This is a genomic window from Sphaerisporangium sp. NPDC051017 (assembly GCF_040683095.1).
GTDB lineage: Bacteria > Actinomycetota > Actinomycetes > Streptosporangiales > Streptosporangiaceae > Sphaerisporangium.
On sequence record NZ_JBFBCI010000002.1, the window covers coordinates 229,634 to 326,236 of the forward strand.

80 protein-coding genes, 4 tRNA genes, 3 pseudogenes and 1 riboswitch (1 of these 88 running past the window's edge) are annotated in these 96,603 nt (G+C 69.5%); of the genes and pseudogenes, 46 read left to right on the plus strand and 41 right to left on the minus strand.

The annotated features are described in order from the left end of the window. Both AB0M95_RS03650 and AB0M95_RS03655 read left to right on the plus strand, forming a co-directional pair. On the plus strand, positions 1-250 hold the 3' portion of the coding sequence (locus AB0M95_RS03650; RefSeq protein WP_358522185.1) for a DUF5709 domain-containing protein. 62 nt of this gene lie to the left of the window's left edge; 250 of the gene's 312 nt are visible here — the last part of the coding sequence; the start codon falls outside the window, past its left edge; its stop codon occupies positions 248-250. Between the two features lie 116 nt (positions 251-366). After that, positions 367-1,938, plus strand: a complete 1,572-nt coding sequence (locus AB0M95_RS03655) for a hypothetical protein (RefSeq protein WP_363758909.1) — start codon at positions 367-369, stop codon at positions 1,936-1,938. Positions 1,939-1,957: 19 nt separating this feature from the next. Here the strand turns inward: AB0M95_RS03655 and AB0M95_RS03660 are convergent, their stop codons facing one another. From AB0M95_RS03660 to AB0M95_RS03675, 4 genes are all read right to left on the minus strand, one after another. Further along, positions 1,958-3,148 carry a mechanosensitive ion channel domain-containing protein gene (locus tag AB0M95_RS03660; protein ID WP_363758912.1) on the minus strand — a complete coding sequence of 397 codons (1,191 nt, stop codon included), beginning with the start codon at positions 3,146-3,148 and terminating at the stop codon, positions 1,958-1,960. Between the two features lie 354 nt (positions 3,149-3,502). Then, entirely contained in the window at positions 3,503-4,498 is a 996-nt protein-coding gene (locus tag AB0M95_RS03665; protein ID WP_363759144.1) for a ribonucleotide-diphosphate reductase subunit beta, read from the minus strand. Then, positions 4,498-6,753, minus strand: coding sequence for a ribonucleoside-diphosphate reductase subunit alpha (locus tag AB0M95_RS03670; protein ID WP_363758915.1), 2,256 nt, complete (start codon positions 6,751-6,753; stop codon positions 4,498-4,500). Before AB0M95_RS03670 ends, AB0M95_RS03665 begins: the two co-directional genes overlap by 1 nt. Before the next feature lie 110 nt (positions 6,754-6,863). Beyond that, a riboswitch (cobalamin riboswitch) is annotated at positions 6,864-7,065 on the minus strand. Between the two features lie 131 nt (positions 7,066-7,196). After that, entirely contained in the window at positions 7,197-8,159 is a 963-nt protein-coding gene (locus tag AB0M95_RS03675) for a tripartite tricarboxylate transporter substrate-binding protein (RefSeq protein ID WP_363758918.1), read from the minus strand. A gap of 216 nt (positions 8,160-8,375) precedes the next feature. On the opposite strand from AB0M95_RS03675, the gene AB0M95_RS03680 reads away from it, so the two are divergent. From AB0M95_RS03680 to AB0M95_RS03690, 3 genes are read left to right on the plus strand one after another with little or no spacing between them, the layout of a single operon-like run. Continuing rightward, positions 8,376-9,569 (plus strand): hypothetical protein, encoded by a 1,194-nt coding sequence (locus AB0M95_RS03680; RefSeq protein ID WP_363758921.1) that lies wholly within the window; start codon positions 8,376-8,378, stop codon positions 9,567-9,569. A gap of 5 nt (positions 9,570-9,574) precedes the next feature. Then, positions 9,575-10,015, plus strand: a complete 441-nt coding sequence (locus AB0M95_RS03685; protein WP_363758924.1) for a hypothetical protein — start codon at positions 9,575-9,577, stop codon at positions 10,013-10,015. Next, a complete protein-coding gene (locus tag AB0M95_RS03690) occupies positions 10,012-10,560 on the plus strand; it encodes a polyprenyl synthetase family protein (RefSeq protein WP_363758926.1) in 549 nt (182 codons plus the stop codon). The genes AB0M95_RS03685 and AB0M95_RS03690 overlap by 4 nt, the downstream gene beginning before the upstream one ends. Here the strand turns inward: AB0M95_RS03690 and AB0M95_RS03695 are convergent. From AB0M95_RS03695 to AB0M95_RS03715, 5 genes are all read right to left on the minus strand, one after another. Continuing rightward, complete coding sequence (locus AB0M95_RS03695) at positions 10,527-11,198, minus strand: response regulator transcription factor (protein ID WP_363758929.1); 672 nt, start codon at positions 11,196-11,198, stop codon at positions 10,527-10,529. The two genes, AB0M95_RS03690 and AB0M95_RS03695, sit on opposite strands and share 34 nt — an antisense overlap. A 121-nt stretch (positions 11,199-11,319) precedes the next feature. Next, positions 11,320-12,630: a histidine kinase gene (locus AB0M95_RS03700; protein ID WP_363758932.1), complete on the minus strand. Its 1,311-nt coding sequence runs from the start codon at positions 12,628-12,630 to the stop codon at positions 11,320-11,322. A gap of 144 nt (positions 12,631-12,774) precedes the next feature. Continuing rightward, positions 12,775-13,719 (minus strand): pirin family protein, encoded by a 945-nt coding sequence (locus AB0M95_RS03705; RefSeq protein WP_363758935.1) that lies wholly within the window; start codon positions 13,717-13,719, stop codon positions 12,775-12,777. An 80-nt stretch (positions 13,720-13,799) separates the two neighbouring features. Beyond that, positions 13,800-15,620 carry a glutamine--fructose-6-phosphate transaminase (isomerizing) gene (glmS, locus tag AB0M95_RS03710; RefSeq protein WP_363758938.1) on the minus strand — a complete coding sequence of 607 codons (1,821 nt, stop codon included), beginning with the start codon at positions 15,618-15,620 and terminating at the stop codon, positions 13,800-13,802. Positions 15,621-15,637: 17 nt separating this feature from the next. Further along, a complete protein-coding gene (locus AB0M95_RS03715; protein ID WP_358522159.1) occupies positions 15,638-15,913 on the minus strand; it encodes a hypothetical protein in 276 nt (91 codons plus the stop codon). A gap of 326 nt (positions 15,914-16,239) precedes the next feature. Here AB0M95_RS03715 and AB0M95_RS03720 point away from each other — a divergent pair. The 4 genes from AB0M95_RS03720 (at position 16,240) to AB0M95_RS03735 (ending at position 16,634) form a co-directional block, all read left to right on the plus strand. Then, positions 16,240-16,312: transfer RNA gene (locus tag AB0M95_RS03720), tRNA-Gly, on the plus strand. Between the two features lie 10 nt (positions 16,313-16,322). Beyond that, positions 16,323-16,393, plus strand: a tRNA-Cys gene (locus AB0M95_RS03725). 78 nt (positions 16,394-16,471) lie between these two features. Continuing rightward, a tRNA-Gly gene (locus tag AB0M95_RS03730) sits at positions 16,472-16,544 on the plus strand. Positions 16,545-16,559: 15 nt separating this feature from the next. Then, positions 16,560-16,634 (plus strand) — tRNA-Val (locus tag AB0M95_RS03735). Between the two features lie 103 nt (positions 16,635-16,737). Here AB0M95_RS03735 and AB0M95_RS03740 read toward each other — a convergent pair. Then, on the minus strand, positions 16,738-17,616 hold the full coding sequence (locus AB0M95_RS03740) for an NADP-dependent oxidoreductase (RefSeq protein WP_363758942.1): 879 nt from the start codon (positions 17,614-17,616) through the stop codon (positions 16,738-16,740). Between the two features lie 105 nt (positions 17,617-17,721). On the opposite strand from AB0M95_RS03740, the gene AB0M95_RS03745 reads away from it, so the two are divergent. The 6 genes from AB0M95_RS03745 (at position 17,722) to AB0M95_RS03770 (ending at position 23,236) form a co-directional block, all read left to right on the plus strand. Then, a complete protein-coding gene (locus tag AB0M95_RS03745; protein ID WP_363758945.1) occupies positions 17,722-18,957 on the plus strand; it encodes an AMP-binding protein in 1,236 nt (411 codons plus the stop codon). A gap of 5 nt (positions 18,958-18,962) precedes the next feature. Then, entirely contained in the window at positions 18,963-19,331 is a 369-nt protein-coding gene (locus AB0M95_RS03750; protein ID WP_363758948.1) for an amidohydrolase family protein, read from the plus strand. Continuing rightward, positions 19,331-20,134, plus strand: a complete 804-nt coding sequence (locus AB0M95_RS03755) for an SDR family oxidoreductase (RefSeq protein WP_363758951.1) — start codon at positions 19,331-19,333, stop codon at positions 20,132-20,134. Before AB0M95_RS03750 ends, AB0M95_RS03755 begins: the two co-directional genes overlap by 1 nt. Positions 20,135-20,145: 11 nt before the next feature. Further along, positions 20,146-21,177, plus strand: a complete 1,032-nt coding sequence (locus tag AB0M95_RS03760; protein WP_363758954.1) for an LLM class F420-dependent oxidoreductase — start codon at positions 20,146-20,148, stop codon at positions 21,175-21,177. A 429-nt stretch (positions 21,178-21,606) separates the two neighbouring features. Further along, positions 21,607-22,554 carry a hypothetical protein gene (locus tag AB0M95_RS03765; RefSeq protein ID WP_363758957.1) on the plus strand — a complete coding sequence of 316 codons (948 nt, stop codon included), beginning with the start codon at positions 21,607-21,609 and terminating at the stop codon, positions 22,552-22,554. Between the two features lie 121 nt (positions 22,555-22,675). Beyond that, a complete protein-coding gene (locus AB0M95_RS03770) occupies positions 22,676-23,236 on the plus strand; it encodes a DJ-1/PfpI family protein (protein WP_358522130.1) in 561 nt (186 codons plus the stop codon). 213 nt (positions 23,237-23,449) lie between these two features. Here the strand turns inward: AB0M95_RS03770 and AB0M95_RS03775 are convergent, their stop codons facing one another. Next, complete coding sequence (locus AB0M95_RS03775; RefSeq protein ID WP_363758960.1) at positions 23,450-23,731, minus strand: SAV_915 family protein; 282 nt, start codon at positions 23,729-23,731, stop codon at positions 23,450-23,452. Between the two features lie 261 nt (positions 23,732-23,992). On the opposite strand from AB0M95_RS03775, the gene AB0M95_RS03780 reads away from it, so the two are divergent. The 5 genes from AB0M95_RS03780 to AB0M95_RS03800 all read left to right on the plus strand — a co-directional run bounded on the left by AB0M95_RS03780 (position 23,993) and on the right by AB0M95_RS03800 (position 27,020). Next, the gene (locus AB0M95_RS03780) at positions 23,993-24,580 is read left to right on the plus strand and encodes an NAD(P)H-dependent oxidoreductase (protein ID WP_363758963.1); all 588 of its coding nucleotides are present in this window, start codon (positions 23,993-23,995) and stop codon (positions 24,578-24,580) included. A 40-nt stretch (positions 24,581-24,620) separates the two neighbouring features. Then, the gene (locus AB0M95_RS03785; protein WP_363758966.1) at positions 24,621-24,845 is read left to right on the plus strand and encodes a hypothetical protein; all 225 of its coding nucleotides are present in this window, start codon (positions 24,621-24,623) and stop codon (positions 24,843-24,845) included. After that, positions 24,842-25,300, plus strand: coding sequence for a serine hydrolase (locus AB0M95_RS03790; protein ID WP_363758969.1), 459 nt, complete (start codon positions 24,842-24,844; stop codon positions 25,298-25,300). Before AB0M95_RS03785 ends, AB0M95_RS03790 begins: the two co-directional genes overlap by 4 nt. A gap of 187 nt (positions 25,301-25,487) precedes the next feature. Beyond that, entirely contained in the window at positions 25,488-26,057 is a 570-nt protein-coding gene (locus tag AB0M95_RS03795; protein WP_363758972.1) for a dihydrofolate reductase family protein, read from the plus strand. A gap of 258 nt (positions 26,058-26,315) precedes the next feature. Further along, positions 26,316-27,020: a type 1 glutamine amidotransferase domain-containing protein gene (locus AB0M95_RS03800; RefSeq protein WP_363758974.1), complete on the plus strand. Its 705-nt coding sequence runs from the start codon at positions 26,316-26,318 to the stop codon at positions 27,018-27,020. A 64-nt stretch (positions 27,021-27,084) separates the two neighbouring features. Here AB0M95_RS03800 and AB0M95_RS03805 read toward each other — a convergent pair whose 3' ends face one another. Next, positions 27,085-28,458, minus strand: a complete 1,374-nt coding sequence (locus tag AB0M95_RS03805) for an FAD-binding oxidoreductase (protein WP_363758977.1) — start codon at positions 28,456-28,458, stop codon at positions 27,085-27,087. A gap of 373 nt (positions 28,459-28,831) precedes the next feature. Between AB0M95_RS03805 and AB0M95_RS03810 the strand changes: the two genes are divergently transcribed. Continuing rightward, on the plus strand, positions 28,832-32,128 hold the full coding sequence (locus AB0M95_RS03810; protein WP_363758980.1) for a BTAD domain-containing putative transcriptional regulator: 3,297 nt from the start codon (positions 28,832-28,834) through the stop codon (positions 32,126-32,128). 25 nt (positions 32,129-32,153) lie between these two features. Here the strand turns inward: AB0M95_RS03810 and hutI are convergent, their stop codons facing one another. The 9 genes from hutI to AB0M95_RS03855 all read right to left on the minus strand — a co-directional run bounded on the left by hutI (position 32,154) and on the right by AB0M95_RS03855 (position 40,830). Beyond that, the gene (hutI, locus tag AB0M95_RS03815; RefSeq protein WP_363758983.1) at positions 32,154-33,329 is read right to left on the minus strand and encodes an imidazolonepropionase; all 1,176 of its coding nucleotides are present in this window, start codon (positions 33,327-33,329) and stop codon (positions 32,154-32,156) included. Continuing rightward, the gene (locus AB0M95_RS03820; RefSeq protein ID WP_363758986.1) at positions 33,326-34,750 is read right to left on the minus strand and encodes a formimidoylglutamate deiminase; all 1,425 of its coding nucleotides are present in this window, start codon (positions 34,748-34,750) and stop codon (positions 33,326-33,328) included. The genes hutI and AB0M95_RS03820 overlap by 4 nt, the downstream gene beginning before the upstream one ends. Next, the gene (locus AB0M95_RS03825; RefSeq protein ID WP_363759147.1) at positions 34,741-35,937 is read right to left on the minus strand and encodes an allantoate amidohydrolase; all 1,197 of its coding nucleotides are present in this window, start codon (positions 35,935-35,937) and stop codon (positions 34,741-34,743) included. Before AB0M95_RS03825 ends, AB0M95_RS03820 begins: the two co-directional genes overlap by 10 nt. A 74-nt stretch (positions 35,938-36,011) precedes the next feature. Next, positions 36,012-37,682, minus strand: coding sequence for a urocanate hydratase (gene hutU, locus AB0M95_RS03830; RefSeq protein WP_363758989.1), 1,671 nt, complete (start codon positions 37,680-37,682; stop codon positions 36,012-36,014). A gap of 317 nt (positions 37,683-37,999) precedes the next feature. Further along, on the minus strand, positions 38,000-38,944 hold the full coding sequence (locus AB0M95_RS03835) for a MurR/RpiR family transcriptional regulator (RefSeq protein ID WP_363758992.1): 945 nt from the start codon (positions 38,942-38,944) through the stop codon (positions 38,000-38,002). A gap of 12 nt (positions 38,945-38,956) precedes the next feature. Beyond that, entirely contained in the window at positions 38,957-39,397 is a 441-nt protein-coding gene (locus AB0M95_RS03840; protein WP_363758995.1) for an MFS transporter, read from the minus strand. Continuing rightward, positions 39,315-39,674, minus strand: coding sequence for a hypothetical protein (locus AB0M95_RS03845; RefSeq protein WP_363758998.1), 360 nt, complete (start codon positions 39,672-39,674; stop codon positions 39,315-39,317). Before AB0M95_RS03845 ends, AB0M95_RS03840 begins: the two co-directional genes overlap by 83 nt. Positions 39,675-39,775: 101 nt before the next feature. Beyond that, complete coding sequence (locus AB0M95_RS03850) at positions 39,776-39,982, minus strand: DUF397 domain-containing protein (protein ID WP_363759001.1); 207 nt, start codon at positions 39,980-39,982, stop codon at positions 39,776-39,778. Then, positions 39,982-40,830: a helix-turn-helix transcriptional regulator gene (locus AB0M95_RS03855; protein ID WP_363759004.1), complete on the minus strand. Its 849-nt coding sequence runs from the start codon at positions 40,828-40,830 to the stop codon at positions 39,982-39,984. Before AB0M95_RS03855 ends, AB0M95_RS03850 begins: the two co-directional genes overlap by 1 nt. A 370-nt stretch (positions 40,831-41,200) precedes the next feature. Between AB0M95_RS03855 and AB0M95_RS03860 the strand changes: the two genes are divergently transcribed. Then, positions 41,201-41,353 (plus strand): hypothetical protein, encoded by a 153-nt coding sequence (locus AB0M95_RS03860; protein ID WP_363759006.1) that lies wholly within the window; start codon positions 41,201-41,203, stop codon positions 41,351-41,353. Further along, positions 41,353-41,796: an ATP-binding protein gene (locus AB0M95_RS03865; protein WP_363759009.1), complete on the plus strand. Its 444-nt coding sequence runs from the start codon at positions 41,353-41,355 to the stop codon at positions 41,794-41,796. Before AB0M95_RS03860 ends, AB0M95_RS03865 begins: the two co-directional genes overlap by 1 nt. A 935-nt stretch (positions 41,797-42,731) precedes the next feature. Here the strand turns inward: AB0M95_RS03865 and AB0M95_RS03870 are convergent. The 3 genes from AB0M95_RS03870 to AB0M95_RS03880 all read right to left on the minus strand — a co-directional run bounded on the left by AB0M95_RS03870 (position 42,732) and on the right by AB0M95_RS03880 (position 51,160). Next, complete coding sequence (locus tag AB0M95_RS03870) at positions 42,732-43,589, minus strand: hypothetical protein (RefSeq protein WP_363759012.1); 858 nt, start codon at positions 43,587-43,589, stop codon at positions 42,732-42,734. A 164-nt stretch (positions 43,590-43,753) separates the two neighbouring features. After that, positions 43,754-48,991: a LamG-like jellyroll fold domain-containing protein gene (locus AB0M95_RS03875; protein ID WP_363759015.1), complete on the minus strand. Its 5,238-nt coding sequence runs from the start codon at positions 48,989-48,991 to the stop codon at positions 43,754-43,756. Between the two features lie 441 nt (positions 48,992-49,432). Then, positions 49,433-51,160 carry a DUF885 domain-containing protein gene (locus AB0M95_RS03880; protein WP_363759018.1) on the minus strand — a complete coding sequence of 576 codons (1,728 nt, stop codon included), beginning with the start codon at positions 51,158-51,160 and terminating at the stop codon, positions 49,433-49,435. Between the two features lie 625 nt (positions 51,161-51,785). Between AB0M95_RS03880 and AB0M95_RS03885 the strand changes: the two genes are divergently transcribed. From AB0M95_RS03885 to AB0M95_RS03895, 3 genes are all read left to right on the plus strand, one after another. Further along, positions 51,786-55,100 carry an FG-GAP-like repeat-containing protein gene (locus tag AB0M95_RS03885; protein WP_363759021.1) on the plus strand — a complete coding sequence of 1,105 codons (3,315 nt, stop codon included), beginning with the start codon at positions 51,786-51,788 and terminating at the stop codon, positions 55,098-55,100. Between the two features lie 364 nt (positions 55,101-55,464). Next, a complete protein-coding gene (locus AB0M95_RS03890) occupies positions 55,465-57,015 on the plus strand; it encodes an aromatic amino acid ammonia-lyase (protein ID WP_363759024.1) in 1,551 nt (516 codons plus the stop codon). A 277-nt stretch (positions 57,016-57,292) separates the two neighbouring features. Next, positions 57,293-58,456 carry an acyltransferase gene (locus AB0M95_RS03895; RefSeq protein ID WP_363759027.1) on the plus strand — a complete coding sequence of 388 codons (1,164 nt, stop codon included), beginning with the start codon at positions 57,293-57,295 and terminating at the stop codon, positions 58,454-58,456. 71 nt (positions 58,457-58,527) lie between these two features. On the opposite strand, the gene AB0M95_RS03900 is transcribed toward AB0M95_RS03895, so the two are convergent. Together AB0M95_RS03900 and AB0M95_RS03905 are read right to left on the minus strand one after the other, a co-directional pair. Beyond that, on the minus strand, positions 58,528-60,699 hold the full coding sequence (locus AB0M95_RS03900; protein WP_363759030.1) for an ATP-dependent RecD-like DNA helicase: 2,172 nt from the start codon (positions 60,697-60,699) through the stop codon (positions 58,528-58,530). Positions 60,700-60,822: 123 nt separating this feature from the next. Continuing rightward, positions 60,823-62,190, minus strand: coding sequence for an SWIM zinc finger family protein (locus AB0M95_RS03905; RefSeq protein WP_363759033.1), 1,368 nt, complete (start codon positions 62,188-62,190; stop codon positions 60,823-60,825). A 170-nt stretch (positions 62,191-62,360) separates the two neighbouring features. Here AB0M95_RS03905 and AB0M95_RS03910 point away from each other — a divergent pair. The 5 genes and pseudogenes from AB0M95_RS03910 (at position 62,361) to AB0M95_RS03930 (ending at position 68,185) form a co-directional block, all read left to right on the plus strand. Then, positions 62,361-63,172: pseudogene (locus tag AB0M95_RS03910) on the plus strand (M55 family metallopeptidase). 8 nt (positions 63,173-63,180) lie between these two features. Continuing rightward, the gene (locus tag AB0M95_RS03915; protein ID WP_363759036.1) at positions 63,181-63,348 is read left to right on the plus strand and encodes a DUF885 family protein; all 168 of its coding nucleotides are present in this window, start codon (positions 63,181-63,183) and stop codon (positions 63,346-63,348) included. 223 nt (positions 63,349-63,571) lie between these two features. After that, the gene (locus AB0M95_RS03920; protein ID WP_363759039.1) at positions 63,572-65,542 is read left to right on the plus strand and encodes a S9 family peptidase; all 1,971 of its coding nucleotides are present in this window, start codon (positions 63,572-63,574) and stop codon (positions 65,540-65,542) included. A gap of 411 nt (positions 65,543-65,953) precedes the next feature. After that, positions 65,954-67,264, plus strand: coding sequence for an FAD-binding oxidoreductase (locus tag AB0M95_RS03925; protein ID WP_363759042.1), 1,311 nt, complete (start codon positions 65,954-65,956; stop codon positions 67,262-67,264). 141 nt (positions 67,265-67,405) lie between these two features. Next, positions 67,406-68,185, plus strand: coding sequence for a DUF72 domain-containing protein (locus AB0M95_RS03930; RefSeq protein WP_358509096.1), 780 nt, complete (start codon positions 67,406-67,408; stop codon positions 68,183-68,185). 92 nt (positions 68,186-68,277) lie between these two features. Here AB0M95_RS03930 and AB0M95_RS03935 read toward each other — a convergent pair whose 3' ends face one another. After that, the gene (locus tag AB0M95_RS03935; RefSeq protein ID WP_363759046.1) at positions 68,278-69,183 is read right to left on the minus strand and encodes a helix-turn-helix transcriptional regulator; all 906 of its coding nucleotides are present in this window, start codon (positions 69,181-69,183) and stop codon (positions 68,278-68,280) included. Positions 69,184-69,322: 139 nt separating this feature from the next. After that, a complete protein-coding gene (locus tag AB0M95_RS03940) occupies positions 69,323-69,577 on the minus strand; it encodes a DUF397 domain-containing protein (RefSeq protein ID WP_363759049.1) in 255 nt (84 codons plus the stop codon). 222 nt (positions 69,578-69,799) lie between these two features. Here AB0M95_RS03940 and AB0M95_RS03945 point away from each other — a divergent pair, with 222 nt between their 5' ends. From AB0M95_RS03945 to AB0M95_RS03965, 5 genes are all read left to right on the plus strand, one after another. Beyond that, entirely contained in the window at positions 69,800-70,393 is a 594-nt protein-coding gene (locus AB0M95_RS03945) for an ATP-binding protein (protein ID WP_363759052.1), read from the plus strand. Between the two features lie 132 nt (positions 70,394-70,525). Further along, complete coding sequence (locus tag AB0M95_RS03950; protein WP_363759055.1) at positions 70,526-71,419, plus strand: SAM-dependent methyltransferase; 894 nt, start codon at positions 70,526-70,528, stop codon at positions 71,417-71,419. 197 nt (positions 71,420-71,616) lie between these two features. After that, positions 71,617-72,879, plus strand: a complete 1,263-nt coding sequence (locus AB0M95_RS03955) for a multidrug effflux MFS transporter (protein WP_363759058.1) — start codon at positions 71,617-71,619, stop codon at positions 72,877-72,879. 112 nt (positions 72,880-72,991) lie between these two features. Continuing rightward, complete coding sequence (locus AB0M95_RS03960) at positions 72,992-73,402, plus strand: hypothetical protein (protein WP_363759061.1); 411 nt, start codon at positions 72,992-72,994, stop codon at positions 73,400-73,402. Between the two features lie 263 nt (positions 73,403-73,665). Continuing rightward, positions 73,666-74,511, plus strand: a complete 846-nt coding sequence (locus tag AB0M95_RS03965; RefSeq protein ID WP_363759064.1) for a hypothetical protein — start codon at positions 73,666-73,668, stop codon at positions 74,509-74,511. Between the two features lie 276 nt (positions 74,512-74,787). On the opposite strand, the gene AB0M95_RS03970 is transcribed toward AB0M95_RS03965, so the two are convergent. Next, positions 74,788-76,050, minus strand: a complete 1,263-nt coding sequence (locus AB0M95_RS03970; protein ID WP_363759067.1) for a transposase — start codon at positions 76,048-76,050, stop codon at positions 74,788-74,790. Between the two features lie 34 nt (positions 76,051-76,084). On the opposite strand from AB0M95_RS03970, the gene AB0M95_RS03975 reads away from it, so the two are divergent. Further along, entirely contained in the window at positions 76,085-76,234 is a 150-nt protein-coding gene (locus AB0M95_RS03975; RefSeq protein ID WP_363759070.1) for a hypothetical protein, read from the plus strand. Between the two features lie 269 nt (positions 76,235-76,503). After that, complete coding sequence (locus AB0M95_RS03980; protein ID WP_363759073.1) at positions 76,504-77,259, plus strand: hypothetical protein; 756 nt, start codon at positions 76,504-76,506, stop codon at positions 77,257-77,259. 114 nt (positions 77,260-77,373) lie between these two features. Here AB0M95_RS03980 and AB0M95_RS03985 read toward each other — a convergent pair whose 3' ends face one another. The 5 genes from AB0M95_RS03985 to AB0M95_RS04005 all read right to left on the minus strand — a co-directional run bounded on the left by AB0M95_RS03985 (position 77,374) and on the right by AB0M95_RS04005 (position 81,157). Continuing rightward, entirely contained in the window at positions 77,374-78,429 is a 1,056-nt protein-coding gene (locus tag AB0M95_RS03985) for an ABC transporter ATP-binding protein (RefSeq protein WP_363759076.1), read from the minus strand. Positions 78,430-78,472: 43 nt separating this feature from the next. Continuing rightward, positions 78,473-79,252, minus strand: coding sequence for an ABC transporter permease (locus tag AB0M95_RS03990; protein WP_363759150.1), 780 nt, complete (start codon positions 79,250-79,252; stop codon positions 78,473-78,475). 127 nt (positions 79,253-79,379) lie between these two features. Next, entirely contained in the window at positions 79,380-80,207 is an 828-nt protein-coding gene (gene modA, locus AB0M95_RS03995) for a molybdate ABC transporter substrate-binding protein (protein ID WP_363759079.1), read from the minus strand. 10 nt (positions 80,208-80,217) lie between these two features. After that, a complete protein-coding gene (locus AB0M95_RS04000) occupies positions 80,218-80,628 on the minus strand; it encodes a helix-turn-helix transcriptional regulator (RefSeq protein ID WP_363759082.1) in 411 nt (136 codons plus the stop codon). Between the two features lie 298 nt (positions 80,629-80,926). Further along, complete coding sequence (locus AB0M95_RS04005; protein ID WP_363759085.1) at positions 80,927-81,157, minus strand: hypothetical protein; 231 nt, start codon at positions 81,155-81,157, stop codon at positions 80,927-80,929. Between the two features lie 82 nt (positions 81,158-81,239). On the opposite strand from AB0M95_RS04005, the gene AB0M95_RS04010 reads away from it, so the two are divergent. The 3 genes and pseudogenes from AB0M95_RS04010 to AB0M95_RS04020 all read left to right on the plus strand — a co-directional run. Continuing rightward, positions 81,240-82,283 (plus strand): RNA polymerase subunit sigma-70, encoded by a 1,044-nt coding sequence (locus AB0M95_RS04010; RefSeq protein WP_363759088.1) that lies wholly within the window; start codon positions 81,240-81,242, stop codon positions 82,281-82,283. 5 nt (positions 82,284-82,288) lie between these two features. Beyond that, positions 82,289-83,035: a DUF6069 family protein gene (locus AB0M95_RS04015; protein ID WP_363759091.1), complete on the plus strand. Its 747-nt coding sequence runs from the start codon at positions 82,289-82,291 to the stop codon at positions 83,033-83,035. Between the two features lie 223 nt (positions 83,036-83,258). After that, a pseudogene (locus AB0M95_RS04020) lies at positions 83,259-83,336 on the plus strand (IS5/IS1182 family transposase); the annotation flags it as partial. Positions 83,337-83,360: 24 nt separating this feature from the next. Here AB0M95_RS04020 and AB0M95_RS04025 read toward each other — a convergent pair. The 3 genes from AB0M95_RS04025 to AB0M95_RS04035 all read right to left on the minus strand — a co-directional run bounded on the left by AB0M95_RS04025 (position 83,361) and on the right by AB0M95_RS04035 (position 85,529). Continuing rightward, complete coding sequence (locus tag AB0M95_RS04025) at positions 83,361-83,879, minus strand: hypothetical protein (RefSeq protein ID WP_363759094.1); 519 nt, start codon at positions 83,877-83,879, stop codon at positions 83,361-83,363. 23 nt (positions 83,880-83,902) lie between these two features. Beyond that, the gene (locus tag AB0M95_RS04030) at positions 83,903-84,502 is read right to left on the minus strand and encodes a maleylpyruvate isomerase family mycothiol-dependent enzyme (protein WP_358509260.1); all 600 of its coding nucleotides are present in this window, start codon (positions 84,500-84,502) and stop codon (positions 83,903-83,905) included. 79 nt (positions 84,503-84,581) lie between these two features. Continuing rightward, positions 84,582-85,529 carry an RNA polymerase subunit sigma-70 gene (locus AB0M95_RS04035; protein WP_363759097.1) on the minus strand — a complete coding sequence of 316 codons (948 nt, stop codon included), beginning with the start codon at positions 85,527-85,529 and terminating at the stop codon, positions 84,582-84,584. Between the two features lie 357 nt (positions 85,530-85,886). On the opposite strand from AB0M95_RS04035, the pseudogene AB0M95_RS04040 reads away from it, so the two are divergent. Next, positions 85,887-86,453, plus strand: a pseudogene (locus AB0M95_RS04040) (aldo/keto reductase); the annotation flags it as partial. Positions 86,454-87,284: 831 nt separating this feature from the next. Here the strand turns inward: AB0M95_RS04040 and AB0M95_RS04045 are convergent. Beyond that, positions 87,285-87,851, minus strand: a complete 567-nt coding sequence (locus AB0M95_RS04045; protein WP_363759100.1) for an ATP-binding protein — start codon at positions 87,849-87,851, stop codon at positions 87,285-87,287. 253 nt (positions 87,852-88,104) lie between these two features. Here AB0M95_RS04045 and AB0M95_RS04050 point away from each other — a divergent pair, with 253 nt between their 5' ends. Further along, on the plus strand, positions 88,105-89,349 hold the full coding sequence (locus AB0M95_RS04050) for a hypothetical protein (protein ID WP_363759102.1): 1,245 nt from the start codon (positions 88,105-88,107) through the stop codon (positions 89,347-89,349). Then, complete coding sequence (locus AB0M95_RS04055) at positions 89,339-89,860, plus strand: NUDIX hydrolase (RefSeq protein WP_363759105.1); 522 nt, start codon at positions 89,339-89,341, stop codon at positions 89,858-89,860. Before AB0M95_RS04050 ends, AB0M95_RS04055 begins: the two co-directional genes overlap by 11 nt. 29 nt (positions 89,861-89,889) lie before the next feature. On the opposite strand, the gene AB0M95_RS04060 is transcribed toward AB0M95_RS04055, so the two are convergent. Continuing rightward, positions 89,890-91,206 carry an IS701 family transposase gene (locus AB0M95_RS04060; protein ID WP_363759108.1) on the minus strand — a complete coding sequence of 439 codons (1,317 nt, stop codon included), beginning with the start codon at positions 91,204-91,206 and terminating at the stop codon, positions 89,890-89,892. A 252-nt stretch (positions 91,207-91,458) separates the two neighbouring features. Between AB0M95_RS04060 and AB0M95_RS04065 the strand changes: the two genes are divergently transcribed. Beyond that, a complete protein-coding gene (locus AB0M95_RS04065) occupies positions 91,459-92,880 on the plus strand; it encodes a HEPN domain-containing protein (protein WP_363759111.1) in 1,422 nt (473 codons plus the stop codon). 70 nt (positions 92,881-92,950) lie between these two features. Here AB0M95_RS04065 and AB0M95_RS04070 read toward each other — a convergent pair whose 3' ends face one another. Beyond that, positions 92,951-93,577, minus strand: a complete 627-nt coding sequence (locus tag AB0M95_RS04070) for a hypothetical protein (RefSeq protein ID WP_363759114.1) — start codon at positions 93,575-93,577, stop codon at positions 92,951-92,953. 390 nt (positions 93,578-93,967) lie between these two features. Between AB0M95_RS04070 and AB0M95_RS04075 the strand changes: the two genes are divergently transcribed. Continuing rightward, positions 93,968-95,482, plus strand: a complete 1,515-nt coding sequence (locus AB0M95_RS04075) for a hypothetical protein (RefSeq protein WP_363759117.1) — start codon at positions 93,968-93,970, stop codon at positions 95,480-95,482. Positions 95,483-96,189: 707 nt separating this feature from the next. Here AB0M95_RS04075 and AB0M95_RS04080 read toward each other — a convergent pair. Then, positions 96,190-96,603 (minus strand): transposase (locus AB0M95_RS04080; protein WP_363759120.1); only part of this gene is annotated, 414 nt, incomplete at its 5' end.

Here is a 96,603-nt window from a genome sequence, read left to right on the forward strand (position 1 = left end):
GGAATGGACCGACAACCTGCCCATCGGTCACGAGATCGTCGAGGACGAGCCCGACGAGCACGGCATCTCGCGCCGGGTGTGGCAGGAGGCCCCCGAGCGCTCCCACACGCCGCGCGAGGAGTACCGCTTCGTCGCCCCGGACGAGGGCGCGCATCCCGACGTGGAGCACGAGGAGTGGGCGCAGGAGGTCGGCGCCGACGACGGGGACCTGTCCGCCGAGGAACGGGCGATGCACATCGAGCGCGACTGACGTTCACGGGGAGTACGCCGGGCCGGGGCCGGAGGGGACCGCCCGGGTGCCGGTCCGATGACGGGAAACCGATCAAGACGGGACCGGGCGGGATATCTCGCGCTAAAGTCCCCGATGTGCGGAGATCACGGCCGTTCTGGCGGCTCACCCCTGCGGAACGCCAGGTCTGGGACGCCTACCCCTCCGGCGCCTGGGTCGACCTGCGCAGCGGCGACCCCGAGGCGGACGACCCGGCGAAGGGCGCCACGTGGGGCCGGCACCGCACGGTGCGCGCCGAAGTCGTCACCGCGCTCATGCTCGGGGCGAACCCCGCCGGACCGGGGCAGGTCGCGGGGCTCCGGCTCGCCGGGGCGCACATCGCGGGCGACCTGAACCTGTCCGACGCGACGCTCACCACCAAGCTGCACCTGCTCAACTGCCACCTGCCCGGCGTGGTCTCGCTGACCGACACCACCGCCAAGGGCCTGCGGTTCCGCGGCTGCGACATCCACCGGATCCGGGCCGCCCGCTGCACGGTCGACGGCCTGCTGGAGCTGGACGCCTCCACGGTCCACGCCGGGGTGCGGCTGGACAACGCCCGCATCGCCGGCCAGTTCCGGCTGGCCCGGGCCACGCTGCACGCGCCGCCACCCATGAGCGGGGCGTCGGAGAGCTACATGGAGGACGTCCGCCGCCCGTTCAGCGAGGCCGAGCGGCGCGAGCGCGGGTGGGACCAGGACCACTGGGCGCTGTGGGCGGGCGGCATGACCGTGGAGGGCGGCGCCTTCTGCCGCGACCTGCGCACCACGGGCGGGCTGCGGATGATCGGCGCCCGCTTCAACAGCGGCCTGTACCTGGAGCGGGCGGTGATCAAGGCCACCGGAAAGCACGCGATCTACGCCGACCACATGCAGGCGTCGAGCGCCGAGTTCAGCGCCGGCTTCACCGCCGAGGGCACGATCCGGCTGCGCGGCGCCCGGGTGGCGGGCGTGCTCTCGTTCGACCAGGCGGTGCTCACCGCCCCCGGCCGCCGCTGCCTGCACCTCAGCCACATGCAGGTCGACGAGCTGATCCTGCGCCCCGCGTCGTTGAGCGGCGAGGTCAACCTGGGCTATTCGCGGATCGGCGTCCTGCTCGACTCCCCGGACGCCTACCCCGACGAGGTGCGGCTCAACGGGTTCGGCTTCGAGTCGCTGCGCGGCGGCACGTCCCTGGCCGACCGCCTGACCTGGCTGGCCCGCGACCCGGAGGGCTACCGGCCGCAGCCCTACGAGCAGCTCGCGGCGTGGTACCGCAGGATCGGCCACGACGCGGAGGCGCGCGCCGTCCTGCTCGCCAAGCAGCGCGCCCGGCGCGCCACCCTGGAAGTCCCCGGCCGGGTGGGCGGCTACGTGCTCGACGTCGCGGTCGGGTACGGGCACCGCGCCTGGCTGGCCGGGGTGTGGTTCGGCCTGCTGCTCGCGGTCGGGACGGTGGTGTTCACGCTGCATCCCCCCGCGCAGGTGGGCCTGGACGAGCGGCGCGTGTTCCACGCCTTCCCCTACACCCTGGACCTGCTGGTCCCGGTGAGCGTCTTCGAGCAGCGGGCCGCCTGGGAGCCGGTCGGCTGGACGCAGTGGCTGGCGAACATCCTGATCGCGTCGGGGTGGATCCTCGCCACGGCGCTCATCGCCGGCGCCACGCGCCTGCTGCGCCCGCAGCAGAACTGAGCCCCGGAGTCCCCGTGGGCTAGCGCACGGGGACGCCGTCGGCCTGGGCGTCGGGGGTGTCGTCGGGGTACGGGCCGCCGGGCGGCCGCAGGGAGCCGGCGCCGGCGCGTACGGGGGGCCTGCCCGCCTCCGCGGCGGAACCGTCCGCCCCGGGGACGGGTGCGCCGCCGCGTCCGGCGCGCGGGAAGTCCTCCACGCGCAGGCGGGGCAGCGCCTCGGGGTAGTGATCGCGGACGTAGGCCACCAGGTGCTCGCGCATGTCGCATTTCAGGTCCCAGACGCTCGGCGCGTCCGAGGCGCTCATCAGGGCGCGCAGCTCGACCAGGCCGTTGGGCTGGATGCCGGTGACCTGGATGGTCCAGTCCTTCTGGTCCCACAGGGGGTGCTCGCGCAGGCGGCGGTAGAGCTCGGTCCGCAGTTCCTCCACGGGCACCGACCAGTCGACGTACAGCATGACGTGCCCGATGACGCGGCTCTCGTAGCGGGTCCAGTTCTCGAACGGCGTCTTGGTGAAGTAGGAGACCGGCAGGATGAGCCGCCGCTCGTCCCACAGCCGCACGACGACGTAGGTGAGCGTCAGCTCCTCGATGCGGCCCCACTCGCCGCCGACCACGACGGCGTCGTCCAGCCGGATGGCGTCGCTGAAGGCGAGCTGCAGCCCGGCGATGAGGTTGCTCAGCGTGGACTGGGCGGCGATGCCCGCGACCACGCCCGCGATACCCGCCGAGGCGAGCAGCCCGGCGCCGAGCGCGCGGACCGCCGGGAAGCTGAACAGCATGGCGCCCATGGACACGATGATGATCACGGCGGCGGCGACGCGGCGGACGAGCGCGATCTGGGTGCGGATGCGCCGCGCCTTGCGGTTGCCCTCTCCCTCGACCGCGCCGAGCCGGTCCAGCACCACGTCGGTCACGGCGTACGCGGCCTGGATGACCAGCCAGGCGACGCAGGCGATGAGTAACAGGGTGACGACCTGCTCGACCACGAGGGTGGCCGTCACGCTGGACATGCCGGGCGCGTACCCGGTGTCGAACGTCACGACGGCCGCGGTCGCGAACGCCGGCCACGTGCACCGCTCGAGGAGCGGGCCCGCCAGGGAGAACCTTCCGTTGACGTGGCGCGACCGCAGCAGCCGCCTGACCAGCTCGACCGCGATCACCGCCGCGAGCACCGCGACCACCAGGAGTATCCAGCTTGCTACCGATGACACAGGCGGCGCCCCTTTCGTCGTCCTTTCCTATCGCGTGCAGGGGAAAGGCGTAAATGGCCAACCATGGCCGCCGGGCACCGGGATCCGGGGCGCTCTCGGATCGAATGATCACAGAGCTACGCGTTTCACACGAGTCAGGGCGCACATAAAGTTCTCCTCCGGCGGCGTACAGGCCTGTGACGGCGGACGTCGCGGGCCCGCCACCGGCGCGGGCCGCGAGGCCACGCGCCGGCTCGGGCGATCCATAGCCAGACATATGGCCATGAATCCCGAAATAGAGTGATACAGATCACACGGAGGAGGGACTCGGTCGGACCACCTTCGGACGAGGACGAAGGGGGCAGGACGACGGGGTCAGAACGCCTCGTCGAAGCTGACGCTGCCCTCCACCGCCACCTGGTAGGCGGAGACCCGCCGCTCGAAGAAGTTCGCCAGCTCCTGCACGTCCTGGAGCTCCATGAAGGCGAACGGGTTGGCCGTCCCGTACCGGATCGGCAGCCCGAGCCGGGCCAGACGGCGGTCGGCGACGTACTCGAGGTACTCGCGCATGCGCTCGGCGCTCATCCCCGCCAGGCCGTCACCGCACAGGTCCCGGGCGAACGCCAGCTCGGCAGCCACCGCCTCCTCGATCATCCGGGTCACCTGGGCGCCCAGCCCGTCGTCGAAAAGGTCCGGCTCCTCGGCGCGCACGGTGTCCACGACCGAGAACGCGAACTCCATGTGCATGGACTCGTCGCGGAACACCCAGTTCGTCCCCGTGGCGAGCCCGCCGAGCAGCCCGCGCGAGCGCAGCCAGTACACGTACGCGAAGGCCCCGTAGAAGAACAGCCCCTCGATGCAGGCGGCGAAGCAGATCAGGTTGAGCAGGAACGCCCGGCGGTCGTCCCGCGTCTCCAGGCGGGCCAGCCCGTTGATGGAGTCGATCCAGCGGAAGCAGAACTCGGCCTTGTCCCTGATGGACGGGATGTGCTCGATCGCCGCGAACGCCTTGGCCCGCTCGTCGTGGTCGGGCAGGTAGGTGTCCAGCAGCGTCAGGTAGAACTGCACGTGCACGGCCTCCTCGAAGAGCTGCCGCGACAGGTACAGCCGCGCCTCGGGGGCGTTGACGTGCTGGTAGAGGTTCAGCACGAGGTTGTTGGCCACGATCGAGTCGCCGGTGGCGAAGAAGGCCACCAGCCGGTTGATCAGGTGCCGCTCCCCCGCGCCGAGTTTGGCGAGGTCGGCGAGGTCGGACTGGAGGTCCACCTCCTCGACCGTCCAGGTGTTGCGGATCGCGGCCCGGTACCGCTCGTAGAACTCCGGGTACCGCATCGGGCGCAGGGTCAGGTTCATGCCGGGGTCGAGCAGCATCACTGGCACGCCTCGCAGATCTCAGGGTTCTCGAGGGAGCACGCCACGGCCTCGGAGACCGCGATCGGCGTGGCGGCGGGTCCGGCTACAGGCCCGGTGAGAGGCTCTGTGGCCGGCTCGGCGGCGACGGTCGTCTGCGCGATGCGGGTGGCCGGACGCGAGCGCAGGTAGTACGTCGTCTTCAGCCCGGCCCGCCAGGCGTAGGCGTACATCGACGACAGCTTGCCGATCGTCGGGGTCGCCATGAACAGGTTCAGCGACTGCGACTGGTCGATGTACGGCTGGCGCGTGGCGGCGAGATCGATCAGCGCCTTCTGCGGCAGCTCCCAGGCGGTGCGGTACAGCACTTTCAGGTCCGCCGGGATGGCCGCGATGTCCTGGACGGAGCCGTCGGCGCGCTTCACCGCGTCCCTGACCTGCGGCGTCCACAGCCCGCGCTCCTGGAGGTCGCGCACCAGGTAGCGGTTGACCTGCAGGAACTCGCCCGACAGGGTCTCGCGCTTGAACACGTTGGACACCTGCGGCTCGACGCACTCGTAGCAGCCGACGATGGAGGCGATGGTGGCCGTAGGCGCGATCGCGATCATCAGCGAGTTGCGCAGCCCGGTGGCCGCGATCCGCTCGCGCAGGGCGGCCCACTCGCCGGGGTGGACGGGCCGCGCCGCCGGGTAGTGGTCCAGGTGCAGGACGCCGCGCGCCGCCCGCGTGTCGGCGTACGAGGGGTGCGCGCCGTCCGCCTCGGCGAGGTCGCAGGACGTCTGGTACGCGGCCAGCGCCATCTCCTCGCTGACGCGGCTGGACAGCGCCAGCGCCTCCGGCGAGTCGAACGGCAGCCGCAGCGCGAAGAACACGTCGGCCAGGCCCATCACCCCGAGCCCGATCGGCCGCCAGCGCTTGTTCGCCGCCTCGGCCTCCGGCGTCGGGTAGAAGCCGCGGTCGATGGACCTGTCGAGGAACCGCACGGCCGTCGCCACCGTGGCGCGCAGCCGCTCCCAGTCGAGCCCGTCCTCCACCAGGTGGGCGGCGAGGTTGACCGAGCCGAGGTTGCACACGGCGGTCTCGGCGTCGCTGGTCACCTCCAGGATCTCGGTGCACAGGTTGGACAGGTGGATGACGTTCCCGGGCAGCGCCGTCTGGTTGGAGGCGCGGTTGGAGGCGTCCTTGAAGGTCATCCAGCCGTTGCCCGTCTGGGCCAGCGTGCGCATCATGCGCCCGTACAGGGCCCTGGCGGGGACCTTCCGGACGTACCGCCCGGCGGCCTCGGCCTCGCGGTAGGCGGCGTCGAACGCCTCGCCCCACAGGTCGGTCAGCTCCGGGACCTCCTTGGGGTCGAACAGCGACCACTCGCCGTCCGCCTCGACCCGGCGCATGAACTCGTCCGGGATCCAGTTGGCCAGGTTCAGGTTGTGGGTGCGGCGGGCCTCCTCGCCGGTGTTGTCGCGCAGTTCGAGGAACTCCTCGACGTCGGCGTGCCACGGTTCGAGGTAGACGCAGGCCGCGCCCTTGCGCCGCCCGCCCTGGTTGACGGCGGCGACGCTCGCGTCCAGCGTGCGCAGCCACGGGACGATGCCGTTGGAGTGCCCGTTGGTGCCCCGGATCAGCGAGCCGCGCGAGCGGATCCGCGTCCAGGCGATGCCGATGCCCCCGGCGTACTTCGACAGGCGCGCCACCTGGCCGTACCGCTCGTAGATCGCGTCCAGCTCGTCGCGCGGCGAGTCCAGCAGGAAGCACGACGAGAGCTGCGGGCGGCGGGTGCCGGAGTTGAACAGCGTCGGCGAGCTCGGCATGTACGACAGCGTGGAGATCAGCCGGTACAGCTCGCCGGCCTCGGCGACGGTGTCCGCCAGGCCGCAGGCCACGCGCAGGAAGAAGTGCTGCGGGCGCTCCAGCACGCCCCGGGTCACGGGGTGGCGCAGCAGGTAGCGGTCGTAGACGGTGCGCAGCCCGAAGTACTCGAAACGGTCGTCGCCGCCGGCGTCCACCAGCCCGTCCAGCACGGCCGCGTTGTCCCGGACGAAGTCCGCCAGGCGGTCCTGGACCAGCCCCGCCGCGTGCGTGGCCGCGACCGACTCGGAGAACGACCGCACGCCGTGCGCGGCGGCCTCATCGGCGATCTCCTCGGCGAGCAGCCGCGCGGCGACGCGGGAGTTGGCGGGGTCGGCGATGACCCGGGCGGCGGCCTCCTCGATGGCGAGCCGCCTGTGCTCGCTCCCCGCCTCCGGCCGGTACACCGGCCGCGAATCCGTCACCGTCACGTGCTGTCTCCTTCGTGCGCTCGGATCACCCCGGAGGAAGGCACGGCGGAGCACGACCGGGCACCCGTGAGCGGGCATGCCGGTCTCCCCGTCCGGCGGCCCTCCCTCGGGGCCTGGACGACGTCACCGGCAGGTCTTCGGACTCGCGGGCGCACCTCACACGCCTACTGGCCGTCGCTTCCCAGGCCGCGGGCGGCCCAGTGCTGATGTGACGGCGGTCGTTCCCGCTCACCGCTGCGGGGCAGTCCCGGATTCGCACCGGATTCCCTCTTGCCTCGCCCCGAGGAGCGAACCAGCGACGAGCATGGATCCTACATCTAGTGTCCGGCCCCGCAACAACCCCTATAGGTTGTGTCGCTCCCATGCACCCAGCGTGACCATCCACCCCCATCCGGGACGTGGAGACGACCGATCGAGCCGACGGGTCACGGCGCGTCGTGGCGCTACACGCGGACGCCGAGGGCGCCGAGGGCGCGGCCGAGGCGGGCGGACTCCACGCCCAGCCATTGGCGGAACTCGTCGCCGTCGAGGTACAGCGGGGTCCAGCCGTTGCGTACGCAGATCGCCTGCCAGCGTGGCGAGTCCGCGACGCCGCGGCACATCAGGGCCAGCGCCGCCCTGTCGGCCTCGGCGAGGTCGCCGGATCCCAGCAGGCCCCGCCAGTTCGCGCAGTACAGGTGGACGTCGGACTCCAGCAGCGTCGGGGCCTCGACGCCGGGCAGGCGGTCGGGCGAGGACACCGCGAGCACCCGCAGCTCCCCCGACCGCACGCGCGGCCGCACCGCCGCGTGCCCGGAGATCGCGACCGGGGCGCGTCCGGCCGCCAGCGCGGCGACGGCCTGCTCGCAGGTCGGATAGGCCGCGTACCGGACCAGGCGCGGGTCGACGCCGAGGCTCTGGGCCAGCATGCCGAGCAGGACGTGGTCGACCCCGCCCGTGTTCCTGCCCGCGACGGCGAGCCGGGACGGGTCGCGCCGCAGCGCGTCGGCGAACGCGCCGAACGTCGTCAGGCGCGAGGCCGCCGGGACGACCAGGAGCTCCCACTCGCCGCAGAGGCGGGCCAGCGGGGTGGTGCCGGCGAAGGCGGTGGCCTGGCGGACGTCCCGCACCGTCCCGACCAGCTCGGGCTCGGCCATCAGCATCATGCCGGGTTGCCGGGCGCGGGTGAACTCGGCCAGCGCCGACTCGAGCGGCCGGTTGACGACCCGCACCGCTCCGGCCAGCGACTCGCGCTCGGCCACTCCTTTGAGTGACCGGGCGATCATGTCCGTCTCGCCTCCCGCCGGCCCGGGCACCACCATCGAGACCGTGGCGGCGGCGAGCCTGCGGGGGTCGGTGGCGCTCCCGCATCCGGTGGCCATTGCGACAAGCCCCGCCCCGAGCGCGAGCACCTGGCGACGACGCATGGTTCACGCCCTTTCCCCCGATATCACCTAAATGCCCAGCTCATCGCCCCCGCACACGGCCCTCACCCCCCTCCACGGACCGGCGGGACCGCCTTCGGCGAAGGCTCGATCCCCCGTGCGGGGGATGGGGTTCCCGATGTGGGGGGAGTCGCCGGGGGCGGGCCGGGCGGGAGCGTGGGGGTGCGCTCAATTCGTATCCCCGCGAAGGAGATCATCGTGTCGACGTCCCAGCAACCGGCGAGTTCGTCGTCGTCGCCCGTCTCGCCCGCCGCTCCGGAGCGCCCTCCGGAGCCTCCCTCACGGACGTCCCCGGGATCGTCCCCCGAAACGGGCTCCGGGACGCCGACCGGAGGAACACGGCGGGGAATCGGGGCCGCCGTCTGGGGCGGTTACGCGGCCGCCGTCTGGGCCGCCGTCTACGGGATCGTGGCCCTCAACTGGACGATTTCCGGCAAAGGCTTCCCCTTCGGACCCGACGCGTTCACCAGATCGTCACCCCTGTTAAGGGAGGTCTCCCCGCAGGCGGGGGCGCCCGTCTTCGCCGCGGTCCTGCTCGTGACCACGGTGGCGCTCCTGGCCATGGCCGGACGGCACGCGGTGATGCCGGGACGCGCCCTGCGGGTCTCACTGCTCGCCTTCGGCTGGACCGTGACGGCCGTCCTGCTGGTCGGCGTGCCGACCGTGGACGTGCTGGCGCTCACCGGCTACGCGCCGATGCTCATCCTCGGCGCCCCGTTCGGATGGCCCTCGGACGTCGACTACTCCCGGGTGCTCGACTGGTCGCTGCTGAACCAGTTCTGGTCCCTGGCGGGCGGATTCCTGCTCGCGTTCGCGGTGCTGTCCTGGCAGCGGCGCAGCCGTGGCGCGTGCTCCCGATGCGGCCGGGACGACGACCACCGGCCCGGGGACGGGCTCCGCGTCCTTGCGTGGAGCCGCCGGGCGACGATCACCGCCGTGGTGATCCCCCTCCTGTACGCCGCGAGCCGCTTCGCCTGGGCCGTGCACATCCCGCTGGGCATCGACGACGCGATGCTGCGCTTTCTGTGGGACTCGGGGGCCGTCTGGGCGGGTTTGGGGCTCGCGAGCTTCGCCACGGTCGGCGCGATCCTCACCCTGGGGCTGGTACGGCGCTGGGGCGAGGTCTTCCCCCGCTGGGTGGTCGGCCTCGCGGGCCGCCGCGTGCCGGTCAAGCTGGCGGTGATCCCGGCGGCGTACGTGGTCCCCATCGTGATCACGGGCGGCATCGGCATCATGACCTCGCCGGAGCTCGTGAACATGACGGGCTACAGCCCCGTCCTCATCGCCACGCACCTGCTCTGGCCGCTGTGGGGCGTCGCCCTCGCCGTCGCGACGTACGCCTACTACCTGCGACGCCGCGGCGCCTGCCGGACCTGCGGACGCGAGGGATGACCGCCATGCGAACGGACCCCGGCCCCCTCGCCCTGGAACCGGGCGGCGTCTCGCGACGGACGGGCGGCACCGGCGACGACCTGGCCGTGTGGACGCGGCGCGCCCTGGCCGAGGTGGAAGATCTGCTGGCCTCGGCCCTGCACAGCCCCGGAGACCCCTTCCTGACCTCCGTCGCCACGCACCTGCTCGGCGCGGGCGGCAAGCGGCTTCGCCCGAGAATCGCCCTGCTCGCCGCGACGTTCGGCGACCCGGACCGGCCCGGAGTGATCCGCGCGGCGCCCGCCTCGTCAGCGGGCAGATCCGCGAAATCGCCGGCGCGCAGGACGCCGCCGGCCCGAACCAGCACACGCGAGGCGGCGTCCCGAAGCCGGACTCCACCGTGCGAGACAGCGGTCCGGGGGGACGTCGCGGCGTGGGGCACGGGGACCCTGAGCGGTACCACATGAGTGTCATCGCCGACAAGACCGCCGCGCTGTTCGCGCTGGCCGCGCGGCTCGGGGCGCACGCCGCGGGGGCGCGCCCCGAGCTCCGCGACGCGCTGGGCGAGTTCGCGGAGGCGTACGGCATCGCCTTCCAGTTGTGCGACGACGTGCTCGACATCGCCGAGCCGTCCTCGCGCGCGGGCAAACCGGCGGGCGCGGACCTGCGGCAGGGCGTTCCGACGCTGCCGATGCTGCGGGCCCTGCGGGGGCGGGGCCGCGGACCGGCGCGGCTGCGCAGGCTGGTGGCCCGGGGGCCGATCACGGACGCGAACCGCCTGGCCGCCGTGACCCGCCTGCTGCGGGACTCCTCCGGCCTCGCCCAGGCCCGTGCCGAGGTCGAGCGGTACGCGGACCGGGCCCGCCGCGCCCTCGGCGCCCTGCCGGACTCCCCCGCGCGCGCCGCCCTCGACGGCATGTGCGACGAGCTCGTGTCCCGCGCGTCCGGCCGTCCGGCCTCCGAGGCGGGCTCTCGGGCTCACCCCTCGGGGCTGACGAAGCCGGACTCGTAGGCGGCGATCACGGCCTGCGTGCGGTCGCGGACGGCGAGTTTGGTGAGGATGTTCCCGACATGGGTCTTGACGGTCTCGGCCCCGACCACCAGGTGGGCGGCGATCTCGGCGTTGGACAGGCCTGTCGCCATGAGCCGCAGGACGTCCTCCTCCCGGTCGGTGAGCCGGGCGCGGCGCAGCCGGTCGGCGGCCGGGCCCGTGGCCGCGGGCCCTCGCCCGTGGGAGCCGGCCAGGCGGCGGATCGCGGCGGGGAACACCAGGGACTCGCCCCGTGCCACCACCCGCACGGCCTGTACGACCTCCGCCGGGCGGGCGCGCTTCAGCAGGAAACCGTTCGCGCCCGCCCGCAACGCCTCGTACACGTGGTCGTCGTTCTCGAACGTGGTGACGACGAGCACCTTCGGGGGCGCGGCGGAGGCGGCCAGCAGGCGGCGCGTCGCCTCGATGCCGTCGATGGCGGGCATCCGCACGTCCATGAGCAGGACGTCGGGCCGGGAGCGCGCCACCATCGCCATCACCTCGGCGCCGTCGGCCGCCTCGCCCACGACCTCCAGATCGGGCTGCGCGTCGACGATGACGCGCAGCCCGACCCGGATCAGCTCCTCGTCGTCGACGATGGCCACGCGGATCGCCGTCACACCGCCCTCCCTGCCGCGCCGACGGGCGAGATCACCGTCACACCACCTTCCGAAGCGGGCAAGGCCCGGACGCCCGGCAGCCGGAGCAAGGCATCGGGAACCGGACGGAAAGCGGGCGGATTCATCGGGGCGGCTCCACCGGGAGGCGTACCGACACCTTCCACTGCCCGCCGTCCGGCCCGGCGGTCATGGAGCCGCCCAGGATCGTCACCCGCTCCCTCATCCCCGCGAGCCCCCGCCCGCCCTCGCGGGCCGCGGGGACGCCGGTCACGGGGTTGGTCACCTCGATGGCGAGCGCGCGGGCGTCGGCGGCGACGCGCAACGCCACGGGGACCGGCCCGGCGTGCCGCAGTACGTTGGTGAGGCTCTCCTGGATGATGCGGTACCCCTCGCGCGACACGGAGGCGGGCAGATCGTCCACCGGCCCCTCGACCTGGGCGCGCACGTCGACGCCGGTGCCGCGCGAGTGCTCGACGAGACGGCGCAGCCCGCCCAGCCGGTGCTCGGGCGCGCGATCCGCGGACGAGCCGTCCCCCGGACGGGGGCCGACGCCGGTGGTCCCCGGCAGGGCGTCGCCGTCGCCGGCGGGGTCGCGTTCGCGCAGCATGCCGAGCACGCGGTCCAGGTCCTCCGCCGCGGCGCGGCCGGTCTCCTCGATGGCGGCGAGCGCGCGGCCGGCGAACTCCGGGTCGGTGCGCAGCAGCTCGCGCGCGGCGGCGGCCTGTAACGTCGTCACCGTCAGCGCGTGGCCGATGGAGTCGTGAAGCTCGCGGGCCAGGCGGTTGCGCTCGGCCAGCCTGGCGGCGCGCGCCTCCAGCGCGGCGATCCGCTCGGCGGAGGACGGGCCGAGCAGCACCGGCGCCATCACCGCCGCGAGGCCGCCGAGCCCGGCGACGGCGTAGAGCACACCGACCAGCATGAGGACGCCGAGCAGCCCGAGCCACGGGCCGTCCTGCCGGCCCAGCGGCCCGAGCCGCAGCCCGTCGAGCGCACCGCTCACGACGCCCAGCGACTCGACGGCGAACGCCAGCCCCATCACCAGCGGGATGAGCAGCAGCAACCCGACCAGTCCCCCGGCGGCCAGGTGGACGGCGAACCACAGGGCCGCCCGCAGGCGGGTCTCGCGCGCCGCCCTGCCGGGCTCGGCCGTCACCGGCGGGTCGGGAAGGGCCACGCCGAGCAGCGAGCGGGCCGCCGCGATCTCCAGGGCGCGGGTGCCGCGCAGGAACGGCGGCACCAGGCCGATCACTGCCACCAGGGCGAGCACGAGCACGAGCAGCCCGTACGGTTCGCCGGGGACGGCGAACATGCCGGCGAAGGCCACGCCGAGCAGGATGTACGGCAGGAGCAGGACCGCGCCGAGCAGCAGGTGGACGGCGCGCCGGTAGGTCGTTCCGCTGACGAGCGGGGCGACCAGGGCACGAATCCACACGCCCTCCATTCTCCCAGACCACCCCACCCCGGCCATGCCGTAGCGCGGCCAGGGCCGCCGAGCGGCTGACGAGTCAGACGCGCAGGACCAGGTCTCGCCGTGGGCGCGGGACGTGGGCGACCGTCACGGGCGGCCGAGGGTTCGTCAGCGGTGGCGGGGGCGGGGCTTCAGGCGCGTGCCGGGCAGAGCCGGGGCGGGCAGCGGCGCGCCGTCGAAGCCCTCGACGGTGCCGAACGCGCCGCCCTCCGCCCATTCCTTGCGGAACCGCTCGATCTCCTCGTGGGTGCGGCCGACGAAGTTCCACCACATGACGAGCTGTTCCTCGAACGGCTCGCCGCCGAGCAACAGCACCCGGCTCGCCGGCCCCGCGGCGACGGCCAGCTCCGTCCGCCCCTGCCCGAGGTACAGCAGCGGCCCCGGTTCCAGGGCCTCGCCGTCCACCTCGGCCGCGCCGGCCAGCACCAGCGCGGCGTACTCGAAGTCCGGCCGGACGGGCAGTGTGACCGCCGCCCCCGCCTCCAGGGCCACCTCGGCGCCGACCAGCGGGGTGTAGGCGCGGGCGGGTGAGGTCGCCCCGCCGAGCTCGCCGATGATGACGGTGGTCGTTACGCCCGGCGCGGTCAGCACGGGCAGGTCGGGGTGGTGGTCGAACGCCGGGTCGGTGTGCCGGGACCCGTCGGGCAGCGCCACCCAGAGCTGGACTCCGTGCAACACGCCCTCCGCGGGCGACTCCTCGGCGTGGGAGATCGCGCGGCCGGCCGTCATGAGGTTCAGCCGCCCCGGGGTGATCACCTGCTCGCTGCCGAGGCTGTCGCGGTGCAGGACCTCCCCTTCGAGCAACCAGGTGACCGTCTGGAGGCCGGTGTGCGGGTGGGGGGCCACCCGCATGGCGGCGGGCTCGGGGCCATAGTGGTCGACGAAGCACCACGCGCCGACCATGCGGCGGTCGCGGCTCGGGAGGGTGCGGGTCACCTTCATGCCCCGGGTGCCGCCGAGGACGACGTCCCGGCCCTCCAGCAGCTCGTGCGCGGGCCCGCCGGCCCGCGCCTCGCACACCGTCTCCTGCGGATCGCTTTCCAGGTTGCTCACCCGATCGACTGTACGGCCCCCGGCCGTGCCCCCCGCGGTGGGCCGGGACCGCGGCCCCAGGCTGCGTAAGAGGGCGGATGTCACTCGACGGTGACGCTCTTGGCCAGATTGCGCGGCTTGTCGACGTCGCGTTCGAGGGCGACGGCCGCGTGGTAGGCGAAGAGCTGGAGGGGGATGCCGAGGAGGATCGGGTCCAGCTCGACCTCGTTCTTCGGCACCACGATGACGTCGTCGGCCAGCTTGGCGTCCTGCTCGCGGTGACCGATCATGAGCACCTTGCCGCCGCGGGCGCGGATCTCGCCGAGGGTGGTGAGGTTCTTGTCGAGCAGCTCGTCGTCGGGCACGACCGCCACGGTCGGCATGTCCGGGCCGATCAGCGCCAGCGGGCCGTGCTTCAGCTCGCTCGCCGGGTACGCCTCGGCGTGCACGTACGAGATCTCCTTGAGCTTCTGGGCGCCCTCGCGGGCCACCGGGTAGCCGCGCACCCGGCCGACGAACATCATCCCGGGGTGGGGGGCGTACTTGCTGGCGAGGGCGGCGATGGCGTCGCTCTGCTCGACGATCCGCTCGATCTGCTCGGGGAGCCGCCTGAGCCCGTCGGCGATGCGCCGGCCGTCGGACGGGGAAAGGTCGCGGACGCGGCCGAAGTGCAGCGCGATCAGGGCGAACGCGACGGCCGTCGAGGTGAACGCCTTGGTCGAGGCCACCGAGACCTCCGGCCCGGCGTGCAGGTAGACGCCGCCGTCCACCTCCCGCGCGATCGCGCTGCCGACCGCGTTGACGACGCCGAGGACGCGCCCGCCCTTGCGCTTCAGCTCCTGCACGGCGGCGAGCGTGTCGTAGGTCTCCCCCGACTGGCTGACGGCGACGTACAGCGTGTCGTGCTCGACCACGGGGCTGCGGTAGCGGAACTCGGAGGCGGGCTCGGCGTCGGCGGGAATGCGGGCGAGCTCCTCGATGAGCTGGGCGCCGATCTGCCCGGCGTAGTAGGCGGAGCCACAGCCGATGATCTTGACGCGGCGGAACGCGCGGGTCTCGCGGGGGTCGAGGTTGAGCCCGCCCAGGTGGGCGATGTGGAACCGGTCATCGAGGCGCCCGCGCAGCGTGCGCGCCACCGACTCGGGCTGGTCGGAGATCTCCTTGAGCAGGTAGTGCTCGAACCCGCCGGTGTCGTAGTGCCCAGCGTCCCAGTCGACGGTCAGCGGCTCCTTGGAGGTGACGCGGGCGTCCATGGTGAAGGTGTGGAAGCCGTCGGCCTTCAGCACGGCGAGCTCGCCGTCCTCCAGGTGGACGACCTGGCGGGTGTAGCGGACCAGCGCGGCGACGTCGGAGGCGCAGAACATCTCCTTCTCACCGATGCCGATCACGATCGGGCTGCCGTTGCGGGCGACGACGATCTCGGAGCCGCGCTCGGCGTCCATGACGGCGATGCCGTAGGTGCCGACGACGCTCTTCAGCGCCTCCCTGACGGCCTCCTCCAGGGAGTCGGAGTCCTGGACGATGCGGGCGATCAGGTGGGCGAGCACCTCGGTGTCGGTCTCGGAGACGAACACGGCGCCGTCGGCGATGAGCTTGGCGCGCAGTTCGTCGGCGTTCTCGATGATGCCGTTGTGGACGACCGCGATGCGCTCCTTGGTGTCCAGGTGGGGGTGGGCGTTGACGTCGTTGGGCACGCCGTGCGTGGCCCAGCGGGTGTGCCCGATGCCGAGGCCGCCCTTGAACCGCGCGGGTACGGCGGCGGCGAGGTCGGCGACCCTGCCCTTGACCTTGCGTACCTTCAGCCCTTTGTTGTTCACCACGAGACCGGCCGAGTCGTAGCCTCGGTACTCCAGGCGCTGCAGCCCTTCCAAAAGGATCGGCGCCGCGTCCTTGGGCCCGATGTAAGCGACGATTCCGCACATATGAAATCTCCTTGGCGCTAGCCGTACACGATGCGGCGCAGTTGGCGCAGGGACAGCTCAGGGGCCGCGACGCGGCGGGCCGACAGCTCGGCGGCGATCCCGGGGAAGATCTGATCGTTGGTGAGACCTCGGGCCTTCATCTCACCGTGGCGGCGGCGGACGTACTCCTCGACGGACTCCGAGAAGTAGGCCACGACCTCCGCCACGACCCGCGCCGCCTCCCCCGGGCCAAGGGAGGTGGTCCGGGTCAGGTGGGTGATCAGATCCTCGTAGGAATGCCGGGCCGTGGACACAGGCCAGGACTTTACGCAGGAAAGAGATGCCACGCCAAGATTTCTGCCCGAATTCGGGCAAGGATACGCACTAGAAGGGCCCGCCGTCCGGCATCGAGCAGGCAATGGACACGTCGAGCACCCCGGGCGCTCCCGATCGGGCACGGGCATGGACGCCCGGTACCCGCGAAGCGCCCGGTCACGCACCGTGCGCCGCGAACCCCGCCCGGAGACCGCGCCGGCCGATCTCCGCACGCTCGAAGACGGCTCACCCGGCGGACTGCGCACACCAGGTCCCCGGACGCGCTAGAGTCTTTGCGTGGCCGGGGATCGTTCCCGAGGCTCACGCGGACGTGGCTCAGCTGGTAGAGCATCACCTTGCCAAGGTGAGGGTCGCGGGTTCGAATCCCGTCGTCCGCTCGAAGATCCTGGTGGAGTGGCCGAGAGGCGAGGCAGCGGCCTGCAAAGCCGCGTACACGGGTTCAAATCCCGTCTCCACCTCGACGGAATCTCGCGCTGCCGGGATCCGGTAAAGTTGTACCAGGCGCTGGCAGGAGCCTCCGGGTTCCTGGTGGTCGCGCGGACGTGGCTCAGCTGGTAGAGCATCACCTTGCCAAGGTGAGGGTCGCGGGTTCGAATCCCGTCGTCCGCTCTGATTCCTCATCGAGGGCGATTAGCTCAGTGGGAGAGCGCTACCTTGACACGGTAGAGGCCACTGGTTCAATCCCAGTATCGCCCACCACCAGATCCCCAGGTCAACGGCCTGGGGATCTTCATTTTAAAGATCGCTGATCATGAAAAGCGTCCCCGCAGGGGACCAGGGATCCGGCGCCGGGGCTGCAGGATCAGACGGTGAGGACGAGCTTGCCCTGGAGGTGGCCGCTCTCGATCAGCCGGTGTGCGTCGGCGATGCGCTCGAACGGGAAGGTCTCCTGCACATGGACCCGGAGCTTGCCCTGTTCGACGAGTTCGACGAGGCGTCGCAGGGCGACCGGATCGGGGTCGACCGCGATGCCGCTGAAGCGCATGCCGGCCGCCTCGAACCTGGCGGCGAGCTCCGTATCCTCCTCGGCGACCGCCGTCACGAGGTGACCCCCTGGGCGGAGCACTTTGAGCGAGCGCTCGGCGGTGTCGCCGCCGACCGTGTCGAGCACCACATCGATGTCGCTGACCGCCTCGGTGAAGTCGACCGCCGTGTAATCAACGACCTCGTCGGCGCCGAACCCCTCGACGAACTCCCGCTTGCTCCCGCTGGCGGTTGCGATCACGTGCGCGCCGAGCGATTTCGCGATCTGGATCGCGACGTGGCCGATCCCGCCGCCACCGCCATGGACCAGGACGCGGTCGCCCTCGGTCACGCCGCCGAGGTCGACGAGGCCCTGCCACGCTGTCAGCCCGACGACCGGCAACGCCGACGCCTCAACGTGTGAGAGCGACGCCGGCTTGCGCGCCAGGTGCAATGCCGGCGCTGCCACGATCTCGGCGTACGCGTTGGCCGCCCGCGGGAACAGCGGCATCCCGAACACCTCATCGCCGGGCCTGAACCGCCACGTCTGCGGCAAACCCTCGACCACGCCGCTGATGTCCCAGCCGAGGATGAACGGCGGCTGGCCGAACAGCGGGAATTCGCCGGCGCGCAGGCGCGGTTCCAGTGGGTTCAGCCCGATCGCCTTGACCCGGACGAGGACCTCGGTCGGAAGGGGTTGGGGCTCGGGCGCGTCCACGATGGCGAGGACCTCTGGGCCGCCGAATGTGTGCTGGGTGATGGCTCGCATGACTCTCCTGGTTTTGGGGTGTGAGAACGAGACCGATGGGAACCAGCAGGCACCATGCCTGAGTCATGGATCGTCCAGGCTGCGACGTACCTGTTGGGGGGGTGCTTTACCGGCCTTCAGGCCCTGGCCTCGGTCGAGGACCACATCGTCGTCTGCGAGGATGCGGAGGCCACGGTGTTGGTGGTGACCGCGCCCCTGGAGGAGCACGGGCGCCAGGTCCTCGCCGAGGCCGGCTCGCTGAGACACCTGATGGTGATCCCGGCTGCAGGTGGCCTGCCTGAGGGCGAGTCTCCCGGAGCTCGACCTCTTGATGCCGGTCCGGCCACCGAGACGGACGTCGCATGGCTGCAGTACACCGGGGGGACGACCGGGAGACCCAAGGGCGTGATGCAGCCTCATCGGTCGATGGTGCAGATGATCTATGCGTACATGGCCGACTTCGAACAGCCGCACTTGCCGCGGTACTTGGCCTCGGCTCCGCTCACCCATGCCACCGGGCTTGGTGTCATCCCAACGCTACTTCGTGGGGGCACCGTCGTGATCGAGCAGGGCTTCGACCCCAGCCGATTCCTCGACATCATCGAGGCGGAGCGCATCAACTGCATCAGCGGCCTTCCGACGATGATCTACACGCTGCTGGACCATGAGCGTCCGGAGACGAGAGACCTATCCAGTCTCGAGGTGATCTGGTATGCCACCGGGCCGATGTCTCCGGTGCGCCTGGCAGAGGCTCGTGAGCGCATCGGTCCGGTCTTTTCCCAGATATATGGGCAGACGGAGTCGACCGGCATCGGGACGGTCCTGCCCAAGGCTGCGCACGAGACCGCGAGCCTGGAGCGGCTTGCCTCCTGTGGTCGTCCCGTGGTCGGGAACCGCATCAGGCTGATCGACGACGACGGTCATGACGTTCCCTTGGGCGAGGTGGGCGAGATCGCCATGCGGAACCGCGGAGTCATGCTTGGCTACAGGAACCTTCCCGAGGAGACAGAGGCAGCGCTCAAGGGCGGTTGGTTGCACACGGGAGACTTGGCCCGTCAGGACGACGAAGGTGTCCTGTACATCGTCGACCGCAAGAAGGACATGATCATCTCCGGGGGCTTCAACATCTACGCGAGCGAAGTCGAAGCCGCCCTGGCAGGGCACCCTTCCGTCGGCTCGGCGGCCGTCATCGGTGTGCCCGACCAGAGGTGGGGCGAGAAGGTCACTGCGTTCGTGGTCGGGCGCCCTGGGCAGGCGGTCGACGTCCTCGCCCTCCAGTCCTTCGTGAAGCAGGTCAAGGGCTCGATGTAGGAGGCATGGGCATCACGCTCGAGGGCTGCCACCCCCGGTACGTCGACCGCATCGCAGCCAGGTATCCCGATCTGAACGTGATCGCGGCTCGGGTGGCGTGGCCCTGGCAGTCGGAGATGATCGCAGTTGCCCTCCACAAGGCGAACGTCTGGATGGAGCTCCACGGTTGGTCTCCGCGCTACTTCTCCGACGAGCTCAAGCGCGAGATTGGGAAGCGGCTCCGCAAGCGGGTGTTCTTCGGGGCCGACTACCCGATGCTCAGCCACGAGCGACTAGTGGAGGAGTGGCGTGAGCAAGGCTTCTCATCGGACGTCCTCGACGACGTGTTCTCAGGCAATGCCGAATCATTCCTCACGTCGATTGGAGTTGAGTGATGGACCTGGGACTGACCGGGAAGGTAGCCATTGTCGGCGGTGGCAGCGATGGCTTGGGTTTCGCGATCGCTGATCGCCTTTTGAGTGAAGGCGCCTTCGTCACGATCTTCGCGCGACGCGCGGAGAAGATCGCAGCCGCCGCAGAAAAACTTGCCGGCAAGTACGGCGAGGAGCAGGTCCTCGGGCTTGCCGCCGATTGCTCGGTCGCCGCCGACATCGACCAGGTCACGGCCTCGACGCTCGAGCGGTTCGGTCCAGCTGTCCACGTCCTGGTCACCAACGACGGTGGACCGCCGATCCGCCGAATCTCGGAGCTCACCGACGATGTGTGGCTTCAAGCCTTCGCACGCCACTTCTTCTACGTGGTCAGGTCCGTGCGAGCGACGCTGCCGCACATGACGGCCGAAGGTGGCAGCATCCTCAACGTCGTCTCGGGTGTCGTTCGGCGTCAGGCCGTCGGCATGGCAGCGCCTGCGACAGTGTGGTCGGCCGTGATCGGCTACGCCCAGACCCTCGCCCTAGAGGTCGGGCCGCACAACATCAACGTCAACACCCTGATGTCCGGGTACTTCGACACCCCGCTTATCGAGAGAACGCTTGAGAGGCAGCCGGAACTCTCCAAAGCTCGTCTGGGGAGCGGGCTACCGATGCGACGCATCGGGGAGCCACTCGAGTTCGCCGACCTAGTCGGTGCGCTCGTGTCACCGCATCTCAGATTTGTGACCGGCGCGGTGGTTCCGGTCGACGGCGGAGCCGGTATCGGGATGGGCGCAAGCTTCGATTCGCCGCCCGCCTCGGAGTGATTGTCCTGGTCATGAAGCTCTCCACCACGCTCATGTACGGCGGCGACCCGCGCTCGGCCGCCGACCAGGTCGCTGGACTTGAGGCCGCCGGGCTCGACACGGTCTGGGTCGCCGAGGGATACGGCTTCGACTCACCGACCCTGATGGGCTACCTCGCGGCCCGCACCTCGACCGTGGAGATCGGCTCGGCGATCCTCAACGTCTACTCCCGCACCCCGGCTCTGCTCGCGCAGACCGCGGCCGGCCTTGACAACGTCACCGGCGGTCGCGCCATCATCGGTCTCGGCGCCTCTGGCCCGCAGGTGGTCGAAGGCTGGCACGGCCTGCCCTACGCCAAGCCGGTCGGCCGGACGAAGGAGACCATAGAGATCATCCGTGCGGTCCTGCGCCGCGAGGTGATCGAGTACAGCGGCCACTCCTTCCAGCTTCCCCTACCCGCCGGCCAGGCCACCGGCCTGGGCAAGCCGCTGAAGATGCTGACCAAGCCGGAGCGCTCCTCGGTCCCGCTCTACATCGCTGCGCTGGGACCCAAGTCGGTCGAGGGTGCGGCAGCGTACGCCGACGGCTGGCTGCCGTTCCTCTACTCCCCCGAGGGCGCCGCCAAGGTTTGGGGCGACTCGCTTGCCGCTGGTGCCGCCGAGCGCTCCGAGGACCTGGCGCCGCTGGAGGTTGTGGCCGGCGGCATCGTCGCGGTCGGCGAGGATGTGAAGGGGATGCTCGACTTCGCGCGGCCGACGTTCGCCCTCTACATCGGCGGCATGGGCGCCCGTGGCAAGAACTTTTACAACGACCTCGCCTGCCGGTACGGCTACGAGGCGGAGGCCAAGGAAATTCAGGACCTCTACCTCGACGGCAAGAAGAAGGAAGCCGAGGCCAAGGTCCCGCTCGAGCTGCTGGAGCAGGTCAACCTCGTCGGCCCGGAGTCGTACGTCAAGGAGCGCATCGAAGCGTTCCGCGAGTCGGGCGTGACCAACCTCCAGGTGACCCCGGTCGGAGACGACCCGGCCGCTCTCGTGCGCCAACTGAAGGAATGGGTGATCTGACTTCCGCTCACCCCCGAGCGCCGCAGGGGCGTCTCCCCTCGGCAGGTCGAGCACGGCACGGCCCTGCCTCGACGTCGAGGATCCCGCCACCGCCCTCGCCGCGAATTGGATGCGCCACAAGGATTACGCAATTGCTCCCCGCGCTCCCGCCCCTCACGAAGATCAACAGGAGCGAACATAATTCCTCAGCCGTTCCCAACAGGCGTCTAGTGAGCCCAACAAACGCCCCTGACCTGCGATATCTGGAGAAATCGCAGGTAAGCGCACGATCGGGACCACCTTGACGCGGTAGAGGCCACTGGTTCAATCCCAGTATCGCCCACCATTTTCAAAGCCCGGGCCCTGTATGGCCTGGGCTTTCTCGTTTTCCCGTCTCCGCCGGTTCCCCGGGCCGCGAACCGATCGAACGAGACGGACGTCTTCATTCATGTGGACCTCAGACGCGCGCTGCCCACCGTCCTGGCCATCGTCGGCGTGTGCGCGGCGGTCCTGCTGATCTCGTGGGCGGTGAGACCCGCGCCGCCGGTGCCGAAGGCGTGTCCCGGGCAGTGGGGCGGCGAGGGCATCGGCGACTGGGTGCCCGCCGCGGCCGACGTCGAGGGGGCAGGGGAGTCGCTCGTGCCCGGCGAGCCGGTGGAGGCGATGATCTGTGCCTACCCGGGCACGAACATGAATCCCGGCGGCGAGCGGCTCGCCGGGGTCCGCGTCCTCAAGGCCGATGCCGCGACGATGGCCCGCGACCTCGCCTACCTGCCGGTGACCACGTCCGACGACCCCAACCGCATCTGCACGGCGGCGGGCGGGCCGATGACGAACTTCCTCGTCCGGTTCGCCTACTCCGGCGGCGAGGCGCTCTGGGTGGGCGGAGCCGAGGAGGTCAACTCCTGCGCGTTGGCGACGAACGGCACGGTCAAGGTTCCGACGTACGTGGGAGGGAGCCTGGGCATCGCCTACCGGCAGGGGGCGTGGCGGATCATGGAGCCGGAGGACCCGTGCAAGGGGCGGCTGCCCAGCCGGCGGGGCCAGGACGAGTTCCTGGTCCCCGATGGCGCCGTCGCCGTGGTGGTGTGCCGCCGCGACCCGCGCGACCGGCGGCCCACCCGGGCGTACCACCGGAAAGCGGAGGCCCAGGCCCTCGCCGAGGCGCTGAACTCCTCGGACACCTGGCCCACCGAGCACACCTTCCGCCAAGTCCCTGGCGCGCGGCCGGGCGAGAACGCGTTCACCCTGCTGTTCCGCTACGCGGACGGGCCGGACGCGGGCGTCCGCGTCGACCTGGGCGCCGAGCCGCCGGTCTCGACCATCATGCTCCAGGGCGACCTGAACGACGACGCCCGCGCCCTTCTGCTCCGCCTGGCCCCGCCTCCCCACCCCTGAGCGACGCGCTCACGGCCGTCGAACGTTGTACGAGCCGGAACGGGACATAACCTGGTGGTTGACCGGGGCGGCCCGACACGATCGACGGGGAAGGACGCACGGACGAGGGAGGGTGCCCGCGATGGCGAAAGTGCTGATCATCACCGGTGACGCGGCCGAGGATCTCGAGGTGATGTACCCGTACCAGCGGCTGCTGGAGGAGGGGTACGAGGTCGACATCGCGGCGCCGAGCGCCAAGAAGCTCCAGTTCGTCGTGCACGACTTCGTGGACGGCTTCGACACCTACACCGAGAAGCCCGGCCACTCCTGGCCCGCCGACGTCGCCTTCGCGGACGTCGACCCGTCCGCCTACGCGGCGCTGGTGATCCCGGGCGGGCGCGCGCCCGAGTACATCCGCAACGACGCCGACTGCCGCCGCATCGTGCGGCACTTCGCCGAAGGCGGCCTGCCCATCGCCGCGCTGTGCCACGGCCCGCTGGTCCTGGCCGCCGCCGGCGTGCTGAAGGGCCGGTCAAGCAGCGCCTACCCCGCCTGCGCGCCCGACGTCGAACTGGCCGGGGCGACGTGGGTGGACAGCGAGGCGCATATCGACGGCAACCTCGTCACCGGCCGCGCCTGGCCGGACCACCCCGCCTGGATGCGCGAGTTCCTCAAGATCCTCAAGGTCGCGGCTCCGGTCTAGAGCCCGACCTCGCGGCGCGTCAGGCCGTCCAAGCACCACGGCCGGTGAGTGGTTTCGGTCATGAGAGACATGGGGCCTCGCCTCCCGCGGTGTCTTCGGGGTTGTCGGGGTCTTCGGGGTCTTCGGGGATGTCGCCGGATTCCAAGGCCGCGGGCACGGCGGGGTCCTCGGTGAGGTCTCCGGTGGCCTCCAGGGACTGGGCCAGGACGCACATCACGCGGCCCGCACGGCGCCGCGCTCGGGGGCGCGGGCGGGCAGGGCGCCCGCGGGGTCGAGGACGATCCCGGTGACGCCGAGATCGGCGAGCATGTGCCGCAGGGCGGGCTCGCTGAGGCGGATCCAGCACTGCCCCTCGCCGAGCACCCTGGTCAGCGCCAGGGGCGAGGAGAACGCGACGGCCGTCCTCGCTCCGGCGACCGTCCGGAACAGGCGCAGCGACACGACGTCGTCCCCTCGCACCGGGACCACTATGAGCGGATCGGCTTCGGTTCCCACGATCTTTCCTCCTGGCAGCGGTTCTGGAGGCCCTTCACATTCGCCTCGAACGCCACGCTAGGACGGGAAAAGGCGTCTGATACCTGCTCTTGACGCCCTTCTGACGGATATGCCCGGAGAACCGACGCGGCTTTGACGCGCCGCCGTCACCCCGGCGTGAGGACGTGAGCAGATGGCCGTAAGCCCGCGAGCAACAAACCGTAAACGGCGCCGGGCACAGTGAGAACGTCGAGGCGGACGCGAGCACTGAGGAGGCTGGAGATGCTGGAGAACCATAGGTTGCGGGTGGCCGTCATCATCGGCAGCACCCGTAGCGGCCGGTTCGGCCCCACGGTGGCCCGCTGGTTCAGCGCCCGTGCCGTCAGGCGCGGAGATCTCGACGTCGACCTGATCGACCTGGCCGAGACCCGCCTGCCCGAGACGCTCACCGACCAGGACGAGGCCCTTCCGCCGCAGGTCCGCGCCCTCGCGCCCCGCCTCGCCGCCGCCGACGCCTTCGTCATTGTCACGCCCGAGTACAACCAGAGCTTTCCGGCGCCGCTGAAGACCGCCATCGACTGGTACTACGAGGAATGGAAGGCCAAGCCCGTCACCTTCGTCTCCTATGGCAGGGAGTCGGGCGGCCTGCACGCCGTCGCCCAGTTGCGCCAGGTCTTCACCGAGTTACACGCCGTGCCGATCCGCAACACGATCAGCCTCCCCTGCTACTGGGAGCTGTTCGCCGCCGACGGGAGCTGGCCGCGACCGGGCGCGGAGTGCAACAGCGCCATCAAGACCACCTTGGACCAGCTCGCGTGGTGGGCGCACGCCCTGCGCGCCGCGCGGGCCGAGCGTCCATACACGACCTGAGACTTCCCTCCCATCCATTACCGAACAGGAAGCGATCGCATTGAGCGACCTTCAGCAGCAAGTGCAGAACACCATCGACGAGCTGGTCGAGTCCGGAGCCGAGCGGGCGCTGCAGGTCGCCGTGTACAAGGACGGTGACCTGGTCGTGGACGCGGTCGCCGGCACCGACCCGGCCACCGGGCGTGCGATCACCGGCGACAGCCCGATCTACAGCAGCTCCAGCAGGTCGGCCCGCAGATCGACCTCGAGCAGCTGCGCGCCATGATGCCGACCTTCTTCAAGATCGCACCGCCGGCCGTGCAGCTGACGGTCGAGCTGTGCAACCGCGACGACTACCTCAAGGCCGACATCCCGGCCGGTGGCACCCTGACCGCGCGTGGCGTGGCCAAGGTGTACGCCGCGCTGGCCGGGCAGCTGCCCGGCACCAAGCCGCTGGTCTCGGCCGAGCGGCTGGCCGAGATCTCGGCGGTGGCCGTCGCCGACACCGACCAGATCTTCGGCATGCCCACCCAGTACGCGCTGGGCTACTCGATCGGCCGTCCGGTGCCCGACGCGCCCGCCGACGCCACCATCATCGGCTGGCCCGGCGCGGGCGGCAGCGTGGCCGATGTCGACCTGACCAACAACATCGCCTTCGCCGTCACCAAGAACCGCTTCACCGCGGGCGACTACACCAACATCGCCCCCATCTCCGCCCTGGTCACCAAGTCCCTGACCTGACCGGGCCCCCACGCCACCAGGCCAGGTCCGTCCTGAACCCGGACCTGGCCTGGTCGACCTCCGGACCCGCCCCTGCCGGCCGTGTGCCTCCTCCGGGGCGCACCGTCCCTGATCGCCGGTGCGCCGCGGAGGGCGTGGGCGGGTTCCGGGTCCAAGGCAACCACCCGACCTACCACCTGGAGTTTCCGTGTCCCGAAAGATCATCGCCGTGGTGTACGCCTCGCTGGACGGCGTCATCGAGAACCCCGAATGGTCCATGCCCTACTTCAACGAACAGGCCGCCCAGCGCGCCCGCGCCACCCTGTTCGCCAGTGACACCCTGCTACTCGGAAAGGGCACCTACGAGGGCTTCGCCCAGGCCTGGCCCACCATGGCCGAACAAGAAGGCATAGACGGCTTCGCTCACCGGATGAACACCCTGCCCAAGTACGTCGTCTCCACCACCATCGAGAAAGCCGAGTGGGGCCCGGTCACGGTCATCCGCGACAACGTGATCGAACAGATCACCGAGCTGAAGAACAAGCCCGGCGACAACATCCTCATCTACGGCGTCGGACAGCTCGCCCACACCCTGCTCGAACACGGCCTGCTCGACGAACTGGAGATCTGGGTCCACCCCGTCCTGGTCGGCATCACCGCCCCCGGCACGCAGATCGTCCGCGAGGGCAGCAAGGCCCTGCTCGAGCTCGCCGAGGCCACCACCTTCGACTCCGGCATCGCCGTCCTGTCCTACCGCCCGGCGACGACCGCCGGCTGACACCACTGAACGACCGCCAAGGGGCGCGCACGGGTATCGTGCGCGCCCCTTCCGCATGCGCGGACCCCCTTCCGGGCCCTGAGGCGCTATGCGCGTTATGGGAGCCATGCACCCGTCACACCGCCGGGGACCTGACGGAGGCCGACCGTTTCCCCTGGCCACGCTGGCGGCCGTACCGGCTGACCTGCTGGCCTGAGCGCGCTCCGCGCATTCCTCGCGCGGTGCCTCGGACCGAACGACTCACGAAAGGCACCTGCCATGCCCAAGATCCTTCTTGCCCTGACGAGCCATGGCGAGCTCGGTGACACCGGCCGGACGACCGGGTTCTACGTGCCCGAGGCCGCACACCCCTACCGGGTGTTCACCGAGGCCGGATACGAGGTGTCCTTCGCCTCCGTCAAGGGCGGCGAGCCCCCGCGCGACGGCGTGGACCCCGGCGACGAGGAGATCACGCGGTTCCTCACCGAGCAGGCCGACCGGCTCGCCTCCACCCCCGCCGCCGGAGAGCTCGACCCGGCCGAGTACCGGGCCGTCCTCTTCGTCGGCGGGCACGGCACCATGTGGGACTTTCCCGGCTCCGAGGAGTTCGCCCGGCTCGCCGCGGCGGTCTACGAGAGCGGCGGCGTGGTCGCGGGCGTGTGCCACGGCCCGGCCGGTCTGGTCAACGTGCGACTGGGCGACGGCACCTACCTCGTGGACGGCAAGGAGGTCAGCGCGTTCACCAACGAGGAAGAGGACGCCGTCGGCCTGAGCGCCGTGGTGCCGTTCTCGCTGGAGACCCGGTTGAGGGAGCGCGGCGCGCGCTTCACCAAGGGACCTGACTTCGCCGAGCACGCCGTGGCCGACGGGCGCCTGGTCACCGGGCAGAACCCGGCGTCCGCGGCCCGGGTCGCGGAGCTCGTGATCGCGGAGCTGGAGCGCGCCTCGGACCTGGGCGGGGACGCGCGCGTGCCGGTGGCCTAGGAAGGCGGAACGGCACGACGAAAAGGGGACCGGGCCGGGCCCGGTCCCCCTCGCGTGCGTCCGGTCAGCCGGCGCGGGGCGGCAGCGCCGGGGGGATGTTGTGGTTCAGGCGGAACAGGTTGGAGGGGTCGTAGTCCCGCTTCACCTCGGCGAGCCGCCGGTAGTCGGCGGTCGTGTAGGCGGCGGGCACCCGTCCCGGGTCGCCGAGGAAGTTCAGGAACGTGGCGCCGGTGCCGTGCGGCCTGAGCTTCGCCGTCACTTCCGGCACGTCGGCGTCGACGCTGATGGCGAACTGCGCCATGCGCGGGCCGATCGGCCCGGCGTCCGGGCCGGGGGCGGCCAGGGCGCCGCCCCAGTGCCGGAGCTCCACGCTGGTCACCGGCGACTCCGGGTCGTCCTGGATCGCGGTGGCGAGCGCGTCCACGACCGGGTCGGGCAGCTCGTGGTAGAAGTCCAGGAACGGCGCGCCCTGTCCGCCCATGACCGCGTCGGCGAAGGTCGTCGAGCGGATGTCGTCCAGGATGGCGGGCCCGGCGATCTCGCGCAGCGGGCGCAGCAGCCGCTCGCCCTCCTCCGGGTCGCCGGCGTACGTGGCCTTGAGGACGAGCACGCGCCGGCCGCGCACCGCCGCGGGGAAGTCCTCGGTGTCGGGAACGCGCCGCAGGACGATGGCGGTGCTGAGCGCGTCGGGGGCCTCGGCCGCCCACCGCCGGTAGAAGTCGAGCGTCTCGGCGCCGCGTTCGATGGAGTGGTACGACTGCCCCGCGTAGACCTCGGGGACCGGGTAGAGCCGGAACTCCAGCGCGGTGACGACGCCGAAGTTGGCGCCTCCCCCGCGCAGCGCCCAGAACAGCGCGGGGTGGCTGTCCGGGCCCGCGGTGACGAGCGAGCCGTCCGCGGTGACGACCTCGGCGCGCAGGACGCTGTCGGCGGCGAAGCCGTGCTTGCGTCCCAGCCATCCGAGCCCGCCGCCGAGGGTGTAGCCCGTGACGCCCACGGTGGCCGAGGAGCCGGCGAGCGGCGCGAGGCCGGACCGCCCGGCCTTCGCGATCACCTCGCCCCACAGCGCGCCGGGGCCGACGCGGGCGATCCGCCGGTCCGGGTCGACCATGACGGCCGACTGGGAGTTGGTCCTGAGCAGGACGCCCCCGTCGGAGGGGACCCAGGTGCCGTGCCCGGAGACCTGGACCGCCAGCGGCAGTTCCTCCTCGCGGGCGGTGAGGACGGCGGCGCGGACGTCCGCGGGCCCGGAAGCCTCGGCGACGACCACCGGGTAGGGGTCGATCGTGTCATATAGGGGTTCCCGGTATTCGTCGTATCCGGGGTCATCCGGTCGGTGAACGGCGCCCTCGAAACCGAGGCGTGAAAGGCGGGCGGCGACGGCGGCGGGGTCGATCCCGGGATATCGGTACGTCTGCTCCTGCACGTTCTGGCTCATCTCAAAACCCTTCCGTCATATCCATCGAAGATCGTCCTGGCGGGCGGTCGGTGGTCGGCGCCCAGGTGGGCGGCCTTCTCGGGGGAAGTCGGAGCAGGCGAGCCGTTCTCTGCACCCGGCTCCAGGGCCGGCGCGAGGGATCCGGACGGGAGGCCGGCTCGCCGGGCGCCCGCACGCCGCGGACCGCGTCCGCTGCCGTGCGGGCTCACGTCGTGCGGTGCCATCTGCGGCTCCTTCGCGCGTGAGTCCGGCCTATTGTGTTTCACTCTGGGGCAGAGGTTTTACGGCATGTTGCTCACTCGCTTACGGGGTCCTGCCTGGACCCCCGTAAGGGTCGTGATTCCTGAGGGTGTGTGGCGATATCGTGGCATCCATGCGTTTTGGGGTTCTGGGGCCGCTCGCTGTGTGGACGGCCACCGGCGATCCTGTGACCGTCCCCGGCGTGAAAGTGCGCGCCCTGCTCGCCGACCTCCTCCTGCACGACGCCCGGCCCGTGCCCGCCGACCGCCTCATCGACGACCTGTGGGGCGACAGGCCGCCCGGCAACCCCGCGGGCGCGTTGTCCGCCAAGGTCTCACAACTCCGCCGCGCGCTCGACGACGCCGAACCGGGCGCGCGCGACCTTCTGGTCGCCCGGCCCGCCGGCTACCTGCTGGACGTCCCCGCCGAGGCCGTGGACGCGCGCCGCTTCCAGGCCCTCGTCGCCGAGGCCCGCGCCACCGACGACCCCCGCGTCCGGGCGTCCCTGCTCGCGGACGCGCTCGCCCTGTGGCGCGGCCCCGCCTACGCCGACTTCGCCGACGACGCCTTCACCCGTCCCGCCGTCGCCCGCCTCGACGAGCAGCGGCTCACCGCCTGCGAGGACCAGGCCGAGGCGCGGCTCGCCCTCGGCGAGCACACGCTGCTCGCCGACGAACTCGCCGAGGTCCTCCGGCGGTACCCGCTGCGCGAGCGGCTGCGCGCCGCGCACATGCGGGCCCTGTACCGCGCCGGCCGGCAGAGCGAGGCACTGGACGGCTACGAGGAACTGCGCGTCCGCCTCGCCGACGAACTGGGCCTGGACCCGGGCGCGGACCTCGTCGCCCTGCACCGCGCGATCCTCAACCAGGACCCCTCGCTGGACCCGCCGCAGGAACGCCACACCGCCACCGCGCGCCCGGTCACCAACCTGCCCGCCCCGCTCACCGACCTCATCGGCCGGGAGGACGCGGTGGACGACGTCCGCGCGCAGCTCCAGACGTCGCGGCTCGTCACGCTGACCGGCCCCGGCGGCGTCGGCAAGACGCGGCTGGCCCTGGAGACCGCCGGGGGGCTGGTCGACTCCTACGCCGACGGCGTGTGGCTGGTCGAGCTGGCCGTCCTGGACCGGCTCGGTACGCCCGACGTGCTCGGCTCGCTGATCGACGCGGTCATGTCGGCGCTGGACATCCGCGACGGCGGCGCCCCCGGCCGGCCCATGACCCCGCTGGAGCGGCTGATCGCCGCGCTGCGCACGCGCAGGACGCTGCTCGTCCTGGACAACTGCGAGCACGTCGTCGACCAGGTCGCCGAGCTGGCCGAAGCCCTGCTGCGGGCGACCCCCGGCCTGCGCGTCCTCGCCACAAGCCAGGAGCCGCTCGCGCTGCCCGGCGAGGTCGTCTGGAACGTGCCTCCCCTGCGGGTGCCCGGTCGCGGGGCGGCCGAGGACCCCGCCGAGCTCGAACGGTCCAGCGCCGTCCGGCTCTTCGTGACGCGGGCCTCGGCCGCCGCCCGCGGCTTCACCCTGGACGACGACACCGCCCCGGACGTCGCGGTGCTGTGCCGGCGCCTGGACGGCATCCCGCTGGCGCTGGAGCTGGCCGCGACCAAGGTGCCCACCCTCGGCGTGCACGGGCTGGTCGCCCGGCTGGACGACCGCTTCCGGCTGCTGGCCACCGGCCACCGCGGCGCGCCGCCGCGCCAGCAGACCCTGACCGCGATGATCGACTGGAGCTGGGAGCTGCTGACCGCGCCCGAGCGGATCGCGCTGCGCCGCCTGGCGGTCCACGCCGACGGCTGCACCCTGGAGGCCGCCGAGTCCGTCTGCTCGGGAGAGGACCTACCGGCCGCGGCCGTCCTGGACCTGCTGGCCCGCCTGGTCGACCGGTCGCTGGTGGTGGCCGTGCACGGCGTGGACGGCCCCCGCTACCGCCTGCTGGAGTCGGTGGCGGCCTACTGCCTGGAGCGCATGCACGAGGCGGGCGAGTTCGAGCAGGTGCGGCGGCACCACCACGAGTACTACATCGACCTGGCCGAGAAGGCCGCCCCCCACCTGTACGGCAAGGACCAGCGCCGGTGGCTGGCCCGCCTCGACGGCGCCACCGCCAACCTGCGCGCCGCGCTGGACGCCGCCCTCGCCGACCGGCACGCCGAGTGCGCGCTGCGCATGGTGAACGCGCTCGCCTGGTACTGGTTCCTGCGCGGGCGGCTCGCCGAGGCGCGGCGGTCCTTGGCCGCGGCCCTGGCCCTGGCCCTGCCCATGGACGGGGACGGGGACGGGGAAGGCGACGCGCCCGCCGCCCTGCGCGCCCGCGCCACCGCCTGGCACGCCGGCGTCGCCCTGCTCCAGGGCGACACAGGCGGCGCCGACGCGGGGCGTGCCGAGCCGCGCGAGGCGGCGCTGCGCGCGTACGACTGCGTCGAGGACGCGTGCGGGCTCGCCCGGTCGCAGTGGTTCCTGGCCTTCGCCGGACTCGACGCCGGTGACCTGGCCGCCAGCGAGGAGCTGCTGAAGCACGCGCTGAACGGTTTCCGCGCCATCGGGGACGAGTGGGGCGTCGCCGCGGCCCTGGTGACCCGGACCAAGCTCGCGCACCTGCGCGGCGACCTGGACGCGCTGCGGCGCGACGGTGAGCGCAGCGCCGAGCTGTTCGAGACGCTCGGCGACCGCTGGGGCGAGCTGCAGGCGAACGGCTGGCTCGGCGCGCTCGCCGAGATGACCGGCGACTACGAGCGGGCCCGCGCGCTGCACACCGACGGGCTGCGCATGGCCGAGGAGCTCGCGCTGTGGCCGGACGTCTCCGGGCGGCTGGCGTGGCTCGGCTGGATCGCCCTGCAGCAGGGCGAGTACGCGCGGGCGCGTGAGTACTGCGAGGAGGCCGTGCGCCTGGCCAGGGAGCAGAGCTTCCGGCCGATCCAGGTGTTCGCCGAGATGGGGCTCGCGTTCGCCGCGCGCAAGGACGGGCTGCTGGACGTCGCCGAGCGGCATCTGCGCGACGTCCTCGACTCCACCCCCCGCAGGGACGCCGCGCAGGAGGCCGCGCCGCACCTGTCGCTGAACCTCGCCGAGCTGGGCTTCGTCGCCGAGCAGCGCGGCGACGCCCCGGCGGCCAAGGCCCTGCACCTGGAGGCGTTCGCCATCGCCGACCGGCTGGGCGCGCCACGCGGGAAGGCGCGCGCCCTGGAGGGCCTGGCCGGCGCGCTCGCGCTGTCGGAGTGCGCCGGACCCGCCGCGCAACTGCTCGGGGCCGCCGCCGCGACCCGCGCGTCCAGCGCCCTGCCGCTCGCGCCCGCCGAGCGCGGCGACGTCGACCGCATCGAGGCGCGGGCCCGGCACACCCTCGGCGAGGACGGGTTCGCCGCCGAGTTCGCCCGCGGCGGCAGGCTCGCGCCCGAGGAGGCCCGGTCGATCGCGGACACGGCCCGCGTCTGACCCGCATCGGCGCGATCGCCATCCGTCAGGGGTTCGGCCTGCCGTCCTTCCACACGCGCGCGACCAGGGGCACGCCGGGGCGGTAGGCGAGGTGGATGTACGAGGGGGCGTCCAGCAGGACGAGGTCGGCGCGGGCGCCGGGGGCGAGGTGGCCGACGTCCGTCCGGCGCAGGGCACGGGCGCCGCCCATGGTGGCCGCCCACACGGCCTCGGCGGGGGTCATGTTCATGTCGCGCACGGCGAGGGCGACGCAGAACGGGATGTTCGTGGTGTAACTGGACCCGGGGTTGCAGTCGGCGGCCAGCGCGACCGTGACCCCGGCGTCCAGCAGCCGCCGCGCGTCGGGGTAGGGCGCGCGGGTCGAGAACTCCGCGCCGGGCAGCAGCGTGGCCACGGTGCTCCCGGAGGCGAGCGCGTCCACGTCGGCATCGGTCAGGTGGGTGACGTGGTCGGCCGACGCGGCGCCGAGTTCGACGGCGACCGCGACCCCGGGGCCGGGGCCGAGCTGGCCCGCGTGCACCCGCGGCACCAGCCCGCGCCGCGTGCCCGCTTCGAGGATCGCGCGGGTCTGGTCGCCGTCGAAGGCGCCGCGCTCGCAGAAGACGTCGATCCACCGCGCATGCGGCGCGCAGGCGTCCAGCATGGGGCCGCGCACGAGGTCGACGTACGCGTCCGGGTCGCCGGCGTACTCGGGCGGAACGATGTGCGCGCCGAGGTAGGTCACCTCGGGGGTGTGCTCGGCGGCGAGGCGCAGGCCGCGCTCCTCGTCCTCGACCGTGAGGCCGTATCCGGACTTGCACTCGACGGTCGTGGTGCCCGACCGCAGCGCCTCCGCCACCAGCCGCCGCACGTTGCGCCGCAGCTCCTCGTCGGTCGCCGCGCGGGTCGCCGCCACGGTGGTGCGGATCCCCCCGGCGGTGTACGCGCGGCCCGACATGCGCGCCTCGAACTCGCGCGCCCGGTCGCCCGCGAACACCAGGTGGGCGTGGCTGTCCACGAACCCGGGGATCACCGCGCGGCCCCCGGCGTCGACCCGCTCCCCCGCCGCCCCCTCGGGCGTCGCGGCGCGGGGGCCCGCCCAGGCGACGACGCCGTCCTCGACGACGACCGCCGCGTCCTCGATCACCCCGAGCGGCCCCGCGCCGAGGCCGGGGTCGTTGGTGACGAGGGACCCGATGTGGTCGATGAGCAGCGAAGTCATACCCGCTCCGAGCTGGTGGGTGAGATCACGGCCGACACTGCGGCGGCCAGGGCGGCGGGGACGTCCTGCACCAGCAGGTGGCGGCCCTCCGTGACGATGTGGCGGCCTCCGGCGACGACCTCGCGGACGTCGGCGGCCGTGGCGGCGAAGACGGCCGTCTCCAGCAGCGCGCCCTCGGGGGCCCCGGCCGTGCGGACCGAGTCCAGCGCGACCGTGACCAGGTCGGCGGGGGCGCCGGGCTCGATGCGTCCCGCCTCGGGCCAGCCGAGCGCCGCGTGCCCGCCGGAGGTGGCGCCGCGCAGCAGCTCGGCGGCCGTCCAGTGGCCGCGCTCACGCGTGGCGAGCCGTTCGTCCAGCTCGACGGCGCGCGCCTCCTCCAGCAGGTCGACGACGGCATGGCTGTCGCTGCCGAGGGAGAGCGGGGACCCGGCCCCGGCCAGCGCGCGAGCGGGGCCGATGCCGTCGGCGAGGTCGCGTTCGGTGGTGGGGCACATGCAGACGCCGGTCCGGGAGGTCCCGAGCAGGGCGATATCGCCCGGGGTGAGGTGGGTGGCGTGTACGGCGGTGGTGCGCGGGCCGAGCGCGCCGTGGTCGTCCAGCAGCCCCGCGGGGGTGCGGCCGTACGCGGCCAGGCACGCCTCGTTCTCGGCGACCTGCTCGGACAGGTGGACGTGCAGGGGCGCGCCGCGTTCGCGCGCCCATCCGCTCACGACGGCGAGCTGTTCGGCGGGGACGGCACGGACCGAGTGGATCGCGGCGCCGATCCGGGCGTGCTCGCCGCCCTTGAGCGCGCCTGCCCGGTCCGCCCACGCCGCCGCGTCGCCGTCGCCGAAGCGTGTCTGCGGCCCCTCCAGGGGTGTGTCGAAGCCGCCGCGCAGGTAGCAGGTGTCGAGCAGCGTGATCCTGATCCCGGCGTCCCGGGCCGCGGCGACCAGCGCCTCGCCCATCGCGTTGCGCGCCTGGTACGGCCGCCCGCCGGTGTCGTGGTGGACGTAGTGGAACTCGCCCACGCAGGTCACCCCGGCGAGCGCCATCTCCGCGTACGCCGCCGTGGCCAGCGCGTGGTAGGTGTCGGGGGTGAGGCGGGCCGCGACCTCGTACATCTGGCGGCGCCAGGTCCAGAACGTGCCGCGCTCACGCTGGGTGCGGGCGCGCAGGGCCCGGTGGAAGGCGTGGCTGTGCGCGTTGGCCAGGCCGGGGACGGTCAGGCCGCGCAGCCGGACGGCTCCCGGCGGGGGCGCCGGGACCCCCCGGCGTACAGCCGTGATCCTGCCGTGTCCGGCCTCCACGACGACGCCCCGGACGACGCCGTCGTCCCTCCCCACGGCCCGGCCGATCTCGCGCGTGTCGCCGGGGCCGGAGATGCCTCGGGTTCCGTCGTTCAGCCAGGCGTGGTCGCAGTAGTAGACGGTCACCGGCATGCCAGGTCTTCCAGGACTGCGGCCAGGGCGAAGACGCCCGTCACGCAGTCGCCGGTCTCGGCGTGCTCGGCCGGGCTGTGGCTGACGCCGGTCGGGTTGCGGACGAACAACATCGCGGCCGGGACCGAGGCCGACAGGACGCCCGCGTCGTGGCCCGCGCCGGTCGGGAGCGCGGGGACGCCGCCGAGCGCGGCGGAGATCCGGTCGCGCAGAGCGTCGCCGAACTCGACGAGCGGCGTCGAAGACTCGGTCACGACCTCAACACGGACGTCGTGCAGGCCGGCCGCGCGGCGGGCGGCGGCGCCGATCTCCTTCACCATCCGGGTGACGGTGGTCTCGTCCGGGGCGCGGCAGTCCAGCCAGGCGTCGACCCGCGAGGGGATCGCGTTGGTGGCGCCCGGTTCGACGCGCACCTTGCCGAACGTGGCCAGCCCGCCGAACCGCTCGGCCATCCCCCGGGCCGCGAGCACGGTCGAGGCGAACGGCTGCATGGGGTCGTGCCGGTCGGCGAGGCGGGTCGTCCCCGCGTGGTCGGCCACCCCGTGGAAGGTGCACCGCCACCGGCCGTGCGGCCAGATCGCACTCGCCACGCCGACCCGCGCGCCGAGGTCGTCCAGGGCGCGTCCCTGCTCGACGTGCATTTCCACGAATGAACCGATGCGTTCCAGGGCCCGCTCGTCGCGGCCGAGTGCGTCCGGGTCGGCGTCAGCGGCGCGCATCGCCTCGGCCAGGGTCACCCCGTCGCCGTCGCGCAGGGCGCGGGCGTCGTCCGGGGTGAGCACGCCGGTAAGCAGGCGGCTGCCGACGCACGCCACGCCGAAGCGGGCACCCTCCTCGTCGGCGAAGTCCACCACCGCGATCGGCCGCGCGGGCTCTACACCGCGCTCGCGCAGAACGTCGATCGCGAGGAAGGCCGAGACCACGCCGAGCGGCCCGTCGAAGGCCCCGCCGCCGGGGACGCTGTCCAAGTGGCTGCCCGTGACGACCGCGCCGGGGCCTGGGGTTCCCCACCAGGCCCAGAGGTTGCCGTTGCGGTCCTGCTCACACGCCATGTCACGCCGGGCGGCCTGCTCGCGGAACCAGGCACGCAAGGCGAGGTCGGCCGGAGTCCAGGCGAACCGGTGGTAGCCGCCGGCTCCCCCGCCGCCGATTCCGGCCAGCGTGCCCCATTCCCGCTCGAAGGCCATCCGCACGGACGCCACCTGACCATGGCCCTCCGCCTCGTCCAGGTACGCGGGGACGGGTGCCGCGGGGCGTTGGATCATCGCGCTTCCCCAGATGCCATCGGGATCGGCACGCCGCGCTCCCCGGCGACCTCCGCCGCCCTGTCGTACCCGGCGTCGACGTGCCGGATGACGCCCATGCCCGGGTCGTTGGTCAGCACGCGCTCCAGCTTCCGCGCCGCCAGCTCGGTGCCGTCGGCGACGGCGACCTGCCCGGCGTGGATGGAACGGCCGATGCCGACCCCGCCGCCGTGGTGGATCGACACCCAGGACGCGCCGGAGGCGACGTTGACCATGGCGTTCAGCAGCGGCCAGTCGGCGATGGCGTCGGAACCGTCCAGCATCCCCTCGGTCTCGCGGTACGGCGAGGCGACCGACCCGCAGTCGAGGTGGTCGCGGCCGATGGCGAGCGGTGCGCTCAGCTCCCCGGAGGCGACCATCTCGTTGAACCGCAGGCCCGCCTTGTCCCGCTCGCCGTACCCGAGCCAGCAGATGCGCGCGGGCAACCCCTGGAAGGCGACGCGCTCGCCGGCCAGCTTGATCCAGCGGGCCAGGGACTCGTTCTCCGGGAACAGCTCCAGGATCGCCCGGTCGGTCGCGGCGATGTCGCGCGGGTCGCCCGACAGCGCGGCCCAGCGGAACGGGCCCCGGCCCTCGCAGAACAGCGGACGGATGTAGGCGGGCACGAACCCGGGGAAGTCGAACGCCCGCGTGTAACCCGCCAGCTTGGCCTCGCCGCGGATCGAGTTGCCGTAGTCGAAGACCTCGGCGCCCTTGTCCAGGAAGCCGACCATGGCCTCGACGTGCCGGGCCATCGACGCGCGGGCGCGCTCGGTGAAGCCCGCCGGGTCCTTGGCGGCCTCGTCGCGCATGTCCTCGAACGCCATGCCGGACGGCAGGTACGACAGCGGGTCGTGCGCCGAGGTCTGGTCGGTGACCACGTCGATGGGGGCGTCCATGGCGAGCAGCCGGGGCAGCACGTCGGCCGCGTTGCCGAGCAGGCCGATCGACAGGGGCCGGCGAGCGTCCCGGGCCTCGACGGCGAGGCGCAGGGCGTCGTCCAGGTCCTCGGCCTCGACGTCGAGGTAGCGGTGCTCGATGCGGCGGGCGATGCGCGAGGGGTCGCACTCGACGCAGATCACGACGCCGTCGTTCATGGTCACCGCCAGCGGCTGGGCACCGCCCATGCCGCCGAGCCCGGCGGTGAGGGTGATCGTCCCGGCCAGGCTGCCGCCGAACCGCTTGGCCGCGACGGCGGCGAAGGTCTCGTAGGTGCCCTGCAGGATGCCCTGGGTGCCGATGTAGATCCACGACCCGGCGGTCATCTGGCCGTACATCGTGAGCCCGGCGGCCTCCAGGCGCCGGAACTCCTCCCAGCTCGCCCAGTCGGGCACCAGGTTGGAGTTGGCGATCAGCACGCGCGGCGCCCACTCGTGGGTGCGCATCACGCCGACCGGACGGCCCGACTGCACGAGCAGCGTCTCGTCCTGCTCCAGGCCGCGCAGCGTGCGGGCAATGGCGTCGAAGGAAGGCCAGTCCCGCGCGGCCTTGCCGGTTCCTCCGTACACGACCAGCTTGTCCGGATGCTCGGCCACCTCGGGGTCGAGGTTGTTGTGCAGCATCCGGAACGCGGCCTCCTGCTGCCACCCCCGGCACGACAAATCCGTCCCCCGCGGCGCGCGGATGACCCGCCCGGCGTCCTCACTCATCGCTCGTCCCCTCCTCACTCGGCGGGCACGCCCGTCGGCCGCCCACCGGTCCTCTCGTGTCGTTACCTGGCGGGCACGCCCGGCGGGCCGCCCGCTCGTCGTCTTCCGTCGTTCTCCGGTCGTCTTCCCTGGTCAACACCGTTCCCGGCCAATCCCCGAGGTCGTTTTCCCCAGTCAAGGCGGTCCGGTCGTTCTCGGGTCGTCTTCCCTGGTCAACACCGTTTCCGGCCAATCCCCGAGGTCGTTTCCCCGGTCAAGGCCATCCGGTCGTTCCCCGGCCCGTCCCGGGACCTCCCGCCGAGGGGACCTCCAGCCGCTCACTCGGTGAGGAACAGCCGGCGTTCGGCGGCGCTGCTCTCGAACTCCTCGATCGACGCCTGTTCCCGGGTCGGCAGCGCGTCGACCATCGCCTGCACGAGCAGCGTGCACAGCACGCTCGGCGCCGCCTGCGAGTCGAAGGCGAACTGCGAACTCACCGGGGCCGTCAGGACGGCGTCGGCGTGCTCGGCCAGCGCGCCCACCGCGTGGTCGCTGACGAGCGCCACCCGCAACCCCGCCCGCCGCGCCCAGACGAGCCCGTCGCGCAGCTCGCGCGGGTAGCGGGGCAGGCCGAAGGCGAGCGTCCACTCGGCTCCGGCGTCCCTGGCCCGGGTCAGCCCGTCCTCCAGCGTCGACCCCGGCGCGTCGAGCACCCGCACGTCCGGGTGCGCCTTGGCCGCCAACTGGCCGAACAGCCGTGCCAGCGGCGCGGACACCCGCAACCCGACGACGGGCAACGGCCGCGACGCCGCCAGGGCCGCCGCCACCTGGGTGAGTCTGCGGGTGTCGGCCAGCGAGTCGCGCAGCAGTTCCAGGTTGCGGATCTCGGAGTCGACCATGGCCTGGACCGGGTTCGACACGACCGGCACGGCGTCCGGGCCCCTGCCGTCCCGCAGCGCGGCCCGCAGGTCGTCGCGGAACTCGGGGAAACCGGCGTACCCGAGCGCGACGGCGAAACGCGTCACCGACGGCTGGCTGATGCCGACCGCCTCGGCGAGGTCGTTCCCGGTGAGGAACACCGCGTCCTCCGGCCGCTCCAGCAGATGCCGCGCGATCCGCCGCTGCGCCGGCGACAGCCGATGCCCCTCGAAGATCTCCCTAAGCCGCCCCGCCACCCGCGACCCGTCCTCCGAGGCGACCGCGACTCCCTGCTCGACCGGCCCGCTCACCCGAGCCGCCCCCCGGACCGAGCCGTGCCCCGGAGCGCATTCACCCGTCACCATGAATGCATAGTTTCATACAGCGAGGCCACTGCATAGACCAATGCCAGTTGGCACGGCAGCGCCCGCGATGGCGCCGTAGATGCCGAATGCCTTGGCGCGCTCCTTGGCGTCGGTGGACATCACCGCGAGCAGCGCGCCGAACGCGCCCTGAAGCGCGCGGGCACCGAGGAGCATGGCCACCTTGGCCGAGGCCCCGCCGATCGCGGAGGCGGCGGCGAAGCCGATCAGGTCGGCCGTGAAGGCGCGTTTGCGGCCCCACAGGTCCGAGATACGGCCGCCGAACAGGAGAAGCCCGCCGAAGGCGAGGACGTGCGCCCTCGCCTTCGCACGGGCACGACGACGCGAGGAGCCGGAGGGCGCCGCCCCGTCACTACGCCTCCAGCTCGATCCGCTCGAAGATGTCGGCGTCGGTCTCCCGCTGCCACTCCGGCATCTCGTCCCAGTCGGCGACATAGGAGGGCTTGGGGTCCGGGAAATGCCGGTAGATCTGCGCGATCCAGCACAACGCCACGAAACGGCCCTTCTGCGCCCGGGTCAGCCGAGCCGCGGCACCTCCGCTGACCGTGATGAACTCCCGCACCTGCCCGTACACCGCCGCCGCAGCCTGACGCTCCCACTCGGGAGTCTCCTCCCATGGCGCGACATATCCCGCCTTCGGCTCGCCCGGGTAGTGCTTGCGTACCCCGGAGATCCACGCTTCGCGGAACACGCGTCCCTGATCGTTCTGCACAGGCGGTCCTCTCGTACGGTCGTCCATATCCTGCTACCACGACGTCCGCACAGCCATGCGCACCACGCGGCCCAGAGTGAAGCCGCCGCGCCACCGAACGGCTAAGGCGCGAGGCCGTCGGTTCTCAGGTGGTCCAGGAAGGCCTTCCATTCGCTACGACCGAACCGGAGGATGGGGCCTCCAGGCCTCTTGGAATCCCTGAGCGCAATGGTGTCGTCGATCTTCGCGATCTCCACGCAGTCGTTTCCACCACCGCTGAAGCTGCTCTTCCACCAGGACACGCCAACAAGGTCGAACTGGTCGGGCACTACAACTCCTCAGCCGCTGCCGCGATCACCTTCGCGGTCTCCTCGACGTCCAGCGCGAGTTCACAGATGCGCTCGAACAAGAGCGTATAGCGCTGGACTTCCTCGACACTCTCCAAATAGAGGTCGCCCATGGCTCCCTCAACGTAGGCGACGTCAGGGGCGTGCTCTTCAGGGAATTGGAACAGGACGAACGGACCCTCGATCGCCGCGTGCGCCCCAGCACCGAACGGAATGATCCGGATGGCGACATCCGGTCGGCCATCGATCTCGGTAAGCCGTCGCAATTGGGCCCGCATGGTCGAGGGTCCACCGACCGGCCGCCGTACCACGGCCTCGTTGAGGAGACAGACGAGCTGCGGACTGTGGTCACGATCGAGGACGGCGAGTTGGCGTGCCATGCGGGCTTCGACGCGACGCTCGGTCTCTTCAGGGGGCAATCCTGGCCGGACAGCGGTGATGACCGCGCGAGCGTACTCGCTGGTTTGGAGCAGCCCTGGTACCAGCTCAGATTGGTATACGCGTAGCAGGGATGCGGCGTCTTCCAAAGCGACGAAGGACCCGGTGAACACGTCACTGTAGGGAGTCCACCAGCCTCGGCGCCGGGCATCTCGGGCGAGTTGGATGAGCGCATCGCGCTGCGGGCTCGCCACGCCGTACAGGTCGAGTAGCTCTTTAACGTCGACCCAGTCGACGCGCGGACTTCGCGCGTTCTCCAGCCGGAACAACTTACTGGAGTGCCAGCCCATCTCGGCGGCGACCTGCTCCTGCGTGAGGCCGGCTTTCAGGCGTAGCTCTCGCAGGGACTGGGCGAGACGCCGCTGCCTGACAGTGGGGATGTGATCCGCCATGACATTCCGCTCCAAATGGGTGATATCTAGCCGACTTACAGGGCCTGCAAGTTACATGGCTTGCAACACAGGCACCAGTGCGTCACACTGCGTATCGCATGGTTCCACAGATCGTTACCCCTGAAGGCCGGATCTCCGGAAGCGAGCACAGCCATGGGTCCGATATGCGATCGGCCTTCCCCGACGTCGAACGAGGAGAAGGTCATCTCATTGCGATGTACTACGACGGCGGGCGCACAGCCCAGCCCGAATCCAGAGCGGCCCGAAGCGGTCCTCCGAGGTGCGGTACACCCTGCCGGCATGGCTTGCATGGGGCCTGCACCGGGCTGACCGCACGGCCATACTCGTCGTCCGACGCCAGAGCGAACCGGTGCTCTACCTGGAGCGCGGCGACGGGCACAAGGTAGCCGTTCTGGCCATCGAACGGGGTGACCAGTGGTTTTTCGTCTGGGGTCCGGAGATGGACGTACCGGCCGAGCGGCAGTCCACTACCGTAGAGACGATCGCGCAGGCGGTGGCGTGATGAACTCCCCCATCGTCATCGGAGCGCTGACCGTCCCCGGCTCTGCGCAGAACATTGCAGAAGCCCGCCGCTTCCTAGTGAAACTTCTCGGTGCGGACCACCAGGACATCGAGGCCGGCAGGCTTCTCCTCAGCGAACTGATCGGAAACAGCATCCGCCACAGTGCCAGCGGGCGAGGGGGCTCGGTGACCGTCGCCGTGCTCGACGTCGACGGCGCCCTGCGTGTCGAAGTGGCCGACGGTGGCGGCGAGACCGTCCCCTGCCTGTGTTCAAGAGGAATGCTCCTGGAATCAGGGCGCGGCATGAAGCTCGTCGACGTCATGGCGACGCGATGGGGATTCACCCGCGACTCCAGGGCGAGCACCACGACATGGTTCGAACTCGGCAACACCTGGAACCCATCCTCGGAAGCACGGCGGACTATCGATCGCTCCGGTGAGTGACGCCGCCCCTCTACTCGACCGAAGGTGTCTGATCGACCACCTGTACGGCCGAATCAGACACCGGGCCGGTCAGTCGCGGGCCACGCCAAGTACGGCGGAGTTGGTGGCGAGGAACAGCGGGGTGCCTCGTTCGGGGACAGCGATCCGCCGACTGCGGCCAACCTGCGGAGTCATGGACGATGGGTCCTGCTCACCACCGTGGGGATGCTCTGGACAGGGGGTCCAGGGATGGCTCCGAACAGGTAGGCGGACTCCTCCAGCGTGATTCCAGTGGGACGAGCGCGGCGATCGTCGAGCCGTACATCGCCGCGCTCGCCGCGCTGTCAGGAGGAACACCGCCCCTTCGTGGGGGTCGGCGTGTGGGTAGTCGGGTGGAAGATCGCTCCCGCGGCGTCTTGTACAGGGTTGCGGCGCATCAGGTGGACGACCACGGCACTGAATCTGCCAGGTCGAGCACAGACGGTCACCCGCCGGGTCGGGCCACGTCGCCGATCTTCGCCGCACGCGCGCGGTGAGTGTCAGAAGCTGTCCGATCGTCAAGCCTGTGAGAGCCGCGTAACGCAACGGTCCCTCCGCGAATTCTCGATTGCTTGGTGGCATCGAAATTTTGCGCAGGGGCCGCTTGTATTTCTATGGACAACACGGACATCCGCCGATGTGAATGAGATGTGGATTACACGCGCAGAGATGTCACTCGTGCGGTTCGGCGTGTTGGTCCCCAGTTAAGCCGGAGCGGGCTTTTGGATAAGCCCTAGATCGTCAATGCAATCCTTGTAATACAGACCAGCGAAGCGGGGTCTGTACACTCCGACCGTGGCAGGCCGAAGCTACTCATCGGACCCGGATTTCCATCTATGAGATCCGTACTGGCGCATTGAGGTTATGACTTGCGCCAGGTCGGCATGGCTGACTATGACGGATTGAATGAGCGTATCTCAAGGACATTCATCTTCGGGCGGACAAGGTCTCATATCGACAATCCACATCCCCGATACGTTGGGATGTTTCTTCAACTCTCGAATGACGGCAGGTGACCCGCCATCGACGATGGTTCCATAGATCAACCCGGCCGCTGCGACTTGACGCAGCTCCGCCACCGAGAGGCCGAAGCCACTCAAGGTCACGTCGTCCTCAGGCCGCAACTGAGACACCCAGCTTCTAAATTGCGCCACGGAAGAATATCCAGCACAACCGGACTGCAGTGACGAGTTGAAGCAGCCCTCATCGCCGGACCAGTAGATCGGATCACTTGCACGCCTCGCACCCGAGAGAAAAACAGGTGACGCGTTTTCAACCGGACCCAATAGATCTAATTTCGACTCTTTGACTGGGTTTTTGAATTGAATCAGCACGGTCATTCTAACCCCGGCCCCAAGTCCCTTCAGAATCCAATCACTTCCGTCCCCATTTTGCCCCTTGCTGAATTCTCTGACAGCCACGGAAGTTCTGTTTTCTGGCATTTGTCGGACCTCTTGCACGTGACCAGTTTTGTCCAGTCTGACGGCATAGGGGACGCGCCAGGAGATAAATTGTTCATGGAAAGCAGGAAAAGAGAGGGATGTAGGCTGAAACTCGTATCCATCCCTGGTTTCATCGAGTCGACTGCCGGTAACAGCTAAACGATCGGCTGGGTTTGTTACCGCTACAGCCAGCTTAACAACAGTCTCAAGATGGTCTCGTGTTACGAGTTCAGTTGTCGCACCAGCAGGGCCATTGACGGGCGTATTCTGGCTGCAGCCAGTAGCGAAAAGGAATACAGGCAGCAGGAAACGTGTCAATCGACCGGTTCGCATATCTATCCTTCCAGTGTGATCACAGGCGCTATTTTGAGTCTTTCCACTTTGGACGTATGACAGAATTAGTATCTGCTCCGCCAGTGGCGGCGGGACAGACATGGTAGACATCAGGTCAGCCGCGAGCCGAAGGACTTAGCCTTCAGCTCGCGGCCACCGAAATCTTAGGGGCGTTCCTGCCAGTCAGAGGTTGCAGGAATCTGCCTAGAGGATTTTAGGCCTTTCCTTTCGCTCCAAGTGAATGATCCGACGGTTCGTTGTTGATATTGAGTTATGGAGCACGTATTGCCAGTGCTCATCCAGCACGTCGCTATCAGTGCGTCCTCAGGCCCCCAGAAGCCGGACCTGAAGGCGATCTTCTCGTTGGAGCCACCCTTATCACCGGAAAGGCTGTACTCTCCTGGACAGTCTTTGGAGGCTGTTCGGCCGAACGTCAAACCACCCCCCACCTCACCACCTTGAGGTATGCCGGCGTTCCCCTGAACAGCAATTTGATAGGTAGTGACATGGACCCTGAAACAACCCGTGCTTTTCACATCAAGATTCGAGTTGTTCAGAATGTAAGCGTTTACCTTCTTCGTGTTTGTGCCCTTCGGCTTTCGGAACGAAGGACTAGTATAGAGGGTAGCAACTGCCCCAAACTTATTGACGTTCCAGGTGGTGTCATCGTAGGAAGGACACTGATCCCATTTCGAAATGCCAATAACCTCGAGCAGCAGCCCCTTCGCGAAGCGCCCATCAGTTTTCTTGGCATACGCACCACGCCAGTCCGCGACCTTTTTGCAGTATTTCCCCGCTAGCGCTGTCGCTCTAGATGATGAAGCAGCCGCGCTATCATTCGGTGAACGTAATTTTTGCGCAAGGAAGGCGTCTCCATCAGTTTCGATGAAGTCGGTGGAGTCCTCCTCTGCATCATTCACGACCTGAATAACGGTAATGTTGCCGCAGCGGTCAAATACGAAGATGGAGATGGTAGATTCGGTGGGCTCCACCTGTCCAGGTATCTCCGAGGTGGCACTGTCGCCTGTCCTGGCCGTGGAAGTAGTTTCTTCATTCCACGTGCGGTTGATTTCGGCCGTGACATGCACCATACCGTCCGGCATGGCCTGTACTACAGCATTGCTGACCTGTACCTGTGAATTCGTGCGTGTAATACCCCCATGCGCCAGCGCAGCGCGTTCCTCGACCAAAGCTGCGTTCAGGAGTGAGAGCTTTGCCGTGCTTGGCGCGTCAGGGGTAACCCCGGGGGCATCCCAGATGGTGACGGCATGACCTTCCAGGACGGCGTCCTGGGCTTGATAGTAGGCCTTGACGCGGTCGATGTAGATCTGGTCGTCAGTCTCGGCTGGCGCCGTGACGGTATGCGTGCCGGATGGGAGTTCGAGGAGGCACGTGGTGCCGCCGGTAAGGGGTGGTGACGGGACTGCCTTGGTGGTGGCCGTGGTGGCTTCCCAATCGCTGACCCCGAAGGCGGTCTTGGCGCGCACCTTCACTGTGTAGGTGACATCGTTGGCCAAACCAGAGATGGCCGCGTACGGGTCCTTGACCTCCAGCGTCTTGACCACGATGCCGCCGTTGTCGGTGACCTCGACGTCGTAGCCGTCCAACATGGCCGCACTGCCGTTGGACTCCGGTAGACCCCAACTGGCCAGGGCACTGGCGTGTCCGCCCGAGACGGTCAGGTTGAGCACCTTGCTTGGCGGTCCCGGAGGCAGGTAGGTGAGTGCCAAGGACGGCTGCCCAGCCGCGGACGCGTCGGCGAAGGTGATGACTTCGTCCTTGTTCGAGGTGAGCACTAGCCACTGGTACACACTGCCGGCTATGTCGGCTTGCGGGCCGCTCAACGGCAGCGAATACGGGCTGGTGCTTGTGTCAGAGTCACCTGTCAGGTCGGAGCCTTTGGTCTCGTTGGTGACCGGGCTCTTGAGGGCAGTCGCCGTGATGACGGCATCCGGCGGGCAAGGTCCTGCCGGGCAGGTTGGGCTGCCGAGTTTCAGGATGCCTTCGGACACTCCTGCGCCGTCGGGGAGTTCGTCGAATCTGAATCCGACCACCGACACGGTCTTGTCGGCACCGGTGCCGCCGATCTGCATCGTGGCCGAGTCAGTTGCTGTACAGGGGCCACCGTCACAGGCGGCGGGGTCGGTCTTGACGTTCTTGATGACGAAATGGTCTTTACTCAAGGTTAGATGGCGTACGTGCTCGACCGGATCTGGTGGTGGTGTCCCAGGGGTGGTGAAGCTGATTGGGCTGGTCTTGGCCGTGCAGATCTCTTCGACGCAGGCCTGCATCTGCCAGGTGTAGGTGCTCCCCGGCCGCACGGTATCCGGCGCCAGCTGGAATGAGGCCCGCTCACCGCCGTTGACCAAGCGCGTACCCAGAGGGCTTGAGATGACCGGGACACCTCCGCTGTCGTAGAGGTGGTACTTGGCGGTGACCGGTCCTCCCGAGGGGCGGGAGACCATGCCCGAGAGGATCGGCTGGGCGGGGTCGACCATGCCGGTTTCGGTGTCGGTAGGCAGGAAGGGGGCGTCAGTGGTGATGCGGTAGTAGGGCGATTCGTTGCACAGGTCGGGGTAGCCGGTGAGGCAGGCCTTGATCTTGAGTTTGAAGGTCTCCGGGCTGCCGAGTTCATAGGCTTTGTCGACCGCCTGATTGGAGGCGATGTTGCTGATGCGGATGGTCAGGGTTTTGAGGCTGGCCGCCGCGCGGTTGGTAGGCGCACCGGGCTGCCCTGTGTTGTCCAGGGCGATCACCCGGTAGTAGTAGGTGCCGGTGCCGGGCAGGTCGGTATTGGTGTAGGACAGTCCTGTCACCGTGGCGAGTTTTGTGGTGTTCGACGGCGTGAAATCCGCTTGCTTGGAGCGGTGGATTTCGTAGCCGCTGATGCCGTAGTCGTCGGTGGCGGCCTGCCAAGCCAGGGCAATCTTGCCTTCGCCTGGGTTGGCGGTTAGTGCGCCGGGCGCTGAGGGAGGGTTTCCTGGGATCGGTGGGGCGACCTGGGCATTCATGTCGGCTTGGATCTGCGCCGCGCTTTGAGTCAGGTTGTAGACTCGTACCTCATCGATGACGCCGCTGAAGTACTCGCCCCACTTGGTGTTGCCGCCGATGTGCAACGCGCCGCCGTCGTCGATCAAGCCGCCGCCGATGGCCAGTTCGCTGACCTTGGTGGCATTGACGTACAGCCGCGCCATGCTGCCGTCATAGGTAGCCGCCAGGTGCGTCCATGTGCCGGGGGCGAGACCGGCTGTGCCGTTGAGCTGGTAGTGACTGGTGGCGTCTGATTTCAGCATCCAGGCGGTGGGAACGGTGCCGTTGGAGGCGTACAGGCCATAGGCGGAGCCGCCCGCATGGTCCTTCATCATCGCGGTACGCCAGCCGCTGATCGTGCTCGGCTTGACCCAGGCCGATAGCGTCATGCGGTTTGTCAGCCGGAGGGACGCGGCGTGGGGGATGGTCACCCAGCTGGACGAACCGTTGAACGACAGTGCCTTACCGTACTTGCCGTCCACCCAAGTGGCATCCCGGGTGGTGCCGTTGTTGTGCTCGACCGAGTCGTCGGTCACGGTCGAGCCGGAGCCCTGGTCCATCCCGTAGGCGGCGACCAGCCCTGCGATCGGTGTGGGGGTTGGTGATGCGGTGACCGAGGGCGTTGCTGAGGGCGTGATGGTGCTCGTGGGGGTGGGCGTGGGCGTGGGCTCGGGGGGCGCTTGGATCTCCGTGGTGGAATCGGTCAGCGTGACGGTGTAGTCGATGTTCTTGCCATCCACTGAGCGGGACTTGTAGCTGGTCTTGACCGTGGCCGAGCGGGAGATGGCGTCGTTACCCACCAGAGAGTCGATCGACTCGGCGGTCATCGTGGGAATCTCAGGCGGCAGCAGGTAGGAGACGCTCAGTCTGGGCGGAGAGGAGCCGTTGTCGGCGGAGTTGAATCTCCAATACTGCGGGCCGGGATAATTCGGGTCGTCGGGATACATCTGCCAAGACGGCTCAGTTGTTTGCAATCCCACCCCGTAGTTGGCGGTCCCCGAGGCCCATGCCTTGGCCATCGAGGTGAGATCCCAGGTCGACCAGCTTGTCCCGCAGGCGGGGGAGATCGTCGAGGCGCCGGCGGAAGTGGTGGCGGGCTGATTGGCCCAGTTCAGTGAGAAGCCCCACGAAGAGGTGGCGCGGGAGACGGTCAGCGGCCAGGAGTCGCAGCGGCCTGTCCAGCTCCCGTACAGCTGCATCGAGGCGGAGATGACGGCTTTGCCACTGATGGGGGCGGTGTTGAACTGGATGAAGCTGCGCCGGTAGTAAGGCGCGTACTGGGTCTCCCACCGACATACGCTGCCACTGCACACGCGAACTTGGACCGCCTTGAGCGCGGTCCCTACAGACAGGTACGCGTCGGTGGTGTTGCCGGTGCCGTTGTTGCTTTCCACCGATCCGTCTGCTGTGACTGTCAACCCCACCGTGGGATCAACCGTGACCGGGAAGGTGGTGTTGTCGTCGGCCAGGAATTTCGGATCCGGCTTGAGCACCAGCGTTTGTTCGCCGCCCGACTCGGCGACCACCTTGGTATCGATGTTGCCCCACCGGTGCTGCCCCGCGCGAGGGCCGGCGTTGGGGGCCGCCATCATGAACGGCATGCCCGCGGCGGCAACCGTCTTGCCCTTCCTATCGGTCAGTTGCAGCCCACCTGCCTTGGTCTTGGCCAGCGCCAAGCCCTTGGTCTGCACCCGGATACGGATCTCGAGCGGCTCCGTGGGCCGCTCGCGCAGCACCACATCATGAGAAAAGCCGGTACCCAGCGCAGTGACAACCAGGTCTGCTGCGGGCCCAGCGGCTCCGACGTAGACCGCCTTGTTCCCCTCGATCCGCGGCTTGGGCAGCGCCGATGGCCAAGACAGGGCCACTTCCTGCCCGTTCTCGCGGGTCAGCTTGGCAAACGGCCGTCCAGCGCCTCCGGAGGAGAAATCCACCTGAGCCTTGGCGAGCTTGGGCCGCAGCACACCATCCTGTTCCGTCAGGGAGGTATCGATCCACGCCCATGACCCATCAGCCTGTTTCAGCTGAGCGGGACCGGTATAGCTGTCGGTGACCAGATGTCCGTCGGGGAACGCCCAGGTCCTCGAGGTTTCGGTGAAGACCCCGGTCACCGCGATCGGCTGGTTTTGTCGCTTGGCATCCTCGATCGCGGCCCGCAGCGGCGCGTCAGGGTCTTGCGGCCGGGGGAACTCCGTGCGAGCGGGGGGCGGATTTGAGGTGGTGCCTTTCGTGTCGGCGACGGCCGATGATCCTGCCCCCACTGTAAGAAGGGAGACCATCAGAACGGACGCTGACGTCGCCGCGATCGCACGGCGCAACCTCGTCTTTTTAGCTCTGGGTAACCATGAACTCTCTGAACGTTTCACGCGCATGCAGTATCCTTCTCGCGTCGAAGAAGTGCCGCGGGCGGGGGCGACCAAACCATTCCGCTCGCAGCGAGGCGATGACTGGACATAACAGGGGCCTGGCTCTTACCGAAGAGCCAGGCCCCTGTTATGCATTTGAGCCGCACCGACTACCAGGTCGCACCTGAAGTGCTCCCCTAAAAGTATGGATTAGCGTGATCACGCAGAACAAGATGATCGCCGAGTGTCGTTATAAATCCGAGATAAAGAGTCAATTTGTTATCATAAATCTGGCGCGCGGACTATCGTGGAAACCCCGTACACGCTGACAGGCCCGTCGTGCCGCCGGTCCGTGTGGCGGAGTCGGCGACCAGCGCGCCGAGCCCAAGACCGTCACCACCCGTCCGCCCTGAACTCCTTGCTGGTCGTGCCGTGCTGGTTGTGCGGGCTTGGGGCGGGGGTGTCCGGTCAGGCCGGGACCGTGGCGATCCAGGTGGTGACGATCTGGTCGAGGACGTCGAGGGGGACGGCGGCGTTGCCGAGGACGGTGGCGTGGAAGGCGCGGATGTCGAAGCGGGGGCCGAGGCGGGTTTCGGCGAGGTCGCGCAGGCGGCGGATCTCGCGGCGGCCGATCATGTACGCCAGGGCCTGGCCCGGCCAGGAGATGTACCGGTCGATCTCGTTGCGGACGTTGGCCCGGGTGGTCGCGGTGTTGTCCCACATGAACTCCATGGCCTTCTGCCGCGACCAGCCGAAGTGGTGCATGCCGGTGTCGACGACCAGGCGGCAGGCGCGCAGCGCGTCGAACGACAGCATGCCGAGCCGGGCGATCTCGGAGGTGTAGAGCCCCATCTCGTCGGCCAGTCGCTCGCTGTAGAGGCCCCAGCCCTCGACGTACCCGCACACCTCGACGTCCAGGAAGCGCCGGTACTCGGGCAGGTCGGTCAGCGTCTGCGCGGAGGCGATCTGCAGGTGGTGGCCGGGCGTGCTCTCGTGGAAGGCCAGCGCCTCGTACTCGTACACGAACCGCTCGCCCGGGTCGGTGGTGAGCACGCAGAAGGCGCCGGGACGCGAGCCGTCGCCGGAGGGCCCGCGGTAGTACGCGAGCGCGGCGTTGCCCGCCTCGATCGGGTTGATCTCCTCGACGACGCAGCCGGCGATGCCGTAGTCGGGGAACCAGTCCTTACCGGCCACCTCGGCGCGGCGCAGGGCGTCGGTGACGGCGCCGACGATCTCGGTGGCGCTTCCGAAGCGCAGCGAGGGGTCCTCGCGCAGCCGCTTGCGGATCTCCTCGACGTCGCCGGTGCCGAGCGCCCGGCCGCCCACCTCGGCCCACTCGTCCCGCAGGGCGGCGAGGCAGTCAAGGCCGATCTGGTGGATCTCCTCGGGCGTGAGGCCGGTGGTGGTGTGCCGCCGCACGGCCGCGCGGTAGCCTTCCTCGCCGCCCGGGACGAACCGGACACCGACCCGGTCGTCGGGACGGGCCACCGGCAGCAGTTCCTCCTCCAGCCCGGCGAGCAGGCGGCGCAGCGCGGGCCGTACGGACCCGGCGACGATCTCGGCCGCACGGGCCCGCACCCGGCCGGCGTCGATTCCCTCGGGCAGCTTGGGGCTGAGCAGGGTGTCGTCCTCCAGCGGGAGCGCGAGGTGCCCGGTGAGCTGGTCGATCGCCTGGCCGACGCCGACGCGGGTCGGGATCCGCCCGTCCACCTTGGCGTGCAGGTGCCGGTCGAGGACCGCGTCGAGGAACGGCGGCAAGGCGGCCAGGCGCTCCAGGTACGCCTCGGCGCCGGCGGCGTCGGTGATGGACGTGGCCGGGACCGCCATGAACATCATCGACTGCGGCGCCGAGTAGCCGTCCGCGGACGCGCCCGTCTCCCACAGCGCGTGTTCCAGGTCGGCCCGCATCGCCCAGGCGAGACGGCCGAGCACGGCGTGGTTGACGTGGTCGGCCTGGTTCAGGCCCGCCGGGTCGATCTCCGCGAGCCGCCGTTCCAGGTCGCCCAGCTTCGCGGCGACGGCGGCGGAGCCCTCCCGGCTGACGTCGGGCACCAGGCCGTCGAAGCCCGAGACGCCGAGCACCGTGGCGCTGAACGGGTCGGCGGAGTGCTTGACCTGGAAGAACTCCGCGCTGAGCCGCGCGAGCCGCTCGTCGGGTCCGAGGGCCGTCTCGGCCGGGGGCTGGTCGTCCGCCACCTTTTCTCCTCTGGTCAACATCGTTCACGAGGTCGTCTCCTGAGGTTGTACACGACGGTTTCAGGAAATGTCCGGCCCTCGGCTGGGAAGCGCCCCGCATTCGGTTGACTTCGAAGGGAAACCACGCTTTCGCGCTCGCAGCGGCGCCCCGAACAGGTCAGTTCTTGTAGCCGGCCAGTCGGCTGATCTCCTGGTGTTCGGCGGACCGGGTGTCGATGATGGTCTTCGCGTCGAAACACCGAGCCGGACACGATGCGCCTGCGCCTCTATCACCTTCCGGCCCGCCTGTCCCGCCACGCCCGCCGTCGCATCCTGCGCGTCGAGCGGACCTGGCCCTGGGCGGCGGCGTTCACCACCAGCTGGAACAGGATCACTCAGCTTCCGGCCGCTAGCTGACAGTCGGCTCACGTCCTGACGAGGGCCAGGAAGGAGGAGAACCCGCAACCTCCGAGCCCGTGGAACCCGGCGCACCCGCGGCGTCACGCGACGGTCCATCCTCCAACAGCAGAGGACATTACAGGCGAAAAGTAGCAACCGAAACCCACTGGCGAATCGAAGTTAACGAAACGTTCACTCCGCACTCGTCTGGGTTGGAGAAGATCACCTCCCCGATTCGGAGGTAAGCGTGAACACGCGAAGATCGACCGGCCGTGTGGCCTTGGTCCTGTCCATCGTGGTGGCTGTGTTCGTCGGCCTGATATCCCCGGTGGCAGCGGCAGACGACCGAGGGCTCAGCGAGGACCTCGTCCTCACCCTCAACGCCTCGGACATCGGCGTGAATCCTGCCGACCTGCGGAACATCGTTCCCGCGATGCAGGCGGATATCAGGGACCACGGCGGCCTCGGCAACGCAGTCAAGCAGACGCTCGCGGACAGCAATGTGAGCACCAACGTCAATACCTCGGAGTGGCCGAATTTCCAGGGCACGGTGGACGTGACCTCGGGCGGCGCCGGCCTGGCCATCACCATCCCGAGGGGGCAGATCACCACCGCCGGCTTCTGGTCGGGGGTCGCCGCCTCGCTGATCGGCTACGCCGCGGGGTACGGGCTCAGGGTGCTGTGCATCGCGGGCTTGACGTCCACCGGGGTGGGCGCCGCGACCATTCCGCTGGTCTGCACCCCCCTCCAAGGCGCCGTCACCGGCATCGTGACGGCGATCGTGAACCACGGGTTCGCCGGAGACCTGGGCTCCAGGGAGTCGATCAGGGACATCATCATCGGTGGGCTGGTCGGACTGTCCATTGGTGCCCTGTGGGAGAAGTATTTCTCCCCGTGGGCGAAGACCCATGTCGCCAGGGCCTTCAAGGACGTCGGTACCTGGATCAGGAACAAGGTGCCCTGGGTCGACTCCTGGCTCGGAACCAGTGCCGCCGAGCAGGCGGATCATCTCGGCCAGGAGCTTGAGGCACTGGAGGGACTCCTCGACGAAGCGATGAGGGACTGGGGTGGGCTGCGTACCCAGGTGCGGGTGATGCCCCTTGGAGACTCGATCACCTACGGCATGGGTGATCCGGACGGGAACGGCTATCGCGACCACCTGGCCGCCTCACTCCAGCGGCGCTCGGTCTCTGTGGACTTCGTTGGCTCGCAGACGAGCGGCACCATGGCCGACCGGGAGAACAACGGGTACCCGGGATGGACCATCGATCAGATCGCCGGGCCTGCGGGCAGGGACGTTCCGGTGATGCGTCCGGACGTGGTCACGCTCATGGCGGGTACCAACGACATGATCCACAACGTCGACCCGGGCAACGCGATCAACCGGCTGCAGCGCTTGATCGATGGCGTGCTGGCGGCGAACCCGGCCGGGTTCGTGGTCGTCGCGACGCTGACCCCGTGCACCGATGCGGCGGTTCAGGCTCGTATGAACTCCTACAACGCACAGGTCCGGCAGCAAGTCGGAGCGCGGGTGTCGAAGGGCGACCGTATCGTCCTGGTGGAGATGGCCGGGGTGTCGACGCAAGGGTGGCCGGACTTTGTGCACCCCAACGATGCGTCGTATCAGCAGATGGCAGCGATCTTCTCCAACGGCGTCGCGGACGGTATCAAGCGAGGGCTGCTGCCCGGCGTCACGGTGACCGGCAGTGACGAGAACACCGGAAGCTGGGGCGCCCCGGACGATGGCAGGGGCTTGGGCGCCCCGGGCGATGGCAAGGGCTTGGGCGGCCAGCTCGCCACGATCAACACGGCGGACTACACGCTCAACGATGTCGCCAGGTGGCTCGGCACCGGGGGGGTCCACGCTCTAGGTGCGGCTCCCGCCGCGTCGGTCCGCTTCCTTGACTTCGACGGGGACGGCGATGACGACTACGGGATCCTCGGCCCCAACGGCGAGCTGACCGTCTGGCGCAACGACGGCGGTGACACCTACGGAGGAAAGGGCTTTGCCAACCTGGGCAAGGTCGCGCTGGGCGGCCTCACGGATCCGGCGAACGTCCGTTTCCTTGACTTCAACGGGGACGGGAAGGACGACTACGGGATCCTCGGCCCCAACGGTGAGCTGAACGTCTGGCGCAACGACGGCGGCGACGTCGCCGGCGGGCACGGGTGGACCAACCTTGGAAAGGTCGCGCTGGGCGGCCTCTCCACACGCGACAACATTCGGTTCATGGACGCCGACGGCGACGGTGACGACGACTATGTCATCCTCGGCCCGAATGGAGAGATGGACCTGTGGCGCAACGACGGCGGCGATGTCCCCGGCGGGCACGGGTGGACGAATATGGGCCGTGACGCGAAGGGCGCCGGCCCTCGGGATGCCATCAGGTTCATGGATCTCGACGGCGACGGTGACGATGACTACATCGTCCTCGGGACCCAGGGCGCTCTGATCGCATGGCGCAACAACGGCGGCGACCGTGCCGGGGGCCATGGCTGGGAGAACCTCGGCCTCATCGCGGTCGGGACGGGCGACGGTTCCAAGGTCCAGTTCATGCACGCCGACAAGGACGGTGACGACGACTACGTGACCCTCGAGCCGGAAAACGGTCAGATGCGGCTCTGGGTCAACCGCGTCATCGACGGCGGGGCCGGGACGGAGACCGGAGGAACGGGTCAGATCGCGGGCGGCGGCGGAGCGAGCGGCACCGGACTGGCGCTCATCGACACGACCAAGTACACGTTGAACGACATAAGCCAATGGCAAGGCACCGGCATCCACGCTCAAGGTGCGGCTTCCGCCGCGTCGGTCCGGCTGATGGACTTCGACGGGGACGGTGACGAGGACTATGCGGTCCTCGGGTCCGCCGGCCAGCTGGACGTCTGGCTCAACGATGGTGGAGACAGTAACGGAGGCGCCGGCTGGAAGAGCCTCGGAAGGGTCGCGCCCGGCACCGGTGACGGTTCCAAGGTCCGGTTCCTGGACTTCAACGGGGACGGGAAGGACGACTACGGGGTCCTCGGCCCGGCCGGCGAGCTGGATGTCTGGCTCAACGACGGCGGCGACATCCCCGGCGGGCACGGCTGGAAGGGCCTCGGAAGGGTCGCGGCCGGCACAGGCGACGGTTCCAAGGTCACCTTCCTGGACTTCGACAAGGACGGGAAGGCCGACTACGGGGTCCTCGGCTCGGCCGGCGAGCTGGATGTCTGGCTCAACGACGGCGGCGACATCTCCGGCGGGCACGGCTGGAAGGGCCTCGGAAGGGTCGCGGCCGGCACCGGCGCTCCCAGCTCAGCGGTGCGTTTCATGGACATCGACGGTGACGGGGACGACGACTACATCGTCCTCGGCACGCAGGGAGCGATGCTGGCCTGGCGCAACAACGGCGGCGACGTTGCCGGGGGCGGTGGCTGGGAGAGCCTGGGCCTCGTCGCGGCCGGCACGGGCGACGGCAACAAGGTCCGGTTCATGGACGCCGACAAGGACGGTGACGACGACTACGTGACCCTCGAGCCGACAAACGGTCAGATGCGGCTCTGGGTCAACCGCATCGCCCACTAAACCGCAGACGCGGCGGCCCGACCGACGCCAGCCGCCGCGAGCTACAGCGGTCGATCACAGGGAGCGGCCCGGGGCGATACCCATCGCCCCGGGCCGCTTCCCGCCCGCCGGCCGCCGCGGGTGCCGGTCTCGCACAGGGTCATGAGCATCAGCCGTGGGTAGGCCCCCGGACCGTAGTGGCGTTCGACGCGGCCGAGCCAGGACCGATCGGCCGAGCATCTCCCCCCGGGACGTCGTGGGCATTTGCCGGAGATTATCTGTCTTGCGGGCGCTGGGGCGCTTCGTAGAGGATTGCGGCTGCTCGCGTCCTCCTCCCCGGAAGCACCCGTTCGAGGCTAGTAGCGTGGGCGCTGAGGGGCTTCTCATGGCGTCGCCGATCATCCTGGACGGGGTCCGGACCCGGCCGGCGGACATCGCGGACATCGCCATCGCCGGCGCACGCGTGTCCCTGGACCCGGGCGGGCTCGACCGCGCCCTGGCGTCGTACAAGGCCGCCAAAGAGATCGCCGCGCGGCGTCCCGTCTACGGCCGCACCACCGGGGTCGGCGCCAACCGCACCGAGGCCGTCGCGGCGGGCGAGGAGGACGTCCACGGCCTGCGCCTCCTGCGCAGCCACGCGGGCGGCATCGGCCCCCGGGAGCCGGACGTCCACGTGCGCGCGATGCTCGCCGTCCGGGCCAACCAGATCCTCGCCGGCGGGGCCGGGCTGCGGCCCGCCTTCGCCGAGGCGCTGGCGCGCGCCCTGAACTCGGGGAACCTGCCGGAGATCCGCGAGGTCGGCGCCATCGGCACGGGAGATCTCACCGCGCTGGCCGAGACCGGGCTCACGTTGATCGGCGAGCGGCCCTGGGCGGTGCACCCCATGCCCCGGACGGGCGAACCCCACCCTCAGGGCGGGGAGGGCGGCGCCCCGCCGCCCGCGGAGCCCACCGCCCGCCGTCACACCGGGCCACTGCGGCGAAGCGCTCCCCCGGAGCCGCTGAGGCTCGAGGCCGGGGACGCGCTCGCCTTCTGCAGCAGCAGCGCCATGACCATCGGCCAGGCCGCCCTCGCCTGGTCGGAGATCGCCACCCTGCTGCGGGCCGCGGGGGTGACCGCAGCGCTGTCCCTGTTCGCCGTCGACGGCGGCACCGAGCCCTACGACGCGCGCGTGCACGCCGGGCGTCCCCATCCCGGGGCCGTCGCGGCGGCCGCCGAGATGCGGCGCCTGCTCGGCGGCCCGCGCGCGGCGCCCTCCCGCGTGCAGGACCCGTTCGGGTACCGCTGCCTCCCCCAGGTCCACGGCGCGGCGGCGGAGGCTGCGGACGCGCTCGAACGCGTCCTTGGCGTCGAGATCAACGCCGCCGCGGAGAATCCTCTCTTTTCGGCGGCCGGCGGCACCGTCCACCACCACGGCGGGTTCCACCAGGCCGCGCTCGGGCTCGCGCTCGACCACCTGCGCCTGGCGCTGCTCCAGGCCGCGCACCTCTCGGCGGCCCGCCTGGCCACCCTCATGGAGCCCGGGTACACCGGCCTGCGTCCCTTCCTCGCCGGCGACGCGCCCGCCGCCTCGGGCGCGATGATCCTGGAGTACTCGGCGACCTCGGCGCTGGCCCGGCTGCGCGGCGCCGCGCAGCCGGCCTCACTCGGGCACGCCGTCCTGTCGCGCGGCATGGAGGACCACGCGAGCTTCGCCCCCCAGTCGGCCCGCCAGACCCTCGACGCGGCCGGGTGCTACCGACTCGTCCTCGCCTGCGAGCTGGTCGCGGCGGTACGGGCCCTGCGCCTGCGCGGGACCGCCCCCGGGCCGTCCACGCCGGCCGGCGCGGCGTTCGCCCTGGCGGCGGCCCGGCTCGACCCGCGCGACGAGGACCGCCCCCTGGGCTCGGACGTCGACACCGCCGCGCACCTCCTGCACGCCCTCGCCGCACTCTGAGACCGCGCTCTGAGACGGCGCTCTGAGACCGGGCTCTGAGGCCGGGCCGCTGCCGGGCAGGCGTAACCGCCAAGCCGGATATTTCCCTCCCGACCGGACGAACTACAGTTTCCTCCGCCCGGGCAACCCGCGGTCACCGCCATGCGTACGGAAGGGCGGGCGCCGCACGAGCGCCCGGCCGGAGGTCACGCCGTCCGGGAATCCAGGCCGGGCGGCCCATGGAGAACCCGCGCGCGTGCGGCCACCCCACCGAGCAGGAACGGACGGAACCAGCGACGTGACCCGAGCGACACTGCCGCCGGCACCGGAACCACGCCCGGCCACCGAACCCGACGGCATACGCGCGCCCACCGGGCCGCCGGCACCGGCGCGCGATCGCATGCGCGCCCTGGACGGCCTGCGCATCCTCGCCGCGCTGATGGTCTGCCTCTACCACTACTCGGGCAGAAGTGGCCAGATCACCCACATGTGGGGCCAATCCCCGAAGGAACTGTTCCCCGCCGCCCTGTGGCAGGCCACCTCCTACGGCAGCCTCGGCGTGCAGATCTTCTTCGTCATCAGCGGCTTCGTCATCTGCATGAGCGGCTGGGGACGTACGGTCGGCGACTTCTTCCGCTCGCGGGTCGCCCGCCTCTACCCCGCGTACTGGGCGGCCATCGTCGTGGTCACCGCCGCGTGCGTGATCATGCCGTCCGTCAGCGAGCCGCTGCGCCCGCACGAGATCCTCGTGAACCTGACCATGCTCCAGCAGCCGACGGGCGTGAATCGGGTGCTCGGAGTGTGCTGGACGCTGTGGATCGAGGCGCGGTTCTACGTGCTCTTCGCCGTCTTCGTCCTGTGGAAGGGCGCGACCTACCGGCGCGTGGTGATCTTCTGCGGCGGGTGGACGATCGCCACCGCCCTGGCCCAGGTCGCGGACAACCGGCTCGTCAGCGAGATCGTGATGCAGGACAGCGCGCCGTTCTTCATCGGCGGCCTCGCGCTCTACCTGATCCACCGGTACGGCGGCGACCTGCTGCTGTGGGGCATCGTGGCCGTGTCCTGGGCGCTCGGGCAGTATTACGCGACGATCAGCCTGTGGGATCCGGAGGTGACCAAGGTCTTCTACGTGCGCTCGCCGTACGTGATCCTGCTCGTCGTCACCTTCGCGTTCGCGTCCGTGGCGGTCGTGGCGCTCGGGTGGGCACGGTGGGCCGACTGGCGCTGGCTGACGTTCGCCGGCGCGCTCACCTACCCGTTCTACCTCGTGCACGAGCACCTCGGCTGGTTCGCGATCACCGTGCTGCACCGCGGGCTCCACCTCGGCGCGGTCCCGACGCTGCTCGCCTCGATCGCCTCGATGCTGACGGCCGCCTGGCTCATCCACCGCCTGGTGGAGAAGCCCCTCGGCCCAAGACTCAAACACGCCCTGAAACGCGCCGCCCTACGCTTGCGTTCCTGACAACACGCCGCCCACGCCGGCGACGGTGGTCACGGGAGATCCGGTGGCCGGGGGGGTGGTCGGCCGGCTGATCAGGAGGTCAGGCTGATGGCGAGGCGGGCGGTCAGGCCGGTGTTCCTGCGGTTGCCGAGACGGTGGACCGCAGCCTCCAGGGCGTCGCGGCGTCCGACCAGGACCACCCACGCCTTGGCCCGGGTCACCAGCGTGTAGAGCAGCCTGCGGCGCAGCATCACTCCCCCGGCGTCGGCGACGATCGGCGCCACCACGAACGGGTACTCGCTGCCCTGCGAGCGGTGGACGCTGATCGCGTAGGCGTGCGTCAGCTCGTCCAGCTCGCCGAAGGTGTACGTCACGGTCTCGCCGTCGTCCGTGCGGATCTCGATCTGGCGCTCCTGCGGATCGACCGCCGTGACGGTCGCCGTCTCGCCGTTGAACACGCCCTTGTCGTAGTTGTTGCGGATCGGCATGACCCGGTCGCCCACCCGGAACACCGACGGCCCCGACCAGTGCTCGGCCACACCCTCGCGGGCGGGGTTCAGCCGCTCCTGCAGCCTGCGGCCGAGCTCGCCGGTCCCCGTCGGGCCCTTGCGCATCGGGCACAGCACCTGCACTTGATCCGGGCCGATGTTCTGCTTGCGCGGGATCGCCACCGTCGCCAGATGGACGACCCTCTCGGCCACCTGCTCGGCGTCGTCGAGCTCCTCGAACCAGAAGCCGCCCCGCCCCGGCAGCACGGGCAGCTCGCCGGCCCGGATGCGGTGAGCGGACTGGACGATGCCGCTGTCCTGCGCCTGCCGGAAGACGCGGGTCAGCCGGATGCGCGGAATCTGATCGACCCGCAGCAGGTCGGCGAGGACGCTGCCCGGCCCGATGCTCGGAAGCTGGTCGCTGTCGCCCACCAGGAGCAGATGGGCGCCCTCAGGGATGATCGACGTGAGCCGGGTGGCGAGCTGCAGATCGAGCATCGACGCCTCGTCCACCACGACCAGGTCGGCGTCGGCCGGGGACTGCTGGAACAGCGCGCCGTCGTCGCGGTCGGCCTGCTGGGCGAGCATGCGGTGGACGGTCATCGCGGGCAGGCCGGTGAGCTCCGACAGGCGCTTGGCCGCCTTGCCCGTCGGGGCGGTGAGCGTCACCCTGCCGCCCATCGCGCGCACGGTCGCCGCGATCACCTTGAGCGTGTGGCTCTTGCCGCAGCCGGGACCCCCGGTCAGGATCGAGACCGTGCTGGTCAGGGCCAGGTTCACCGCCACGCGCTGGTCCTCGTGGAGCCCTTCGTCCTCGGCGTAGGGGCGGTGCGGCATCGTGGAGCGGGCCCGGAGCAGCCGGGTCAGGTTCGCCGTCAGGGCGACCTCGCGGCCGTGGTGCTCCTTGGAGTACACCACCACCTGGCCATGCCCGGCGGGCGAGGCCTCGACGACGACCCGGCGGTCGGCGGCCAGCGCGTCCACGGCCCGGCGGATCAGCTCCTCGTCCTGCTCCACGAGGGCGACGGCCGCGGCGACGAGGACGGGCAGGGGCAGGTAGCAGTGGCCGTCGCGGGCGGCCGCGGCGTCCAGCCGGTCCGCGACCGCCGCCTTCATGCGCTGGGGGCTCGTCTCCGGCACGCCTGAGCGCAGCGCGATGCGGTCGGCGGTGTGGAAGGCGATGCCCCTGACCCGGCCGATCAGCCGGTACGGGTCGGAGGTCAGGACCTCGCGCGCCTCGTCGCCGTACACCTGGTAGATCTTCGCCGCGAGCAGCGGGCTCACGCCGAAGCCCTGCAGGACGACCATCAGCGCGGCGACCGCCTTCTGCTCGGCCCACGCCTCGACGATCTGCGCCTGCCGCGCGACGCCGATGTTCACGACCTCCGTGAGGCGCTCCGGCTCGGTGTCGATGACCGTCAGCGTCCGCTCGCCGAAGTGTTCGACGATGGCCTGGGCGAGCCTCGGGCCGATGCCGCGGATCAGACCCGAGCCCAGGTAGAGCGCGATGGCGGGCACGGTGGAGGGGACCACCCGCTCGCAGTGCCTGACCACCAGGCGGCCGCCGTGACGCGGGTGCTCCTCCCACTCACCCGCCAGCCGCAGCGTCTCGCCCGGCTGCACCCCGGCCAGCGCGCGCCCCGCGGCCACGAACACCGGCCGCGACTCGGCGCTCATCCGCGCGACGGTGTACTCGTCCTCGCGAACGTACACCAGCCGCTCGACCGCCCCCTCCACCTCGACCAGCCCCGACTCCGACACCACAGAGCCTTTCATCGGATCGGCCGAAGGTCTCATGAGCACGCCCACCGTGCACTCCCCGGGTAATGTGCGCCACCTCCTCGCACACTAGCGCCCCCTTCCGACACACCCATCCCCATCGGCCCCCAAGCCCCACACCTAGGACAACGCGGGTTCGGCCGCGTCGGGGGTGGCCGCCGGGCGAGTGGTGATGCGGGTGGCCAGGACGTGTTTGCAGGGGCCGCGGGAGCCGCGGTGGTCGAACCACCAGGGGCAGGTGCACGAGCCCTGTTCCAGCCCGACCTCGTAGACCCCTCCGGCCGTGGTCACCTGGGCCGTGCCTGGGCCGGTGAGGCGGACGGCGCCCGCCTCCACCAGGGCCCGGGCGGCGGACAGGCGGGGGTTCAGGGTCTCGACGTGCTCGCGGTCGTAGGGCAGCTCGCGGTGGAAGTGGCCGGCCTCGGCGAGGTCGTAGCCGACCCTGCCCGCGGTGCCGAGCTGGGTGAGCGCGGCGCGGACGCGGGCGGGGGTGAGGCCCGACCGGTCTGCCAGCAGCCCGATCTCGACGGAGGGTTCGAAGTTGAGCAGCATGCCGATCACGTCGGCGTCGGCCTCGGCGTCGTCGCCGGACAGGTCGTCCAGCACCGCGCCCTCGCCGGAGAACCCCCTCCAGGCCTGCGGGGACAGGACCAAGGTGTACCGCATGCCGGGCAGTTCGAGCTCCCAGGCGCTGGAGGCGGCACGGTCGTGGACGGCCGGGCCGTACACGCGCAGCGCCTTGGCGAAGCGCAGCAAGGGGTGGAGGGTGGCCAGCCGCCCGACCCCGGCCAGGCACACCGCGCCGGGTGCGGGACCGTCGGTGACCCGCAGGTCGCGGCCGGACGGGACCACCCACACGTTCGCCGAGGCCTTCTTCGGCAGGCCGCGCAGGAAGCGGACGGCCGACATCCCGGCGAGCTCCGCCCGCAGGTCGAACCCGGCCGCGATCACCTGGACCTCGGCGAACCCGCGCAGCCACCGCTCCGGCAGCGGCACCTTCTTCTCGATCACCGCGCCGTCCATCGTGGTGACGGCGAGCTCGTCGGCTCCGACCCCGAGGTGCAACGGGTCGCGCCCGCCGACCCGGGCCAGCGCCTCGCGCAGCGGGCCGTTGACGTCGACGTTGGTGGTGCCGCGGTCGAAGACCTCGCCGTCGAGCGCGCCGCCCAGCAGGTCGAGCCGCGCGTACACCCCGCCGCAGGCCGAGAACGATTCCAGCCGGAGCCGCTCGCCGTCGCAGGTGATCACGGGATCGCGCGAGAAGCCGCCTCCGCGCGCGCGGGGCTGGTGGTAGCGCGCGAGCGCCACGTCGGCCAGGGCGAGCAGCCCGTGGGCGGCGGGGGCCGCCTGGGTCACCACCCCGCTGAAGAACCTGGGGCGGCCGATGAGGCCGGTGGCGGTGCGCCCGCCCGAGGTGGACAACCCCAACTGATCCCCCACCAGCGTGGAGGGCCCCGCGTAGGAGTACGCCTGCACTGTGCTCGTCATGGCAGGAACCGTAAAGATCGCCTCCGACAAAATCCCGTGACCGTGACCGTGACCGCGGACGCCGTCGTCGGCGCAGGCGTGATCGGCTCGCAAGAACGCCGACTGGCTCGCCTTCGTCGCTGCGGCGACGGGTATTGTGCTCTGACATGAAGGTCCTCATCTCCATCGACATGGAGGGCGTCGCCGGTGTCGCGACCCTCGACCAGATCTACCGCGGCGGCAGCGGCTATCCGCGTGCGATGGAGCTGATGACCGAGGAGGCGAACGCCGCGATCGTGGGCGCGTTCGCCGGCGGTGCGACCGAGGTGGTCGTGGACGACAGCCACGGGACCATGGACAACCTGCTGCACGCGCGCTCGACCCCCGGGCGCGGGTCACCTTCGGCACGCCGCGCGCGCAGTGCATGGTGCAAGGCGTCGACGCCGAGACCGATGTCGTGCTGTTCGTCGGCTACCACGCCCCTGCCGGTTGCCACGGTGTGCTCGCCCATACGTACTCGGGCTTCACCTCGGTGCGCATCAACGGGGTCGAGCAGAGCGAGGCCTCGGCGAACGCGATCATCTGTGCTGCACACGGGGTGCCGGTGGGCATGGTCACCGGTGACGACGTGATCTGCGCGCAGGCCCGGGAGCTCTTCCCCTCGGCGGAGGTCGTCGAGGTCAAGCAGGCGGACGGCTTCGCGGCGGCGACGTCGGTGCACCCCGAGGTGGCGCAGGACCTCATCCGGGCCGCGGCCGAGCGGGCGGTCCGCGACGCGGCGCAACTGCCGCGACCCGAGGCGCCGGCGTACGTGGTCCTCGAGCTCGACTTCCCCACGCCCTTGCACGCCGACTTCGTCGCGCTGTGCCCGGGCTTCGAGCGCGTGTCCGGCATGACCGTTCGCGCCGCGTTCTCGGACGCGCAGGAGCTGGCGCCGGCCATCTCGGCGGCCTTCTACCTGATGTCGATCGCGTCCGGCCAGTTCGCGGCGGGTCGTCGCTAGCCGGGCGTGTGGTCGCGCGGAGGCTGCTGCTCGAGCGGCAACCGGCCTACCTGATCGGCCGTCATCGCATCGAACATCTCCGCGACCGAGCCGCACGCGAACTCGGGACCCGGTTCACCATCAAGGACTTCCACCACCACGTTCTCGCCAATGGCGCCGTCCCTTGGAAACGCTGAACGCCGCCGCGGGACATCATCGAGCGCTGGATCGAACGAACAACCGGCTGACCAGTGTCCTAGCCAGGTGTCCCGCACCCAGGAACGAGGCCCGGGCGACAGTTGTCGCTCCGCGGTGACCGAACACTCGGCAATCGTCTGATGTGCCCCGCAGTGCCGCGGCGCGAGAATTTCCTCTCGACCACCTTCCCCGTCTGACCGGATCCGCAGGAAGGAAGACATCATGGAAGACCTGGAGACCACAGCGGCCTATCGGAAGGTCACGGACCACCTGCGGGCCCTGCACGAACCGGCGTTCGGCCGTCCGCACGCGCTCCGGGAGCCGCACGTGACCCGCGACGGCGGGCGCGTGGTGGTGACCGGTGCGGTGCTCGACGAGCTGACCGGGCTGCCCAGGACCGTGGTGTACGCCGCGGAGGACGGGGAACTCCGCGCGGTGTCCGCCGGGCGGGGATCGGCGCGGTGGGCGCGGTTCTCCCCCGACGGCGGCATGCTCGCGTTCCTCTCCGACCGCCGTGAGGCCGGCGTGTTCCAGCTGCACCTGCTCGGGGACGGCCGGCTGGGCGAGGCGCTGCCCGCGCCCGAGGTGCCCGGAACCGTGGAGTACGCCCACTGGTCACCCGACGGCCGCGAGATCCTGCTCGGCGTCGCCGGGCTCGGCGCGGAGCTGTCCGGCGGCCAGGGCTCGGGCACGAACGCCAAGCGGGAGCGGGACGAACCGTCGTGGTTCCCGGAGGTCGACGACGGCACCGACGACGGGGCCTGGCGCAGCCTGTGGGTCTACACCGTGGCCACCGGCGCCCTGACCAGGTTGTCGCCGGAGGGCCTCAACTGCTGGGAAGCCGGGTGGTGCGGGCGGCAGGTCGTCGCGATCTCGTCCGACGCGCCGGGGGAGGACGCGTGGTACACCGCGCAGCTCAACCTGATCGACTCCGGCGGCGAGGTGCGGAAGCTGCTCGGCAGTCCCGTCCAGCTGGGCCTGCCGGCCGGTTCGCCGGACGGGACCCGGGTGGCGGTGGTCGAGGCCGTGTGCAGTGACCGCTGGGTGGTCGCCGGGGATCTGCTGCTCGTCGACCCGGCCACCGGCGCGGTGCAGCGGATCGATACCGAGGGCACGGACGTCACGCAGGTCGAATGGCTCGACGCGAACCGGCTCGGCTATCTCGGGCAGCGCCGGCTCGATTCGGTCGCCGGGATCCTCGACGTGCCCGGCGGGAAGGCCCGTGAGGTGTTCGCCACCGAGTTGTCCTGCAGCGGCGGCACCTTCTACGCGCACGGCGCGTTCACCTCGGACGGCCGGGTGCTGACCGTGCAGGATGGCTATGAGCTGCCGCCGCAACTCGTGCTCACCGGGGAGGACAGCCGGGAGGTGCTCGCCTCGGCGGCGCATCCGGGCACCGACCACCTCCGCTCGGTCGCCGGCACGGCGGAGGCCGTGACCTGGACCGCGCCGGACGGACTGGAGATCGACGGGATCCTGTGCCGCCCGGCGGGCGAGGGACCGTTCCCGCTGGTGGTCAACATCCACGGCGGGCCGATCTGGGCGTTCCAGAACTGCTGGTCGATGCGGCTCCCGTGGGTGCCGCTGCTGGTCGCGCAGGGGTACGCGGTGCTGAGCCCCAATCCCCGTGGCAGCAGCGGCCGGGGACAGGACTTCGCCGGCCGCGTGGTCGGGGACATGGGCGGCGACGACACCCACGACTTCCTGTCCGGCATCGACGCGCTGGTCGAGCGCGGCATCGCCGACAGCGCGCGGATCGGCCTGATCGGCGCCAGCTACGGCGGGTTCATGTCGTCCTGGCTGGTCACCCAGGACCGCCGGTTCGCCGCCGCGGTCCCGATCTCCCCGGTCACCGACTGGTACAGCCAGGGCTTCACGAGCAACATCTCGGCCTGGGGCAACCGGTTCCTCGACGCCGACCCCGAGCAGCCGGGCAGCAGGGCGCACACGCGCAGCCCGGTGCTGCACGTGAGCAAGGTCCGCACCCCGTGCCTGAACGTGGCCGGCGCGCTCGACCGCTGCACGCCACCGGGCCAGGCCCGGGAGTTCCACCAGGCCCTGCTCGCCCACGGCGTGCCCTCGGTGCTGGTGATCTACCCGGAGGAAGGCCACGGCGTGCGGGCGTTCCCCGCGCAGATCGACTTCCTCGCGCGGGCCCTGCAGTGGTTCGACCGGTACATGCCCGCCTCGTGACCCCGGGCGGCCGGTCACGACGTGCCCCCTGGTCCGTCGACGGGGCTTCGGACTTGACGCTTGGCGGCTGTTCCCACGCCGCCGGCGAACCACAGTCGGCTTCTCGGTCGTGAACGACCGAGCTTGCAGCTCCTCGCCGTCGATGGCGTCGACGGTCCGGGCCGCGTACGGCAGCGTGACTCACTCCCCGGCATGGCAAGCCATGCCGCGTGTCGCAGTGCCGATAACGGATCGGAGAGCCGTTCCCCAGCGAACCGGGTGCGTTCAATCCCGTCACCGCATCACCGAGAGCAACACCGAAACCACAAGCAGGGAAGCCATTCCTCTCGGGTGTGAACACGCGAGGTCCCTGGCTGGACAGCGCTGAAGTGGTCCCGTGAGGGCACGAGAATCGCAGGGAGGACGTGAGCCATGAGCCCGGAAGTCAGCGCGGATGCCGTGGTGGTCGGCGCGGGCGTGATCGGATCGGCGATCGCGCTGGAGCTGGCCAAGACAGCCCGCCGGGTCGTCGTCGTGGACCGCGCGGGCGGGGCCGGTCAGGGCTCCACGAGCGCGTCGAGTGCGGTGGTGCGGTACAACTTCTCCACCCTCGCCGGGGTCGCGGCCGCGTGGGAATCGTACTTCTGCTGGTCGGCGTGGGCCGAGCACCTCGGCCACGACGTCGGTGACCTGGCCCGGTTCGAGCGCAGCGGCCTGGTCATGCTCGACGTGGCGGCGGCCCCGCGGTCGGCCTGGCTGCCGTTGTTCGACCAGGTCGGTGTCCCGTACGAGGAATGGGACGCGGCCACGCTCGCCGACCGGGTACCGGGCATCGATCCGGGCCGGTACTGGCCGCCGAAGCGCATCGACGACGACCGGTTCTGGGCGGACCCGGAGGACTCCCTCGGCGGGGTCTACACCCCGGACGCCGGGTACATCACCGATCCCCAGCTGGCGGCGCAGAACCTCGCCGCCGCGGCGGTCGCGGAAGGTGCCGAGTTCCGCTTCCGCAGCACGGTGACCGCGGTCGAATCCGCCGATGGCCGAGTGACCGCGGTCGTGCTCGCGGACGGCACGAAGATTTCCGCACCGATCGTGGTGAACGCCGCGGGCCCGTGGTCGGGCAAGCTGAACGCGCTGGCCGGCGTCGGCTCGGACTTCACCGTCGGCGTGCGGCCGATGCGGCAGGAGGTCGCGCACGTCCTCGCGCCCGAGGGCTACCACCCGGCCGGTGGGGTCGGGCCGGCGATCGCCGACATGGACCTGGGCACGTACTTCCGCGGCGAGGTGGGCGGCGGGCTGCTCGTCGGCGGCACCGAGCCGGAATGCGATCCGTTCGAGTGGCTCGACGACCCCGACGACGCGAACCTCAACCCGACGATGGCCGTCTTCGAAGCCCAGGTGACGCGGGCGGCGCGGCGGCTGCCCGGGCTGCGGATGCCGAACCGGGCCCGTGGCGTGGTGGGTGTCTACGACGTCGCCGACGACTGGACCCCGATCTACGACCGGACCGACCTCGGCGGCTTCTACGTCGCGATCGGCACCAGCGGCAACCAGTTCAAGAACGCCCCGGTGGTCGGACGGCTGATGGCGACGCTGATCGAGCAGGTCGAGGCGGGCGCCGACCACGACCGCGAACCCGTGCGGTACAAGGGCATGCACACCGGACTGGCCGTCGACCTCGGCGGTTTCTCCCGCAAGCGCGAGCGCAATGCCGGCAGCTCCGGCACGGTGATGGGCTGACCGTCCGCCGCCGGTCACGCAGCGTGCGGGGTGGGTTCGCTCGGTCGGGTGAGCGCGCCTCCGCCGGGAGCCGGTGTGAACCCCCTGTCCGGGGGCATGGCCAGCCGTAGGAGAGACCCCGATCCGGGAGGCTGAGCTCTCATGCTGATCGTCGGGACGTCCGGATGGCAGTACGCGCACTGGCGCGAGGTCCTGTACCCGACCGGGCTGCCGCAGCGGCTGTGGCTGGAGCGGTACGCCGAGTGCTTCGACGCCGTCGAGAACAACAACGCGTTCTACCGGCTGCCCGCGCGGGAGACGTTCGAGGGCTGGCGCGACCGCACCCCCGGCCACTTCGTCATGGCCGTCAAGGCGAGCCGCTTCCTGACCCACATCAAGAGGCTCAAGGACCCGGCGGAGCCGGTGGAGAGGCTGATGGAGGCCGCCGGGGGTCTCGGCGGCAAGCTCGGACCGATCCTGCTCCAGCTTCCCCCCACCCTGCGCGCCGACCCCGAGCGGCTGGACGCCTGCCTGCGCCGCTTCCCGTCCGGTACCCGTGTGGCCGTCGAACCGCGCCACCCCTCGTGGTGGACGGACGGGGTGCGCGACGTCCTCGCCGCCCGGGGCGCCGCCCTGTGCTGGGCGGACGTCCTGGGCAGGCCCGTGACCCCGCTGTGGCGCACCACCGACTGGGGGTACCTGCGCCTCCACCAGGGCCGCGCCCGCCTGTGGCCCTCGTACGGCGAGACGTCCCTGCGCTCCTGGGTGCACCGCCTCGGCGAGCAGTGGGACGCGGCGGAGGACGTCCACGTCTATTTCAACAACGACCCGAACGGCGCGGCCGTCCGCGACGCCACGCGCTTCGCCGCCCTGGCCCGCGCCGAGGGCCGTCCGGTGACCCGCACCCCGGAGGGCGTCCCCGCTGTGCCCGCCCGGTCATAACGCCCCGTCCGCCAAGCTCCACGCGCAGCGCTCCGGAAACGCCCGAGGGCGCCCAGTGGTCACCTGGGCGCCCTCGGGCGGGGCGTCGCGTCCTAGATCTCGTCGAGGATGCGGGTCAGGGCCTTCCTGGTGTCGGACACCGGGATCGCGTCGAGGCAGAGGCGCTCCATGACCGCCTGGTAGCGGTCGAGGTCCTCACGCTTGTCGAGGTAGATCGCGCTGGTGAGCTGTTCCAGGTAGACCACGTCGGGCAGGTCGCGCTCGGCGAAGCGCAGGATGCTGAACGGGCCGCCGGCCGCGGCGTGGCCACCGGCGCTGAACGGCATCACCTGCACGGTGATGGTGGGGGACGCGATGGCCTCCAGCAGGTGCTTGATCTGGCCGCGCATCACGTCGGGGCCGCCGAGCGGGCGCCGCAGCGCCGCCTCGTCGATCACGGCCCACAGGTGGGGCGGGTTGGCGCGTTCGAGCAGCTTCTGGCGGGCCATGCGCAGGTCGACCCGCCGCTGGAGCTCGTCCTCCGCGCAGTCGGGGTGGCCGAGCATGACGACGGCGCGGGCGTAGGCCTCGGTCTGCAGCAGGCCAGGGACGAACTGGACCTCGTAGCTGCGGATGCGGGTGGCGGCCTCCTCCAGGCCGACGTACGCCTCGAACCAGTTCGGCAGCACGTCGTCGAAGTTGTGCCACCATCCGGGGCGGTTGGCCTGGGCGACCAGGGACAGCAGCGCCTCGCGCTCGGTCTCGTCGGTGACGCCGTAGAGGGTGAGCAGGTCGGCGACGTCGCGCATCCGGAAGCTGACGCGCCCGAGCTCCATGCGGCTGATCTTGGAGTGGGAGGCGCGGATCGAGTGCCCGGCGGCCTCCAAGGTGATGTTCCGGCTCTCGCGGCGCCTGCGGAGCTGCGACCCGAGAAGGATGCGCAACACCGTTGAGCTGCCGCGTTCCCGAGCCATCATGTTGAGAGGGGTCTCATCCCCTTCGGCTCGGGCTGTGATCATATCTCTTCCTTAGAACGGCAGGTCGACTCACTTCTCACGGGCATAGAGAAGTTCACGATACCCCTCACGCCCCAATCCGGATATACCCCAACATCACCCTTAGGGCACAATTTTGAACGGTCAGTAATCGACCAACCGGTCAAAAGGCCAGGTCATCGAAGTCCCCGCGCTTCGCGCCCTGGATGAAAGCCGCCATTTCGCCCCGGCTGTAAATCAGCGCGGGGCCACCCGGATGCCGGGAGTTCCGTACCGCGACACCGCCGTCCGGCAGAGGGGCCAGCTCGACGCAGTTGCCGCTCGGGTTACTGTACGCGCTCTTGCGCCATCGCACGCCGGCTTGCTCCAAGCGTGCGGTGAGCTCGGACGCGGGCATGCCGTTGGAGATTTCGTCCATCTCGCCTCTTCACATCCCCGGAAATCCAGACAAATCTGACATCTGTCTCGTAAGCCGCTCTGTGCCACGGGAGCCCCATATAGGTGGTTCAGCCCTCAAGCGACAGCATACCTCTGTGCGTATGCACGTGCATCGGTACTTGCACATGCACACTAGCTAGGGGCAATATGGCTAAGCGCTAATCGCCCCGCCGATCAGGACCTAACCTCACAAGGCTCACTTATGACTGGGTATAGGACACAACGGACGAATCCCGCTCGGGTACCGGACCACGAGTGGGACGACTGGCTGGCCGCTCTCGACCGTGTCCTGTCGCCCGCGGGCCCCTGGGCCTCTGATGACGAGACGAGCGGCGAGAAGAGCACCGACCGGCTCAGGCTCGCCCTGTGCGAACTCCGCCAGGACCCGTACGCCGCCCGCACCGCCCGCACGTTCACCACGGACACCGTGCGCGGATGGGGGCTCAGCGACCTGCTCGACGACGCCGAACTGGTCATCGGGGAGCTCGTGATCAACGCGCTGCGGCACGGGTTACGGGGCCGCCCCGCCGTCGTGTCCGCTCACACCGTGCGCGTCGTTCTGCTTCTCACCGACACCTCGCTGGTGTGCGTGGTCATCGACGAGGGCGAGGAGGTGCCGACGCCGCGCGAGCCCGACTTCGGCGACGAGGACGGACGCGGCCTCCAGGTGGTCGCGGCCATCAGCGACCGGTGGGGATGGGCGCCCCTGCGCTCCCCCGGCAAAGCCGTGTGGGCCGCCTTCGGTCTCGGCGACCGGCCCGCACCCACCGGCCGACATCTGGAGATTTGCCAGTAAATCCCGCTGAACCAGCACATCGGGCATACGCCGGAGAAAACCTTCTCCGTCCCCTCTCATCTCTTTTGAGGAAAGAACGGCCTCGGGCTCCCTCCGCCGGCGCTAGCATCGGCATTCCGGTGGAGGTGGAGCATGACGGCGCACGCGGGGTACAAGCCCCTCGGGTTCGATCCGAAGATCCCCAGCGAGGCCCGCGTCTACGACTACTACATGGGCGGCAAGGACAACTTCGCCGCCGACAGGCACGTGGCGCGGCTCGCCCTCAAGATCGCGCCCGAGCTCCCCCTCATGTGCCGTGAGGGACGCAGGTTCCTCGAACGCGTGGTGCGCCACCTCGCCGCGGCGGGGATCCGGCAGTTCATCGACGTCGGCTGCGGCCTTCCCACCCAGGGCAACGTCCACGAGATCGCCAGGGAGGCGGCCCCCGGCTCGCGGGTGGTGTACGTCGACAACGACCCGATGGTCGTCCGGCACGCCCAGGCCCTGCTGGCGGACGACGACTCGTGCACGGCCGTCATCGAGGCCGACATGCGCGACCCCCGCGCGCTCCTGAACCACCCCCGCCTGACCGAAGTGATCGACCTGGAGCAGCCGGTCGCGATCCTGGTCCTCTTCACGCTGGTCGGGATCTCCGACGACGACGCCGCGCACGCCATCGTCCGCGGGTTCCGCGAGGCGGTCGCCCCGGGCAGCTACCTCGCCATCGCCCACAGCGTCTCCGACCTGTGCCCCGAGACCACCGCCAGGCTCACGGCCCTCTTCCAGGACGACGGTATGGTCTCCGACGGCCCGCGCCGCGACCAACTGCGCACCAAGGCCGAGGTCGAGCAGTTCTTCGACGGCCTGTCGCTCATCGAGCCCGGCGTGGTCTACATCGTGGACTGGCGGCCCGGCACGACGAAGGCGGAGGGCGACGGCGGCGGGGTGTGGTCGGTCGGCGGACTCGGCCGGGTGGCCGCGCGGACGGCCGCGACCGCCCCCGAACCGGCCGCCCCCGAACCGGCCGCCCCCGAACCGGCAGCCTGAGCCGACCGAGCCGACCGAGCCGACCCCGAGCCGACCGAGCCCGCCTGAGGCGATCCCCGGCGATCCCGGGCTCCGGCGCGGCCGGGCCGAAGGCGTACTGTGGGCGCATAACGGCATCGAACCTGGTCAGGGACACCGCGAGGGGGCCCTGCCGGTGCCGTCCGGCGGCGCGCGCCGTGCCGCCCGATGGAGTCGCCATGTCCGCCACCACCGTCACCCCGCCCCGGCGGGCGGTGCTCGCCCCGCTGCCGGTCGCCGTGCTCGGCCTGCTGGCGGCGTTCCCGCCGTTCGCCGCCGACATGTACCTGCCGGGTTTCCCGGCCATCGCCCGCGACCTGCGCACCACTCCCCTGGGCGTGCAGTCGACGATCACGGCGCTACTGCTCGGGATGGCCGCGGGCCTGTTCCTGACCGGCGCGCTCGCCGACCGGTACGGCCGCCGCCGCACGCTGCTCCCCTGCCTGGCCCTGTGCGCCCTGGCCGGTGCGGTCTGCGCCCTCGCCCCGGGCATCGGGACGCTGATCGGCGCCCGGTTCGTCCAAGGGCTCACCGGCGCGGCGTGCGTCGTGATCGCCCGTGCCGTCGTCTCCGACGCCACCGAGGGCCGGGAGGCGGCCCGCCTCTTCGGCCTCATGATGACCGTCCTCGGCATCGCGCCCGTGGTGGCGCCGCTCGTGGGCGGCATCGTGGCGAGCGCCGCGGGCTGGCGCGCCGTCTTCTGGGCGCTGGCGGCACTGACCCTGCTGATGTTCGCGGCCGCGGTGGTTGCCGTTCCCGAGACGCCGCCCGGGCGCGTGCGGCCCCTGCGGGAGCCCGGTGCGCCGGTGGGCGGCCTCCTGCTGGACCGCCCGTTCCTCGGGTACGCGGTGGCCTTCGCCCTGGCCTTCGGCGCGCTGACGGCGTTCCTGGCCGCGTCGCCGTTCGTGCTGCGCAGTGTGTACGGCCTGTCGACCGAGGCGTACTCGCTGATCATCGCCGTCTACGCGCTGGTGCTCACGCTGGTCGCCACGGCCGGCGCCCACCTGGTGTACCGCCACACGCCCCACCGGCTGCTGGAGGGCGGGCTGACGGTGCTGCTGGCAGCCTCGGCCACCCTGTGCGGCCTCGCGCTCACCGGCGCGCTGCCGCTCGCCGCCTGCCTGCCGTTGCTGCTGGTCGCGGTCGCGTCCCTGGGGCTGGTGCTCGGCAACGCCTGCGCGCCCGCCCTCGGGCGGACGCCCCGGGCCGCGGGAGCCGCCGCGACGTTCCTGGCCGCCGCGCAGTTCACGGCCGGGGCGATCACCGCGCTTCTGGCCGGGATCGGCGGCGACCACGCGGCGGCCATGGGCCTGGTGATGACGGTCTGCGCCCTGGTGGCGCTCTTCGTCGTGGCGACGACGCGGGGCACCATGGACGTGACGAGACGCGAACGCCTTGATACCGGACGTATCGGTATCGGGTCTTGCGATCAACCCCGGTGACGCACACACTCGAAGCGGGCGAGCCGACTCACGGCGCGTTCTGGGGGTGGTCCTCGTGCACGATGGCTACAGCACTCGCGAAACCTGGCCCTTCGAGTGCCCGCGGTGCCTCATGATCTGGGAAGAGGATTACACCGTCCGGCATCTCACCGACCGCCACGGCAACGTGGTGGAGGTCTGGTCGCTCGGCGGGGTGCTGGTCCAGCCACCGTGGTCGGGCACGTGGTGCCCGGGCTGCGGCGACACCGACGTCAAGATCTTCCCCCGCGGTTATCTCTCCCGACATCCGGAGCTTCGCCTCACCACCCGCGCCGCGCCGCCCCTCCCGGAGCCCGTGGCGGGCGGTGAGCCGATCACGGCGGCGTCCGAGCCGCCGCCCGCCGTTCCCCCCGCGGCGGCCTCTCGGCGCCCTCTCGTCCATCCGAGGCATCCGGTGCTCTACGCGCTGGCCGGCCTCTCGGTGCTGCTCGTCGCGGGGCTTGAGTTGCTCCAGCTCCTCAGGGCGGCTCACCCCGTGCACTGACGGCGCCGCGGGGCGTGGCGCGCACGGGACGAAAACTTTCCCGGCGCCACCCCGAGGCACGTGTCAGCGGTACGGCGCGCCGCGCCACGCGGGGCGGGCTCACCGCCCCTGCGATGATCTCGAATGATTACGGTCCGTTGGTACCGTCCGGACGATCGAGCCCCAATATGTCAGTGATCTCGTGGGAGAAAGATCGATTGCCGCCCGCGCGTCGGCACGAATCAGACTTAACTTTTGCCTCATACCCCGTAAAATCCGCCGATGTGAACGATGGTCACCACGTCCCACAGGAGCTTCCGGTCCGCGAACGCTCGTTCCGGACCAGCTCCGGCAGGCACCGGCGCCCGGTGCCCGCGCATCTGCCTCCGGACGCGCCCGCACTCGTGCTGGCCGCGCCCGGCACCGGCGGCGACATCCCAGCGGCCGTCAAGACCATCGTCAGCGTCGATCATCCCCAGCTCGACGTGCGCCTGATCCACCTGGGCGACGCCAAGACCAACCTGGCCGAGACGCTTACCGAATGCGCCGCCAAACGGCCCGCCGGATCGCCCGCCGCCATCGTCGTCCCGCTGGTCACCGGCCCTCACCAGCAGGTCTACCGGGCCATCCGGGAGGCCGTCGCCGAGAGCGACGTCATGACCACCATCGCCGACCCGCTCGGGCCGCATCCGATGCTGGCCGAGGCGCTGCACGTCAAGCTGGCCGAGAGCGGGCTCGCCCGCGCCGACCGCATGCGCCTGTTCAACATCGCCGCGCCGGTGGACGGCATCATCGTGGCGACCGTCGGCGGCCAGGAGGCCGTGCGCGCGGCGGACGCGACGGTCGTCCTGCTCGCCGCCCGGCTCACCCTGCCCGTGGTCGCCGCCTCGCTGGACGCCTCGCCCGGCGTCGGGGACGCCGCGCAGCGGCTGCGCAACATCGGCGCCTCCCGCCTGGCGCTCGCGCCCTTCCTGATCGGGCCGGAGATCGACCCGCTGAAGATCACGAAGGCCGCCGAGTCCGTGGGCGCCGGGTGCTCCGATCCCATCGGCGCGCACACCGCGGTCGCCCAGCTCGTCGCGCTCAGCTACGGTAGCTCGCTCACCGGCGTCGACCCCGACCTGCCCTAGGCGGTCACATCCTCCGCCGCGTCCCGTCCGCCGCGAGGGCCGGATTCACGTCCGGCCACGTGTGCACGGGCTCCTCACCTCCCCACCCCAGATGGAGCCCCACCCTTGACTCCACGTGCGCGGCCCCGGCCGTTCCGGCGGGCCCACCGGGAGCCGCGCGCGGAGATCACGGGAACCCATTGACGCCGCACCGGCTAGTCGGTATGCCTGAACAGCGCCATTGTTTGACGCGCTCCCCGGGCTGAAGCCCGGGGATTCCGCCTGTGCCGCGCATGCTCACGCGGCGGCACTTCGGTGGCTTCCTGCTTCCTCGACCGTGCCCTTCTCACCGCGCCGGGGCGCGGAGGTCCGGGTCTTACCAGTCTCCACAGGCGTTTTGGGTCTCCGCTTCCCGCCCATCTCAGGCACGGGTTTCCGTCCAGCGGCGACCTGCCGCCTCCCGGCGGCCAATATGTTACGCGCGGCGTTGACATCCCGATCGTGGACCGCCCCGCAGGCACAGGTCCACTCCCGGACCCTCAACGGCATCGACTCGGCGACGGCCCCGCAGTCCGAGCACAGCTTGGAGGAGGGAAACCACCGGTCGATCCGATGAAAGACCCGCCCATACAGCGCGGCCTTGTACTCCAACATGGTCACGAACGCCGACCAGCCCGCGTCATGCACGGACTTGGCCAGCCGGGTGCGCGCCAGTCCCGCCACGGCCAGATCTTCCACGATCACCGCTTGGTTCTCACGGATGATCTTCGTGGCGAGCTGGTGGTGGAACTCACGGCGCGCGTCGGCGACCTTGGCGTGCTGCCGGGCGACCTTCTGCCGGGCCTTGGCCCGGTTGTTCGACTCCTTGGCCTTACGGGCGAGCGCCCGCTGGAGCTTCTTGAGTTTCTTCTCCGCCCTGCGCAGGAAACGCGGCGAGTCGATCTTCCGCCCGTTCGACAGGACCGCGAAGTGCCCCAACCCCAGGTCGATACCGGTCTCGGCGTCCACGGGCGCGAGAGGGCGTTCGCCGATCTCGACCACGAAAGAGGCAAAATACCTGCCGGCCGCGTCCTTGACCACCGTCACGCTGGACGGGTCGGCGGGCAGGGAACGGGACCAGCGGACCTCCACGTCCCCGATCTTCGGCAGGCGCAACCTCCCGCCCGTGGTGATGGAGAACCGGGCGTTCTTCGTGAATCGGACCGCCTGCCGGTTGTCCTTGCGGGACCGGAACCGGGGCGGGCCCACCTTCGGCCCCTTCCGCCTCCCGGCGATCGAGTCGAAGAAGTTCCGGAACGCCTGGTTCAGGTCCGCCAGCGCCTGCTGCAACACCACAGCCGACACCTCACCCAGCCAGCAGCGCTCCGGGGTCTTCTTCGCCTCGGAGATGACCCGCTTGGACAGCTCGCCGTCCGAAATGTACGGCAACCCGGCCGCATGGGCGTCGGACCGTGCGCGCAGACCGTCGTTGAACACCACCCGCGCGCACCCGAACGCCTCGGCCAGCTCGGCACGCTGACCAGCGGTCGGGTAGAGGCGGAAGTTGTACCTGAGCTGCACGGCGCCAACGGTATCCCGGTACCGGGCCGGGCGAATGGGTGTTCGAGAACTCGCGACCACCTGGGGCGCCTACTTCTTCACCGGTGAGCCGGCCATCGCCGAACGCCACTGGGAACCGCGCACCGTCCTCGTCCGCCACGCCTGGCGGATCGAACGGCACGACCATCTCGACTCCGCAGGGTAACGCCGATCCGCCCTTGGCGGCGGATCGGCTTTCCCTGCCCCGCTACGCGGGACAGTCCGCTTCACCCCCGGCCTGAAGGCCGGAGCACTACGGACTAACCCGGCAGCGAGGAGGTGGAGATCCGGGCCGATCAGCGGCAGGAGTCCGGGGCACTGCCAGGTGGAGGGACTGCCATGGCGGGGGTATGCGTGTGATGATTGCGCTGCCCGTGGTTTCCCTCATAGGACCAATAGTCATCTGGCCGTCGTGCCGCTAGGGGGGCCGATTCAGTGCGCCAAGCCCGGCCGGGCCGTGTCCGCGTCTTCGCCGTCCTGTTCCTGCTCACGTTCACCTCCGCCGCCATCGGCGGGGTGATCGCGGGGATGAAGATAACCGAACTGCGCGACGCGGCGCGCGCGCAGGAGAGCCGGCTCGCCTCGCTGCAGAGCAGGGTGAGCACCGTCAGCAAGGAGACAGACCAGCTCCGCGACGAGCGGGACGCCGCCAAGAAGGCCATCGCGGCGCTGGAGAAGCAGTCCGGAACGTCCGTGAAGGACGTCACCGAGATCTTCCGGGACGGGCTGACGCTGACCCGGACGAGTGTGCTGGACGCCGCCCTCCCGAAGGACCCGCTCAGCGTTCCCCTCCGGCAGACGAACTGCCGGTCGGACTTCGACAACTGGGCGTGCGAGGACTTCACGACCATCTCGGCGTCGCTCGCGCCGTGCGAGACCGGCGAGCCGTGCCTGTCGCAGACGTGGGTGGACGGCGCCGTGGCCCTCTCCAAGAGCGACGACCCGGCCGCCTCGACGTGGTCGGGGACGGGCACTCCGGTAGGGGTGCAGTTCCAGTGTGGCGGCGCCGACGCCAGCGCCGAGATGACGTGGAGCTTCACGTTCGAGCCCCACGCGGCCGCCTACGACGCCCGCGGCCGGAAGTGGCGGGTCACCGAATTCTCGGCCGAGTTCCAGCTCCAGACCTCCCCGGACTCGGCCTGCCCCGAATTCACGGCGTCGTGGAGCCTGCCCGACGGCACCGCCTCCTGACGCCCCGGACATCGCCCCTCGCCGGGATCTCACCGGCCGCCGGCCGCCATGTCCACGCTCGGCATCGCCTCGGCGTCATCCGCCGCCACATCCTGGGACGCCGCTTCGAGCGGGTCACGCGGGGTAGGCGTGGGTTTCGGTGGCTTTGACGGAGGCCCAGACGGTCTGGCCGGGGGTCAGGTCCAGGTCCGCCACTGCGGCGGGGGTGATGTCGGCGGAGGCGGTGATCGGGCCCGCCAGGTGGACGCGGACGTTGTCGCCGTGTCGTTCGATGCCCTCGATGCGCGCCTGCCAGAGGTTGCGCGGGGTGCCGTCCGGCCGGGTGCGGTAGAGGGCGACGGCGGCCGGTGAGAACGTGACGAACGCCGGGCCCTGGAGGTGCTCGGCGACGCTGAACGCCATGCCGCCGACCTCGACCCGCCGCTCGGCGGCCGTGCCCCGGTACAGGTTGAGGCCGACCAGGCGGGCGACGTAGTCGGTGCGGGGACGGCGGGCGACCTCTGCGGGCGTGCCGCTCTGGACGATCGCGCCGTCCTCGACGACCACGAGCCGGTCGGCCAGCACCATCGCGTCCAGCGGGTCGTGGGTGACGAGCACGGCGGCGCCGTCGAAGTCGTCCAGGTGGCGGCGCAGCTGGGAGCGGATCTCCAGGCGGGTGTGCGCGTCGAGCGCGGCGAGCGGCTCGTCCAGCAGGAGCAGCCGGGGCCGGACGGCCAGCGCGCGGGCCAGGGCGACCCGCTGCGCCTGGCCGCCGGACAAGGAGCGGGGACGGGAGGAGGCGTGCGCGGACAGCCCGACGCGTTCCAGCAGGGCGGCGGCGGTGCGGCGGGCCTCGGCCTTGGAGGCGCCGTGACAGCGCGGCCCGAAGGCCACGTTATCCAGGGCGGACAGGTGCGGGAACAGCAGGTAGTCCTGGAAGACCATGCCAATGGGCCGATTCTCGGCGGGCAGGCCGTGCAGCGGACGGCCGTCGAGGTGAACGCGCCCTCCCTCGGACAGGGCGGCCAGCCCGGCGAGGGCCCGCAGCGCGGTGGTCTTGCCGGCGCCGTTCGGCCCGAGCAGCGCCAAGACCTCCCCGGGCGCGACCTCCAGCTCGACGTCGAGGACGAAGGCGGGCCGCGTGACGACGAGCCGTGCCCGCAGCCCGCCGTCCGCACCGGTGCCGGTCATCGTCGCTCCAGTGGTCCGGCCGGAGCGGTGACATGCGGGACAGTCATGGGGACGTCACCCACCTGTCGCGCAGGGCGGCGAGGATGGCCACCGAGACGGCGAGCAGCACCAGGCTGAGGACGATGGCGGACTCGGGGTCGGTCTCCAGGGCCAGGTACACGGCCAGGGGCATGGTCTGGGTGCGGCCGGGGAAGTTGCCGGCGAAGGTGATGGTCGCGCCGAACTCCCCCAGGGCGCGCGCCCAGCACAGGACGGCCCCGGCCACGACCCCCGGCGCCACCAGGGGCAGTGTGACGCGGTGGAAGACGGTCCAGCGCGAGGCGCCGAGGGTGGCGGCGGCCTCCTCGAAGCGCGGGTCGGCGCCCCGCAGCGCGCCCTCGACGCTGATGACCAGGAACGGCATCGCGACGAACGCCTCGGCCACGACGACGCCCGCCGTGGTGAACGGCAGCGACACGCCGAAGGCGGCATCCAGCCACTGACCCACCAGCCCGCGCCGGCCGAGCACCAGCAGCAGCGCCACTCCCCCGACTACGGGCGGCAGCACGAGCGGGACGGTGATCAGCGCCCGGACGACGCGCCGCCCGGGGAAGCTCACGCGGGCGAGCATCCACGCGAGCGGCACGCCGAGCAGCAGGCACAGGGCCGTGGCGATGGTCGCGGTGACCAGCGAGAGCCGCAGCGCCTCCAGTACCTGCGCCCCGGCCAGCCGCGACGGCAGCGTGGACCACGGCGCCCGTACCAGCAGCCCGGCGAGCGGCAGCACCAGAAACGCCATGCCGATCAGGGCGGGCACCAGCAGCGGCCAGGGCAGCCGGCCCATCACCCGGTCGCCCCCGGCCGCGGCCGGACGAACCCGCGTCCTGACGCGGCCGGAGGACGGCACGGGAGATGTCATCCGATGTCCGCCCGAGGCAGGACGGGTGGTGGCGTGGCCGCGGGCGGGACGTTCACGGCGCTTCGAAGCCCGCCTTGGTCAGGACGGCCTTGCCCTCCGGGGACAGCACCAGGTCGACGAACTGCCTGGCCGGCTCGGGCGCGGGGGCCTTGGTCAGCGGGGCGATCGGGTAGTCGTTGATGGCCTTGTCCGCCTCGGGGAAGGGGATGCCGGTCACCTGGCCCTGCGCGGCGAGGACGTCCGTCTTGTACACCAGGGCGGCGTCCACCTCGCCGAGCCGCACCTTGGTGAGCGTGGCCTTGACGTCCTGCTCCAGCGTGACCGGCTTGACCGTCACCCCGGCGGCGTCCAGCGCCTTGACGGCGGCGGCGCCGCACGGCACCTGCGCGGCGCACAGCGCGACCTTGACCTTCGGGTCGGCGAGGTCCGACAGCGCGTCCACCTTGGCCGGGTTGTCGGGCGGGACGGCTATCTCCAGCTTGTTGCGCACGAAGGTGACCGGCGAGGCGGCCAGCGAGGCGTCGGTGACGGTCTTCATCGTGGCGGGGCTGGCGGCGGCGAAGACGTCCGCGGGCGCTCCCTGGGTGATCTGCTGCGCGAGCGTGGCGCTGGAGCCGAAGTTGAACTTCACCGAGACGCCCGGGTGGGCGGCCTCGAAGGCCTTGCCGAGCTCGGTGAACGTCTCGGTCAGCGAGGCGGCGGCGAACACGTTCAGCGTCGTGGCCTCGGCGGCGGACGTGGACGAGGCCGGGGAAGAGGAGGCGGAGGACGCGGAGGACGCGGTGGCGGCGGGTTCGCCGGAACCGCAGCCGGACAGGCCGGTGGCGAGCGCGAGAGCGGCGGGGGCCACGACGGCCCACCGGGAGAGACGCCTGAACACCAAGGGCTCCTTACTGGTTCACCATGCGCGTGTGGTCGGGGATCTCCACGACGACGTTGGTCGACTTGATGACGGCGACCGCCACCACGCCGGGCTGGAGGCCCAGCTCGTCGGCGGCCTGCCGGCTCATCAGCGACACCACGCGGTACGGCCCCGCCGCGATCTCGACCTGGGCCATCACCGCGTCCCGGATCACCTCGGTGACGATCCCGCGGAAGCGGTTACGCGCCGAGGTCAGCCCCGAGCCGTCCTCGGTCTCGATCTGGGACCGCGCGAACGCGGCGAGGTCGACGCCGTCGAGCCGCCGGTGGCCGTTCTCGTCACGCTCGGCCGCCAGCCTGCCGGAGTCCACCCAACGGCGGACGGTGTCGGAGCTGACCCCGAGCAGCGCGGCGGCCTCGCTGATCCGGAACGTCGTCACGAACAATCACCATACCCTCGCACATCAAAGCCTCAACAGGAGGATCACGTCGCAACAGCGGCGCCATAGGGGTTGTCGTCCTGGCATCCACGAGGCCGGAAGAGATTCCCGCAGGTGGCCGCACGCGCCGTCCACGATCATGCCTGGAGGGCAAGCCGATCCGCGACGAGTACCTGATCGTCCAGGGAGCCCACCTCGCGGGCACGGGCACTCCTACTCCACCAAGTCCTGAGGGCTCTTTCTCCAGGAGTCCTGCGAGGCCCTTCGCCGCGTCCTCTGGGGCGCTTCACCTGTGTCCTCAGGGGTCGCTTCGCCGGATCCCTTCCGCTCCGGGGACTCCCGGCGCCGCGTCGCACGCCGCTCCCGACCGGCGGCGACGGGGCGCGGCCCGCCGCCGCATCGTCGTGAACCAGGCGACCCCGGCACGCGCCAGGCGGTCGCGCACCCACGCCCACTCCGGCGGACCCGCGCCCTCCTCGCCGTACCGCGCGTCGTGCTCCGCCACCGGATCCGTCACTGGATCAGCCATGCCGACCGACCCGGGTGATGAGTTGTCGCGCCCGCACCCGTCACACCTACGACGGGACACGACGAGGCGGAAGGATGACGTGATGAGTGCGGACACGCGGCTGGAGGCGCTGGGCGGGAGCGGTCTGGGCGGGAGCGGTCTGGGCGGGAGCGGTCTGGGCGGGAGCGGTCTGGGCGAGGTCGACGAGCCGGCGTTCTCGGGGCTGGCGGAGCGGCACCGGCGGGAGCTACACGTGCACTGCTACCGGATGCTCGGGTCGTTCGAGGACGCCGAGGACACCGTGCAGGAGACGTTCCTCCGTGCCTGGCGGCGGCGGGAGACCTTCGAGGGGCGGTCGACGTTCCGGGCCTGGCTGTACCGGATCGCCACCAACGCCTGCCTGGATCTGCTCGCCAAGTGCCGCCCGGAGCCTGCGACCGGCGGCGAGGTGCTGTGGCTGCAGCCCTACCCGGACCGGCTGCTCGACGAGCTACCCGCGGGCGACGCGGACGAGCCGGAGACCGTCGCCGTCGCGCGGGAGACGATCGAACTGGCGTACCTGGTCGCAGTCCAGCACCTCGCGCCGCGCCCGCGGGCCGTGCTGATCCTGCGGGACGTGCTCGGCTGGCCGGCGAAGGACGTCGCGGAGCTCCTCGGGGACTCCGTCAACTCCGTGAACAGCGCGCTGCAGCGGGCCCGCGCCGGCATGCGGGAGCACCTGCCCGCCGAGCGGCAGGACTGGACCGGCGGCGAGGAAGACGCCGGAACGCGCGAGCTGGTGCGCCGCTATACCGACGCCAGCGTGGCCACGGACGTCGACGGGCTCGCCGCACTGTTGCGGGACGACGTCCGCTGCTCGATGCCGCCCACGCCGGGCTTGTACGTCGGCCGCGACACGGTGGTGAACGACTGGGTCGAGAGCGGCTTCGAGGGCATGAAGCACCTGCGCGCCGTCCTGACATCCGTGAACCGGCAGCCCGCCGTCGCCTTCTACCTCTGGCGGAAGCGGGAGCGCGCGTACCTGCCGCTGACGATCGACGTCCTGCGCGTCACCGGCGGGGCGATCACCGAGATCGTCACGTTCCACGACGACCAGTTCCCGCGGCTCGGGCTGCCGGAGCGCCTGCCGGCGGACGGCACGGAGTAGTCCCGGTGCGGACGCTCGCACTGCGAGGTGGCGCGCGCGTCGCGGTGGTCGCGGCCGAGTGGTGCGACGCGTTCGGCGTCGTCACCCGCGGGCGGGTGCAGCTCGAGCTGCGCGACGGCGAGCCCGGGCCGGTGCTTGGCCGCGACGCCGGGTTCTGGCTCCGCGGCACCGGCGTCCGCGCCCTGCGGAACCCCGGCCGTCGCACGGCGAGGGTGCGCATCGTCACCCCCAGGGCCAGGAGCGTCACATGCCGGTCAACAAACCCCTACGCCAGTCACCGAATAATGGAGGATGACATGAACAGCATGAATGACACCGGGGTCGTCGCAGGCCCGGCATCGGGCCAGACCAGCCACACCCACCGACTCCGCGGGCTCGACGGCACCGGCTTCGTCGCCACGCTCGCAGCGATGGTGGCCACCACCCTCGCCGCTGCGGTGGCCCAGGTCGTCGGCGTCGACTTCGAGCTCCCCGATGGTGGCGAGACGATCCCGTTGCCCGGGTTCGCCGTGGTGACCGGTTTCTTCTCGGTCGTGGGCATCGTCATTGCCGTCGCTCTTCTTCGTTGGAGCGCTCGCCCCGCCGAGCGATTCGTGTGGACGGCAGTGTCGCTGACCACGATCTCGCTGGTCCCGGCCCTCCTCTCCGGGGCGAACACCGCCACCACCACCGCCCTCCTCGGGCTACACCTCGTCCCTGCGACGGTGATGATCCCCACCCTGGCGCGGAGCCTCCGCACCCGGACCGATTGACGATCCCGCAACGGGACAACGCGCGGCGCAAGGGCGTGCACGAGCGCACTAACGTGGCCCCCGGTGCTGCCCCCTCCATTCCAGGTTCCTTTTCTTGGTCAATTCGAAAGCTGAGCCGCGTGTGCGAAGAAGCACAGGGCACCTTGCGGGATGAAGACCAGAGCGACAGCTACTGAGCCTTCCATCCTGATGGTTCGGGCATTAGAAGGCTGAAGAGCGGTACCGGAGGAGATGTGCCGAACGCCGCTGCCGGTGGCGGCGCTTAGATCCGGCACAACAGGCACTGCTGGTGCCGGCCCACCCGATGGCCGACGTCAAGGCGGTTTCAGGTGAGCGTCTCACGGAGGATGCGAACAGCTCGTGGACCGACTCCGTGCATCGCCAGGAGGTCGGCATCGGTAAGGGCGGCCACCTGGGCGAGCGTGGTGATGCCGGCGCCGGTGAGGGCCCGGGTGGCGGGCCCTCCGATGGCCTTGGGCAGGTCGCCGACCTCACCGGGTGCTGCGGTATGCCCCGCGGCTAATCGCGCGGCAAGCTGCTTCGGCGCCCGCGACAGCCAGGCGCGACGCACCCAATGGTTGAGCTGTTGACCGTTGATGTCTCCGATCGTGACACGTACGCCGACCGGTGTCGCACCGCGGACCAGGCGCTGCGCGGTCGGATGCGCGACAAGGACCTCCTCGACATCCGGCATGGGAAGCCGGAGTTCCACCAGGCGGTCCTTGTCCATCGAGGCGAATCGCCTGCCGCGCACCGTGAATGCGACGATCCCTGAGCCGAGGACCTTCTCAGCGGTCTCGGGATAGGAAAGGGCAGCCTTGCGAAGCTGGGTGAGCGTCGTCATGGATGAAGCGTAAGTTGAGCCGCTCACCTCGTTCGGGTCAACAGCGGGCGGCGCCCAGTGATGGTCAGCAGGATGTCCTTAACCGGCATCTCGACCGGTTCCCCGTCACCGATCCGGACATCGGCGTCGGTGCCCCGCAACTGGATGCCCGCCAGATCGACGCCGAAGTAGGACAGGCTGCGCGGGTTGGCGTTCGTTAGGACCAGGGCCACTCGCTCGACCGGCGGCGATGGCAAACCCAACGGCTCGGTGATGTCCAAGCCGTGAATGGTGTCGTGGCTCAGCGCGCCGGCGGGGCCACCGCCCGGCGGCTGCCAAGGGTTGGCGATATTGGCCCGCAGGACGGCCAGTAGTTCGGCCCCCGACATCCGGGCAGCGTCCCTACGGGCCGCCCGGTCGGCGTACCGGTTGAACGAGAAACCGGCCGCGGCCAGCCCCACCACCACCCTGGGCAGGCTCGTACGGAAGGGCGCGGTGATGTGCGTGACGACCTCACGTACCCGCCAACCCCGGCACAGGGACGGATTGTCCCACTCGTCGTCCTGGAGTCCGGAAAGGAGACCGGCCAGTCGCTCCCGCTCGGCGCGGACGTGCGGCGTGAGGTCTGTCTGGGTCGATGACATGAACGAAAGCCTTCCGGTGGTAGCCGATGAGTCGCCTCTTATACGACCGGCAACGGCCGGACTCATCGCTCCTCGGGAATCAGGTTTCGAGGATTTTCGGCAGACCGAACTCCGCGAAGCGGTCACCGCAACCCAGGAACGTCACGATCTCGCTGATCCGCTCGCCCCGGCACTCGATCACCACCAGCGCCAACGGCGCCAACGTGCCGTTCGTGTCCGGCCGGTACTGGCCGAGTGCCCAACACCCGTTGACCAGGTCACCAGGGACGAGACGGTCCTCGGTGCAGGCGTCCGTCCCGGTCATCGCCGCGCCGATCCGGGTTGGCCCGTCCAGCCACCACGCGAACGGCGGCATCCCGGACCGGACATCGTCGGCCAGCACCGCGAGCAGCGTGGGCACGTCGTGCATCTGAAAAGCGTGCACGTACCGCTGGAGAAGATCACGCTGAGTCACGTCATGCAGGTCCGGCGGGTCGGCCCGGCGCGGCCGGTGCTCAGCCAGCGTGGCCCTGGCCCGCTGCAGCGCACTGTTCACCGCGGCCACCGACATCTCCATGACCTCGGCGGCTTCCATGGCGGCGAACCCGAGGACATCCCGCAACACCAACACCGCACGCTGACGCGGCGGCAACCACTGCAGCGCAGCGATGAAGGCCAGGCGCAGCGTCTCATGCCGGACCGCGAGCGTGGCCGGGTCAACGGTGCCCGCAAGGCGAGAGTCCGCCAACGGCTCGACCCACCGCGTTGGCGGGAGCGGGACACCGATGTCCGGGCCGGACGCGGCCGGCTCCATGTCCCAGGGCAACGCTCGCCGCTGCGCGCCGCGCAGCATATCCAGGCAGACATTCGTGGCGATCCGGTGCACCCAGGTCGAGAACCCGGCGCGGTCCGGGTCATAGCTGCCGATCGCCCGCAACGCTCGCAGCATCGTCTCCTGCACGGCGTCCTCCACCTCGCTGGCGGACCCGAGGATGCGGTAGCAGTAACCGGTCAGGGGTCCCCGCAACGCCTCCAGGCTCGTCGCCATGGAATCAGGCTCGCCGCGTACCACCACGGCATCAGTCTCCCATCCGTGAACTCGATCGCCCGGATGTGCCGATGGCTCGCGTGGCCTCTCGCCGAAAGCGAACCTCGTGTGGTCCGACACTACGGGGCATTCAAGGGCTGTTCCGGGTTGATCGTGGGTGGGCGTGTCGTCGCTGGAACTCGACAATCAAATGATCAACCAGCACCGTGCCCGCCTCCATACCAGTGATCGACTTTACCGGAACCCTTTTCTGGAGCGTGGGCTACACCGGACCGCAGGGCGGGGGCGGCCAAGTGCATCACCCTTCTGCGGTCGTTGGTTGGGGGCGTGATGGGATGTGGGGCGGGAGGTAATGACATGGAGTACGTTCGGCTTGGTTCTACCGGGATGAAGGTTTCGCGGGTCTGTCTCGGGATGATGAGCTACGGGGACCCGGGGCGCTGGCAGGACTGGGTGCTGGACGAGGAGGCCGCCGAGCCGCTGGTCAGGAAGGCCGCCGAGGCGGGGGTGACGTTCTTCGACACCGCCGACACCTACTCGGCCGGCGCCAGCGAGGAGGTCACGGGCAGCCTGCTCCGGAAGATCTTCACCCGGCGCGAGGAGTACGTCCTGGCGACCAAGGTGTTCTTCCCCGTCGAGAAGGCCACCAACGACCACGGGCTCTCGCGCAAGCACATCCACGCGGCCATCGACGCCTCGCTCACCCGCCTGGGCACCGACTACGTGGACCTGTACCAGATCCACCGCTGGGACGAGAACACCCCCATCGAGGAGACGATGGAGGCCCTCAACGACCTCGTCCGCGCGGGCAAGGTCCGCTACATCGGCGCCTCGAGCATGTACGCCTGGCAGTTCGCCAAGGCCCAGCATGTCGCCGAGTCGCACGGCTGGACAAAGTTCGCGTCCATGCAGAATCATCACAACAAGTGGTTCACTTCAGGCATGAAGAAATCCGCCTGCACTCTCGCGGCGTAGCGCCACCCGCATTGGCCATCACTACTCCCTTGACCTGCACGTCTGCTCAACGTTCCAAACCGAAGCCTCTTATCGATCTTGAACGACAGTCCCGACTCGGCGAGGATCTTCTCTACATGGTCAAGGCGGCAGCGCTCCGCGCCGCCGCACCCGGCCCATAGCTCTGCCGCTCGCCGGGCGTGCGGCCTTTGGGGGCCGGTCCCAGCGGCGGCAGCAACGGGCCGCTCCGCCGCACCGAGCATGCGCCGCACCGCGCGAACCCGCCGCACCCCGGAGCGCTGCCGCCTCCAAGGCATATGGATGGGGCGACAACGCGGGTCGGGGGAAGTCACCGCGTCGCCGCCCCAGCTAAAGAGGGCACTCAATTCCCCGTGCGTATCCGTGCCCTAGAAAGACAACTCATCTCGTGGCGCACCTCGCAGCCATTCCGCCACAGCCCCCACGACCATACGGAACCGGCGGGAGAATGCAGACCTTTTGGGAAACCCCGGATGTGCCATAGCGCCCCCTCCATATGAGGAGCTAGGTTTGTAGTGAACCCCCGGCAGCGGATCCGGGGGCCCACAGCACGCATTGACGTATCCTTCCCCTGATCAATTCAGTCGATAGGCTTACCTCCTCTCCTCGCAGGGACGGAAGGATTTGAACCTCCGAGGATCCTCCAGTGAAACGCCTAATGGCACGGTATCCGAGACCTCACTCGAACCGACATGAACACACTCCGCGCCAGTCGTTCCACCGGAGTTGATGACCCAGCTTCCGTTTATTCGTCCCCATGCCCTATTCCATACCGGGGCCATTTCGGGCATCCGGCGCAGGTGCGCGTTCACCTCTTTCCACGCTGAGGCTTTGCGCTACCGTGCAAGCGGCCCGTCTCGCCGTTGCCTGAATAGGACTCTCCCGGGAATCCGTGCGCACCCGGCTGTAGGTCACCTGAAACCACACCGTGCGCCCGGCACTGTCCTCGTAGACGCCCCATTGATCTGATATCAGGTCAACGAGCATAAGCCCACGCCCGCCCTCACTCGGGATGTCAGCCTGAACACGCGGGAAGGAATTACCTCCGGCATCAACGACGTCCACGTGAATTCGGTCCCAGCACTCGACCAGTGCAACCATGACACTTCCACCGTGCCGCGAGTCCGAGTGCATCACCGAATTCGTGAATACCTCCGACGTCAGCAATTTGACGTCCTCTAGCGCTGGATGATCAGCGCCGAGTCGGGTACGGACGAATGTACGCGCCTTATTGACGCTTTCCGGTGACGCGGGCAGTTCGGTGACGCCTAAGAGGATTCCCGACATGTCCGAGTTGCGCTTGTCCTCCAATGTCTTAGGATCCCCCATGGATCGCACCTCCGAGTGTCCGATGTGTGCGGTTCAGGGACCCGTACGGCGTTGAGGGCGCCTGCGGGTCCCGCCATGTCTGGCTTCACTCATGACATCGCGGCATACGGATGCATCGACAGTGCTACTAGGGGAGACTGGGGGAGACACCGGCAGTCTCCCCTAAGGAGCGCATACAATGGGCAAAGCGCGACCGCCGTGGGCTACACGACTCCGTGCCGCACGACGCACGAGGATGTGGACGCAACGGGAGATGGCCCGCGAGCTGGCCAACTCTGCTGAAGGAACCAGCGCACACCTAGCCGAGCGGGAGTCTCTGATCAGGATGATCAAAGACTGGGAGGCGGGGAGGCATAAGCCTAAAGATCCCTATCGGATCCTGTACTCCCGCATTTTCGGCATCGACGACGATGAGCTTTTCTCTGACGACACGCTAGCAACACCATCCGACGCGCCCGCCGACACGATCGCACGGGAGCCTTTGCCAGTGCTGGCTTCCGTCGGTGTGTCAGCCTCCCCAGCTTCCACCGGTGGTCCGAGTCGGCAGAGCGCCGACATGGCAGCGATGCACGCCTTCCGCACAGCGGACCTACAGGTCGGCGGCGGACATCTATACGCCAGCGTTGTTAAGTACCTGGAGACGGAGCTAGGACCGCGCCTTTTCGGCATCAACGGCGCCGACTCCAATACAGTGTTTATGGCCGCCACCGCCCTTACGGAGATGGCCGGATGGATGGCCCATGATTCCGGCCGCGATCTATTAGCTGAACAGCATTTCGATCGAGCCCTATCCTTAACCAAGGCCGCCAATGACCAGCACCTTACCGCCCACATTCTGAGCAGCAAGAGCCACTTGGCGAACCATCTACAAAACGCCGACAAGGCTATCAAACTTGCTCGTATAGGCCAAGAACTCCTGTGCACATCACCTAACGGCATTCTCAGTGCCCGCCTACTTGCCATGGAGGCGCGCGGGTACGCAGGTACGGGGAAAGCGGATGAATGCCTTCAGCTACTCAAGCGTGCAGAGAAGGCGCTAGAAAATGGCTCTGCCGAAGTGATATCCCATTGGGTCAGCAACTTCGACGCGGGTTCATTGGCGAGTGAAGCCGCCCGATGTATGGCCCAGCTTGGCAACCCAGCCGAAACCCGAAGGTACGCGGAGCGTATAATCTCGCTAAGGCCAGCCCATCGCACACGTAGCCGCGCATTTGGGCAAATCACCCTGGCATCCGCGTGTGTCCAGCTTGGTCGGTTCGATGAGGCTTGTGCTGTAACACAAGCGGTGCTGACCTCCACACAGTCACTCCGCTCATTTTTGATCATCAAACAATTGCATATGCTAAAGTTGGCCCTCACGTCGAGCGGCGCAGTCAACAGCAAAACTGTCCGCGAACTCATCGCCCACCTAGAGGCGGTTCTAGAGGAACGCCTTTGGCTCTACCAGTGGTTAAGCAAGGACGAGAAGCGTCAAGTCGGGAGAAGTTGTGAACTCTGACGATCCACTCTACGAACGCGATCCCGACGCATGGAATTCTTACCTCGCTGCCGGAAATGCAACGCAACCTCGTAAGCGTGTGAGTGCGGACGTTCTTCTTCGGGATGACATGGGGCGGATTTTGCTGGTCGATCCCAAATACAAGCCCGATTGGGATATCCCCGGGGGCATGGCCGAAGCGAATGAAGCACCGGCCGATACGGCATGCCGTGAGCTACGCGAGGAACTCGGGTGTTCAATTAAGGTTGGTCCTCTGCTATGCATTGACTGGCAATCACCCCATGGCCCCTGGGATGACCTGCTGGCTTTCGTCTTTGATGGCGGGACATTAAGCGACAGAGATATCGATGCGCTGTACATGGCGGACGAGGAACTTGCAGCCTATGAATTCTGTTCTATCGAGCAGGCCCGACAGCGCTTGCGGCCTTATATGTTCCGACGCCTTACCAGCGCCCTTGAAGCGCTGGTCACTGGCCAATGCCGATATCTGCAAGATGGCCACCCGCAGTAGGGCCAGGGGCCTTAATACTCCAGCCGTAGTTAGCGATCTTTGGTTTGTTGTCGCCGGTAGTGAGCTCGGCGGGCTCCGGTTTGATGTCGTTGCCGCCATTGGGACCAGCGGTGGGCATGACGCTCATCGAGGGGTGGCCGGGTCAGTTGGGCGTAGAGTCGGCGGATCTCATTGACAGAGATCGTGATGAGGTTCTGCTGTGGCCGGGGACGTGATGGGCGAGGTTCTTCTTGAGGTTCGTGCGACAGTGCCGCGCGGGTGACGGCGAGGAAGGCCAGGGCGAGCATCGCCAGGGTCATGTATCGGTACCAGGCCGGATAGAGACGGACCTGATAGTGGTCCATGCCGATCTCGTTCTTGGCGGTCTGGAAGCATTCCTCGATCGTCCAGCGAGCACCGGCCACCCTGACCAACTCGGGCAGAGGCGCGGGGTTGGGCGTGTGACACAGGAAGTAGGCCAGCTCGCCGGGCCTGGTGATCGAGCGGCGGATCAGCAGATGGTGTGCGGGGCTGGTGGTGGCGACCAGTGCCCAGTCATAGCGCCGCTCGCCTTTGGCTCCGGGACCGCATGAGAGCCGCTGCCATCCCGCTTTAGGGATCTGCCCTGTCATGGTGTCGGCGCGTATCGGGCCGGTGCGGGTGGAGATCCGGTGGTCGCGGGCAACGGCCAGGACGTAGGCGAGCTGTCGGCTCTCCAGGAACAGGCGCAGCGGGCCGTTGTCACCGTAGGCCTCATCGGCGGTGACCCAGCCGAACGGCACCCCGGCGACGATCGTGCGCTCGATCATGGCCTGCAGGAGCTGTGGCTTGGTGGCGAAGCCCACCTGAGCGGGGACTTTGGCCGTGGCGCATCGCGGTGGGTCTGCGATCCAGGAGGCGGCAGGCAAGTAGAGCTCCCGGTCCAGGATGGCCCGGCCGCGTGAGGTGGCATAGCCGAGGAACACCCCGATCTGGCAGTTGGTGACCTTCCCGGCGGTGCCGGTGTACTGCCGTTGCACCCCGGCCGAGTGCACGCCCTTCTTCTCAAAGCCGGTGTCATCGCCGACCAGCACGCCCTCGGCCTGGCCCAGGTGGGCGGTGACATAGCCGCGGACATCGTCGCGGGTACCGTCCACGTCCCATTTCGCGGTGGAGAACAGCCGCTGCATGCCATCGGGTGTCGCCTCGCCGGCGTACTCCGCCAGAGACCAACTCGTCTTGCGCTCCAAACCTGACAACAGCCCTTCGATGCACGAGCGGGCGCGTAGCCGTACCTCACGCCGCTTGAACCGGCCCGCGATCAGCGCGAACGCCTCATCAAGTCCAGCTCGCAGGCGAGCGGCGCCCAGGTGTTCTAGTCTGGTCATCGCGGCCGCCGCATGATCTTCAGTTCCATCACACCTGAATGATCACAGCGGTGGTCGCTCTGCCTGTTGGTGGCCTTATGGCCCACAGGCCATACGTGCCACCTACCTGCACATATTCAGCCCACACCACGATCTACGGCTGGAGTACTAGACTAGCACCACCAACGAACTCTTTCGCATAAATCCTGTGCTATAGAGGCATGCCTGTCGTAAAGTTCCATACCTCACGTACTGATCTAGATCGAGGTATACATGGAACCCCTAGACCTCACCGGGAAGTTCTGGTTCCCCGGCAGCGACACAGCCGCTCAGTACGGTCGGCTGATCTTCGATTTTGCCGAAGGCAGCAGTCTCATCCTCGCCAACAGGCTGGCCCGCATAACACCGGACGGCGTTCTTGAGGCAGCGTTCGGCGGTATTCGAGAGCGTATATTCGGGGTCGTTAGCCAGGAGGGCCGCGAGGTCGAAGTAACCCTTATCAACTCAGTCCAACTGTCGTGGACGGGCTACACACCAAACCTGGTACTTACCGGTGGCCACTTCGCGGTCGACGACACCTTCTTCGAGGAGGCGGTTATTCGATTTCGAGACTTACCCGCTTGGGTATCAACAGGCATGCTGAACGTTAAGGTTAATAGCGACCCGGGAGCCGATCGCAGAGAACTCGAAGTTCAACTGGAGCGCCCACAGAGCCAACATGCCTCATTTACCAATGGCCGGATAAGTCTAGACTTTCGTTGGTCTCACAAAATCCGCCCTTTCGAACAGCTTTCTGTTCAACAACTGCCACAGATAGAGTTGCATTACACCGAGCCAACAGATCTATCGGATATCATCGCGTCGGCGAGTGATCTAAGTGCACTGCTCACGCTCTGCACGGATTCCTTAGGAACAATCCGTAGCATAGACCTGTATCGCTCCGACGTTCCCGAGCTCCTGCTATCAGGGCAACCCATCCCCGACAGCAAGAAGAAGATCCAGCTTTACGCAAAGCTATGGGGAACGGATCAGGACACCGGAAATAGAGCCGCAGTGTCTCATCAAGCACTGATTTCCTTCGAGGATGCAGGTGGAATCGAAACGTGTGCAAGATGGCTTGATGCCGCCCCAAATCTCCGAATAGTTATCGGCTCACTGTTGACCATGCGAGCCGATAACATGTTCGGGGAGAATCGGTTCGTCAACGTTTCCTCCGCAGCCGAAGGTTTTCACCGCTCCACCATCGGCGGACTATACATGGACAAGCAGGAGTGGAAAACCTTAAAGCGAGGGCTCAGGCAACATCTTCCCGAGGAGCACCACCAGTGGTTCGATGATTGCATGCGCCACTCCAACGCTCCCAGCCTTAATCGGCGCCTGAGGCAGCTAGCAGAGCAATTGGATCCCGTGACAGAGGCCCTCGTAGGTGATGTACATATCTGGGCTAGCGTTGTCAGCCAGTGCCGCAACGAGCTAGTACATCTCGAAGGGGAAAGAGATGTCTATGATGGTGCCGACCTGCACTGGCTAGCGGAAAGCGTGTTCAACGTTACTCGCCTATGCATGCTGTTATATGTTGGCGTAAACCATGAGCTCGTCCCCAGCCTCGTCCAGTCCTGGCCGATCAAATCATCAGCAGACTATGCAAGAAGAGCGATCAGCAACCTGTCTCAGGTTCAAGAGGCCAGAAAATGACTGGAGGGCTAAGAAAACGGTCAACCCGACATTATACTGCCCGTAGACGGGAAAGGGACGAGATAAATCTTTAAGACGTTTCGTAGTAAATAGCGCGGCCATCAGCCCACGCCAGCACGGCCTGCCCAGTCACCCTGTTCTTTTCGATCCGCCCCCGGGGCCGGTTGCCCTGCGAGTCCAGGCACTTGGCGTTTGTACACGCGACCCGGCCGGACTGCGTGGCGATCCGCAGCGAGTACGTCTTGCAGTACGGGCAGCCCGGCGGCAGGTCCCCGCGCGGCACGCGGATCGGGATCCACCGCTCCAACTCGCCGACGTCGCGGATCTCCCGGGCCTGCTCGATCCAGTTCTCAAGCCGTCCCCGGGCGCCGCGCGCGGCGTCCTCGGGCACGCCGTGCACGAGCTTGACGATCGCGTCCAATGCGACCTCGGTGTTGCGGTCCGACCCGCCGCGGCCGCCGGTACGGCCAGTGACCCGGTACCGGAGATCCTGCTCCAGCTCCCGCACGCCGGCGTGGATGGTCATGAGCACGGGGCCGGCCTCGGGATGCCAGGGCGCCGGCGACCCAGTGACCTTGTGGTGCTGGATGGATCCGCGGGTGGCGTCGGCGATCTGCTCAGGCAGCAGGTCGCGCAGCTGGTCCAGGAGCGGCTTGAGCTCAGCGACGAGGGCGGGAACCTCCTCGGCAGAGGTCATGCATCGAGGTTACGGCGAAGCCTGTGAGCTCACCCTCACTCTCTGCATGAACGCCGGTAACGTCGTCGGCTGTTCAGTCACGTGGCTGATCCTTCCGACCACCGAGGGTCGAGTACGGGTTTCCCACGATGCCCGACCGCTCGCCACAAATGATATGATGCATTCTTTTTTTGATCAGGAAATTAATCACGTTGAGAACAGTCAATATTACTATCTGTCAGCAGTTAGCGCACCCAAACGAATATGTCAAGAATTGTTGTAAGCACCATGAATCCTTATGGTGTAAATGCACCACTTGTCACAGGCGGGCATCTCGGCAGAAGTAATCGCCCAGTTCTCGCATCGACCACTGGACCAAAATGCCCGAAACACCTCACACAAGGGAGCAAGATGGCGAAGTATCGCTTAGCACGAACACGGTTCCTCGCGGCGCTCGCATTATCAGCAGCTACCGTGCTGACGATCGCCCCACCCAGCAACTCCGCCACCATCGATTACCCTTACTCAGGACTGGTGGAAAAGACGATCGTCAGTGGTGTCGTAGCCCGGAATGGCACACCTGTATACGGGGCAGACGTCCTCGTAGTCGCCTTCCCCGCCGGGGACGTTCTCGATACTCTCCCGATTAATGCAGAGGTCCCCTCACTACTCGTTGGGGCCGCGAGCAGCAACTCGGTTGGACGCTTCTCCGTCAACGTCGACCCTGCATCGCTCCCCAGTCAGTACGTCGATGCAAGAGGGCGTGTACAGCTGGAGATCACGATCGCCGACGACACGAGAGAAGTACGGTGGAACACCACTGCCGTACCAGCTCAGTATCCGACCCCGATTGGAGGACAGGAAGAACGATGCGGACCGGACGTCACCTATGGCTGCGAGCTCGGTGAGCCGGTATACGTGGTCCCAGGAGCCGCCGGCGCATCCCCCATCAACATCGTCGTGGGTACCGCTGGTGGAGTCGCGGTCACGCCTCGATGGTCCACTGCAAAGACCGAGGGACTTGGCGCCTCAGCCCCCCAGCAGCTAGTCGTCGACCTCGGCGATCAACCGAAGCTCTACGACGTCAACGACAACCCGTCCACCTGGATGACCGCTCCAGCCGGCGAGGAAGTGCAACCGGTACCGGACGGAGAACAGCCGCCTCCGGCCACAACTCAACCTGGGCCAGCACAACCGATCAGCGCCGCTGCGGCTGCGGCCCTGCGGACTTCCGAGACCGCGCCCCGGACGCAGGACTTCTCGTTCGTCGACCAAGCTGTACAGGCCGGCACCATAACGGCAGCTCAGATGTCGGCTGGACTAGTCCCTGCCGCTGCCAAAAAGGTGCCTTGCGGCTGGAAAACCATGGAGCGCTTTCCGGGACGGGAAGAGCAGTACATGGGGTTCCATAACTGGCTCGAAGCAAAGGGAACCCTCAACCAGAAGTCTGGCGCGGATCACACGCTGGGAGCTGCAGGTAAGGCGCCTGGATCTAGCAAGTGGACGGCAAGCGGAAACGCCACGTTGTCCGTATCGAGCGCACAAGAGGATGTAATCACTCGTATCGTAGACGCATGGGCCATCGGCACGGTCAACTACGCCCGCTGGGAGAACACATGCTCGAGGGCACAACTCATCAAGCCTACGAGTCTGGGTGATCCAATCAAGAAGTTCGTACGCGCCAATCACCCAGTTCTAAGCGGTGCATGCATCGAGCGCTACAACGGCTCCCAGCTGACCATGACTCAATCTAAGAACATGACCATATCGGCCGGAGTCGAGGTCGCCGGTATCAGCCTGTCGTCTCAAAGCGGCTACACTAACGAGTCGAAGCTCACGCTGGACTTCAAGGCCGGCACCAAGGTCTGCGGGTCGTCCTCTTCAGGAGTAAACAGGTCCGCGAGAATCGAAGCGCACAAGTTGTGACCTGATCCGCTACTAAAGACTCGACCATAAATAGGAGTTGCCAGGTATGGGAAGCGTCCGCACGGCCCTAGCATGCATCGCTCTGATCGCAGCATCAGGCTGTGCGGACGCAGCCCCGGCAGGCCCTAAACTCCAATGGCTAGGCGGAGGGATCATTACCGGCGAGGGCATGAGCGTCAGCACGCCGGGCAAACCCTACCTGTACGGCGGGCTACGCCTATGCCTGAATAGGGCCGGGTCGGTGACCGTAAAAGGTGTGCGTCTAGAGCACCCGCAAGGCGGGATACGGCTTGAAGCTTTCACTCTCCTCCCTCACGATGGGTCCTCCAATGACGACACCATCGGAAATGGCGAGTCAATAACGATCCAACGTAAAGGCCTACCACTGGAGAATCGGCAAGTCACACAGGTCTGCTCACCCGAAGACTCGCCGATACAGAAACGCACCGAACTCGTTTTACAATTGTCACATTCAGGTGACGCGAGCGGTTACACTTCCGGCTTCGTTGTCGACTATGTCAGCGACGGCAGCGACAGCGTCTTACACATAGACGTAAGTTACGTTTTCTGCTCGAACACAAAGAAGGACATGCCTGATTTGTGTACAGCGCATAAGAACATTGATCAGACACCTTAAGAGTGAAGGCAGCAGTCCTAGCCTCGATCTTTCACGATCGTAACTGGTTAGGTCACCAAGATCCGTTGGATTACGCCGCAGTAGGCAATGCTGAGTTGTCGGCGGAGGCGCGAAGACCGTCTAGGAGTGTGAGCCCTGGGATGGCGGGCAGCCAGGGGCGGCCCTCGGCGAGTTCGACGAGGGCGTGGAAGAAGCCGACGCCGTGTTTGCGGGCGGTGGCCAGATAACTGCGGATCGCGCAGAACTGCTCGGCGCCGGCCAGGGTGCGCAAGCAGCCGGAGACCTTCTGCCTCAGCTTGATCATCCTGATCTTGCGCTCGGCCGCGTTGTTGTCGAAGGGCACCCGTTGGTCTCGGGTGAACCGCAGGTAGTCGTCCTGGCGGGCAAGGATCCGGGTGGCCAGGGCGTTGTGCTTCTTCATCAGCGTGCCCGACCGCGCGGCCGTGTCGTTCCTGCCGATCAGTGCGGCCGAGCGCCACAGGCG

Coding starts and splice junctions, on each gene's coding strand:
- AB0M95_RS03930 (WP_358509096.1), top strand. CDS start 67,406: ATGCTGATCGTCGGGACGTCCGGATGGCAGTACGCGCACTGGCGCGAG.
- AB0M95_RS03920 (WP_363759039.1), top strand. CDS start 63,572: ATGGAAGACCTGGAGACCACAGCGGCCTATCGGAAGGTCACGGACCAC.
- AB0M95_RS03960 (WP_363759061.1), top strand. CDS start 72,992: ATGATCTGGGAAGAGGATTACACCGTCCGGCATCTCACCGACCGCCAC.
- AB0M95_RS03940 (WP_363759049.1), bottom strand. CDS start 69,577: ATGGACGAAATCTCCAACGGCATGCCCGCGTCCGAGCTCACCGCACGC.
- AB0M95_RS03685 (WP_363758924.1), top strand. CDS start 9,575: ATGCGAACGGACCCCGGCCCCCTCGCCCTGGAACCGGGCGGCGTCTCG.
- AB0M95_RS04065 (WP_363759111.1), top strand. CDS start 91,459: ATGGAACCCCTAGACCTCACCGGGAAGTTCTGGTTCCCCGGCAGCGAC.
- AB0M95_RS03800 (WP_363758974.1), top strand. CDS start 26,316: ATGCCCAAGATCCTTCTTGCCCTGACGAGCCATGGCGAGCTCGGTGAC.
- AB0M95_RS03805 (WP_363758977.1), bottom strand. CDS start 28,458: ATGAGCCAGAACGTGCAGGAGCAGACGTACCGATATCCCGGGATCGAC.
- AB0M95_RS04010 (WP_363759088.1), top strand. CDS start 81,240: ATGAGTGCGGACACGCGGCTGGAGGCGCTGGGCGGGAGCGGTCTGGGC.
- AB0M95_RS03975 (WP_363759070.1), top strand. CDS start 76,085: ATGGGTGTTCGAGAACTCGCGACCACCTGGGGCGCCTACTTCTTCACC.
- AB0M95_RS03890 (WP_363759024.1), top strand. CDS start 55,465: ATGGCGTCGCCGATCATCCTGGACGGGGTCCGGACCCGGCCGGCGGAC.
- glmS (WP_363758938.1), bottom strand. CDS start 15,620: ATGTGCGGAATCGTCGCTTACATCGGGCCCAAGGACGCGGCGCCGATC.
- AB0M95_RS04025 (WP_363759094.1), bottom strand. CDS start 83,879: ATGACGACGCTCACCCAGCTTCGCAAGGCTGCCCTTTCCTATCCCGAG.
- AB0M95_RS03690 (WP_363758926.1), top strand. CDS start 10,012: ATGAGTGTCATCGCCGACAAGACCGCCGCGCTGTTCGCGCTGGCCGCG.
- AB0M95_RS04060 (WP_363759108.1), bottom strand. CDS start 91,206: ATGACCAGACTAGAACACCTGGGCGCCGCTCGCCTGCGAGCTGGACTT.
- AB0M95_RS03835 (WP_363758992.1), bottom strand. CDS start 38,944: ATGGTGACGGGTGAATGCGCTCCGGGGCACGGCTCGGTCCGGGGGGCG.
- hutU (WP_363758989.1), bottom strand. CDS start 37,682: ATGAGTGAGGACGCCGGGCGGGTCATCCGCGCGCCGCGGGGGACGGAT.
- AB0M95_RS03985 (WP_363759076.1), bottom strand. CDS start 78,429: ATGACCGGCACCGGTGCGGACGGCGGGCTGCGGGCACGGCTCGTCGTC.
- AB0M95_RS04005 (WP_363759085.1), bottom strand. CDS start 81,157: ATGGCTGATCCAGTGACGGATCCGGTGGCGGAGCACGACGCGCGGTAC.
- AB0M95_RS03820 (WP_363758986.1), bottom strand. CDS start 34,750: ATGCCGGTGACCGTCTACTACTGCGACCACGCCTGGCTGAACGACGGA.
- AB0M95_RS03865 (WP_363759009.1), top strand. CDS start 41,353: ATGAACTCCCCCATCGTCATCGGAGCGCTGACCGTCCCCGGCTCTGCG.
- hutI (WP_363758983.1), bottom strand. CDS start 33,329: ATGACTTCGCTGCTCATCGACCACATCGGGTCCCTCGTCACCAACGAC.
- AB0M95_RS03990 (WP_363759150.1), bottom strand. CDS start 79,252: ATGGGCCGGCTGCCCTGGCCGCTGCTGGTGCCCGCCCTGATCGGCATG.
- AB0M95_RS03780 (WP_363758963.1), top strand. CDS start 23,993: ATGCTGGAGAACCATAGGTTGCGGGTGGCCGTCATCATCGGCAGCACC.
- AB0M95_RS03745 (WP_363758945.1), top strand. CDS start 17,722: ATGCCTGAGTCATGGATCGTCCAGGCTGCGACGTACCTGTTGGGGGGG.
- AB0M95_RS03855 (WP_363759004.1), bottom strand. CDS start 40,830: ATGGCGGATCACATCCCCACTGTCAGGCAGCGGCGTCTCGCCCAGTCC.
- AB0M95_RS03945 (WP_363759052.1), top strand. CDS start 69,800: ATGACTGGGTATAGGACACAACGGACGAATCCCGCTCGGGTACCGGAC.
- AB0M95_RS03665 (WP_363759144.1), bottom strand. CDS start 4,498: ATGCTGCTCGACCCCGGCATGAACCTGACCCTGCGCCCGATGCGGTAC.
- AB0M95_RS03900 (WP_363759030.1), bottom strand. CDS start 60,699: ATGAAAGGCTCTGTGGTGTCGGAGTCGGGGCTGGTCGAGGTGGAGGGG.
- AB0M95_RS03770 (WP_358522130.1), top strand. CDS start 22,676: ATGGCGAAAGTGCTGATCATCACCGGTGACGCGGCCGAGGATCTCGAG.
- AB0M95_RS03790 (WP_363758969.1), top strand. CDS start 24,842: ATGATGCCGACCTTCTTCAAGATCGCACCGCCGGCCGTGCAGCTGACG.
- AB0M95_RS03825 (WP_363759147.1), bottom strand. CDS start 35,937: ATGGCCTTCGAGCGGGAATGGGGCACGCTGGCCGGAATCGGCGGCGGG.
- AB0M95_RS03810 (WP_363758980.1), top strand. CDS start 28,832: ATGCGTTTTGGGGTTCTGGGGCCGCTCGCTGTGTGGACGGCCACCGGC.
- AB0M95_RS04045 (WP_363759100.1), bottom strand. CDS start 87,851: ATGGGGGATCCTAAGACATTGGAGGACAAGCGCAACTCGGACATGTCG.
- AB0M95_RS03755 (WP_363758951.1), top strand. CDS start 19,331: ATGGACCTGGGACTGACCGGGAAGGTAGCCATTGTCGGCGGTGGCAGC.
- AB0M95_RS03950 (WP_363759055.1), top strand. CDS start 70,526: ATGACGGCGCACGCGGGGTACAAGCCCCTCGGGTTCGATCCGAAGATC.
- AB0M95_RS03925 (WP_363759042.1), top strand. CDS start 65,954: ATGAGCCCGGAAGTCAGCGCGGATGCCGTGGTGGTCGGCGCGGGCGTG.
- AB0M95_RS03955 (WP_363759058.1), top strand. CDS start 71,617: ATGTCCGCCACCACCGTCACCCCGCCCCGGCGGGCGGTGCTCGCCCCG.
- AB0M95_RS04075 (WP_363759117.1), top strand. CDS start 93,968: ATGGCGAAGTATCGCTTAGCACGAACACGGTTCCTCGCGGCGCTCGCA.
- AB0M95_RS03905 (WP_363759033.1), bottom strand. CDS start 62,190: ATGACGAGCACAGTGCAGGCGTACTCCTACGCGGGGCCCTCCACGCTG.
- AB0M95_RS03840 (WP_363758995.1), bottom strand. CDS start 39,397: ATGTCGCCGACTGGGACGAGATGCCGGAGTGGCAGCGGGAGACCGACG.
- AB0M95_RS04050 (WP_363759102.1), top strand. CDS start 88,105: ATGGCCCGCGAGCTGGCCAACTCTGCTGAAGGAACCAGCGCACACCTA.
- AB0M95_RS03675 (WP_363758918.1), bottom strand. CDS start 8,159: ATGCGTCGTCGCCAGGTGCTCGCGCTCGGGGCGGGGCTTGTCGCAATG.
- AB0M95_RS03875 (WP_363759015.1), bottom strand. CDS start 48,991: ATGCGCGTGAAACGTTCAGAGAGTTCATGGTTACCCAGAGCTAAAAAG.
- AB0M95_RS03870 (WP_363759012.1), bottom strand. CDS start 43,589: ATGCGAACCGGTCGATTGACACGTTTCCTGCTGCCTGTATTCCTTTTC.
- AB0M95_RS03935 (WP_363759046.1), bottom strand. CDS start 69,183: ATGATCACAGCCCGAGCCGAAGGGGATGAGACCCCTCTCAACATGATG.
- AB0M95_RS03750 (WP_363758948.1), top strand. CDS start 18,963: ATGGGCATCACGCTCGAGGGCTGCCACCCCCGGTACGTCGACCGCATC.
- AB0M95_RS03760 (WP_363758954.1), top strand. CDS start 20,146: ATGAAGCTCTCCACCACGCTCATGTACGGCGGCGACCCGCGCTCGGCC.
- AB0M95_RS04070 (WP_363759114.1), bottom strand. CDS start 93,577: ATGACCTCTGCCGAGGAGGTTCCCGCCCTCGTCGCTGAGCTCAAGCCG.
- AB0M95_RS04030 (WP_358509260.1), bottom strand. CDS start 84,502: ATGTCATCGACCCAGACAGACCTCACGCCGCACGTCCGCGCCGAGCGG.
- AB0M95_RS04035 (WP_363759097.1), bottom strand. CDS start 85,529: ATGGCGACGAGCCTGGAGGCGTTGCGGGGACCCCTGACCGGTTACTGC.